Origin of the sequence: Dickeya sp. CFBP 2040 (assembly GCF_012273755.1) — a bacterium.
In the GTDB taxonomy this organism is placed as follows: Bacteria; Pseudomonadota; Gammaproteobacteria; order Enterobacterales; family Enterobacteriaceae; genus Dickeya; species Dickeya poaceiphila.
Map to the genome: position 1 here is coordinate 1 of NZ_JAAVXH010000033.1, position 115343 is coordinate 115343.

Here is a 115343-nt window from a genome sequence, read left to right on the forward strand (position 1 = left end):
ACAGGCCGCTAAAAAAGTAGCTAAGAAGAAACCCGCTCCGGCTCAAAAAGCCCAGGCTGCTAAAAAACACAAAAAAGTGAAAAAAGCTAAAACCGCTCCGGCTGCTTAATTCACCAAAGTAATTGTTGATAGTCATGAGTACCGTTAGTAAAGACTTGATTCTGCATCTATCGTCATGACAATAGCGTTATCAAACACCCGGTTCGCCGGGTGTTTGTTTCATGGGGGACCAGATAATGCTGCGGCGTTACTCATTCGAAATTATGTTGTCCTTCCTGCTTATTTGCGCGTTGGTCATTGTGGTGTTTTTCCTGTAGCCTGTTTCACTCTCACCTACGTGCTCAGACTGAGTCGTCTGAATTCGCCAGACCAACCCAGTTTCCGTTTCCTGCCTATTCCGGCAACACTATTTATAGTGTATTGATAACTGTTAATACGCTGAATTTCATCTTTAAAGGTCATTCATGACATGCGCCTATCAGCCTGGTTGTTATGTTCATTAAGCGTGCTCACGTCTTCCGTGTGGGCCGATGACACCCCGTCTCTATCAGACACGACGGAGCAACAAAAACAGATTCTGTTCTTTAATCATGATGATCGTGACATCGTGCCGGATACCGCCCAATGGCCGTGGCAGGCAATTGGACAGTTGGAAACCGCCAGCGGCAACCTCTGCACCGCAACGCTTATTTCGCCGCATCTGGCGTTGACCGCGGGTCATTGTGTGGTAGCTCCGCCCGGCGTGCCGGATAAACCGGTCGCACTGCGCTTTCTGGCAACAGAAAACGGCTGGCGCTACGAAACCGATAAAATTGAAGCACTGACTAATAAGAAATTAGCCAAAATGCTAAAAGCAGACGGTGACGGTTGGATCGTGCCCCCCGCTGCCGCGCCATGGGACTTCGCACTGATTCGCCTCAAAGAAACCCCGCCGGGCATCCGCCCGTTGTCAGTCTGGCAGGGAACGCAGGAAGAACTGAAAGCCGCGCTGGAGGCGGCACAACAGAAAGTCACTCAGGCTGGCTACCCCGAAGATCATCAGGATACGTTGTACCGCCATCAGGATTGTTTGATTACCGGTTGGGTGCATAAATCAGTGATGGCCCACCGCTGTGATACCTTGCCAGGCGACAGCGGTTCACCGCTGATGTTGAAGACTGCCGGTAACTGGGTGCTGGTGGGCATTCAAAGCTCTGCCCCTGATGCCAGCAACCGCCAACTGGCCGATAACCGCGCCGTGGCAGTCACCGCCATCCGCCAGCAACTGGAAACGCTGGCTAAAGCAACGCGCTGATTTTTCCTGCCGGCATTTTCAGATGAAATGCCGGCACGTCATGCCCGCTCCCCCGCTCAGAAGGTCATCCCCTAATACACGCACGCCCCCGTGCTGCGCTGTCTGAGCCTGATATCCCTTCCTGCTTTTGCGCCCCAAAGATTGTTCATGATTTTAACAATCATGAATCCCTTAATGTCACACCGTTACACCTTTTACCGATAAGTGGCAACTTATCTTTCAATGAAGCGATCCAGCTACCTGACCAGACCGCTTCATCTCTCTATAACCAAACACTATCAAAGGGATATCAATAATTTACATTATTTTTTGAGGGAGCATTATGTACGATTACTTGCAGTTCTCACTCGGCGTTTTACCACTCCTGATAATGATCATTTTGATTTTGAAAATCAAAATGCCAATTCACCACTCCGTTCTGATCACACTGGTTATCACCGCCATCCTGAGCGTCATCGTCTGGCATACACCGCTGCAAACACTGAGTTCGGCAATAGGCTATGGGGTAATCAAGGGATTATGGCCGATTATCATCGTGATACTGGGCGCGATTTACAGCTATAACCTGATGCTGGAGACACGCAGCATGGAGATACTGCGTGATGTGCTGGCCAGTATCAGCGATGACACACGCATTCAGGTGCTGCTGATTTCCTGGTGCTTTGGCGGCTTCCTTGAAGCAGCCGCCGGTTATGGCACTGCCGTTGCTATTCCCATCGGTATTCTGATCGCGCTTGGTTTTAACCCGCTGAAAGCAGCCATCGCGTCTCTGGTGGCGAACACCGTCCCCACCGCGTTTGGCGCTGTCGGTATTCCGGTGTCAATTTTGGCTGAACAGGTACACCTGCCGGTGACGACGCTGAGCGGCACGATTATTCTGCAACTGGCGCTGTTTAACATCCTGCTGCCTTTTGTGATTATCGCCATCATCGGTGGCGGTGTGAAAGCGATTCGGGGAGTCGTGGGTATTACCCTGGTATGTGGGATTACCACACTGATTCCGCAGTATTTCGTCGCCATTCATCTTGGTGCGGAACTTCCTGCCTTTGCAGGCAGCCTTGTCAGTCTCATCGCGGTGGCTGCAATGGGGCGAGCACGTAAGGGAAAAACCGATCCACAGTATACTATTCAGAATAACAAACCATCGAACGTCCTGCCTTCTGGCCGTGATTTACTGCAAGCCTGCTCTATTTATATTCTTATTTTTACGTTCATTCTGCTCTGTTCACCGTTATTCCCAGGCATAAAACAAGTCGTTTCGCATATTACGTCAACGCTGAATTTCCCCTTGCCGGAAGGGAAAGCCCTGACGCTGAAAATCGACTGGATTGCCACACCGGGCGTTCTGATCATTATTGCCACCTTGCTGGGCGGCTTTATTCAGGGCGCATCGTTGGGAAAGATGCTGCGCGTACTGGCTGCCACGATTAAGCAGCTGAAAAACTCCATCATCGCCATTACCACCATCGTGGCAATGGCGACCATCATGGATGTCAGCGGATTAATCGCCACGCTGGCGCAAACCATGGTGAACGTAACGGGCGGCGCTTATGTGTTTATCGCCCCCATCATCGGCGCGCTGGGCACCTTCGTCACCGGAAGTGATACCAACTCGAACGTCCTGTTCGGAAAACTACAAACGGTAGCGGCGGAAAAACTCCATATCGACCCGATCTGGCTGGCGGCAGCCAACACATCCGGAGCAACCGGCGGGAAAATGATTTCCCCGCAGAGTATCGCCATTGCGGTATCCGCAACCAGGATGGATGGGCAAGGCAGCGCCATCATGGCCGGTACGCTGAAATACTGCACCGCCTACATCGTCATTCTCGGCTTAAAGGTAGGACTGTTTTATTACCTGTTTATGGCCTGACTTATGCCTTGAAAAATAATCGCCGCGCATAACGTCTTATCATAAAAACAACCGTATCTACGGTACTGGAGGGGTGTCGTGAATGTTAATTTTTTTGTGACCTGCATAGGCGATGCACTTAAATCGCGTATGGCGCGTGATTCCGTCTTGCTGCTGGAGCACTTAGGCTGTCAGGTGCATTTTCCTGAAAAACAAGGCTGTTGTAGTCAACCCGCACTCAACAGCGGTTATGTTAACGATGCGATTCCTGGGATCAAAAACCTGATTATGGCGCTGGAGGAAAACGATGATCCGATCATCTCTCCGGCGGGTTCCTGCACCTACGCCATCAAAAGCTACCCCACCTGGCTTGCTGACGAACCGGAGTGGGCGCAACGCGCCGGGAAGGTCGCCGCACGTATGTACGACCTGACCTCGTTTGTCGTCAATACGCTGGGCGTCGTCGATGTCGGCGCGCGTTTACCCGGCAAGGCGGTTTATCACCCGTCCTGTAGCCTGTTTCGCAAAATGGGCGTGAAAGAAGAACCGCTGGCACTGCTGAAACAAGTAGATGGCCTGACGCTGCTGCCGTTTCAGGCGCCAGAAACCTGCTGCGGTTTCGGCGGCACGTTCTCGGTAAAAATGGCGGAAATTTCCGGTGAAATGGTGAAAGAGAAAGTCAGCCATATTATGGATGCCCAGCCGGATTATCTCATCGGCGCTGATGTCAGTTGTCTGCTCAATATCGGTGGACGCCTGCAACGCGAGGGGCGCCCCGTCAAAGTCATGCATATTGCCGAAGTGTTGATGAGCCGCTGAGGAGGGCTGCCATGTATTTAAAAACCAGCGATGTGGCTTTCAAAGAACGCATCAAGCAGCAGATCGACGACACCATTATGCGTAACGCGGTTGCTAATGCGCAGCAACGCATTGGCGCTAACCGCCAGAAAATGGTGGACGAGTTGGGGCATTGGGAAGCGTGGCGTGAACGCGCAAGCCAAATCCGCGAACATGTGCTGGCAAATCTGGATGCCTATCTCTACCAGCTCTCAGAACGTGTCAGCGCCAATGGCGGCCACGTTTTTTTCGCCAAAACCAAAGAGGACGCCACCGATTATATCCTGCACGTCGCCCGCTCGAAGCAGGCCAAAAAGGTGGTCAAATCCAAATCGATGGTAACTGAAGAGATCGGCATGAACCATGTGTTGCAGGAAGCCGGCATCCAGGTGATTGAAACCGACCTTGGCGAATACATTCTGCAACTTGACGGCGACCCACCCTCGCATATTGTCGTACCGGCCATTCATAAAGATCGCTATCAGATTCAACGGGTATTGCGCGAAAAACTGGGTTATGACGGGCCGGAAACCCCTGAAGCCATGACACTGTTCATCCGCCAAAAGATCCGTCAGGATTTCCTGAGCGCCGAAGTGGGTGTCACCGGCTGTAACTTCGCCGTAGCGGAAACCGGCTCGGTTTGTCTGGTGACCAATGAAGGCAACGGTCGCATGTGTACCACGCTGCCGAAAACACATATCGCAGTCATGGGAATGGAGCGTATCGCCCCGACGTTTGAAGAGGTAGACGTGCTCATCACCATGCTGGCCCGCAGCGCTGTCGGCGCACGCCTGACCGGTTACAACACCTGGCTTACCGGTCCCCGCGAAACGGGTGATATCGATGGCCCGGAAGAGTTTCATCTGGTGATTGTCGATAATGGTCGGTCCACCGTACTCGGCTCTCCGTTTCAGGACATATTGCGCTGCATTCGTTGCGGTGCCTGTATGAATACCTGCCCGGCCTACCGCCATATCGGCGGTCACGGCTACGGCTCCATCTACCCCGGTCCTATCGGCGCGGTCATCTCTCCCCTGCTGGGCGGTTATGATGATTTTAAAGATCTGCCTTATGCCTGTTCGCTGTGTACCGCCTGCGACAGCGTATGCCCGGTAAAAATCCCGTTATCGAAACTGATCCTGAAACACCGGCGAGTCATGGCAGAAGGTGGTCTCACGCCCAAAAGCGAGCAGAGCGCCATTAAACTGTTCGCGTATGCCAACAGCCATCCGCGATTATGGAAAGTCGGCATGATAGCAGGCGCCCAGGCCGCCAGATGGTTCATCAGAGACGGAAAAATACCGATCAATATCGGGGCGATCAGCGAATGGACAGCAGCACGTGACTTGCCGCAAGCCGACGGCGAAAGTTTCCGCTCCTGGTTTAAAAAACACAAAGCGCGGGGAAATCAATGATGAATCACAGAGAGCAATTCTTAGCTGACATCGCCAAAGCACTTGGTCGGGATGTTCGCCATATTCCCTCTCCACCGCCCGTTCCGGCCAACGATTATGCCCATACCCGGCTGACTGAACTTGACGCCCAGCAACGCTGCGATGCCTTCATTGAATGCGCCACCAATGTCATGCTGGCGCACTGTGAATTGACCACCGAAGCCGATGCGCCTGAAGCGACATGGCGTTTGTGCGAACGCTATGGGCGCGAGCCTGTGCTTATCAGCAGCGATGACCGGCTGGCAGCATTGGGTATCACCGCCCGGTTGCAGGAAGCCTGCGGCGCGGTTGTCTGGAACCCGGCGCGCGGCGAGGAAAATATTCAGGTAGCCGAGCGGGCTAAAGTGGGCGTGATATATGCAGAACATGGCTTAACCGAGTCCGGCGGCGTGGTCCTGTTTTCCTCGCCAGACTGTGGCCGCTCGGTAAGCTTGCTGCCGGAATCATCCATTTTTGTGCTGCGCAAAAGCACTATTTTGCCGCGTGTGGCGCAACTGGCGCGTCAACTGCATCAGATAGCTCGGCAAGGTACACGGATGCCTTCCTGTATCAATCTGATCGGTGGTCCCAGTTCTACCGCCGACATTGAACTCATCAAGGTGGTGGGCGTGCACGGCCCGGTAAACGCGGCTTATCTGATCATAGAAGACTGCTGACAGCCAGATAGCAACCCTATAACAACCACAAGAATCCCCCTTGTCCGACGCCACATCCGCGTCGGACAAGGGGGAGCACAGCAACGGATCACCTCATGAGTACCGCAATGTAGCAACACCCGGCGCCAGCCGTTTATCCGTCAATCTGCGCCATCGCCTGCAAAATGCGTTTATCAGAAACCGGATAAGGTGTGCCCAGTTGCTGGGCGAAATAGCTGACCCTCAGTTCCTCGATCATCCAGCGAATCGCTTTCACGTCATCATCGTCGCGCCGTTCCGGCGGCAGCTTGTTCAGCCACTGCTGCCAGGCCTGTTGCACCTGCTCTACTTTTAGCATCTGGGCGCGATCACGATGGATATCCTGCGCCAGTTTATCCAGCCGGCGTTCAATGGCCTGCAAATAACGCAACACATCGGGCAACCGCTGCCAGCCGTTATCAGTGACAAAACCGCGAAATACCAGTCCGCTCATTTGGCTTTTGATGTCGCTCAGCGCCAGCGCCAGTGCCATGTCCAGCCGGCCCTTGAGCCGTTTGTTGATGTTGAATACCGCCGTTAATATCTGCTCCACCTGGCGGGCAATATCCACCACCGTGTCATTCAGTTCCGCGCGTACCTGCTCGTGCAGCTGGCGGAAAGCCGCTTCCTGCCACACCGGCCCACCAGCTTGCGCCATCAGTTTGTCCACGCCGCAGGCAATACAATCGTCGATCAGCTCCAGCACCTTACCGTACGGGTTGAAATACAACCCCAGTTTGGCCTTGTTAGGCAGCTTTTCGTGCAGATATTTAATGGGAGACGGAATATTCAGCAGCAACAGGCGGCGCTGTCCACGCCACATCATCTGTTGTTGCTGGTGCGGCGAATCGAACAGACGAATCGCCACGCTGTCTTTTTCATCCACCAGCGCCGGGTAGGCTTTTACTGCGTAGCCACCACGTTTCTGCTCGTAACGCTCCGGTAAATCGCCAAAGCTCCAGATATGCAGATCACGCTGCTCAATGCCATCGTCCGCCACTGCCGACAGTGTTTGTTGCACCTTCTCCTGCAACTGATCTTTCAACGCCCGCAGCTGCTTCCCTTCCCGCAGCGTACGGCTTTTCTCATCCACCACCCGGAAGGTTATTTTCAGGTGATCCGGCACCTGCTCCCACTGCCACGCCTCACGGTCCACCGTGACGCCGGTCATCAGCCGTAACTCGCGCTCCAGCGCCTCCAGCAACCCTTTCTCCAGTGGCGTGACTCGCGCCAGAAACGCTTGCGCGTAGTTGGGTGCCGGAACAAAGTTGCGCCGTATCGGTTTTGGCAATGATTTGATCAACGCCACCACCAGATCATGGCGCAGCCCTGGTATCTGCCATTCGAATCCGTCCTCTTTGACCTGATTCAATACCGGCAACGGGATATGCACGGTCACGCCGTCCGCGTCCGCCCCTGGCTCAAACTGGTAGGTAAGCCGCAAACGCAGTTCGCCTTGCTGCCAGTGGTTCGGGTAATCCAGAGCGCTGACGCGCTCCGCCCCGTCTTTAATCAGCATGGCCTTCTCGAAGTTCAACAACTCCGGATTGGCTTTGGATGCCTGTTTCCACCAGTTGTCAAAATGACGGCTTGATACCACATCGTGAGGCAGGCGCTGGTCGTAAAACGCAAACAGCGTTTCGTCATCGACCAGAATGTCACGACGGCGGGACTTGTTCTCCAGCTCTTCCACTTCCAAACGCAATTTCTGATTGGCGCGGAAAAAAGCGTGCGAGGTTTGCCAGTCGCCTTCCACCAGCGCATGGCGGATAAACAGCTCACGCGACACCACCGGGTCGATAGCGCCGTAGTTCACCTTGCGGGCCGCCACCACCGGCAGACCATACAGCGTGACCTTCTCTTGCGCCATTACCGCGCCTTGCGCTTTCTCCCAGTGCGGATCGCTATAACTACGCTTAATCAAATGCTGCGCCAGCGGCTCGACCCATTCCGGTTCGATACGCGCAGCGATGCGCCCCCACAGGCGGCTGGTTTCTACCAGTTCCGCCACCATCGTCCACTTTGGCGGCTTTTTAAACAAACCGGAGCCGGGGAAAATAGCGAAACGGGTGTTACGCGCGCCGCTGAATTCCTGCTTTTCAACATCCTTTTGCCCAATATGAGACAACAAGCCGGTCAGCAACGCACAGTGCAAGCTACGGTAATCGGCTGGTTCACTGTTGACCGGGAAGCCCAGTTCTTTTACCACCTGACGCAGTTGGGTGTAGATATCCTGCCATTCCCGTACCCGTAGGTAGTTAAGGTAATCACTGCGACACAGCTTGCGAAACTGGCTGGATGACAGCGCCTTCTGCTGCTCTTGCAGGTAATCCCACAGTTTGACAAACGCTAGAAAATCAGACTCTTTGTCGGCAAAACGGCGATGCTTCTCTTCCGACGCCTGCTTCTTCTCTGTCGGACGTTCACGCGGGTCCTGAATCGACAACGCGGCGGTAATAATCATCGCTTCACGTACGCAACTGGTCTGGCGTGCCTCCAGCACCATCCGTGCCAGCCGCGGGTCAACAGGTAGCTGTGCTAACTGACGCCCCTGCGGCGTCAGCCGGTAATGACCGTCGTCGCTGGTCTGAATCGCCCCTAACTCCTCCAGCAGCCGCACGCCATCCTGAATATTGCGCTTATCCGGCGCTTCGACAAACGGAAACGCCGCGATGTCGCCCAGCCCTAACGCCGTCATCTGCAAAATGACCGACGCCAGATTGGTACGCAAAATTTCCGGATCGGTAAACGCGGGTCGGGAGAGAAAATCCTGCTCGGAATAGAGACGGATACAAATACCTGCCGCCACACGGCCACAACGCCCTTTACGCTGATTGGCAGACGCCTGCGATACCGGCTCAATCGGCAACCGCTGTACCTTGGTGCGATAGCTATAGCGGCTGATACGTGCAGTACCGGGGTCAATGACGTAGCGAATACCTGGCACCGTCAGCGAGGTTTCCGCCACGTTGGTGGCCAGCACGATGCGCCGCCCATGGTGGGAGTGAAATACCCGGTTCTGTTCCTGACTGGAGAGCCGCGCATACAACGGCAAAATCTCGGTATGCGGTAAATCCTGCTTGCTCAGCGCATCAGCCGTATCGCGGATTTCCCGCTCGCCGCTCATGAACACCAGAATATCGCCCGGCCCTTCGCGGCACAGTTCATCCACTGCATCCAGAATCGCCTGTAACTGGTCGCGGTCACTGTCCTGCGCCTCTTCCACCACTGGCCGGTAGCGGACTTCCACCGGGTAAGTACGCCCGGACACCTCGATGATCGGCGCGTTGCTGAAATGGCGTGAAAAACGCTGCGGGTCGATGGTGGCCGAGGTGATGATGACCTTGAGATCCGGTCGTCTGGGCAATAACTGTTTGAGGTAACCGAGAATAAAATCAATATTAAGACTGCGCTCGTGCGCCTCGTCGATAATCAACGTGTCGTACTGCATCAACAGCCTGTCCTGCTGAATCTCCGCCAGCAGAATACCGTCCGTCATCAGTTTAACCAGGGTGTTGTCGCCAACCTGATCATTAAACCGCACCTTGTAACCCACCGTGCTGCCCAACGGCGTTTCCAATTCTTCAGCAATACGGTCCGCCACACTGCGAGCCGCCAGACGGCGTGGCTGAGTATGGCCGATGAGACCGGTGACCCCGCGCCCCAGTTCCAGACACATCTTCGGCAACTGCGTGGTTTTACCTGAACCGGTTTCCCCGGCAACGATCACCACCTGATGATCACGAATAGCCGTGAGGATCGCCTCACGTTTCTGGCTGACCGGCAACGCCTCCGGATAACGAATAGCCGGCAACGACGCCCGGCGCTGTTCCACCCGTAAACGAGCCGCGTCGATCTCCTGACCAATTTCCTGCGCAATCGCAACCTGCGCCTGCGGATTCCCCACTTTCATCGCCCCTTGCAGGCGGCGGCGCAAACGCTGCCGGTCGCGCAGCATTAACGCATCAAGTTGGGGTTCTAACGCATGGAGAGGTGATGTCACGGTGTCATTCCTTACTGTCTGATGTCAGGTATGAGTGGGCGAACTCTGTCAACCACTCTGCGCCCCTGCTTGTTGCGGACGCAACCCGATACGTCGCTGACTAATGATTATTTACTGGCATAAATAGCGAGGCGGGCATGGTATCACATTGACGACGCAGGCTATATGCCATCAAACGGGATTCCGTCGTAGCGCATCACGCATCGGCAATGTTCATTCAACAAAATCGAACAAAGATCTCGAAATATTACGCTATTCCATTGCCTGTAACCCGTCTATGATGCGTTCATGCAGCGATAATGATCGCTCTGGCACACTTAACAAGGAATAGGCAATGAGCAAAGTACTCGTTCTAAAATCAAGTATTCTGGCTGACTTCTCTCAATCCAACCAGTTGGCTGACCACTTTACCGCCGCCTGGCAGGCAGCCCACCCTGCTGATACCATCACCGTGCGCGACCTGGCCGCTCAGCCGGTACCCGTACTGGATGGTGAGCTGGTTGGCGCGATGCGCCCTTCCGACAAACCGCTGACCCCACGTCAGCAGGACGCGCTGGCGCTGTCCGACGCCCTGATCGCCGAACTGCAGGCGCACGACGTTATCGTACTGGCCGCCCCGATGTACAACTTCAACATTTCAACCCAGTTGAAGAACTATTTCGACTTTATCGCCCGTGCTGGCGTCACCTTCCGCTACACCGAGCAAGGACCGGAAGGTCTGGTGAAAGGCAAACGCGCCCTGGTACTGACCAGCCGTGGCGGTATCCACAAAGATACCGCGAGCGATGTGGTCGCACCGTACCTGCGCCTGATGCTGGGCTTCATCGGCATCACCGATGTCGAATTTGTGTTTGCGGAAGGTATCGCTTACGGCCCGGATATGGCTCAGAAAGCGGTGGCTGATGCTAAAGAACAGCTGTCTCAGCTGGCATCTGCGTAACTATTACGCGTTGATTCCCCTCATACTCACCGCCGTGCACCATGACAACACGTATTCGTGTCATGGTGCACGGCGGTTTTTAGTCCTGCTTTTTGTCTTGCATCCCGACATTTTCTTGCTTGTCTGTTAGCGCCTCTTTATGTATCTGATCACCGGTACGATTATTCGATTTATCCAGCAATTGCGCCGTTTCTTTATCTGCACGGATACGAATATCATGCTCAATATGCACATTCATGTTGATGGTGATCGGCTCTTTCGGCGTCGCCATCTCAATGCGCGGGGTGCAGCCAGTCAACAACGCAGCAACCATCGCAGCACAGGCTGTTTTCATTTTATCCCCCTTCCTGATAGTGAATCACTCAGCAACCTGCTGCTCCAGCGACGCCTTTAGCTTGTCGCCAAAGCGCAGACTGTGCCACAACTGGAAAATATTCTCCTGCTGACGGTAATTGAGCACAATGTTTTGCCGTGACAGGTCATCCATCACGCTATACCCGGTAATGTGCGATACCAGCGACAAGTCGCCGCGCTGGCTGAGATCAATGGTCGCCCAGGAGCGCCCAATCTCTATATAACGCAACCACGCCACCACCGCGGCATCGGCGACACGGCTTCGCGCTAATTGGTCGGCCAGTTGCGGTTCCAGTTGTACGATCAGCGGTGTGTCATTCGTAAATTTACCGTTTTGAACCAGCATCGCAGGATGACTAAAATTCAACGGCAAGACGCCGCTTACCCGGCCAGACATCGACAGCTTTTTCGCTTTTAACCCAACCATCAACGCATTGAGATCGATACCTTGTAGCTGCAATATCGCCGTTTCATGCGCGGGCAGGCGCAGCGGCGACAGCGACAAATGGCCGTCCAGCACATCAAGATCCAACTGCGCCAGCGTCAACGGGTGGCGCTCACTGTAGGGATAAGCGCCATACCATTGTATGTCGATATTCTGCATCGGAAACAGGCTATCGAGCCGGTTGATGTGCAGCGCCACCGGGCGGGAAATCCCCACTTGCCAGCGATGATTTTCAAATCGGTACGGCAGCACAAAATCCACGCCGCTGACTTCGCCATCCTCCAGCCAGGCACCGCCATTTTTTACCACCCAATGCCCCCCGGCGCGGACCCCCTGCCCACGGGCGGCAGAAAACGCCGTCTGCGCGTAAAACTGACCGGTGCGGATCGTCAGCGCCCCGCCTGGCGGCAGCAACGTCTGGAATACCCGCAACGGTTGAAGCGGCCACCAGCCGCTGCCACGCAGACGTTGCCCATCCCAGCGCCCATTGAGCCGGATAGGACCGACGGCACCTGCCTGCACCTGCCCGTGCCACTGGAAATCCTGCGGATTGCGCCCGTGAATATCCAGAGTCAACGCCGTGGCAGGTAATTTACCCGCGCCGTGAAAATTCACCTGCTTCGCCGCCAGTCTCAGTGCACCGTTCAGCGACGTCGCCGTCACAGAGCGTCGCCAGCGCAGCGGCTCGGTCAACGTTAACCGCGGCTGCTTCATCTCGACCACGCCGTAGCGCAGTTGATTAAGACCGCTGGACAAGGATTCGACTTCGATCAGATCGTTCAGCCAGCGGCCATGCCCCGCGATATCCCAGCGGCCCTGTAACGGCGGCAACTGCCCTTCTCCCCAGTAACGCCAGCGCCAGTCGCCGTTATCAGGCCAGAACTGCTGCGCTTTGCCGTCCAAATGCAGACGAAAACGCCCCCAATAGCTATCACGCACGGCAACAATCGCCTGCAACCTGCCGCTGACGCCTTGTCGGGTAACCTGAATACCCGCCAGCGGCCAGCGTGCTTCTTCCAGCGTCACCGTCGGGTGCGGCGCGCCCCAGGCGCGTAATAGTGAACCGGGCAGCAATGCAACGGTGGGATCAAGCACCGCACCTTTTAACGTCCCCGGCAACGAAGCAAAAACCGATAGGTCAGGTAAATTAACCTGCCCGGTAAGCTGAAAACGCATATCGCTATCGGTCAGCCCCAGCACACCGGGACCAAGCGACAGCACCGCGTTAGCTCGGCCATTGTGTCCCTGCGTCAGGATGTTGATTCGGGCTTCCAGCCGCAGCGGGTCGCGCGGCTGGAACACATCGTACAACGTCAGCGAGACACCGCCCGCCAGCGGCTGGCTGGCGTATGGCCAGCGCCAGCGCCCATCCTGAATGCGAAGATTGCCGTCACTAACCTGCCACGGCAGCGTCAACAACGGTTCGGTCATTGAGGCTACGCTCACCGTCAGTGCTCCCTGATTACCCTGCCAGCGCAGCACTGCGCTGGCAGGTTCCGGTAAACGCAACGGCAGATACTCTGCGCGTACCTCGCCCTGCTGCGGCAGGCGGTTGAGCGCAGGTGCCAGTTGCATCGCACCGCTTATCTGCAGCGGCGCTGCCTTCGCCGAGACACGCATCTGGCCTTGTTGCAGCGTCAGTTCGGTACCATGCAGTTCAGCCTGCACCTGTAGCTGATCGCTCTGGATATGGAGTTGCTGGCGTGATGCGTCAGTAGAGAGTTGCAGGCTACCAGCCTGGGTCAGCCAGGGGGTCACCACGACATGATGTAAAATCAGCTCAGTTGCCGGCAGCCGCTGTTGCCACTTTATCAGCAGCGGAGCGCCCATATCAGGAGACGCTGGCCACTGCCGCAGACAAACCGCATCCAGCGTTAATGCCTGTGCCTCCAGTTGCCAGCGCCCTTTCGAATAGCGAATCAGCAGGCCCGACAGTCTGGCTGGCTGGCACTGCGCCAGGCGCAGTTGCACATCAGGCAGCCACACGCCCCCCCGCCGCCAGCCGGGCGATGCATCCATTACAACAGTGGCCCCGACGGGCAAATAAGGACGCAGCAATAGCGGCAACCAGCACGGCATCATCCAGCAGGTGGTCGCCACTATCAGCACCAGCGCAATCAGCCACCCTGCACAGCGCATTAACTTCAGCATGAGTTATGTTTCAGGATTATTCCGGTCATCATCATTTTATCATTCAATGCGAATCACTGAGGCTTTCGCACCAAATGTCACCATTCAGTTCACATTCCCCCGCAAAACCCATACATCCCAATTACCTGATCGTGATAAAATTTTTACATAAGCACAATATCTGACAACACAACCGACCGGTTACAGACGTGGCAACGCTATCTTGCTCGCACTATTCTGCCCGGATTATATATTCATCAGCATTGTTGCTTATTGAAATAATTGACCCTGCTTTACCCTTCAATGTCGCAATAAGGGATGCTCAATGCGTAAAAATTACCCAGTCAGTCAACATCAGTATCCGCTGGATGCCAGAACCAAACTGATGTCGGTAACCACCCCTGACAGCCACATCACCTACGCCAACGCCGATTTCATCAAAGTCAGTGGCTACGAGCCGGAAGAACTGATGAATCAGCCGCATAATATTATCCGCCATCCTGATATGCCACCTTCCGCCTTCGCGGATATGTGGAATACCCTGAAAGCCGGAAAAATCTGGACCGGCGTGGTCAAAAACCGCCGCAAGAACGGTGATCACTATTGGGTGCGATCCAGTACGACGCCGTTAAAGCGGGATGGCAAGCTGGTGGGCTATATGTCGGTACGTACCGCTGCAACGGCAGAAGAAATCAGCCAGGCCGAGGCACTCTACGCACAGGTGAATCAGGGCACCCTGAAAAACCGTGCCTTTCATCACGGCTTACTGGTTTATACCGGCCCGTTGAAATGGCTTAGCCTGTTCAAAACTATGCCGCTGCGCTGGCGCATCCGTAGTTACTTTGGGATGCTGGGGCTGTTGCCGTTGGCTGTCGCATTCGCGCTGCTGCCCAAAACGGCACTGGTTTGGGAGATCTTTGCGACCTTGATCGCGTTAGCTTGCCTGTTCTGCGAACTGTTAGTACACCACATCGCCAGACCCGTAGAATACATTCTTGAACAGGCGATGCGTTCTGCCTCCGGCCAGGCCAACAGCCTGAGCCAACTTAATCGAGCCGACGAAATCGGTATGTTGATGCGCGCCGTCAACCAATCCGGCATGAATTTCCGTACCTTTGTTGATGACGTCAACGTCAACCTGCAGGAACTCAAAACCGCTTGCAGTGAAATCGCACAAGGCAACCACATTCTGGCGGAATGTTGCGAGAAAACCGAAGAGAGCCTGCAGCAAACCGCCGCGTCTGTGGAACGACTGACCACCACCATCAGGAGCAATGCCGATGCCTCACTGCGCGCATCACGGTACGCGCAAGATGTGAATCAGGTGGTCAACGTGGGCGAGCAGGCCGTATCGGAGGTCGCCAACACCATGGGTACGATCACCCAGGCCAGCGAACGCATCACCGATATTATTAGCGTGCTGGATAATCTGGCGTTCCAGACCAATATCTTAGCGGTCAACGCCGCTGTAGAAGCAGCCCATGCCGGAGAGCAGGGCAAAAGCTTCGCGGTGGTGGCCAGCGAGGTGCGTTCGCTGGCCCAACGCAGCGCCGCATCCGCCAAAGACATCGCCGCACTTATCGACAACACGCTATCCAGCATTCATGCTGGTGATCAGCAAGTTGCACACACGAATCGCTCCATGAGCAACATTCTGGTCAAAGTGCAGGAAGTAACACATTTGATGAACGACATTAGCACGGCCACTAAGGAGCAATCTCAGGGACTGCAGCAGATCAACGACGCAGTCAACCGTATTGATGAACTCACCCATCAAAACACAGCGCTCGCCAGCCAGTCCAATTCCGCCACCGGACATCTGCAACAGCAAATCGCCAGTATGGCGCAGGCAATTTCAGTATTCGGCGCATCAAAGTAAGCTACGTCATCCATTCAGGGGGGGACTCCCTCCTGAATGTCTCCCGCTAAAACATTGTCTTTCCGTTACCATAAAAACGGCGTGATGCCCCTCAACACCAACCGTGGTGGATTAATTGATTCACAAGCGGCAATCGACGCGCTGAAACAACAGAAAATCGGCTCGCGGGGCATGGATATCGATGAAAACGAACGTGACTTATTCTTTAATGGTTCAACCGGCGACGCCATGCCGCCGGTTATACGCTCACGACACTCAACCTGCCGGACAACTGCCGTTCATCAACGCAGTTTCGTTGCAACGCTTGCCGTTAGCCAGCAAGCAGGTGCCAATGCTCGCCCCGTTCAGTTGACGTGAAACCCCCATACGTCCACCTGCCAGCGTGCAGGTTACTTCTGCTGGCGAACCTTGCCACGCTGCACGCTGCGGCACCACCGCTCCCGTATCCTGCACTGATTCCGTCTGCCCGCCACTGCAAGCCACCAGCATCACCGCAGCACCCACCACCAGCCATTGCGGCATATTCATGGTCTTGTCTACTCCTGTATCGCGGTTAATAAGAAGCAACGGATGACATTCTATTCACGTCGCCTCTTTACCACACGGTTACCGTCATGCGCTCACCGCCCATCCCCGGTTTTACCTTTCGTGATAACAGCCTTATGACGTTATTATCCGTTAACGATCTTCAATCGAATGCATCTCAACTTTCGCTGTCAGCGATACTTCCACCTTGATGTCATCCGTCAGCGTCAACATCACCTTCTTGTCTCCGCTTACCTCTGCCGTGCGCTGAGGAATAAGGAATTGCCGTACGCTTTCGCCCTCGATCATATCCTTGCCGTTGTCAACGCCATGGCGCGCCGACAGCAGATAATTCACCATGCCGTTATAGGTAATGCGATAGCCACCGTTTGACGGCTCAACCCGATAATTAAGGGTAATCTTGGGTAATGCCGCTTTGTAAGTCCCGCGGATCTCATCCCAGCGCGCCGGATTGCCCGTCAAATAGATGTAATCCACCCAGTTGGTATTGTTCTGCAACACATGGGTAGTGTTATAGGTAAAGTAGTACGGCGAGATAAATGTACTGCTCAGGCTCGTTGTTTTGGTGCGAAACACCGAACATCCTGACAGCATCGCCGTGACCGCAACGGCCAGGAGCAATTTCTTCATGGGTATTTTTCTCTTTTTGCCAACAGTTTCAACCCACACAGGGTCCAGACCGGTTTCCTTCATGACCTGCCGGACAACAGGCAGGCACCGGGTTGCGCCCACAGAATAGCAGCGATTTTTCCGGTTGATGAAGTGAAAAAAGGGTAAGTCGGGGGATAATTATCCGCATCGACAAACATCATCCGGTAACCCGACATCCATTCATTTGTTTGCTGAGCCACCCACCAACACGCCTGAATAGTGTAATCAACCACAAACGATAATATAACGCCATCGTTCTTCTCATGACGCTGAAATATGGCCAACTTCAGTGAGTAATAATGCTGAAGCGGCCCCCATTCATCCAGCTGGCGTTAATTTTTCATGATTGACGTCAAATAATACGCTTATTAAACGCCTATGAAAAAGAATAACACCACCCGGAAACAACTTTTCGTCGTGATAAAAAAAACACGCTCTTTTGCGAAGAAAACAGAAATAACATCCCAGTCACAGCAAAATACATCAACGACCAATAACCCGGCGACTGGTTATTCTAACGCTCCGTTATCCGGGCTGGAAAATATACGCTTATCCGCACCGGAATCCGGCGTGCCGGCGGCGCCAGCAACGGCCAGCAGTCAGCCGACGCCGCCGGCTGCACCACCAGCCCCTGCCGTTACGCCACTACCCAAATTTAACGCGCCGCACGCTGAAACTGCTACGCCTTCGTCTCAAGGTCCAGCACAGCCGTCTGCCTCCAGCGTGCCGCAGACCAGCCAGTCATCTTCCGAGCCCGCACCGGTTACTGCCGCCACCACAACAGAACCGGCAGTAGAACCCGCAGCACCGCAGGAGCCGTCCACCCCGCCGTTTGCACCTGATTATGCCGCTGCGGGAAGCCAATTAAGCAAACTGATGTCTGGCATGGCGGCACCGCTGTCGCGGCTGGCAGGCACAGTACCGGGATTACTCTCGTCCGCATCCGCCTCTCTGACTCAGGCAGCCCAAGGCAAACCGAATGTAACCGAAGCCAAACCGGCTTCTGTTGAACCTCAGGCTGCCCCTCCCGACGTTAAACCGATCGAGGTTGATGTTAAGCTTAATACCATTGCGCCCACCTCTTCGCCCGCCGAATCAGCTTCTGCCGCAGCGCCATTAGCAGAGAGTTCAACAACATCGGCACCTAAGCCTATCGCAACGGTAACCTGGAACCCTGCAACCACTATCAGCGCGCTGCAACGCAATGCCAAAAAGGAATCTATAGGTTATTGTGCAAGAGCTGTTGTTAATGCAATTCAGGCTGGTGGAACAAAAATAGAAAGAGCGCCTGCGGCGAAAGATCTCGGTTCTAAACTCATTGCCGCTGGTTTTTCCCCCCTATTTTCTATGCCAAGACCATCCAGAGAATATGACAGCAGTAAACTTCTTCCTGGTGACGTGGTTATTCTGGAAGGCTTTAAGCAGGATATAAAAGCCGGGATCAAAAAAGACCACCCATTTGGCCATGCCGCCATGTACGACGGCAGCAAATGGATTTCCGACTTTACGCAATCAGGATTCTATCCTGGACCGGATTACCGCAAGGCGTTGCCTGGCTACACCATTTATAGAATGGTCCCCACACAGGCTCAGATTGATGACTTCAACGCTTCTCAAGGCACCAAGCCCGTTTCCCAAACACCGGGAACAGCACCTTCAGTAACAGTAACGCGCCCGGTCCCAACCACTCAGGCGACGCAATCATCTGCCTCAGCACCGGCGTCACGACCTGTGGCTCAAGCGTCACGCTCCGCTGTATCTGCATTGCACCCTGAGGCTACCGAATCTCTATCTCTGCCTACAGCACCGATTAGGATCGCCGCTCAGTCCGAACATACAGAAGGCGTCTCAGCACAAGAAACGGATAGTCAAACGCTTACCGTACTCAAAGGAAAGGTGACATATGATGCTGAAGGAAGCGAAGACAGAGGCAAGTATTTTAGTCGGCACATTCATTTTCCTGAAACAAAAGAATCTGGCGTCACACTCGGTCGAGGGTATGACATGGGGAAACGGACTAAGAAACAAGTCTATAATGATTTGATCGCTGCGGGCATTCCGGCATCTCAGGCATCGAAAATATCCTCTGCGGCAGGAAAAACTGGAGAACAGGCAAGAAAATTCGTTAATGAAAATAACGATATTGGCGAAATCACCATGGAGCAACAGATAAAACTATTCAATAATATCTACCCGATTTATGAGAAAAAAGCGCAAGAGCTTTATAAAAAGAATACCAGCGGCATGAGCAGCGTAACAAAATGGGAAAACCTTAATCCGGCAATTAAAGATATTTTAGTCGATATTGTTTACCAGGGATTTCAAGGCGTCCAGGCGATGCCAGCTGCATCACAGAATAGTATTGATCAGTTTATAATCTTTCTGAAAAACAACGAAGATTATCAAAAATATGAAAATGGGAGACATAGAGTCGATTATCTTCAGAAGGAAAAAAATCGAATCAGCAGGAATCAAAATAACTAATCTCTGATGTCTATGAATCACACAGGACATCCGATACAGGTGGCCACCTAAATGGCCACCTGCCATCATTTAGCAGGTTTATTCCCCACCAGACTCCCCTGCCACGCACTTAATGGTACACTTAGCCCCCAGCAACGCTGGAGCACCGGCCCCATGAACATGAGTTACCGTTAAATGTCAGAAAATCAATCTGTTACACCTAAGCAGCAGTACAACCTCAACAAATTGCAAAAGCGTCTGCGTCGTAACGTGGGCGAGGCGATTGCCGATTTCAATATGATTGAAGACGGCGACCGCATCATGGTCTGTCTGTCCGGTGGCAAAGACAGCTACACCATGCTGGAGATCCTGCGTAATCTGCAACAGAGCGCGCCGGTAAATTTCTCGCTGGTGGCGGTGAATCTCGACCAGAAGCAGCCGGGTTTCCCGGAACATGTGCTGCCGCACTATCTGGACAGCATCGGCGTTGAATATAAAATTGTGGAAGAAAACACCTACGGTATCGTGAAAGAGAAGATTCCGGAAGGGAAGACCACCTGTTCGCTCTGCTCGCGCCTGCGTCGTGGCATTCTGTACCGTACCGCCACCGAACTGGGCGCCACCAAAATTGCACTCGGTCATCACCGTGATGACATCCTGCAAACGCTGTTTCTAAACATGTTCTACGGCGGTAAGCTGAAAGGTATGCCGCCAAAACTGGTCAGCGACGACGGCAAGCACGTGGTGATTCGCCCACTGGCATACTGCCGCGAAAAAGATATTGAACGTTTTGCCGACGCGCGCCAGTTCCCGATTATTCCGTGTAATCTGTGCGGATCGCAGCCTAACCTGCAACGCCAGGTAATCAAGGATATGCTGCGTGACTGGGACAAACGCTACCCAGGCCGTATCGAAACCATGTTTAGCGCCATGCAGAATGTGGTGCCGTCGCATCTGAGCGATACCAACCTGTTCGATTTCAAGTCAATTCGTCAGGGCAGCGAGGTGGTAGACGGTGGCGATCTGGCATTCGACCGAGAGGAGATGCCGCTGCAACCCGTAGGCTGGCAACCGGATGAGGACGACGAAGACAGCGCCCGACCGCTGGAGCGACTGGACGTACTGGAAATCCGTTAACACTGATTGGCGGCCACCTGGCCGCCGATATGTGTACACACCACGGACTACTTTTCGATAAAAATAACGTGCGAATACGGCGCTCATCGCGACGAACGGCACACCGTCCGTATCAGATGCTTTACATTAAATTGCAGGCAAAAAAAAGCCGACGAAACGTCGGCATGGTGTGAATTAATTGTGCTATGCAGTAATTCAAAAAAGGAAGTAAGACAATATGGAGCGCAACGCCCATCGCTTGACGTTGCATTCACCTGCGGAAAGCATAGTGCCGTAGGTGTAGTCCAAAAATGTTGATATTGCTCAATATTAACTATGGTTTTTATCACTGCTATTGGTTGTGTGATATTTCGCGCAATTATTCCGCTTCGCCCCTCATAGCCATTTACTGCGCTTTAACCACCAGGCAACGCCGCTCACTAACAGCACCAACATCAGGCAAAATACGCCAAATCCGATACCACTAGTGGCGCCCGGAATACCACCCAGGTTAACGCCAAATAATCCGGTCAGAAAGGTAGTGGGCAGAAAAACCATTGCCAGCAACGACATCGTATAAGTACGCCGGTTCATCGCATCAGTCATCAGCGTGGTGATTTCATCCGCAATCACGGTTGTACGAGCAATGCTGGCATCCAAATCTTCCAGCCCACGACCAAGACGCTCAGCAATTTCCTGCATACGCCGACGGTCGTCATCCTGCATCCAACTGAATTTCTCACCGGATAAACGCGAGAAAATATCGCGTTGCGGCGTCATATAACGGCGTAACACAATCAATTGTTTGCGAATCAGCGCCAGTTCACCACGCGGTGGAATACGTTGTTCCAGTAACGCATCTTCCAGATCGATGATTTTCTCATGCAGTTCATCAATGAACTCACTGGTGTTATCGGTTAATGCCTCAGCAACGGATACAATCCAGTCACCACTGTTGGCAGGACCGTTGCCCTCTTTCAGGTCACTCATCACCTCATCAATCGCCGCAACCTTGCGGCGACGAGTAGAAACAATCAGCCGGCCAGTAATAAATACCCGGATGGCGACCAATTCATCCGGCCTTTCATTGGGGTTGTAATTGATGCTGCGCAGGGTCACCAGCGTGCCCTCACCAAGCCGTAATACGCGGGGGCGGGCGCTTTCTCCCGCCAGCGCGTTACGTACGCTGTCCGGCAAGAGCGTGGTTTCATGCAGCCAGTGCACGCTGGCCGGTTGTGTCGAGTCAAGATGTAACCAGACAGGCTGCTCTGCCTCCTCGCTCACACTACTCTCCGCCAGCGGCAGAATGCCGCCCTTGCCATCCAGCCGATAGGTAAAGACCGCACCAGTATGCCGGATAGCATTATTTTCAGTCACTTCCACGCCGTTCCTCCTGCCACGCACACCGCTTCCATCTTACTGCCTGTTACAACAACCGCAATCGGAAAGGGTGCATCGTCGCCACGCGTCTTGATAACGCTGTCATTAAGAAACCTGACTTAGTGTTTCAGAATATAAAGCGTATGACTGTAAGCGACATCTTCAGGATTGGTAATGGGATAGCCTTTCACCCAAGGTTTAATCAACCGGCCATTGGTGTACTGGTAGATTGGCGCAATCGGTACCTGCTCAGCCAGAATCTGCTCGGCGTGATTATAATCCTCGTTTAATACCTTCCGGTCAGTTTGCCCGGCGGTATCCGTCATCAGGCGGTCATAATCTGCATTGTTGAAACGCGCGATATTGCCGCTGTGACTGGAAGTCAGTAGCGACAGGAAGGTGGATGGCTCGTTGTAATCACCAACCCAAGACGCGCGTATCACATCAAAATTGCCCGTGTTGCGACTGTCGATATAGGTTTTCCATTCCTGATTCACCAGCTTGACGTCTACACCGAGTTTCGTCTTCCACATCGACGCTACCGCAATGGCGATTTTCTGATGAACTTCCTGCAGGTTGTACAACAGCGTCAGCTTCAATGGTCTGGTCGGGCCATAACCCGCTGCCGCCATCAGCGCCTTGGCCTGCATATCCAGCTCAGCCTGTGAATACTGCTGCAACTGTACCGGTTGCGGCGTGAATCCGGCGGTCACATCAGGCGTAAAACGGTAGGCCGGTTTTTCGCCGGTTCCCAACACTTTTTCAGCAATAATTTTGCGGTCGATGGCATACGAAAGCGCCTTTCGTACCCGCACATCGTTGGTTGGTGCGCGCTGGGTGTTAAACGCATAGTAATAGGTACCCAGTTGGTCTGGCGTAAAGACTTGCCCCGGCAGATCTTTAAGCAGTTTCTGGTACTGGTTCTTGGGAAATGACTCGGTGATATCGATGTCGCCGGCCAGATAACGCTTAGTAGCATTGGACTCCTGATTGATCGGTACGAAAGTGACCTGCGTCAACCGGGTATTAGCATGATCCCAATACTGGTCGTTAGGCGTCAGTACCAACTTTTCGTTAACCACCCGCTCTGTCAGCACGAAGGCGCCGTTACCCACCAGATTGCCCGGTTTAGTCCACTCGTTGCCGTATTTCTCCACGGTGGCCTGATGCACCGGATAAAGGCTGAAATTAGCCATCAGGCTAATGAAATAAGGTACTGGTTTACTCAGTTGTACTTTGAGTGTGTGGTCGTCAACCGCAGTGACGCCCAGTTTATCGGCGGGCAGTTTGCCAGCAAGAATCTCATCAGCATTGACGATCCCCGCCAGGCGCGCAAACCAGCCAAACGGCGAATTGTTCTGCGGCGTCACCAGTCGCCGCCAGCTGTAGACAAAGTCCCTGGCAGTAACCGGGTCGCCATTCGACCAGCGAGCATTAGCGCGCAGGGTAAAAATAAAGGTACGATTATCGTTAGTCTGCCAACGCTGAGCGACGCCGGGAATCGGGTTGCCTTGTGCATCCTGATTCACCAATCCTTCAAACAAATCTCGAATGACCTGAATTTCCGGCAAACCAACCGCTTTAATGGGGTCCAGCGACGCGGGTTCATCTTTGATATGGCGCACGATCTGCTGCTGGTCCGCCAATACGGTACCAGGAGGAACCTGCGCAGCACCTGCCGGATTGAGCAGCATAGTCATCAGTACAGCGCAGAACGCATTTACGCAAACAGCGGAATAACGAAATTGCATGTTGTGTCCTTAAAACTATTATCCTTAAACCATCACCATTACAACTATTACTCTTGCAATCATTGCCTTTGAACCACATTAAACATTGTCTTCGCCCCCTGCAACCTCGTAAGACCCGAAGCAGGATTGAGGAGCGACCAGGAACATGTCAGGTAATCAGCTGAAAAAATCATTATCAGGCTGAAAATTATCATAGTCGCAAACCTGATCTTCCAGCCAGTGGTACGCCACCGCTTTGCGAAACGCCCCGCGATTTCGGGCTTGCCGACATGACCTGTATACATTTTTTGTTATTATCAGGCGAAACAACAGGGTTCATCATTCAGGGAGCTGCCATGACAGACGCCGGATTTCTGCAACGCCCTCGGACCGAGCGCGGGTTCTTTGTTTCACCGGGTCAGGAGTATGGTCGTTCCCGACTGGGCGCACCGCTGCTTTGGTTCCCGGCTGAAAAGACAGGCAAAAACAGCGGATTGATCATCGCTGGGACTCACGGTGATGAAACCGCATCGGTGGTGGCGCTTTCCTGCGCATTACGCACACTCGCGCCGGGTAACCGGGCACACCACGTGATACTGGCGGTCAACCCGGATGGCTGCCAGCTAGGGCTACGCGCCAACGCTCACGGCGTTGATCTCAATCGTAATTTTCCAGCGACCAACTGGCGACCAGATAACACGGTCTACCGTTGGAGCGAAGGTACCCCCGTGCGCGATGTGCAACTCTCCACCGGTGAAAGTCCTGGCTCCGAGCCGGAAACGCAGGCGCTTTGCCGCCTTATCGAGCAGCTGTCGCCTCCGTGGGTGGTGTCCTTTCATGAACCGCTGGCCTGTATCGATGACCCGCAACGTTCCGAGCTGGGTGCCTGGCTGGCGCATGAATTCTCGCTGCCGCTGGTGGATGATGTGGGATACCCAACGCCGGGTTCATTTGGCAGTTGGTGCGCTGAACGCCAGTTGCATTGCATTACCGCTGAGTTGCCGCCTGTCGCCGCCGATAGCGCCAATCACCGCTATCTGTCTGCGCTGATTCGTTTGTTGTCTCATAATTTTTTATACCAATGTTGATAATGTTGCCCTACACTAACCAACATGTTAATCACCTGTGATGAAGGACGTAAGCATGTCAACAAATGTACATTTCCAGGGTAACCCGGTACCGGTAACAGGATCTTTTCCGGCAGTCGGCAGCAAGGCACCTGCATTTTCACTGGTTGCCAAAGATCTCTCTGATGTCGCTCTGAGCCACTACGCCGGCAAACGCAAAGTCCTGAACATCTTCCCAAGCATTGATACCGGTGTCTGCGCCGCGTCTGTGCGCAAATTTAATCAACTGGCATCCAGCCTGGATAATACCATCGTCCTGTGCATCTCTGCCGATTTGCCATTCGCCCAGTCTCGCTTCTGTGGTGCCGAAGGTCTGAACAACGTGGTCGTATTGTCTACGCTGCGCGGCGCAGAATTCAAGGAAAAGTACGGTGTGGCAATTGCCGACGGTGCGCTGAAAGGGCTGACCGCACGCGCCGTTGTGGTGCTGGATGAAAACGACAACGTGCTGCACAGCGAACTGGTGAACGAAATCACCAACGAACCGGATTACGATGCAGCTATCGCCGTACTGAAATAAGTCTCGGTGCGCTATCGCCGTGTTTCGCCATCACCGCGATAGCGTCCACTAAAATGCCAGTCGAGAGACTGGCATTTTTTATTGGCATCACTGGCTCTCGATGACGTTATTCTCCACTGGCGACCGGGCACGTGGGGGTAACGTCTGCCAGTTACGTAGCGCACACCATACCAGCACCAGCATCACGCCCCATTCCGCCATCAGTGTGACGATCAGCGCACGGGCAAAATGTCCGCCACTGGCATGTAGCGCCTGTACCAATATGGTACCCAGCACTATTGGACCCAACCCCAGTGATGCTTGTTGCATGGTAGAAAGTAATGCACTGCCCGAACCGGCCTGCTGCGTCGGTACATCAGACAGCCCGATGCGATAAAAACTGCTGACAATAAACGCCTGACCAAAGCCAATCATCATGGTCGCAGGCAACAATTGCAGCACCGATACCGGCCAGCGCCACGCCAGCGACACCATCAATAACACCAACCCGCTCATCTGAATGGCGCACCCCGTCAGCAATGCCCCGCGATTACCAAAGCGAGTGATAAGGCGGCTACTGAACAACGATGCCACAAAATAGGACAACCCCAGACCGATAAAACTGTTACCTGACTGCAACGGGGTAAAACCTGCGCCGGATTGCAAGGTATAAGCAACCGCGAACATAAACCCGCTCCAGCTGGAAAAAAACAGCAACGCCAGCAGCAACCCGAAACGGACTCCCGGCAAACGAAACAACGCAGGCGGCAGTAACGGCGCTGGCTGACGACGTTCTACTCGCCATAACAGTGCAAACCATACCAGGCTGCTCAGCAACACGGCGATACAGGGCCACGGCCAGTGCCAGATAGGTCCCAACGCCAACGGGAACAGCAGGCTTGCCAGCATCAGTGACAACAGCACCGTGCCAGACATATCCAACGCAACCGGTTTTTCGCCACGGGTGTCAGGCAGGCGTGACGGCGCCAGCAGCAACACCAGCAGGCAGACCGGCAAATTGACCAGAAATACACTGCGCCAGCCATAACCGGCGATATCCAGTTGAATCAAAAAACCACCGAGTACCTGACCGACCACAAAAGCTAATCCACCGATGGCGCTATAAAAACCCAGCGCACGGGTATGCTCACGTCCCCGCAGGCAGACATGAACCGTCGCCAAAATCTGCGGTACCACCAGTGCAGCGCCAATCCCTTGCAAAGCGCGAGCTGCCAGCAGCACCCAGACCTCCTGAGCGATACCGCACAGCAACGACGCCACGCCAAACACGGCAACACCAGCAATAAACACCCGTCGCCGTCCCAGGTTATCCCCTAACCGCCCGCCCATCGCCAGCGATACAGCAAATGCCACGCCATAAACCGATACCACCAATTCCAGCTCAGCCGGGCTGGCAGAAAGTGAATGAGCGATAGCCTCCAGCGCCACGTTGACGATAGAAAAGTCGATCATCGGTAACAGTTGACCGGTCAACAGCACCATCAGGCCGATGCCAGTGAGCCGTTGTGAAAGTGAAACCTGTTTCATCGATGTACCCGTTGTGTTAATTCTGTGAGGCAGCTAGCATTATCGATAATTTAAACGGGTACCAGTTCCTGTTTATCCTGGTATAAGAACTACCTGTTTGTGACTATTCAACGCCCCATCTGGAGGTTCTTATGGTTATGCCGATACCCACGCCACCGGCTGACACCCACGTCACTACGCTACAACCGGATAACCGCAAACGCCTGGGCGCATTTCTGCGCGCACGACGTGAAAGTCTCGATCCGCTGCGACTGGGGCTATCGGTTCCTCGTAAGCGACGCACGCCAGGCCTGCGCCGCGAAGATGTCGCCCTACTGGCAGACGTGGGCATTACCTGGTACACCTGGCTGGAGCAAGGCCGGGAAATACGCGCATCCGCCAAAACACTGACCGCGATCGCCAACGCCCTGCAATTCAACGAAGCAGAAACCCGGCATCTGTTTATGTTGGCAGGATTGCCGTTTTCCCCCGCAGCACAAGCCAGTTGCGAAAAAATCAGCACGGACAGCCAACGTATTCTTGATCAGCTCAATCCATTGCCAGCGGTGATCGTCAATGCCCGCTTCACCATACTGGGATTCAATCTCACCTGGTGTCAGTTACTGGATATCGATCTGAATCAGATAGCGCCGGAAGATCGTAACTGCATCTGGCTGGCGCTCACTCACCCCAACTGGCGGGAACGGCTGGTGGACCAACATGATCTGTTGCCCAATCTGGTGGCAATGTTCCGGGCGCAAATGACGGAACACGCAGGTGAACCACTGTGGGAAGCACAACTACAGCGCTACCTGAACGCCTCAGAGGAATTCCGCCAGTTGTGGTACCAGCGCTATGAAATTCAGGGAGTGGATGACAAAATCAAGCGTTTTCGCCATCCAACGCTGGGCATATTTACCTTACGCCAGATCAACTGGTGGAGTGCGTCTCGCAACGGCAACCGGATGCTGGTTTATATGCCTGCCAGCGATCAGGATACGGCGCAACTGGCGCTCCTCGCACAACTTCCGCCGCCCGATGGATTCCGCCGCCGAATGGGATGAACCCGCCCGCTAGGCTCGCGTCATGGCAGTGTCATCCCAGCGCTTTTAAGGTTGAGGAGCCGCAATCGGCTTCAGATCCAGCTTGCTGGCGCTGGCACCCGGTAACAACGGCGTTTGCTGTTCACTCATCCAACGACGATAGCCGTCCAGCCACCAGGGACTAAGCGGATTACCGCTCTGCCCACCCGGCAGGCTCAGCGTGGCGTGGGCTTCATCACCCGGCGAGATGACCAGTCGCTCCGAAGCACCGAATGTCGGACGATTTACATGCGGCACATTATTATCTCCGCAAAGCGGTTGCGCCGGCACTTGCAACAGGCGTCCCACCAGCGGCAATGATGACGCCAGTGGGTGGGCAATACGGCTCTGATTAACATCACCCCAGTTACGGCTGCCCTCCCCATTATCCAGCCATACCGCTGTCAATTGCTGCAACGAGAACTGGCACCAGTCTTTGGCTGGCGCAGGCACCCACTGGCGAGCCTCACCACGCATCAACTGTTGCACCGTCATATCCCAGCGTGGGTTGGCCGCACGGTAACTGGCATTCGGCCATGCCTGCGACAGTTGTTGGTCCAGCGTGCCGAACAACCGCTGGTAGAGCGCATCACGCCAGCGGTTCAGTAATAAATACGCCGCTGAATCAGCTGACGCCTGGCCATTCCATTGCTGTAATAGTGTTCTGATTGCTGTTTGATCCGCCTGCGTATCTGATGCAGAAGCATTCAGGCAGTCAAGTAACCTGTCGCGCCAGCTGGCAGCCAGCAGTGCGCGGTTATCCAGTTGGATACGATGCATTGCGGCAATATCCAGCTGGCTGACCTCACTCAGCGCCTGATGAATCGCCGACGCGCGCACGCCAGGGTCAGCGCCGCCATCCCCGATAATGTCTCCTTGTTCATTGAACAGCATCCGGTTGTTGGCGGTTACAATGACACCTTGCGGTGGGTCGATCAACTCAGGATGAGATGCTGGCGGCAGCGCCGTAGCGCGCCAGCGTGCCTGCTGCACGTCCATCAGCGGGAACGTGTTCTGTACACCGGGCGTCAACCGATCCGGCAGTGCTCCGGCCAGCGTCCAGCCAATATGTCCGCGGCTGTCAGCCACCAGTAGATTTTGTACCGGCAGGCCGGCTCGCTGCCCAGCCGCCAACGCATCCGGCACTGTATAGGTTTCTGCCAGCGACATGAGCGACAGATCCAACGAATTAGGCAATTGCAATACCCAGTGCATCGCCATGCGTCCCTGCCTGGTTTCAACTACCGGCCCCCAGTCGCTGGTTTGCACAGTCATGGGTTGTGGGTCGCCATGACTTACCGCCAGTATTTCCTGCACGGAATGCTGATTGCCCTCAGCCGTATCCAGTTTCACCCAATCAAAAGTGTCGGCATGGCTGTTGGTAAACCCCCAGGCGATATGCTCGTTGCTACCGCTGACGATGGCTGGCGCACCAGGCAACGATAGCCCCGTCAGGCGCAGCGTGCCGTCGTCAGCGGGATAAATCAGTTGAGCGCGATACCACACCGTCGGCAGATTCAACATGAGATGCATATCGTTCGCCAGTATTGCTCGTTCCGGCGTACGTACCAACCAGCCATTGCTGCCTTTAATTTGTGCTTCGACATGCGCTTGTTCTGCGACATGCGGGTTACCCCTGGCGAGCATACTCATTTGCTGACCCCACCACTTGGGCGGCTCTGCAGGCAACGTCGGCAAAGGGGGGAGTTGCCCTGCCAGCGGCGCATCCCACACACTGACATCCGGCAACAAAAAATCGGTCTGTTCAGGTGTGCTCTGGCTGGCAATCCAGCCGCGGGCATATTCGCGGCCAAACTGATTATCCTGTAGGTCAAAATACATTTCAGCAAGCACCAACAGGGTATCCTCTGGCAACCAGACTTGAGGATCAGCACGCAGCAACCAGTATTCGAATGGCCTGACTTTCAGGCTGTTTAACCCGGCATTGACGCCAGCGGCGTAACTACGCAGGATCTGCTGCTGATTGACCGGCAGTTCCGGCCAGCGGCGCGTCACCTGCTGACGCAACAAAAATAACCGATGCTGGCGGTCCAGCGGCAGCGCCGACTCCCCCACCAACGCCGCCAGTTCCCCTGCCGCGCTGCGCCTGAGCAGGTCCATCTGGAAAAAACGATCCTGCGCATGGACAAACCCCAGCGCAAACGCAGCAGAGAAACGGTCGGCAGCCCGAATGGTCGGGATACCGGCACCGTCTCGCTCTACCGTCACCGGCGTATGCAACCCCGGAACACGTAATTCACCATCCAACTGGGGCAAGCTCTGGCGTAACAGCATCCACACGAGAATAACCAATACCATCGCCAGCACAACACACAGCACCAGCCCATCAACAGTTATCCTTAGCCAGCTGTTTATTAAACGCATGACCTAATCTCCCCTGCCTCTCCCACGTTATTTACCGGTGAATATTTAATGACGATAGCGTGAGGCAAAAAACTGTTGCATTATCATTTGTATCATCCTGTATCTGCCATCGTGGTGTTTGGAGGTGATATGTTCCCCTTGTTGACTGCCCGTCTGAGCCTGCGCCCGTTTATACCATCCGATGCCGCCGCACTGCTTGACGCGATACAGGAGTCGCTGGAAACCGTAGGCCGCTGGCTACCCTGGTGTGTGCCGCATTACGACCTGTCTATGACGCAGAATTGGATAATGGGTTGCGAACAGCAACGCCGCGAAGGTTCAGCTTTTGATCTGGTGATCAACGACCGAAATACCGGGCACCTGCTCGGTTCTATTGCTATCAACAATATCAGCAAAGCCTACCGCCTCGGCAATGTTGGTTACTGGATTCGCCAGTCAGTACAGGGGCAAGGGCTGATCACTGAGGCCATGCGGGAAGTGGTGCCGTTCGGTTTCGGCACGCTGGGGTTGACCCGTCTGGAAATCATCGCCGCCGAGGAAAACCACGCCAGCCGTCAGGTCGCAGAAAAAGTGGGCGCACATTTCGAAGGGCTGCTGCGCAACCGGATTATTATTCATGACCAGCCGGTAACGGCAGCGTTATATTCGTTGATTCCAGGAGATGAGCTTATTTATTGATTTTTTAGCGTGACGTACTGCCAGATTTACTGCACTCGAATTATTTCGGGTATATCGTTCGTCTCATCCAGATACTGCCCGCTATTTTCAGATAGCAATGGAAATACCACTGTCCCAATCGTATAGCGCAATCCCTTCGCTACGTGTTCTTTATGACTAATAACCATCATCACCTCATGGCACGCAAAACAGCACCCAATACAATGCCATAGCACCCCTGGCATCAAAAGGCACGGCTATCTTTATACAAAATTATCTTCATAACCGCGTTTTCAATAAAAAAGCGGATAGTACAGTCATCCGCTTTTTTATTCGTGGTTACTCGTCCTCATCCCCACTCTTGCGACTACTCAACCCATACTCGCGCAATTTATTGGCAATCGCGGTGTGAGACACACCGAGCCGTTTGGCCAATTTACGGGTGCTGGGGTAAGTCTGATAAAGGCGAGTTAATACCGAGCGTTCAAACCGCTTGCTGATGTCGTCAAGGGAGCCGTCCAGTAAATCGTCATTGTGAGCAATGTCTGGTTGAAAAGCAGGCAGATCGATATCTTTCAGTCGCAGTTCATCGCCTTCCAGTTGTGCCAGCGCCCGATAAATGGTGTTTTTTAACTGCCGCACGTTGCCCGGCCAGCCGTATTGGGGCAAAAGATTACGCACCTCCTGCGCAATACGAGGATGCGCTATGCCCTGCTCATCGGCAAAACGGGCTACAAACAGTTCGACCAGCGGCATCACATCCGTCGGGCACTCGCGCAGCGGCGGCAGTTGCAGCGTCAACACATTCAGGCGGTAATAGAGGTCTTCACGAAACAGACCACGCTGCACCAGATCCAGCATGTTCTTTTGGGTCGCGCAGATAACGCGCACATCTACGTGTACCTCGTGTTCCTCTCCTACCCGACGAAAGGTGCCATCGTTCAGGAAACGCAGCAGTTTGGTTTGCATCTGCGGCGACATTTCGCCCACTTCATCCAGCAGTACCGAACCACCGTTCGCCTGCTCAAAGAAGCCTTTCTTGCCTTCCAGCGCGTTGGGATAAGCACCCGGTGCATGGCCGTAAAGCTCGCTTTCCATTACATCATCCGGCAGTGCAGCACAGTTGAGCGCCAGAAATGGTTTTTTACCGCGGCTACTGTGCAAGTGACAAGCGCGGGCCAGCATATCCTTGCCGGTGCCGGTTTCCCCCACCAGCAATAGCGGCGCATCCAGCATCGCCAGTTTGCGCGCCTGTTCCACCACCTGACGCATACGTGGGCTGACCGCGACAATATGGTCAAACTCATGTTCGGCGTTGACCGGCGTCTCCTGCAACTGGCGGCCCATGCGCGCCGCTGATTTCAGCGTCACCAGCGCACCGGCAACAGCAGATTTGCCCTTATCATCTTCCAGATGAACTGGCGTCACTTCCTGCAGAAAATCCTGCCCACGGAGCACTACGCGACTCGTCTCCGGCTGGCCGCCCTGTTCCTGCCAGCGGGTAAAATGGTAGTTATTCAATAACTGGCTGACGTTAAGCCCATGGGCTTTTTCTGGCGTGAGGTCAAACAGGCTGAGCGCAGCAGCGTTAATCAGTTCCACTTTGCCTTTGAGATCAACCGACAGCACCGGCTCAGGCATGGATTCCAGCAATGCATGTAGCGAACGGTGCTCCCGCTCGGATGGCATGAACGCAATGGTTCGCACATCGCTGACGCCCGGAATACGGCGAATCTCCGTCATCAGTTCGCGGAACGTATCAAAACCGAGGGGCGTAAAATTGAGATAAATTCGACCAGCAGTATCAATTTCGATACCGCGCAGGTCGATATGCCGCAATACCAGCAAATCAAGCAGCTCACGAGTCAGACCAATTCGGTCTTCACAAAATACTTCCAGACGCATCAATAAAACCTTCATTCATCAGGTGCGGCAGGGACGAGAGTGGCATCATACTCTTTCACTGCCACCGGATGAAGTGGGGTGTCAGCAAAAGTTGACACCCCGGCGAGCGAATCGCGGATTTACTTCGCCTTTTCTTCCTCCGGGAATGGCGTAGTCAACATGGAAACCATAATGCGGATGCCTTCGATATAGTTACCGATACGCATATTTTCATCACTGCCGTACGCGTTGTTATCCGTATTCACCAGCGATATTACGGCAAACGCATTTTTCAGCGCCGCCAGTGCGCCATTGATCGGTGGTGAAACCCCCAGCATACGGTTTTTCTCCGGTTCCCCTTTGCCCGGCGCTTTCACACCCTCTACCGCCCATTTCGCCAGTGGCGACTCCATCTGTGTACGCACCGCAAATGAACTGCCCGACGAGGTCATCATGCTCATTGATATCAACCGAGCATTATGATTGCGCTCCTGCAGTGAGGGCGAATCGGAGCGAATCACAAAGAAACCTTGAGCCGCCACGTATTTTTTCAGCAGGTCGTACAGATAATCGGGGGATGTTTCAGGAACGGTACGGATATTGATGCTGGCAGTGGCCGTTGAGGGTATGGCATACACCGCCTTGCGCCCGGTATCGCCCGCCCTCAATCCAATAACATCCAGCGATGGATATTGCACCGCTTCTACCGGATTGGGTGCCATTTTCTCCAGTTGGTATACCCCGTAGCGGCTTTCGATGGTACCCCGCGGCGGCGTCAGCAACGCCAGTTGCTTATGCTCGTCATCAGTCAGTTTGACCCGGTCATAGAAACCGGGCAACGTCACCCGTCCATCGGCATCTTTGAGTCCGGCCAGCAAGGTTGCCAGTTGCTGCACCGGATTGATGATGACATTGCCAAACGCGCCGCTGTGTGCCGCTGGATCAGGACCAAACACCGTCATATCGACCTGTATCGACCCACGATAGCCGAACGTGATCACCGGTTTGTTATTCGTGTTCACCGCCCCATTGAAGATCACCACGCCGTCATTCTTGAGTCGGGCGGCGTTTTGATTAACGACCGACGTCAAATGTGGCGACCCGCGCTCCTCTTCAGAATCAAGCAACACCTTGATATTTACCGTAGTCGCAGCTTTGGCGCTTTTAAGCGCATCCACCGCGGTCAGAAACACTGAGATCACGCCTTTTCCGTCCGATGCGGAACGCCCAAACACGCGCCATTCCGGGTCAAGCCCCGGCTGCATTAGCCGCTCGTTAGGTTGCGGCATCCAAATACCGCGCGAATCTTTGATTTTCAGCGTAGGTGTCCAGGGGTCGGAACTCCAGTCAGATTTACTCACCGACTGCCCATCGAAGTGCATCAAAAACAATATGGTCGGGCGGTTGGGTTGCATGGGTCCCAGTTCGGCGTACAGCATCGGATGTGCGCCATTAGCCAATTGCTGGGTGGTAAACCCCCGTTTCTGAAAAGCTTTATCCAGCCAATTGAGGTTGCGCTGAATATCCGCTGCCACATCGGTGTCGTTACTGAGCGTCAGCCCTTCAAGATATTCAGGAAAACTGGCCTTAGCGAAGCTCTGGGCGTCAGCAGGCGTCATAATCCACTGCTGCGCTTGCGCGGAGCCTGCTGCTACCAACGCGCCGAGCACACCGGCCAACAGCAATTTGTTGCCACGAAACATCATAAGTACCCTTCCAGCCAGAGGAAAAAAAGAATATCCATCTTCTGGTTATCGGCAATATCGCTCATCGCCTGAGCGATTCGCCCGCCGTGCTTATCCTGCTTATAGATAAGCACGCTTCGTGGCAACGTAATGCGGGCTATATCAAAACACAGTTGTTTTTAGGCTGTATTTTTATTGACTGATTGCCAAAACGGCGACTTTTCCGGTAATCAGATATTTTCCAGCCTGACTCCGCGGGTGCGCGGGCCGAATACACCAACCGTCACTACGACAGTCAACATGCTGATGATGATGAACGCCAACACGCCGCTGGTGTCATAATGCTGCAAAATCAACCCGATGATGATGCTGCTAAGTGCCGTGGACAGACGACTGAAGGCGTAACAAAAACCGACGCCGCGAGCGCGAATCGCCGTGGGGAAAATCTCGGTCTGGTAGGCATGATAGCTGATGGTCAACCAGGCATTGGAGTAGGTGATCAGAAAACCGCAAACAATCAGCCACATCGGTTGTGTCTGAAAAGCAAACAACGTACCGCATATCACCGTCATTAATGATGACAGCACAATTTGCCATTTGTTTTCGAGTTTCCCCGCATACCAACTGCACGCCAGTGACCCTAGCGGATAAGCCAGCGTAATGAAAAAGGCGTACAGCAGGCTGTGAGTGACGGTTGCGCCCCGCCCTGCCAGCAATGCAGGCAGCCAGTTACCAAAGCCGAAAAAGCCTATCGCCTGAAAGATATTCATGGTAATCAGCATCAGAGTACGGCGTCGGTAACGCGCCGACCAGATATCACTAAACCGACCGCGTGACGGATAAGGGTCCACCGCCTGTGGCGACAGCGCTTCGCCCGGCGGCATACCGCAGCGATGTTCCATGGCGATCATCACCCGCTCGGCTTCCTGATAACGCCCTTTCGACGCCAGCCAACGCGCCGACTCCATCAGATTACGGCGCAACAACCACACCACCAGCGAACACACCGCGCCAATAATCACCACATAGCGCCAGCCAGATAACCCCCACACTGTCTTCGACATCAGCCACCAGGACATGAGTGCGACCACTGGCACCGACAAAAACTGCATGAAGAACGCCAGCGCAAACGCCCGATTGCGCAAATGGGTCGGCGTCCATTCAGACAAGTAAGTATCAATGGTTACCAGCTCCACCCCTAGCCCTATTCCCACCAGAAAGCGGCAGAGGATCACCCATTCCGCCTGGGTTTGGAACGCCATCAACAGCGAAAATGTGCCGTACCACGCCAGTGCAAACATAAACGCCGTGCGGCGCCCTAACCTATCCGCCTGTGGAGCCAGCAAACTGGCGCCGATAAACAGGCCGAAAAAAGTGACGGAGGCAAAAGTAGCCTGATCCGAAACCCCTAACAATCCCTCTTTCCCGGTATGAAAAATCTTCTCACCAATCAGGCCGGTGCTGATGTAGGCGGTCTGAAACAGATCATAAAGTTCAAAGAAACCGCCCAGCGACAGCAGGATAATGAAACGCCACAATCCCCATGACGAGGGTAGCGCATCAATACGTGTCGCCAGCACATGAAGCGGAAGCGGATGGTTGACAGCATAAACCGTCGGCGCACTGTGTGCAGTAAAGCTGGAGTCCATGGATTGCCTCTGATTTGATGATTAGGTTGTCATTTAGTAACGTTCCGGCAAACCATAGCTGCAATAATTATCATTTGTTACCTTTTATATATGAAATTATTTGCAAGATATTAAAACACCGGCAAGCAGTAACATTTCAATCAGCAGGTTTATCAAAATAATCGATAGGTTATCGCCATTATCAGCAAAATATCGATATATCTGGTTACATCAGGCACAACCTGTGGAGGAGCAGCTATGTTCTTTTTACCGATTGCTCTGCAAAGTCGGGTTGCGTTTTCACCCGGATTAGGCTAACCAGCTCACGCCGAAAGTCCCCCAACCGGGGTTTGTCGCCATCCAGCCACGGCAGCGGACGGCACAGTTCCATCGCGCGAACCCCTAACCGTGCCGTCAATAAACCGGCACCCAGCCCTTGCGCCGCCCGTGCCGACAAACGTGCCGCCACATCCTGCGACATCCAGTCCATGCCGACTTCCCGCACCAGTTCGCTGGCACCGGCAAACGCCACATTCAGCAGCACCAGCCGGAACAGGCGAATACGACTAAAATAGCCTAGTTCGATGCCGTACAACCGTGCAATGCGGTTGACCAGCCGCAAGTTACGCCAGGCGATAAACGCCATATCCGCCAACGCCAACGGACTAACAGCAATCATTAGTGCCGACTCGGCGGCGGAACGGCTAATCTCACGGCGCGCCTGGGCATCCAGCACCGGTTGCACCAGATGCGCGTATAGTGCCATGACCTCCCGGTCATTATGGGTATCATGCAGTGATGCCTGCCAGCGTTGCAGTGCCGGATGCCCGGCCTCAAGCCCAGCCTGACGGGCCAGATGTTCACAAAAAGCACGGGCACGCCCCGTACCCTGGCTATTGAGCAATTCCCGCGCCCGATCACGCGCTTCTGCTCGCTGGCGTAACCGATACAACCTGCGCCATTCGACTACCAGCGATCCCACCCCAGCGCCAATAATCAGAATACCCGCTGCAACGCCACCGAGTGCAATCCAGTCCTGACTGACCCAGGCCTGATACAGCGAACGCCCACCTTGCGCCAGCACGCTGACACCCAACAGCGCCACACCCGCTCCCCGCATTCGACGCCACACGCTACGTCGTGGGCGCAGCGCATCGCTGACCAGTTGCTCAGCCCTTTCACCCTCGTCAGCTTCGACATCGGCTGTCGGCACAAAGTGTTGCTCGTCATTGCCGTCAAACGCCATCGATGGACGCAACGGCGCACAAACGGGCTCAAGCGGCGTATTATTAAAGGTAATGCGAGGTTTTAGCGGTTCGTTCATCGCAATTTGTCTCCCAGTAAAAACTCCATCACCGTATCCATACGAATATGCGGCAACGGCACATCCGCCTGCATGTCCAGCGGACGAAATTGTTCAAAACGGAACCCCTGCTCGCGCCAGAAGGCAGGGTCCGGCAACCGCGCCGGAACATCGCCGGGATACAAGGTAATCGGCTCGCCGTCCGTCAGCCGATTACCGCGCAAGGCGGGCAACGATTGCCCCTGATGCGATACCACGCCGCTCTGCGTCGCCTGCACAGAAGCGATACCCGCACAGTCGATCTCAATGCCTTCAAACGCCACATTGCGCCAGGCTTCCTGCACCAGTTGCTGCAACAGCGACACCAGATTGGCGTGCTGATCGGCAGTGATATGGTCAGACTGGCTGGCAGCGAACATCAGCCGGTCAATACAAGGCGAAAACAACCGGCGCAACAGGGTGCGCTTGCCGTAGTGAAAGCTCTGCATCAGTTGGGTCAACGCCAGCCGCATGTCGTTAAACGACTGTGCGCCGTGGTTGAGTGAGCGCAGACAATCCACCAGGACGATTTGCCTGTCAAAACGCACAAAGTGCTGGCGATAGAACTCACGCACCACATGCTGGCAGTAATAATCAAATCGCTGACGCAACATGCCAATCAGGGTGTGATCGCCGGCTTGCGCCAGCGCGGCATCAAGCCGTTCATCAGGGTAAGGCCAGGGAAAGAACTGCAACACCGGCGCACCGGCCAGATCGCCCGGTAAAACAAAGCGCCCCGGTTGAATAAAATGCAGCCCTTCTTGTTTACACCGCAACAGGTAGTCGGTGTATGCCTGGGTAATTGTCGCCAACCGGTTTTCATCCGCCGGCGCTAGCGGGTCCAACCCCTTGCATAGCGCCAGCCAGGGTTGCGCCCAGTGCAACCGGTCACCTTGTAACAGCGAGGTCATCTGTCGTGACCAGTCTAGGTAGCGCTGTTCCAGCAACGGCAAGTCCAGCAGCCATTCGCCGGGATAATCGACAATTTCCAGATACAGCGTGGCGGCATCACGGAAGTGGCGCAGCAGGCTGTCGCGGGAACGGTAACGCAATGCCAGCCTGATTTCGCTCACGCCGCGCGTCGGCGTCGGCCAGGCCGGCGGCACGCCGTACAACGCGGCGATACCTTCGTCATAGGCAAAGCGCGCAATATCCAGATCCCGCTGAGGAATGCGACGCGCGCCCAACAACCGGTTTTCACGCGCCACCGAAAACAACGGCAATCGCGCACCGTGCTGAACATTCAGCAACTGATTGACCAATGAGGTAATAAAAGCCGTTTTACCGCTGCGGCTCAGACCAGTGACCGCCAGCCTCAGATGACGGTCAGCGCTACGATTAACCAGCGCACTCAACTCATTCTGTAACCGGCTAAGAGGGAGGGAATAAGCCATGACGCTCCTGTTCATTGTTCTGCCAATCGCCTTTGCAGACGATAACCGGATTATCGCGCAATCATCAAAAGCATGATGAACGGGATTCGATAGCGAATCCCGCCCTGAGAGTCAGGCCAGCCCGTGGCTGGCGGAGTGATTACAGTTGGCGGAACTTACTGCGCACGCCGTAGGTATCCGACGTGATATAGCGCTCAATGTCGCGCAACCGCTGTTCGTTGCCACGCAATATCGCGTCGGCCTGATCCAACAGCGTGTGTGGCGAAACCTCATCATTAGCAGATTGATATTCCTCCGGCGACGCTGGCTCCAACACAAAACTGAGAATAACGTAGCCAACGACCGTAATCAGGAACAGGCCGAAGAAAATCGACAGGACAGCAATAAGGCGCACCAATTTGACCGGCACATCGAAATAGCGTGCCAGCCCGGCGCACACGCCCTTGATCATGCCCTCTTGCGGCAAGCGGTAAAGTTTTCGCTCAAAACGGGTGTTCATCAGGACTGCCTCCAATTGGGATGTTCTGCATCCAGAATCTGTTCCAGCGCCTCAATCCGATCACGCATACGCTGTGCGTCCTCCGTTAACCGAGCCAGCCGTTGCAATTCGGCCTGATCCCACTGCGGCGCACGGCGACGCTGGCTGTAATGCAACCACAGCCACAGCGGCGCGACAAACAGCAGAAACACCGTCAGCGGGATCATTGTCATTACCAGAGCACCCATTTTTTCTCCTTAATTATTATGGTAATGCAGCAAAGCTGCCGCAGTAACGGCAGCCAATGGCGGTTATTCCACCGGTTTTACTTTCGCTTTCAGCGCCGCCAGTTGCGCATCGATCTCATCACTGGTTTTCAACTCGGCAAACTGTTGCTCCAGCGATTTCTGTTTGCCCAGTCCCACACTTTCCGCTTCCGCCTCAAGCGTATCAATGCGGCGTTCAAACTGCTCAAAGCGAGCCATCGCTTCATCCAGTTTACCGCTGTCGAGCTGGCGACGGATATCGCGGGATGAACTGGCGGCTTGGTGACGCAGCGTCAGCGCCTGCTGGCGAGCACGGGTTTCGGTCAGCTTATTTTCCAGCTCACCGATTTCCCGTTTCAGGCGATCCAGCGTCTCTTCCACCGCCGTGACTTCCTGCTCCAGCACCGTCACCAGTTCCGTCAGCTTCTGTTTTTCCACTAACGCGGCACGAGCCAGTTCCTCACGCTCGCGTCGCAACGCCAGTTCCGCTTTTTCCTGCCACTCGTGCTGCTGTGCGCGGGCTTGCTCAATACGCCGAACCAGCTGTTTCTTTTCCGCCAGCGCACGGGCAGAGGTAGAACGTACTTCAACCAGTGTATCTTCCATTTCCTGAATCATCAGCCGCACCAATTTTTGCGGGTCTTCAGCTTTATCCAGCAACGCATTGATATTGGCATTTACGATGTCGGCAAAACGGGAAAAAATACCCATACTCTACTCCTCAGTGATTTCCGGCGTCTGCGACGCCCGGTTCGTTGTCTCCATCAGCCGTTGCCTGATGACGCCTTAACATAATCAAATACCGTGCCAGCTTTCGGAATAGTATTAATGCATTGATAAATAATAAATTTATCATTTGAATATACAGCTTGCGTCATCTTTGATATGGTCAAATTGACTAATAAGTAGTGAAAAATACATGGTGATATCATGGCACATGAACAAGAATCACTACTGGGGGAAGCCAATAGCTTTCTGGAAGTGTTGGAACAGGTATCGCAACTGGCGCAACTCAGCAAACCGGTACTGGTTATTGGCGAACGGGGCACCGGTAAGGAGCTGATTGCCAGCCGCCTGCATTACCTGTCGCCACGCTGGCAAGGGCCGTTTATTTCGCTCAACTGCGCCGCGCTGAATGAAAACCTGCTGGATTCAGAGCTATTCGGTCATGAAGCCGGCGCGTTTACCGGCGCACAGAAGCGCCACCTGGGGCGTTTTGAGCGCGCCGACGGCGGCACCTTGTTTCTGGACGAACTGGCCACGGCACCGATGCTGGTACAGGAAAAACTGTTACGGGTGATCGAATACGGCGTGCTGGAGCGCGTGGGCGGCGGGCAGCCGCTACAGGTGGATGTCCGACTGGTGTGCGCCACCAACGAAGACCTGCCCGCTCTGGCGGCGCAAGGCAAGTTCCGCGCCGACCTGCTTGACCGGCTGGCGTTCGATGTGGTGCACCTGCCGCCATTGCGCCAACGCCAGCAGGACATCATGCTGCTGGCGCAACATTTCGCAGTGCAGATGTGTCGGGAACTGGGGTTGTCACTGTTCCCCGGCTTTAGCCAGCAGGCAGAAAACACGCTGCTGGATTACGCCTGGCCGGGTAATATCCGCGAGCTAAAGAATGTGGTGGAGCGTTCGTTATACCGCCATGGTCGTACCAATGAACCGCTGGACAACATCATCCTTAATCCATTTAAGCCACTGGCCGCAGCCCCGTCTGTGAACGAACAGCCTGCGCTTTCTTCTGATGCCTTTAATGCCTTGCCACTCCTGCCATTGAAACTACGCGACTGGCAGCACCATCAGGAGCGACAATTGGTCGAGCAGGCGCTCGCTCAGGCACAGTTTAATCAGCGCAAAGCGGCCAGATTGCTGGCGCTCACCTATCACCAGTTTCGCGGCTTGTTAAAGAAACATGCGATTGGCGTCAGCGAATAACCCTATACGCGACTTGTAGTTATATGAATGTACGTAGACTAAAACCACCGGGATATGCAATTTGTAGAAAAAACCGGCAGACAAACGTAAGAAATTGGGTGGAATGGCAGAGTGCGGTACACTCTGTGTATTGCCGATTGTCTGAAAAAAACCGTATGTCCGGAAAACACATTCTCATACTGGCGCTGGCCTGGTTGGCGCAGCCCGTTATGGCACAAACGCCGACCGTAAGCCCGATGCCGGCGCAAACCATCCGCCACAGCGGTTTTGTCTATTGCGTTAATGACGTGCTGAATACCTTCAATCCCCAGATGGCCCGCAGTGGGCTGATGGTGGATACGCTGGCCGCCCAACTCTATGATCGTCTGCTGGGCGTCGATCCGTACACCTACCGGTTGATGCCGGAGCTGGCGCAACACTGGGACGTGACCGACAACGGCGCCACCTACCGCTTTACTCTGCGTCGTGACGTGCCATTCCAACAGACGGCCTGGTTTACCCCCAGCCGCATGATGAATGCCGACGATGTGTTATTCAGTTTCAAACGTATGCTGGATAAAAAGCACCCATTTCATGACGTCAACGGCGGCGAATACCCTTATTTCGACAGCCTGCAACTGGCGGATAACGTACAAAGTATTCGCAAACTGGGTGATTACAGCATTGAAATCCGCCTGCACAACCCCGATGCCTCATTCCTGTGGCATCTGGCCACCCACTATGCGCCGGTTCTGTCGGCGGAGTATGCCCAGCAACTGACCCGGCAGGACCGCCGTGAACTGCTTGACCGTCAACCGGTGGGCACCGGCCCTTACCGGCTGGATGAGTACCGTTATGGGCAATATGTACGGCTGAAACGCAACGATGATTACTGGCGCGGTCAACCGCGTATGGAACAAGTCGTGATAGACCTCGGTTCCGGCGGCACCGGTCGTCTGTCTAAATTGTTGACTGGCGAGTGCGACGTACTGGCTTATCCGGCCGCCAGCCAGCTGACCATTCTGCGCAATGACCCACGCCTGCGCTTATCGCTGCGTCCGGGGATGAACGTCGCTTATCTGGCATTTAACGTGCGCAAACCGCCGCTGGACAACCCCAGTGTGCGCCACGCCATCGCGCTGGCTATCAACAATGATCGTCTGATGCAGTCGATTTACTACGGCACCGCAGAAACCGCCGCCTCGATACTGCCGCGCGCCTCCTGGGCCTACGACAACGAAGCGCAAGTCACCGAATACAACCCGGATAAAGCGCGGCAGTTACTGAAAGAACTGGGAATTCGCGGCTTGCAATTGCAGCTGTGGGTGCCAGGCGCATCTCAATCCTACAACCCCAGCCCGGTCAAAACCGCCGAGTTGATTCAGGCCGACCTGGCGCAGGTGGGCATTCGGGTCACCATCATGCCGGTGGAAGGTCGTTTTCAGGAAGCGCGCCTGATGGCGATGAACCACGACCTGACGCTCGCCGGTTGGGCTACCGACAGTAACGACCCGGACAGCGTATTCCGGCCACTGTTGAGTTGCGCCGCTATCCGCTCCCAGACTAACTATGCCCACTGGTGTGACCCCGATTTCGACCAGGTGCTACAGGAAGCGCTCTCTTCTCAACAACTGTCCCGACGTATGGAATACTACCGGGTGGCACACCACATTCTGTCTGAACAGTTGCCGCTGCTGCCGCTGGCTTCATCGTTACGGATGCAGGCCTATCGCTACGACATAAAAGGGCTGGTGCTTAGCCCGTTCGGTAATTCTTCCTTCGCTGGCGTCTATCGTGATGATGGTCATCAGGAAAAACCGGATAACCTCACGGTTGATCCGTCTTCCAACGCGCCGATCCAGGGAGAACAACCGTGATTATCTTTACCCTTCGCCGCTTGTTATTGTTACTGGTCACGTTGTTTCTGCTCTCGCTGATAGGCTTTAGCCTGATGTATTACACCCCGCACGCGCCGCTCAATGGCGCAGCGTTCCTGGACGCCTATCGCTTTTATTTTGTTAGCCTGTTGCAGGGTGACTTTGGCGTCTCCAGTACCAACGGACAACCAATTAGCGAACAGTTGCGAGATGTGCTGCCCGCCACCATCGAACTTTGCCTGCTGGCGTTTTCGCTGTCGCTGCTGGTGGGCATCCCGCTCGGCATCACCACCGGCGTACTGCAACATAAAGCCGCTGATCGGATTATCAGCGCACTGGCGTTGCTGGGCTTTTCGTTGCCGGTGTTTTGGCTGGCGTTGCTGATGACGTTATTCTTTTCGCTGCACCTGGGCTGGTTGCCGGTTTCAGGCCGTTTCGATCTACTTTACCCGGTGCCGCCGGTGACGGGGTTCGCGCTGATAGACGCCTGGCTGTCCCACTCGCCTTACCGGGAAGAGATGATCGCCAGTGCCATACAGCACCTGATTTTACCGGTATTGGTGCTATCAGTCGGGCCGACGACCGAAGTGATCCGACTGATGCGCATCAGCACCACCGATATCGGCACACAGAATTACATCAAAGCGGCAATTATCCGCGGGCTGTCGCGTTCCACCGTGATTCGTCGCCACCTGCTGCATAACGCACTGCCGCCGATCATTCCACAACTGGGGTTGCAGTTTTCCACCATGCTGACGCTGGAGATGATCACCGAAGTGGTGTTTAACTGGCCGGGCATTGGCCGCTGGCTGGTCAATGCCATCCGTCAGCAGGATTTCGCGGCGATTTCCGCCGGCGTGATGGTGGTCGGCGCGCTGGTGATCACCATTAACGTGTTGTCTGATATCTGGGGCGCCATGGCAAACCCGCTGAAACATAAGGAATGGTATGCACTCCGATAACATCTATGGTGAGAAAGCCCTCCCCAGCCGCTGGAGCGATAGCTGGAATGTGTTCCGTCAGGACCGCATGGCGATGGTCGGTTTCTATGGCTTTCTGCTCCTGTTGGGGTTATGCCTGTTTGGCAACACGCTGGCACCCTACGCGTTGGACCAACAGTTTCTTGGTTATCAGTTGCTGCCGCCGTCCTGGTCACGCTATGGCGAAGTGTCGTTTTTTCTCGGCACCGATGATCTGGGGCGCGACCTGTTGAGCCGCTTGCTGAGCGGCACCGCCCCGACATTCGGCTCGGCGCTGCTGGTTACCCTGGCCGCGACGCTGGTCGGTATTTTGCTGGGGCTGCTGGCCGGGGTCACCCATGGCCTGCGTTCCGCCGTTTTGAACCACATTCTTGACCCGCTGTTGTCAATTCCTTCGCTGCTGTTGGCAATGGTGGTGATCGCCTTTATCGGCCCACAGTTGTCGCACGCCATGCTGGCGGTGTGGATGGCGCTGCTGCCACGCATGGTGCATACCATCTATACCGCGGTGCACGACGAACTGGAAAAAGAGTACGTCACCGCTGCCCGGCTGGACGGCGCCTCCACGCTCTACATTGTCTGGTATGCCGTGGTACCCAATATTTTGCCGGTGCTGGTCAGCGAGATCACCCGCGCGCTCTCCATCGCCATTCTGGACATCGCCGCGCTAGGCTTTCTTAATCTGGGTGCGCAATTGCCTACCACCGAATGGGGCGTGCTGCTGGGAAATTCGCTGGAACTGGTGTACGCCGCCCCCTGGACGGTCATGCTGCCCGGTGCAGCCATCACGGTCAGCGTACTGATCGTCAATCTGCTGGGAGATGGCATCCGCCGCGCCCTGCTCGCTCAAACCGAATAGTGATGAAACAACACCATGGCATTACTGGAAATTCGTAATCTGACCATTGAATTCCTCACGCCGGACGGCCCGGTGAAAGCGGTGGATCGCGTCAGCATCAGCCTTAACGAGGGCGAGATTCGCGGGCTGGTGGGAGAGTCAGGCTCCGGCAAGAGCCTGATCGCCAAGGCTATCTGCGGCACCAATAAAGAAAACTGGCGCATCACCGCCGACCGCTTCCGCTTTGACGATGTGGATATGCTACAGCTCACGCCCCCCCAGCGCCGCAAACTGGTGCGGCACAACATGTCGATGATCTTTCAGGAACCGCAGTCCTGTCTGGACCCTTCGGCACGCGTTGGTCGTCAGTTGATCCAATCCATCCCCGGTTGGACCTACAAAGGCCGCTGGTGGCAACGTTTCAACTGGCGCAAACGCCGCGCCATCGAACTGCTGCACCGCGTCGGCATTAAGGATCATAAAGACATTATGCGCAGCTACCCCTACGAATTAACCGAGGGGGAATGCCAGAAGGTGATGATCGCTATTGCGCTCGCCAACCAACCCCGGCTGCTGATTGCCGACGAACCGACCAACGCGATGGAAGCCACCACGCAGGCACAAATTTTCCGCCTGCTTTCCCGGCTCAATCAGAACAACAACACCACGATTTTGCTGATCAGTCACGATTTGCAAACCATGAGCAAATGGGCGGACCGCATCAACGTGCTGTATTGCGGCCAGACGGTGGAAAGCGCCGTCAGCGATGAATTGATCAGCGCACCGCATCACCCTTACACCCAGGCGCTGATCCGCGCCATGCCGGATTTTGGCCGCTCGCTGCCGCACAAAAGCCGTCTCAACGCGCTGCCGGGGGCGATTCCGTCGCTGGCACACTTACCGGTAGGATGCAGGCTGGGACCACGTTGCCCCTATTCACAAAAACAGTGCATGGCGGCGCCGCCGCTCATCCCAGTGAGAAACCACTGGTACGCCTGCCACTTCCCACTCAACATGGAGGAATCCTGATGGTGGAAACCCTGCTGGAAGCCCGTAATCTCACCAAAACGTTCCGCTACCGTACCGGTTGGTTTCGCCGCCAGCATGTCGAAGCGGTGAAATCGGTGAGCTTTACGCTGCGGGAACGGCAAACGTTGGCGATCATCGGTGAAAACGGTTCGGGCAAATCCACGCTGGCCAAGATGCTGACCGGTGTGATTCCCCCCACGTCCGGCGAACTGGTGATTGACGACCACCCGCTGACTTTCGGTGATTATCACTACCGGAGTCAGCGCGTTCGTATGATCTTTCAGGACTCTGCCAATTCGCTCAACCCGCGCCAGCGCATTGGTCAATTACTGGAATTACCGCTGCGACTCAATACCGATCTGACGCCGCAACAACGGGAAAAAGCGATTAATCTGGCGTTACGCCAGGTTGGCCTGCGTGCCGATCACGCCACCTATTACCCGCACGCACTGGCACCGGGGCAGAAGCAACGTATTGGACTGGCGCGCGCACTGATTCTGCAACCCAAAGTGATCGTGGCAGATGAAGTGCTGGCATCGCTGGACATGTCGGTACGGTCGCAGATCATCAATCTGATGCTGGAATTGCAGGAAAAACACGGCATCTCCTATATTTATGTCACCCAGCATCTGGGCATGATGAAACACATCAGCGACCAGATTTTGGTGATGCAGGCTGGCGAAGTCGTCGAACGCGGTAGTACTGCCGATGTGCTGGCGTCTCCGCTGCACGACCTGACCAAACGCCTGATCGCCAGTCACTTTGGCGAAGCGCTGAGCGCCGATGCCTGGCGACGCGACAACGGCCACACCTGATTTTTCGAAATAGACCACAACAGGTGATGACACGGCACAATAGCACAAAGCGCCGCTTAGTGGTTGGAGTACCCCTGGGGGCACCATACATGCTAGAATCGCCCAGTTTATTCACATCGATCATGGTAAATAATTATTTTTATTGACAATGATCGCAGTAACAATGATCACAAGGATACTGCCATGGGTTTTCTTAACGGTAAGCGCATTCTGGTAACGGGCGTTGCCAGCAACCGCTCCATTGCATACGGTATCGCACAGGCAATGCATCGTGAAGGTGCAGAACTGGCGTTCACCTACCAGAACGACAAGCTGAAGCCGCGTGTGGATGAGTTTGCCAAAGAGTTTGGTTCGAGCATCGTGTTACCCTGTGATGTGGCAGAAGATGCCAGCATTGACGCACTGTTCGCAGAACTGGCAAAAGTCTGGCCTAAATTTGATGGTTTCGTGCATTCCATCGCTTACGCACCGGGCGACCAGTTGGATGGCGACTACGTCAATGCCGTCACCCGCGAAGGTTTCTCCATCGCTCACGACATCAGCGCCTACAGCTTTGTGGCGATGGCAAAAGCCTGCCGCGCCATGCTGAACCCGAATTCCGGCCTGATCACCCTGTCCTATCTGGGTGCTGAGCGCGCCATTCCGAACTATAACGTCATGGGCCTGGCTAAAGCCTCGCTGGAAGCTAACGTGCGTTACATGGCCAACGCCTTGGGTCGTGACGGCATACGCGTCAACGCGGTTTCTGCGGGTCCGATCCGCACGTTGGCTGCTTCCGGCATCAAAAACTTCAAGAAGATGCTGTCTCACTGCGAAGCGGTCACCCCGATCCGCCGCGTGGTCACCATTGAAGACGTGGGCAATGCCGCCGCGTTCATGTGTTCCGACCTGGCTGCCGGTATTTCCGGCGAAATCCTGCACGTTGACGGCGGCTTCAACATCGCCGCGATGAACGAGCTGGAACTGGACGATTAATCTCGTCGCGCTGTGCCGGGCGGTTGTCCGGCACAGGGTTTCAGCCATTCGCATCCCTCATCATCCCTGCCTGCTTCTCTTTCCCTGTTGTTACCTTTTCGGATTTCGTTATTGCTTTTCTGGTTATGCCTTTGCTGGCTAGTGCTTTCCTGATTTGCTGCATTTACACTCTTACTTAGCAAGTAAAGATTTAAAAAAATTTTTACATACCTAAAACATCATCACCTGCGCAATCAATCATGAAATTTAAATCCACGATTAAGCCATATCGCGCCGCTGCAGGCGGTTGGGGTTCTCTCAAAGCCACCACGCGTTTTGTACTGGACAGCAAACAAGCGCTGAAAAATATCCGCAATTTGATGCGAGTCAACAAAAGTAAAGGATTCGACTGCCCCGGTTGTGCCTGGGGAGACGACAACAGCAGCACCTTTAGTTTTTGTGAAAACGGCGCCAAGGCAGTCAGTTGGGAAGCGACCCGCAAAGCCGCCGGGCCGGACTTTTTCGCCGGGCACAGCGTCAGCACATTACGCCGCCAGAGCGACTATTTTCTTGAATATCAGGGTCGGCTGACGCATCCACTGCGTTACGATCATCACAGCGACCACTATGTGCCAGTTAGCTGGAATGAAGCGTTCGCGCTGATCGCCCGTCATATTCATGCACTGGACCATCCGGATCAGATGGCGCTTTATACCTCTGGCCGAACCAGTAACGAAGCGTCTTACCTGTATCAACTGTTCGGGCGTATGGTCGGCACCAACAATTTCCCCGACTGCTCCAACATGTGCCATGAAGCCAGCGGCACCGGGCTAAAACAGAGTATCGGTGTTGGTAAAGGCACCGTGCGATTACAGGATTTCGAACATGCCGACGCGATTTTCGTGTTCGGCCAGAATCCCGGCACCAACCACCCCCGCATGTTGCACAGCCTGCGCCATGCGGCTGATCGCGGCGCGCATATCGTGGCGTTTAACACCTTGCGCGAGCGTGGTCTGGAACGTTTTGCTAACCCGCAAAATCCGCTGGAACTGCTGACGCCGCTGTCCGGAGCCATCAGTGAAACCTACCTGCAACCCCATCTGGGCGGCGACATGGCAGCAGTACGCGGCATGGTGAAAGCCTTGCTGGAAACCCATCGCCAGCGGCTGGCGGTGGGCGAAGCCGGATTGTTCGATCAAACGTTCATCAACCAGCATACCGATGGCGTAGCGGCGTATCTGCAACAGGTGGATGCCACTTCATGGGATAACATCGTGCAGCAATCCGGGCTGAGCGAAGCGCAACTTCGCTACGTCGCCAGTATTTACCAGCGTTCTGAACGGGTTATCTGCACCTGGGCGATGGGGATCACCCAGCATCGGCATTCGGTGGCAACAGTGCGGGAAATCGTCAACCTGCAACTGCTGTTCGGCCAGCTAGGCAAACCGGGAGCGGGTCTGTGCCCGGTGCGGGGCCATAGTAATGTGCAGGGTAACCGCACCATGGGGATTGATGAGAAACCGTCTGACGCACTGCTCGATAGTCTGGCACGTCACTTCGGTTTTACTCCGCCGCGCAGCTACGGCCACAACACCGTACAGGCGCTGGAGGCGATGCTGCGCGACGAAGTACGGGTATTGATTGCCCTGGGCGGCAACCTGGCCGCCGCCGCGCCGGATACCGAACGCACCACACAGGCTCTCAGCCGCTGCGGCCTGGCGGTGCATATCAGCACCAAGCTCAACCGCAGCCACCTGATTACCGCGCAGCGCGATACATTGATTCTGCCGACACTGGGCCGCACCGAGCAGGATATGCAAGCCAGTGGCCCACAGTTTGTCACCGTCGAAGATTCATTCAGCATGGTACACGCCTCAGAAGGCATCAGCCCGCCGTTGTCGGATCAACAACGCTCGGAAACCGCCATCGTAGCGGGAATTGCCCATGCGGTGCTGGGGCGCGATCATCTCGACTGGCTGGCGCTGGCAGCCGACTATAATCTGATCCGCGATCACATCGCCGCCACCCTGCCGGGTTTCGCCGATTTCAACCAACGTTGTGCGGAACCGGGCGGTTTCTGGCTCGGCAACGCAGCGGCAGCGTACCGTTTCAATACCGCTACCGGTAAAGCCGCTTTCAGCGCTGCGCCGTTGCCGGATAGCGTAGTACCGGTTTACGGCGATGCGCCCGCGCCGTTCACGCTGCAAACATTGCGTTCCCACGACCAGTACAACACCACGATTTATGGGCTGGATGACCGCTACCGTGGCGTGTACGGCCAGCGCGACGTGCTGTTTATGCACCCGGAAGACATTGCCGCGCTCGGATTACAGGACGGCGACCGAGTGGATATCGAAACCCTGTGGCATGACCATATCGAGCGAAAAGTCACCGGTTTCCGGCTGGTGAGCTACGATATCCCACGCGGCAATCTGGCAGCCTACTACCCGGAAACCAATCCGCTGGTGCCACTGTCCAGCTATGGCGAAAGCACGTTCACGCCAACATCCAAATCGGTGCCGGTACGCGTCACCCCCAGTGACGCCACAGCGCTGCAACGTATTGCCTGATACGTTAGCCGGGCGGGTTCTTTGCGCGCCCGGCTTAATCCATCATTCTATCCACAACGGGTGCCAGACCTGATGCCCTTAAACTGCGACAACAGATTGCTTAGTCGTTATTTGCAACCGTGCCATACTCAAGTAAGATTAACTCAGAAGAAGGTAATCAGTGTTGGTCCCAGGGAGATAAAACATGTTGAAGGCAACCCGTAGGTATCTTCGTGCCGCCGGCAGCATTTTAGATCTGATGCCAGCGACAGACTATCTGGCAGACATCAACAAGCAAAGTGATGCGCAGAGAATGGCCAGCGATTTTCAAGCCATAGGTGACGACCTAAGAGTAGCGATGAATGCATACGGAAGAAAAAAAGGAATTGAATCAGGTATTGCAAAACGCTGATGCAGAGAATAGGGAAAATGAAGAAGCACAGGCACTTGCCGAAAAGGTCGAGTCTACGCTGATTGAAAACCCGGTATTCCTTGAACGCCTGCTTGCCAGGCCACAGATCAAAGCCATCGTTTCATCCACATTTTTTCGCGGACCGCTTCCCCCTCCAGAAATGCTGAAGGAGTACGATGATATCGTGCCCAACGGCGCTGAACGGATCATGGCGAAAAGCGAGCGAGAGCAAGCACATCGCCATCGTATCACTGAAAAAGGCCTTGACGGCGAGATAAGCAGAGACAAACGTGGGCAATGGATGGCATTTGCCATTACCATGACTATTCTGGCGATCGCGACTTTTTTGCCTGGAAAGGCGAAATGGTGTTTGCCGGTACGTTAATTACGCTTGATTTAATCGGGCTGGCGTCGGTATTTGTTATCGGACGATATCGTCCTGCCAACAACAACGAATAATCTACCAGCCTTCCCCAAGACTCAGTTCGAACATGTCGGCTTTGTGCAGGCTGTTCATTGTAGCAACGCTTGCCGCCAGCAGCCGATTCGCGTAAAACTGTCTGCCGCTAAAGCCACTATTAACCGCAATTCTGGACGCTATGTTTCAAGATAACCCGCTGCTTGCGCAGCTTAAACAGCAACTCCACTCTCAGACGCCACGAGCGGAAGGCATCGTTAAAGCCACCGACAAAGGATTCGGTTTTCTTGAAGCCGACGCGCAGAAGAGCTATTTCATCCCGCCGCCGCACATGAAGAAAGTGATGCACGGCGACCGCATTATCGCTACGTTGCACACCGAGAAAGAGCGTGAAATTGCGGAACCGGAATCACTGGTAGAGCCGTTCCTGACCCGTTTTGTCGGTCGGGTGCAGAAAAAAGATGACCGCTTGTCTATCGTGCCCGATCACCCGCTGCTGAAAGACGCGATTCCCTGCCGCCCGGCGCGTGGGGTCGAACATGACTTTAAAGACGGTGACTGGGCGGTCGCGGAAATGCGTCGTCATCCATTGAAAGGCGACCGCGGTTTTTTTGCTGATCTCACTCAATACATCACCACCGGTGATGATCCGCTGGCGCCATGGTGGGTGACGCTGTCGCGCCATAATCTGGAACGTGAAGCGCCAAACGCTGACGCCGCCGATCTCGATGACGGCACGCTGGAACGCGAAGACCTGACCGGGCTGGATTTTGTCACCATCGATAGCGCCAGCACCGAAGATATGGACGACGCACTGTATGTGCAGGACAACGGCGACGGCACGCTGGAGATGACGGTGGCGATAGCTGACCCGACTGCCTACGTACGCGCCGACAGCGAATTGGACGCCATTGCTCGCCAGCGCGCGTTCACCAACTACCTGCCCGGCTTTAATATCCCGATGCTGCCACGCCAGTTGTCGGACGACATCTGTTCGCTGCGCCCGAACGAACGCCGCCCGGTGCTGGCCTGCCGCATGACCGTCGCCGCCGATGGCGCACTGAGCCAGACTCAGTTCTTTGCCGCCTGGATCGAATCACGCGCCAAGCTGGTCTACGACGAGGTGTCTGACTGGCTGGAGCAACAGGGCGACTGGCAACCGGATAGCGACAACATCGCCAGCCAGATCCGCCTGCTGCACCGCGTGTGTCAGGCTCGCAGCGCCTGGCGCGCCACCCACGCGCTGGTGTTCCGCGACCGTCCGGATTATCGCTTCCTGCTGGGTGAAAACGGCGAAGTGCTGGATATCGTTACTGAACCGCGCCGCATCGCTAACCGCATCGTAGAAGAAGCGATGATCGCCGCTAACGTCTGTGCAGCACAGGTGCTGCGTGACACGCTGGGCTTCGGTATTTACAACGTCCACAATGGCTTCGACCCGGTTAACATCGATCAAGCCGTGGCGGTACTGGAAAGCAACGGTATTCATGCCGATGCCCAACAGTTGCTGACGCTGGACGGCTTTTGCATTCTGCGCCGCGAACTGGACGCTCAGCCGACCCAGTTCCTCGACAGTCGCATTCGCCGCTTCCAGACGTTTGCGGAAATCAGCACCGTGCCTGGTCCGCACTTCGGTCTTGGCCTGGAGGCTTACGCCACCTGGACCTCGCCGATCCGCAAATACGGCGATATGGTCAACCACCGATTGCTGAAAGCGATCATCACCCACCATTCAGCAGAAAAACCGCAGGATGACGTGACGCTGCAACTGGCCGAACGCCGCCGTCTCAATCGCATGGCGGAACGTGACGTCAGCGATTGGCTGTATGCCCGTTTCCTGAAAGACAAGGCCGGCACCGATACCCGCTTTAGCGCCGAAATTCTGGACGTTAATCGCGGTGGGCTGCGTGTACGTTTGCTGGAAAACGGCGCTACCGCGTTTATTCCGGCATCGTTCATTCACGCGGTGCGCGACGAGCTGGTGTGCAGCCAGGACACCGGCATCGTGACGGTGAAAGGCGAACCGGTCTACCGCCAGAGCGATACCCTGACAGTCGTGTTAACTGAAGTACGACTCGAAACTCGCAGCATTATCGCCAAACCGGCGGCCTGATTCACACCCAATATGACGCCACCCAGCCGGGTGGCGTTTTTTTACCCCCGTTCTTCCTTACCCTACATAGCAACATGCATGAAGGAGATGTGAACATGAAAAGAATCACACTAGGCAAAAGCACCCTGTCAGTCCCGAATATTGCTCTGGGTTGTATGCGGCTGGCGGGAAAAACGCAGCAGGAAGCGGTAACATTGTTGCAGACGGCGCTCGACGTCGGGGTCGATTTCTTTGATCATGCCGATATCTATGGTGGTGGACGTTCCGAAGAGATGTTTGCCACAGCAGTGCGTCAGGCAGGCATCGCCCGTGACAAGCTGATTATCCAAAGCAAATGCGGTATCCGCCCCGGCTTTTTCGATTTCTCCACAGCACACATCATCGCCTCGGTCGAAGGCTGCCTGAAACGCCTGAACACCGATTATCTCGACACTCTGCTGCTGCACCGTCCGGATACGCTGTGCGAACCGGATGAAGTCGCCGCCGCGTTTGATCAGTTGGAAGCCAGCGGTAAAGTGCGCCATTTTGGCGTCAGCAATCAGGCACCGTTGCAGGTTGAATTACTGAAAACCGCAGTGCGCCAGCCCTTGCTCGCCAACCAGTTGCAGTTCAGCATCATGCACACACCGATGATCGACGCAGGTCTCAACGTCAATATGGCCCATGCGCCGTCGCTTCATCACGATGGTATGGTGCTGGAATACAGCCGTTTACAGGGGATGACCATTCAGGCATGGTCGCCGTTCCAGTATGGTTTTTTTGACGGCGTGTTTGTGGATAACGACAAATTCCCACAACTGAACGCAACCCTGAAGCACATCGCCAGCCAACATGGCGTGTCCACCACCGCTCTCGCTGTCGCCTGGATTCTGCGTCACCCAGCCAATATGCAGGTGATTGTTGGCAGCATGGACCCACAGCGCCTGCAAGATATCGTCACCGCCTCTGAACTGCGTATCAGCCGCGAAGAGTGGTACGAAATCTACCGTGCAGCTGGCAACAAACTGCCTTGATTCCCCCGCCCGGCGTTCGCCGGGCCACCCTATTTATTCTTATTCCGCGTCGCGGCATACCTTTCCACATCGTGGTACGCTTTTCCACGTAGCAGCACACCTCTGTCCCGATGATAACGATTCCCTTTGTATCCGCATCAGATTTCATGACCATTCATCAGTCTGCCTTACTGCTACAAAAGCCAGATAAAAAGTTTTTCATAACAGAAATATAACTTTGTTCACATTTTTATCTTGTTGGCACCGACGCTGACTCACCGCTGCACTATGTTTTTTACTGGTATTGCGTTTTTTACTGGTATTGCGTTTTTTACTGGCATTACGTTTTTTACTGGCATTGCATTGTTTTCGCCATCGCGTTGCTTATTGCCATCACGCCGTTTATTGATGTCCCGGTGTTTATATATCTCGCGTTTATCCGCTGCGCCGTAAGGCAACGTCTTTACAGCCAGTCAGGATTGCCAGCGACCGGGAATGACAACCAGTCAGGAGTCAGTGAGATGAAAACCATCAAAAGCATGTCGATCTGGATAGCTATAGCCATAGCGGGTGCCGTGGCGTTCGCCATGCTGGCGCTGAGCCAAGGGGAGCATGTGAATGCCGTCTGGCTGGTGATCGCAGCCATCGCCTGTTACAGCATCGCCTACCGCTTCTACAGTTTGTTTATTGCTCGCCGGGTGTTTGAACTGGATGATCGTCGCCTGACCCCAGCCGAACGTCATAATGACGGGCTGGATTACGTCCCCACCAATAAGTGGGTGTTATTCGGTCATCACTTTGCCGCCATCGCCGGTGCTGGCCCGCTGGTAGGGCCTATTCTGGCGGCGCAGATGGGCTTTCTGCCAGGGACGTTATGGATTCTGATTGGCGTGATGCTGGCCGGTGCAGTGCAGGATTTTCTGGTGCTGTTCATCGCCACCCGGCGTGATGGCCGCTCATTGGGCGAAATGGCGCGTCAGGAATTGGGTTCCTTCGCCGGGGTGGTGACCATGTTGGGGGCGCTGGGCGTGATGATCATCATCCTGTCGGCACTGGCGCTGGTCGTGGTCAAAGCCTTGACCAACAGTCCGTGGGGAATGTTCACCATCGCTTCCACCATCCCGATTGCGCTGTTCATGGGCGTCTACATGCGCTTTCTGCGACCGGGCAAAATAGCCGAAGTCTCGCTTATCGGCTTCGTACTGATGATGATGGCGATAGTCTACGGTGGCGACATCGCTGCCGACCCTTATTGGGGACCGTTCTTTACCCTGAAAGGCACCACCTTGACCTGGGTACTGGTGATTTACGGATTCGTTGCCTCAGTACTGCCGGTTTGGCTGTTGCTGGCGCCGCGTGATTACCTGTCCACATTCCTGAAGATCGGCGTCATCGTCGGGCTGGCTATCGGTATCCTGTTTGCAATGCCGGAGCTGAAGATGCCCGCGGTTTCGCGCTTTATCGACGGCAGTGGGCCGGTATTTTCCGGCAGCCTGTTCCCGTTCCTGTTCATCACCATCGCCTGCGGCGCTATCTCTGGCTTCCACGCGCTGGTATCCAGCGGTACTACGCCCAAGCTGGTGGAACGCGAAAGCCATATCCGTTTCATCGGTTACGGCGCGATGCTGATGGAGTCCTTTGTCGCGATCATGGCGCTGATTTGCGCCTCGGTGATCGACCCCGGCGTCTACTTCGCCATGAATGCCCCCGCTGCGCTGATTGGTACCACGGTAGAAAACGCCGCGCAGGTGATCAGCAATTGGGGCTTCGTCATTACGCCGTCTGACCTGACGAATATCGCCAAAGATGTGGGTGAAACCTCGATTTTGTCCCGTGCTGGCGGCGCGCCGACCTTCGCCGTCGGCATGGCGCATATCATCACCGACATCTTTAACAGCCGGGCCATGATGGCGTTCTGGTACCACTTTGCCATTCTGTTCGAAGCGCTGTTTATTCTGACTGCCGTTGACGCCGGCACCCGCGCCTGCCGGTTTATGGTGCAGGATCTGGCGGGGCTGGTGGTGCCGGGCATGGGCAAAAGCCACTCCTGGCTGGGCAATCTGGCCGGAACCACCGTGGCGGTGGCAGGCTGGGGATTTTTCGTTTATCAGGGCGTTATCGATCCGCTGGGCGGGATCAATACGTTGTGGCCGCTGTTTGGCATCGGCAACCAGATGCTGGCCTCCATGGCGCTGATTCTCGGCACAGTCGTGTTGTTCAAAATGAAGAAGCAGCGCTACGCCTGGGTGACCATACTGCCTACTGTCTGGCTGTTTATCACCTCGATGACCGCCGGCTGGCAGAAAATTTTCCATGAAAAACCCAGTATCGGTTTTCTGGCGCAGGCCAAACGTTTCTCGGCGGGTATCGAATCCGGCACGTTGATCGCCCCGGCGAAAAACATGCAGGATATGGCGACCATTGTGTTTAGCAACCAGATCAATGCCATCCTGTGCGGCTTCTTTATGCTGGTCGCCGTCACCATGCTGGTTGCTGCGATCTTCGCTATCCGCCAGGCGTTGTACAACGACAAACCTACCACGCACGAAACAGCGGTGGCGTGGCGTGAAAAAGCGCATAACGGCTGACCACCACGCCGATAAGCCGAATGTTCCATTTATCGGCCATCACGCCTCTTCTTTTGCGCAGAGGCGTGATGTGCATTTAATGATGCGCTGTCTGCTGCTGTTCCAGCGTCTTTTGCGCCACATCGTGCTGCGGCACGGTGCCATCTCCGCCTTTGATGCGTTTTGACCACATCGCCGTGATAATCGGTACCAGAGTGGATGTCACAATCACCGATGCTGCTACCAATGTGGTTGCCGCCGGTGCCACCGGTTTAAACGCCGGGACCATTTCCGCGATCAGCACGGGCGTCGCTACCGCCGCGCCCGCTGAGCTGGATGCGGCAATACCCGCGGTACCGTCGCCGCCTCCCAGCACTTTGTCCGCTACCATTAGCGGAATACCGGTAATAATGATCACTGCCAACCCCAGCATTATCCCCAACAACCCGGTCTGACCGATTACGTGCAGATCGATAGTATTACCGAGTGCAAAGGCTAAAAATGGAATTAGCGTCTGTACCGAACGGCTAAAAAAGTCGCGCAGTTCTGAATCCAGATTCCCCAACACAAACCCCACCAAAAACGGCATCATCGCACCGATAAACATATGCGGCTCGAACGACGTAATGCCAGCGGTGTCAAGAATCACCATGGTCATCAGTGGACCGGACTCCAGCGACATCAGCACAAACGCCCCCGACTCCTCTTTGGTGCCATACTGTTGCATGATCGAGGCATACAACCCGCCGTTGGTCATGTCCATGGCGGCCACCAGCGCCAGCGTGGATAACCCGGCAAAAAATCCTGCTTCAACCCCGTGTTCCGGCAGAATACGCACGGCAACAGTGGCAACCACCCAGGCAACGGCAATTTTCGTCACGACCAGCGTGCCGGACTTACGCAACACCGTTCCGGTGGCACTCAGCCGAATCGATGCTCCCATACAGAAGAACCACACCGCCAAAATCGGCACCGTGCCAGTGATCAAACCATTGGTAAAGGACCCGAAATACTTGCCCGCCCCCGGCGCAAAGGTATGGCAAAGCGCACCGAGAAACAACGGCACCAGCATCATGCCACCCGGAATCTTTTCGATAAAACGTTTGATACGCATAGGATTGATTTGCCTGAAAAAGGTGGGGACAGAACCTATGAGCAATACAGACGCCAGCCAACATGACGCCCCTCATCATGATGGAGTAATAGCCGTCCAGCCCACCCGAAGGTCAGACGGTGCCACACCCATGCATAGACCTCGTCAGCATTGACGATGAAGAAAACGACACCCAAGGGGGACACGCACGCACCGCTTACTTCTCATTGCTGAAGGTAGTCACTTAACAGAGGGATAGACGTGAAGATCTGTAAGCAAATAAAACGAGATTTCTATTTTTACAGAATGATTATTTTATTTATGTATAAATGGGGTGAATGGCAGGCATCCAGCCCCATGAACATGATGATGAAATTAAAATGGATGATGAAGATAGTGTAACGTCCGCCAGCCGATGTTAACGAACTTATCTGACTCACTGTCCGTAGTACGCGTTCTTTCCATGTTTGCGCAGGTAGTGCTTATCCAGCAGTACCGATTGCATTGGTTCCAGCGCCGGAGTCAACTGGCGCGAGAAAATCCCCATGTAGGCAATCTCTTCCAGCACCACCGCATTATGTACCGCGTTATGTGCGTCGGTTCCCCAGGCAAACGGGCCGTGCGCATTAACCAGTACCGCCGGGATATCCTGTGGCGACAAGCCACGCTCACGGAAGGTATCAACAATCACCTGCCCGGTTTCCCACTCGTAGCGACCATTGATTTCCGCTTCAGTCATCAGTCGCGTACAGGGAATAGGTCCGTAGAAATAATCAGCATGGGTGGTGCCCCACGGCGGTAAATCTTTACCCGCCTGTGCCCAGATGGTGGCATGTCGGGAATGGGTATGGACAATACCGCCTAACGATGTAAAAGCCAGATACAACGCACGATGGGTGTCGGTATCAGAAGACGGTTTACGCTGCCCCTCGACGACCCGACCCGTTTCCACCTCCACTACCACCATATCCTGCACGGTCATTACGTCGTACTCTACACCTGAGGGTTTAATCACCATCAGTCCACGCTCACGATCCACTGCGCTCACGTTCCCCCAGGTGAAGGTCACCAGTTGATGCCGGGGTAAAGCCAGATTGGCTTCAAACACCTGAATTTTCAACTCTTCCAACATCGTCCGCCCTCCTGTGTATTTGCCTTATTCTCACGTTGGGCTACCAACACAGGTATGGGCTGAATGGCTGAAAAACAGGCTGAGTTCTGCTGGGACGATGGGAAAGGGAGCACGGCGACACGCCGATGTTGATAACAAGGCGGTGTAATATCACCAGCTTACTGTGAATTAAGAGTTTTTCACCTGTTATCCCCCCCGCCGATAATTATACTGGCAGCCAGATATACACAGCGCGTCATAGCAATGTACTCATCACACTACTGTGACAACAAGATGCTTCATGGTGGAGATAACATACCGCCGTGAAACCTGAACAACAGGAGAAAAACCATGAAAATCAATAAAAAATTTACAACAGCTGTGCTGGCTATGGTGGTAGTGAGCACACTGGCAGGCTGCGCAGGCATGAATAAACGTCAGCGCAATACTGCTATTGGCGCCGGTATTGGCGCGCTTGGTGGTGCGGTATTGACTAACGGCAGCGCGCTCGGCACTGTTGGCGGCGCAGCAGTAGGGGGCATCATTGGCCACCAGACTACTAAATAGCAGGCTCCACTAAATAAACAGGCTCCCTCAGGAGCCTGTGCTGTTTTTACTCTTCCGCCACCGACGCTGGCAAGGTGTCACTTAGCCCCCGGCCAGCTTGACCTTCATGCCCCTGGCTTCCAGCAACTGCTTAAGCTGATCACGTTTGTCGCCCTGGATTTCGATCACGCCATCCTTCAGCGCACCACCGCAACCGCACTTCTTTTTCAGTTCTGCTGCCAGCGCTTCCAGCGCCGAGTCATCCAGATCGACGCCGGTAATCAGACATACGCCTTTTCCCTTACGCCCACTGGTCTGACGCTGAATGCGTACAATGCCGTCGCCCTTCGGGCGCGCCGCTTTCTGCGCTGGTTCGTCAATACGCCCGATCTCAGTGGAATACACCAGGCGGCTGTTATTATCACGCATTATTTTCCCCTCAGCGAAGCCAGAATCGTTTTCAGGGTCTGGGCCGGATCAGCGGACTGGGTAATCGGACGGCCAATCACCATATAATCCACACCAGCCTGTTGCGCCTGCTGCGGCGTCATGATCCGCCGCTGATCGCCTGCATCGCTGCCCGCCGGACGAATACCCGGAGTAACCAACCGAAAATCCGCACCGCAAACCTGCTTTAACCGCACAGCTTCATGAGCGGAGCAAACCACGCCATCCAAACCGCACTGTTGCGTCAGACGAGCCAGTTTTTCCGCCTGTTCTGCTGGCGACAGGCTAATTCCCAACCCTTGCAGGTCCGCTTCATCCATGCTGGTCAGCACCGTCACCGCTATCAGTAACGGCGCGTTGTTGCCAAACGGTATCAGCGCTTCACGCGCCGCCGTCATCATGCGTGTACCGCCGCTCGCGTGCACATTCACCATCCACACACCCAGATCCGCCGCAGCGGCCACAGCTCTGGCGGTGGTATTGGGAATATCATGAAACTTAAGGTCCAGAAACACCTCAAAACCACGTTGTTGCAGATCGTTGACCAGTTGCGGCCCGAACAACGTGAACATCTCTTTACCGACTTTTAACCGACAGTCTTTTGGGTCGATGCGATCAACAAACTCGTAAGCGGCACGCTGCTCAGCGTAATCCAGCGCAACAACAATCGGAGAGCCTGTAGCCGTGGTGTTTGAAGAAATATCTGAGCCGTTCAATGGTGTGCTCCCGTCGTTAAGCCTGAGTGAGTTAATCATTTCCGCCGCGCATTCTACCCGCCCCTGCTGGTAAATGCCAAACTGCGCTATTGCCTGACCTGTGCATGAATTCGGCAAACAATAGTATGTTGTAACTAATTACATCCACGAATCACCCGTGACGAATGGCGCCAATCGGACTACTCCCCGTCCAGCCCACGAATAGGTTTTACGCTGTCCCAGGAACGACACGACGGGCAATGCCAGTAGAGCGATTGGGAAGTGAAACCGCACTTATGACAGCGATAGCGTGGTTTGGCCTGAATTTGCTCACCAACCATGTTACGCAGCACCAGCAGGCTCCCTTTGGCGCGGCCATCTTCCGCTTCACGCAGATGGTAGTCGATCAAGCGGTGGAATACCCGCATGGTGGGATGGCGCTGCAACTGGCGGGTTACGTAATTTTGTGCAGACTCGGTACTTTCATACTGTTCCAGCACATCAGCCATCATAAGATCCGCAGTAGAACCACTTTTTTCTTCAACACAGCGGCGCAAAAATGCCGCCCAACCATCCGGCTGCTGCAAGTGGCGGTAGCACTCCTGCAGCATCGGCAGGGCTTCGCTGACCAGTTCAGTATCCTGCTCCAGAACCTGCTGCAGCACCGCAACAGCCTGGGCATAATTCTGCTGTGCCATATAAATACGCCCCAGCATGATAGATACACGGGCGCATTGGTTATCAGTCGCAGACGCTTTTTTCAGCATCACCATGGCTTTGTCGAGATCATCGCTGCCCATCGCCTGCAGCGCCTGTTCACAATAGAAATGAGCAATCTCGCTGCGTAGCTGCGTTTTGCCCAGTTTGACCAATTTTTCAGCGGCATCGATAGCATTCGGCCAGTCGCTGGTGGACTGGTGAATCTGCATCAGTTGCTGCAAGGCGCTGGCACGAAAGTCTTCTTCATCCACCAGTTGCTTGAAAATGCCTTCGGCGCGGTCATACAGACCGGCAATCATGTAATCTCGCCCTAATTGCTGTACCGCCAGCAGGCGTTGTTCAAAACTAAGGGAAGCGCTTTCGGTCAACGCCTGATGGATACGAATCGCGCGGTCCACCTCGCCGCGCGAGCGAAACAGATTCCCCAGCGTCAGGTGAGCTTCAAAGGTATTGCTGTCATCTTTCAGCATGTCGAGGAACAGCTCGACCGCCTTATCCTGCTGATTAGAAAGCAGGAAATTCACCCCGGTGACATAATCGCGCGACAGACGGTTGGTTTCGTCCTGTTTGTCCTGCTGCGCGCTCCTGCGGCCCATATACCAGCCATAGGCGGCGGCAACCGGCAGCAACAGAAACAGCAGTTCTAGCATGGAGGCGATCCTTAGTGGGTAGACTCAGCAGAGTTTGCGCCGCTGGCGCTCTCCGGGGCAGACAGTTGCTGCTCAAGACGTTTGATTTTACGTTGTTCACGCCCTAGCGCAATGCGCAGACGCAGATAAAACAGGCCGCAGATCACCCAGCCGAGCGCAAAACCAGCGGCAAACAACGTCGCCAGCAATGTCGACAACCGGTATTCCCCCTGTGCCAGCAGATAGTTGAAAGTAATTACCTGATCGTTATGCGCTCCCAGCGTAATCGATACGATAAATACCGCCAGCACCAGAAAAAAAATCAGCATATATTTCACGTTCGCTTCCTGTGATGTCGCCTTAAACGGATGAATTATGCCAAATTTCGGCAGTGAACCCTATTAACTTAACATTTCCTCAATCGGTGGGGAAACGCTAACGGGAGGGCTGGAAGAAAAACGGGTAATAGCGTTAACGTAACGGGATGCCCTGGCAATAAACCCGGCGGGACATCCCTCTGACGCTACCCTATCAGGCATCCGGATGAACAGGCTGACGATAGGTCGTGGCAGTTTGCGGCATAAGCGCGCACAATGGACCACACCAACGCTGTGCCAGCCAGACAGCGACCAGCGACACGATGGCGCTGAGCAGGGTAGCCGCCGCCACATCCTGCGGCCAGTGCATCCCCAGTAACAGGCGGCTGGCAATAACGCTGTTCGCCCATAAGATGATTAACAAGACTGATACATAATGGCGTCGTGCCCATAATAATCCCACTGCCAATAACGCCCAAGTAGCGGCAAACATGGCATGACCAGACGGGAAAGCGTAATCTGCCTGTTCCTGCCAGTGTTGACGTTGCCACGGCGGCAGTTGTGATTCCTGTTGCAGTTGCTGTTCCAGCAGGCTGGCACGTTCGCTGGTAGGGAGTGAATAAAAGTACCGGTCATCTACCTGATGCGCCTGCTCCAGCCAGACCACAAATGGCCGAGCCTCCTGGGTCCAATTTTTCATCACCGATTTGCCACCTTGCCCCAGCACCACGCTGGCAAGCAATAGTGTTATCAGTATCAAAGCCGGGCGGATACCTGGACGCAGCAGCCATAAAAACCAGGCTGACAACACCACGCTGGTCAGGATTCCCCAGGGGGCAGAGACAGTTTCGGTCATCCAGAACAAGGGCTTAAGCCACCATCCCGATACGGTTGGTCGCCACTGCCATTTGGTGATCCAGACCAATACGGGCAACACCATCAATGATATTGTGCCAACCAAAGTGCGTTTGGCGAGGTTATACATTACTTCTCCCTATAATTCAGCAGGATATCAGAACAAAATTTTCACAAATTTATCAAAAAAGAGCGCATCAATTGTAAGTATGACGTAAAATACTTGTCAGTTATGTCAACAAAACCACGATAATTCCGAACCTTTACTCATAAGTCAGAGAGACAACGGCCTATCCCACTGCAGGGGGAAAACCCGGTAGTGGTGATAAGGATTCCCCTCCAGTGCGGAGCAAGGAATTTATCATTTACACGTTGGAGATTAACATGCAGCTAAAACGGGTGGCGGAAGCCAAACTACCCACCCCATGGGGTGATTTCCTGATGGTAGGATTTGAGGAAACGGCTAACGGGCACGATCACCTGGCGTTAGTTTACGGTGATATTTCCGCTCCAGAACCGGTACTCGCCAGAGTACATTCGGAATGTCTGACCGGAGATGCATTGTTTAGCCTGCGTTGTGATTGCGGTTTTCAACTGGAAGCCGCCCTGAACCACATTGCCGAAGAGGGACGAGGCGTGCTGTTGTATCACCGTCAGGAGGGACGCAATATCGGGCTACTGAACAAAATCCGCGCTTATGCCCTGCAGGATCAGGGGGCCGATACGGTCGAAGCCAATCACCAATTGGGCTTCGCCGCCGACGAGCGCGACTTCACACTCTGTGCCGACATGTTTAAGTTGTTGAACGTGGAAGCTGTGCGCCTGCTGACCAACAACCCGAAAAAGGTCACTATCTTGACTGAAGCAGGCATCAATATCGTAGAACGTGTGCCACTGATCGTCGGTCGCAATCCGAAAAACGAACATTATCTGGAAACCAAAGCGGCCAAAATGGGCCACCTACTGGATACGCAATAATCACTATAATGCCAGGCGACTAACCGCCTGGCATATCTTCACCCGCATCTTTATCAATGTTTTATGATGTAGATATCCTTACTGTAATAATCCCCTTTCAAATCGGGCTTGAACCCGCCCACATACGGTTTCACCATCTGGCTACGTACGTAGTAATAGAGAGGGATCAGCGGCATTTGCTGTTGCAGGATAGTCTCCGCCTGATGATAGAACATATTGCGCTCGTCTAACGACGATGCCTTAACCGCTTTGTCCAGCACCTGATCGTAAGCGTTGTCAGTAAACTTGCCCGTGTTGTTGCTGTCGTTGGCGCGCAAGGTATCGAAATAGGTGGACGGTTCGTTATAGTCAGCGCTCCAGGAGCTCCTCACCACCTCAAAATTACCGGTGCGTGAGGTGTCCAACAGGGTTTTCCACTCCTGATTAAGCAGTGTCGCTTCCACACCAAGATTCTGTTTCCACATTGATGCAGCAGCGATAGCGACCTTTTGATGTGATTCGGAGGTGTTATACAACAACTGGAATTTCAGCGGATGGCTTGCATCATAGCCAGCTTCCTTGAGCAATTTTTTCGCTTCGGCATTACGCTGCTGCTGCGTCCAGCCCGCCCATTCCGGCTGATTACTGGTATAACCGGCCATGCCGCGCGGTACGTAGTTATACGCCGGTACCTGGCCTTGTCCCAGCACTTTGTCGGCAATGACGCTTTTATCGAGCGCCAAATCCAGTGCACGCCTGACCCTGGGGTCATTGAACGGCGGTTTCTGCGTATTGAAACGATAGATATACGTTGAAAGGTATGGCGTAACTTTCACTTCATTCGGTAATTCTCGCTTCAGGGCGCTGAACAATTGGCTAGGCATGGTGAAGGTCGTATCGACTTCCCCGGCCTTGTAGCGATTCACTTCGGCTGTATTAGAAACAATCGCCAGATAGGTCACTTTGTTCAGCACCGTGTGAGCGTTATCCCAATAATTTATGTTACGTTTGGCGGTGATGCGTTCATTGACAACCCACTCGGTAGGAACAAACGGGCCACTGCCGACAAAATTAGCGGGTTGTGTCCATTTATCGCCGAATTTCTCAATCGCAGCTTTAGGTAGGGCGACCATCACATAGTGGTCAACCATCGGCAGGAAATAGGACAGCGGTTGATCCAGCGTGACCTGTACCGTCTGCTTATCCAGCGCCTTGATACCCAGTTCCTGCGGGCTCTTTTTGCCGGCGATAATGTCGCCCGCATTCAGCACATGCATACTGCCAAGGTAAGACTGGTACGGCGACAAGGTTTTGGGATCAGCCAGACGCTGCCAACCGAATACGACGTCATCGGCAGTGATCGGGCTACCATCCGACCATTTCAGCCCAGGGCGCAGGTGGAAGGTCCAAACCTGATTATCTTCATTTTCCCAGCGTTCCGCCAAACCGGGCATCACCGTGCCGTCATCGCGCACCGATACCAGTTTTTCGAAAAAATCGTGGATGAGGCTACTTTCTACGTCACTTTCTACTTTATGCGGGTCCAGCGACGCCGGTTCAGAACCGTTAGCGCGCACCAGTTCCTGTTGCTCCGCCAGTTGCACACCGGCAGGCACTACCGCCGCCTGCACCGAAACCGTAACAAAACTCAATGCACCCAATACAGATGCCAGCCAACGCGTGTCTATCGTCATTCCATTCTCCACTATTATCCCCGCCCTATTTGAGGTTGTGCACTATGTCCCCCCTTCAGGAACGCAACAAGCGATACTACCAAGCTACTCATGGCCTTATTCTGAAGGGCTAACAAACTATTTTATTCAAAAAAACAAACCGCATTTATTCAAAAAAACAAACCGCATTATTCAAAACACGACCTATGTTGTTCAAAACACGAGCACTTTTGCTGCCAATCGAATTATTTGGTGTGATATAATTTTATCTTATTAATCATGACATTAAGTAATAAACTACTAATACTGCATCCGTACAATCAGTACAAGTGCACACTTCCCGTAGATCCCCACACAATGGCAAAAATCAGCTCCTGCCCTGAGGGAGGCTGATAGCAAACAAAGGTAGGGTTAATGCAAGATAAACCTCACGCAGAAGTGAACATTCTCGCGTTGTAACCGATAACAACAAGATTAAGGAGATGAGTTGTCCCGGATATGGACATCGGAAAAAGGCGATGGCCCAGCAGTACATTGATTTCACAGTACTCTTATCTTGCGATGCCGCGCACAGCCAGACCCTGTGATTTATAGCAATATCAATTTACACGATCATGTGAAAATGTTTACCGTTGCGAACACTTTTACGACACTACGACTCACTGCAAAGACGTTTACTGAAGGAATGGCGAATGAAACTCTACTACAAGCCGGGAAGTTGCTCACTGTTTCCTCACATCATTCTGCATGAGACCCGGGCCAAGTTCACATTGGTGAATGTTGACCTGCGTACCAAGAAAACCGAACAGGGAAGTGACTACCTGCAGATCAACCCTAAAGGCATGGTGCCAGCACTGACGCTGGATGACGGCACCATCCTGACAGAAAACATTGCCATTGCCTTGTATCTGGCAGACAAAGCGCCGCAATATAATCTGATAGCCCCACCCAGCACCATTCATCATTATCGCGCCATTGAGTGGCTGGCTTACATTTCTACCGAACTGCACAAATCCTTTACCCCGTTGTTTCGCCCTGGTACGCCTGAACTGTACAAAGATTTGCTGAAGAGTTATCTGGAACAACGTTTCCGTTATCTGAATCAGGTACTGAGCGAGCACGATTATCTGGTAGGCAACCGGTTTGGCGTCGCCGATGCTTACCTGTTCACCATCTCTCGTTGGGCGCACGATCTGAAGTTTGACCTGATCCAGTTCCCGGCGCTGACAGCGTATCTGGAGCGTGTTGCAGGGCGACCTGCGGTGGAAAAAGCGTTGACGGCAGAAGGGATTGACGTCAAATTCTGACGTTATGACATACTGAAATGCGCGATGGTGTGGCAAGCAACGGGGCATATGCCCCGTTGTTGCAAGCCGGTGTTACAGGCGAACTGCCTGGAAATGATGACGTGGCTGCACAATACCATCCTGTGCTGCAACCAGTTGTAATTCGTACTGCTCCATTTCTTTCGTCACCAGCATCACTTCATAGACCGCTGCAGTGGTATGTTCCAGCGCGCTTTGCGGCGCAACGCCTTTGAGCAGGTTAACCAGCAGCAGACCACTAGTCAGGTCGCCAACACCTACCGGCTGACGCGGCCCAAAGTCCACCAACGGACGCTGGATATGCCAGGCCTCTTGCGGCGTTACCAGCAACATTTCAAAACTGTTTTTACTGGTCGCCGCACGACTCAGATGCTTAACCAGCACCAGCTTCGGTCCACGCAGACAAAGCTCACGGCTGGCCTGCACGGCTTCATCTACAGAATGCACCGTACGACCACTGAGCAGTTCCAGCTCCGGCAGATTGGGGGCGATCATGTCGCTCGCCTGCAGAGACTGATTACAGTGAAAATCGGTTACACCCGCAGGTACAATGCAGCCTTTTTCCGGCGTACCCATGACTGGGTCACAGAAGTAAATGGCACGCGGATTAGCCGCTTTCACTCGACGTACCACTTCCAGAATGTGACCGCCCTGTTCCGGTGAGCCGATATACCCGCTCAACACCGCATCGCAGTCCTTGAGATGATCAATATTGCTGATCCCCTGCGCAATCTCAGTCAGATGATCAGCTGGCATAACGCAGCCGGTCCACTGACCATATTGGGTATGATTGGAAAATTGCACCGTATTCAGCGGCCAGACATTCACGCCCATCCGGCGCATGGGAAACTCCGCCGCGCTATTACCGGCATGACCAAAAACCACGTGAGACTGAATCGACAGTATATTTTTCATGAAAGTGACTACCCTTGCCTGCTTAAATGCACTGCGTTTGTTGTTATAAACCCGTCATACTTCAAGTTGCAGGTGTGCTGGCTGCGTTCGCTCACCCGAATCACTTACTAAAGTAAGCTCATCGGGATGAAATGAGAGACATCCTGTCTCTCACCGGAGGCCAGCCGTTGGCTGGTCAAATTCGTTCCCAACGAATTTGTCACTCTCTTGCCGCCTTCCTGCAACTCGAATTATTTTGGGTATAAACCGGTTTATTCTAAGCCTGCCTGCTATAAAACCATGTATTGTCTTTATCCCGCCGACCGACACTCGCCGATGCGCATTGTCTGGTGTTGCTACGGTCTTCCGTCATAGCGTGGAAATCATGGCATGGAAAACACAGGGAGCGTGCCGAAAAACAAAGGGAGCATCTGCTCCCTTCGGTGGTTCAATTACGCTTTCCAGCAGACCAGACAATAGTTTTTCTTGCCCCGGCGCAGCAGGGTGTAACGGCCAAACAGACGGTCAGCATCCGTGAAAGTGTATTCCGGATCAGACTGTTTTTCCCCGTTGATGGTAATCGCATTGGACGCGATGGTCTTGCGCGCCTGGCCGCGAGAGGGCTGCAATTCGGAATCAACCAGCGCCTGTTGTAAATCCGCGCCTGTCGCCAGTTCCACCATCGGTACGCCGTCTTGTGCCAGTTGCGCGAAATCGGCTTCGGTCAGGTCGCTCAGATTGCCGTTAAACAGGCTCTGGGTGATACGCCTGGCGGCTGTCAGCCCCTCTTCGCCATGCACCAGACGGGTCACTTCTTCCGCCAGAACATACTGAGCACGCGGCGCCACGCCACTATTCTTATCTTCTTCTTCCAGCGCATTGATAACGTCAATGTCAAGGAACGTGAAGAACTTCAGGAAGCGGTACACATCCGCGTCAGCGGTGTTGATCCAGAACTGGTAGAACTTGTACGGGCTGGTCTTTTTCGGGTCCAACCATACCGCGCCACTTTCAGTTTTACCGAACTTAGTACCGTCAGACTTGGTAATCAACGGAACCGTCAAACCGAACACCTGCTTCTGATGCAGGCGACGCGTCAGGTCGATCCCAGAAGTAATGTTACCCCACTGATCAGAACCACCAATCTCCAACTCCACGCCATGCAGCGCATTCAGCGAAGCAAAGTCGTAGCCCTGCAACAGGTTGTAGGAAAACTCGGTGAAGGAAATGCCCACGTCATCGCGGTTCAGGCGCTGTTTGACCGCTTCTTTGTTGATCATCTGATTGACGGAGAAGTGCTTGCCGATATCACGCAAAAACGTCAGCACGTTCATGGAACCAAACCAATCGTAGTTGTTGGCGGCCACAGCACTGTTGGTACCACAGTCAAAATCCAGGAAAGGGGCGACCTGACGACGGATTTTCTCCACCCACTCCTGCACCGTGTCTTCAGTATTCAGTTTACGCTCGGCGGCTTTGAAACTTGGGTCGCCGATCAACCCCGTCGCGCCGCCTACCAGCGCCACCGGTTTATGACCGGCCATCTGAAAGCGTTTCAGGCACAGCAGTGGCACCAGATGTCCCAAATGCAAGCTGTCGGCAGTCGGATCAAAGCCGCAATACAGTGCAATTGGCCCCTGCGCCAGTCGCTCTGCTAACGCGCCCTCATCCGTTACCTGAGCCACCAGGCCCCGCTCTTGCAATTGTTGAATCAGATTGCTTGCCATCAAAGTCTCCATGTATAAACGACTGCACCTTTGCCGGTACACGACTTTTCGCCGTTTTGGCGAAAGAAAAATTCAGGGTGACATAGAATAAAGCGCCGACACCCTGAGTGCCAGCGCTTAGCGCAACAAATTCCAGTGATTTACGGTGCCAGCCGGTCAATTGTCCAGCTGTCGCCTTCGCGTTGGTACAGGAAACGATCATGGAGACGGTGTTCGCCTCCCTGCCAGAATTCCATCGACTCGATAGTGACACGGAATCCGCCCCAGAAACTCGGTAACGGAATCTCGCCTTGCTGAAACTTCTGCTTCATTTCAAAGAACTTGCTTTCCAGCATACTGCGAGCGGAGATACGGCTTGACTGTTTTGAAACCCAGGCACCGATCTGGCTATCGCGCGGACGACTATGGAAATACTTCATTACGTCCAGCATCGGCAATTTCTCCGCCTTGCCCAGGATGATGACCTGACGCTCCAGCATATGCCAGGGGAACAACAGGCTAATCCGCGCATTTAGCGCCAGTTGCTGTGCCTTGCGACTGCCCATATTGGTATAAAACACCATGCCTTTTTCGTCATAGTGTTTCAGCAGCACAATACGTTGATAAGGCTGGCCTTGTTCATCAACCGTCGCTACGCACATCGCGGTAGGGTCCGCCAGTTGTGCTTCGCAGGCTTGCTTGAGCCAGTGCTCAAACAGATCGAGCGGGTTAGCGGTGAGGTCGTGGCGGCGCAGCCCGCCCTTGGTATATTCGCGCCGCAAATCGGCGATATCGACGCTCGCAGCCTGTTCGGGCGCAAGCGCCACCTTGTTGCGGACATCATCGTTTTCAGTGGTCATGAGATCCTGCCGTTGCCTAACCGGGCGAGAAAAGAGGGAAAAGTCATTCTGCGCCCGCCTCGTTAAAATCTCAACGCCTGCAACGACATGGAGCCGGATTACTTCAGCACACAATCATTAACGATGATTCTATCGCCGCGCGCGATAAACGCCTGATTGCCGTTGCGCCAGAACGCATAACGGTCATCACTGTAACGGGTGCCGTATCCGGCAGGTACCCTAGGGAGGGTATGAGATTCGCCATCCAGCAGGAAAGTCGCGCTGCCTCCCTGTGGATCTGGATTGAGCATGACGGTCAGTGGCAGGGTGCCACATTGGTAATGTAACGTCTGCGGCTTTGCCGCTGGCATCAGGTGCGAGCAACCGCTTAGCAGCAATACACCGGCGATGAGCAGTGGTTTCATACTATTCTTCTCCTGTTATTAGCGGATCCTGGCATCCCACCCAGGTAAATCCAGCAACGCAGAAGTCTATCAACAGACCGCTGGCGGACCTCTCAGCAAAATCCGATTACACCACCATCGCGGGATAAATCGCGCCCAGCAAGGTTTCACGGCTTGCGCCGGTCACGGATGGCAAATTGCCTGGCAATCCTGACAAGGTGCGAAACGCCAGCCAGGCGAACGCCAGCGCTTCCATATCGTCGCCACGAATACCGAAGTTATCGGTCGTGCAGACCTCAATGCCCGGCAGACGTGCCGACAACTGACTCATCAGCAATGGGTTACGCGCCCCGCCGCCGCATACCAGCACTCGCTCACAACCACCGCTCAGCAGCACTTGCCCGGCAATGGTTTCCGCAGTCAGCGCGACCAGTGTCGCCTGAACATCCTCCGGTCGCAGGTAGGGAAAAACCGTCAACTGCCTTTCCAGCCATGACAGATTGAAATACTCACGCCCGGTACTCTTCGGCGCCGGCAACCCGAAATAAGGGTCAGACAGCATATGGCTTAGCAACGTGTTATCCACCTGCCCGGTTAGCGCCCAGGCAGCATCTTTATCATAGGGTTGCGCCCGGTTGCGCCACACCCAGGCATCCAGCAGCATATTGCCCGGCCCGGTGTCATAGCCTTTTACCGGACGTCCTGGCACCAGTACTGAAATATTGGCGATTCCACCGATATTCAGTACGATTCGCCGTTCCACCGGATGTTGCAGCAGTGCGTGATGAAACACCGGCACCAGCGGCGCGCCCTGTCCGCCCAACGCCATATCGCGCCGACGAAAATCGCCAACGGTCGTGATGCCGGTAACAGCGGCGATACGGTTGCAATCGCCAATTTGCATCGTACAAGGGGCATCACCGTCCGGCTCATGCCAGACCGTCTGCCCATGACAACCAATCGCCGTAATCTCGTTTGCACTCAACCCGGTCTGACGTAACAACGCCTGTACCGCGTCGGCAAACAGTGCACCGAGCCGGGTATCCAATCGCCCCAGTTCAGAAAGCGTCACTGCCTGTCCCTGATTCATGCTCAATATCGTCTGTCGAATCACTGGCGGAATCGGGTGACAGTAACTGGCTTGCTGAGCAACGGTGTGCTCATCAATAGCAGCCAGCACCACATCGATACCATCCAGACTCGTGCCGGACATCACACCAATATATCTTCCAGACCTCATGGAATTACCTTTGTTATGAAAAATGATCGCTGGTCACGCCATAACCTCACGGGTCCAACAGTTATGATTCGTCGATGGCCTATTCTGGTTAGCTTTTGTCTTTTTTGTCATACAGACTATTCGGGCAATAAATGACCATTCGGGACATTTTTTCAGAAAAAGAGGACTTCACAAACAACCTGATAACGCGTTTATTATCAATTTAGTCGCGCTATTCTATCCTGAGTATCCACCGAAACAGTAGAATGGTGGTTTCGACCACGCCATAATGCGACATAACTTCGTCGGCCCAGGCTGCGCCCCCGACACAGACACAGCTATAACAGGAGTCTTTCTATGATGAAACGTTTTCTTGTGATCACTTTAGCAGGTATCACACTGGCTGGCTGCGCCAATACCAGCACCCTGTCAGGAGACGTTTACAGTGCATCCGAAGCTAAGCAAGTTCAGACGGTAACCTATGGCACCATTGTCTCCACCCGTCCGGTGCAGATTCAGGCTGGGGAAGACAGCAATGTCATCGGTACTATCGGTGGCGCCGTACTAGGGGGATTGGTTGGTAATACTATTGGTCGCGGTACTGGCCGTAATCTGGCAACCGCCGCAGGCGCAGTTGCTGGTGGTGTTGCAGGCAACAGTATTGAAGGCGCGGTCAACCGCGTTCAGGGCGTAGAGCTGGAAATTCGCAAAGATGATGGCAACACTATCATGGTGGTGCAAAAACAAGGCGATACCAAGTTTCATGCAGGTCAACGTGTAGCGATGGCCAGCAATGGCCGCTCGATCACCGTGTCTCCACGTTAAGACTCCATTGTCAATCACCACCCAATGGGTGGTGATTGTTTCATGTCATCAATTCGGCCAGTATATTCAGACATACCATAATTCACACGATATTCCCGCCATATTTCGAGTTTGCAGGCACGTTGGCTTTACTCAGCCCGTCCATGAGCCTCGTTGCTTGATGCTACAACAGCCGCATTCATCGTTGCCCCCGGCAGCGTTACCGCTTCCCCAACCACTCACTGATGTAAGCGTCTGGTATGCCGCCCGGTTGCTGCATTACAAATGCACGCCATCAACCTTATAATGAAAGGTAAACACGTGTATTGTTCAAAACATCAGCGTTTTGTTCTGCAACTCGAATTATTTTGAGTATGTGTTTCCTGGAATTCGAATTCGTCCGCCAAGACATTTACTTTTTCTATTAATTAAGACTGGCTCTCATGTAATGCCAAAATATTTTTTTCCAATCGGGAGATAATTGTGGCTAATTCATCCACTTCTTCCGGAGTAATACCATCTAATATTTCGCTGCGAGTCTGATCAATAACATCATTAACAGCCTGAATGATAGGATCTGCCGAATCAGTTAACAAAATACGCTTGGCACGCCGGTCTTGGGCACAAATGTGCCGGGTAATTAATCCTTTATCTTCCAATTGATCCAATGTACGCACTAATGAAGGCTGTTCTATTCCTATCGCTTTGGCAAGCTGAATTTGGGACTGCCCAGGTGGCAGTTGATGAATATTATGCAATGTGACCCAATGCGTCTGTGTCAACTCCAGGGGCTTCAATCGATGATCAATCAAAGCTCGCCATACACGAACCAACCGGGCTAAATCAGAACCTAACGGCAATTCCATCACTTCTCCTTATAGTTAGTAAGCTAATCAACTTCCCTGGATTGCAATCAACTCTGATTTAAAGCAAAAGCTCAATAAAGAACGTCTTATTGTTATCAATCTATTCTAGCAAATAATAATTAATTAAAAATGATCTTGAACTTAATTTATATCATTAAATATCGTCATATCGGCTAAAACAAGGTTGGCTGTTCCGGCTCAGAGGGAATTGAATTCTTTTCACTCCGCTGCGAGCGTTTCATTCTTTGCCGACACAGCCGCAGCACATCCTGTTTTTGCGCATCACTCATTGTTCCCCAACTAAAACGCTCGCTGCGGTTTCGGAAACAACCGCGGCAGAACCCACGGTCATCCGCCTGACAGATACCTCGACACGGGTTGGGAACGGGAAAAAGCTCAAGCTGCTCAGCCACAGGACCTCCTCATCTGCCCCTTATTGAAGCTTTGATTGCCGTCACTGGCAAGCCTTACGTAGCATTAACGCATAATTCACTACCATAGTGCCGACTATCACGTCTGTCATGTCTGTTTCTTTAGCGAACGTGATAAAAACAGCACTCAGCTACAGGTTTGAACTCGCCCCGACAACGACGCTATACTCTGGCCCTATTGTTTCAGGCGCTAACGGAAAACCACCAGTGTCGCCCAGGCGGTTAACTTACTGATCAAATAGGGGTCATTATGCGTTTACTTCATACCATGCTACGCGTTGGCAATCTGCAACGCGCCATCAATTTTTACACCACGGTATTAGGAATGCGTTTGTTGCGCACCAGCGACAATCCGGAATACAAATACTCTCTGGCATTTGTCGGCTATACCGAGGAAAGCGACGGCGCAGTGATCGAACTGACCTACAACTGGGGCGTGGATAGCTATGAAATGGGCACGGCCTTCGGTCATATCGCATTAGGTGTGGATGACGTGGCAGGTGCCTGCGAGCGTATCCGTCAGGCAGGTGGTAAAGTAACCCGTGAAGCGGGTCCCGTCAAAGGCGGCACGACTGTTATTGCCTTTGTGGAAGACCCAGATGGTTACAAGATAGAACTGATTGAACGTTCACAAGCCGGTCAAGGTCTGGGTAACTGATCTCCCGTCTTTGCTATTCAGGCACCAACGCGTGTCTGCCTTTCCGGGGGAGCAATGATTCGCCGTCATGCACATTTACTGCATCCCCCACCCGAATTTGCCATAATGCGCACTGCATATTATTGAAGAAACAAGAAACGAATGGCTGAGAAAAATAACCTGAACGCTCTTAACGCGCGTTTTCGTGGCTTTTACCCTGTTGTTATTGATGTGGAGACCGCCGGGTTTAACGCGAAAACTGATGCGCTGCTGGAAATTGCAGCCGTAACGCTGAAAATGGATGAAAGCGGTTGGTTACAGCCGGACGACACGTTGCATTTTCATATCGAACCGTTTGAAGGCGCTATTCTGCGACCGGAAGCATTGGCGTTCAACGGCATTGACCCTGCCAATCCGCTGCGAGGAGCCGTGAGCGAATATGAAGCACTACACAGCATCTTCAAGGCGGTACGTAAGGGAATCAAGGATCAGGACTGCAGTCGTGCCATCATCGTGGCGCATAATGCCACCTTCGATCACAGCTTTCTAATGGCGGCAGCAGAACGCTGCGGTCTGAAACGTAACCCATTCCACCCGTTTGCCACGTTTGACACCGCCGCGCTCAGCGGGCTGGTGCTAGGACAGACCGTTCTGGCCAAAGCCTGCATCGCGGCGGATATTCCTTTCGACGCCAGCCAGGCTCATTCAGCGCTCTATGACACCGAACGAACAGCGCAGCTGTTTTGTGAACTGGTTAATCGCTGGAAGCGTATGGGTGGCTGGCCGTTGGCTTCAGCCGCGAACGACATACCGGTAAGCATCGATAACGAGTCCATCGATAGCGAAAAGTAAAGCCATCAGGCAGCACAACGCTGCCTGATAATTAATAAAGAGGATTACTGCTGGTTTTCCTGCCTGGAACGGTATTTATCGGCAGTTTCTTTAATCAGTTGTTGCAGTTCACCGCGCTGATACATCTCAATCACGATGTCGCAACCGCCAACTAATTCACCATCCACCCACAACTGCGGAAATGTCGGCCAGTTGGCGTATTTTGGCAGTTCGGCGCGGATATCCGGATTCTGCAGGATATCTACATAAGCAAAACGTTCGCCACACGCTGACAACGCCTGTACCGCCTGAGCAGAAAAGCCGCAGCTTGGCAGTTTTGGAGAACCTTTCATGTACAGCAGAATCGGGTTTTCAGCGATCTGACGCTGAATTTTTTCAAGTGTCGTTGTCGTCATTCTATTGCTTCCTCAAGCGCGTGATGATCAGCCTGTCAACGGCTGGTCATGTGACTCGCGGCAGACTATCGCATACCGCTTCTTTATATTTTGTATTCTAACGATAGCGACGACCACAAAAAAACGCTATCTTTTGTAAGGTCTTATTCATCGCCCCATCCATCCGCACAGGACAACGCTAATTTGTTTAATAATTAAGCAGCAAATACCGTTATTAACGTTTTCTCACTATTTTGTAGTAACATTGCATTATCACCTGCTTTTTTATCAGGTCATTTTCGGGAATACTGTAAACAGTGAACGATTGAGGACAACTTTCGGTCAAAATTATTATGCGTTTATTTATTACGCTTTTTTTATTATTTTTCAGTAACCTGTTTTTTAATCTGGCGAACGCTAATCCACATGGGTCTGCGGTATTACCGCGCAAAAACGGTGTGGAAGCGGCGAATAACGCTATTGATGAATCTAAGAAAAGCAAAGCAGCCAAAAACACCAACAAAAAAGGCGCAGCGCCGACACATAACAAAAAACCGGAAAAAACGACTAAGGCTGCACCGGTCAAAACAGCATCGGTTCACGATAAAAACAGCAAACCGCACAATGACAAAAAGCCGTTGATGGCCGCCAGCTCGTCCCATTCGACCAACAAGAAACAGCAAGAAAAAAATCTTCAGGCCAAAGCGCCAGCAGGCAAAACCACGAAAAAAAGCGCCTCTGCTCAGACCCATAGCAGCCACAAAGCACATGAAGCTGTGATTGCCAAAACCACAAGCAAAAAAGGTAGGCAGGACAAAACTGCGCCGTCCCTTAACGCCACTCACCAAAAACGGTATCAACACGCTAAACTGACCGCCATGAACAAGCTGATGAGTCAAATCGGCAAACGTTATCATTGGGGTGGCGCTACGCCACGTTCTGGCTTCGACTGCAGCGGATTGGTCTACTACGCCTATAAAGATGTAGTGAAAATTCAAATCCCGCGTACAGCCAATGAGATGTTCCACCTGCGTGATGCCGCGCCGATCAAGAAAAGCGAGTTGGAAAGCGGTGACCTGGTGTTCTTCCACATCACCAACCGCGGTGCTGCCGACCATGTGGGTGTCTATCTCGGTAATGGTCGCTTCATTCAGTCACCGCGCTCCGGTGCAGACATTAAAATCAGCAAACTGAGCGAAGATTACTGGCAAGATCATTATGTTGGCGCTCGCCGCGTGGTCACACCCAAAACCATCCGTTAAGCAACAACCGGCTGGAATACTGTTGAATGAATATTTCCGTTGAATAAGACACGTTGAGATAACACAACTTGAGATAACACAAAAGGGGCGTTATGCCCCTTTTGGTGTATTTGATGCTGATAAAGATACCGGTTTTTGATACCGATAGATTTCACCGCCGATGATGAGAACACCAGTTGCAATCAGTTCAGTATCGCACTCAGACTAAAGACAATGATCATCGCCAGCGTAGCCACCGTGGTGAACAGTGACATTTTCAGATTAGTATCCATATATTCTCCTGTTATTGACTGATATCACGTCATGTCTGAGTAAGCCCCGGCAGGCGGGGAATCACACAAAATATAGGTGTATTATGACTCAACCGAGGTCAAAAAACCGAATTCTGCGTCACAGAGATAACACGAATTGCCTCTTCCACTTTTGCTCTAAATCGGCCAAAATCCGCAGTTTACGATATACACTGCGTTGGTCGATGCGTCAGTCCTCCCTTCAGCTACAACCTCGGCATGTCTCCTCCTGAATGTTGCCTTGCTTGTCTGGCAGGAGAAAATTTCACGCAGGCAAACGATTAACAACATATTTACTGCTGTAACAGATGAGTTCAGGAGTCACTTTAGATGGCAACGATCAAAGATGTGGCAAAACGCGCGGGCGTTTCAACCACAACCGTATCACACGTGATCAATAAAACACGTTTCGTCGCCGAAGAGACCAAGGCTGCGGTGCGCGCAGCGATTGATGAATTGCATTATTCACCCAGTGCAGTGGCCCGTAGCCTGAAAGTCAACCACACCAAATCTATCGGCCTGCTGGCAACCTCCAGCGAAGCGCCCTATTTCGCCGAAATTATCGAGGCGGTGGAAAACAGCTGCTACGCCAGAGGTTACACGCTAATCCTGTGCAACTCCCACAACAATCAGGATAAGCAGCGTGCTTACCTATCCATGCTGGCACAAAAGCGGGTCGATGGGCTGTTGGTGATGTGTGCTGAGTATCCGCCTGAATTGTTGTCCATGCTGGCGGACTATCGTCACATCCCGATGGTGGTGATGGACTGGGGCGAAGCCCATAACGATTTTACCGATACTATTATTGATAATGCATTTGCGGGCGGCTACATGGCCGGGCGCTATCTGATTGAGCGTGGTCACCGTGACATCGGCGCTATTCCCGGCTCTCAGGGGCGCAATACGGGCAGCGGGCGTTACCTGGGGTTCCTGAAAGCGTTGAAAGAGGCTGATATTCCCTTACGGGAAGACTGGGTGGTTCAGGGCGACTTTGAGCCAGAGTCCGGCTACAAAGCGATGCACCAGATTCTGGCCCAGAAACAACGGCCAACGGCAGTATTCTGCGGCGGCGATATCATGGCGATGGGTGCCATTTGCGCTGCTGACGAGCTGGGTCTGCGTGTGCCACAGGATATTTCGGTGATCGGTTACGACAATGTACGTCACTCCCGATATTTTACTCCCGCACTGACCACCATTCATCAACCCAAGGAACGACTGGGGCAAGCGGCGTTCTCCATGCTGCTTGACCGTATTACCAGTAAACGCGAGGAAGCCCAAACCATCGAAGTACATCCGACCTTAATTGAACGTCGTTCAGTCGCTGATGGCCCGTACCGCGATTACCGCCGTTAAAATCCAGACAATTCTCTATCTCGCTGCCTGACGACTCGAAATCATGCGGCGTACCGCGCTACGCATGGCCGCGACGAGTGCCGCAACTGCCGAAAAGGCATGACTCAACGTGCTGCTTTAATCCGACGAATCTTGCCGACGGATTAAAGCCGTCATACAATTGACTGTATAGTTGATGACAACAATTATGATCATGCGATGTATTAAACGCATCGCCTCATTTTTTCTATTCCACCTGCTGACCGTCGCATCTCTTATTTGGTTTCAGCCTTGGTAGATATCTTTGTACCAGCTTTTCTCTTACTTTCCTCTGAGACGCTCAGGGATAGACGATGGTTCGGGTCTATCAAAGCCCGTCATGGTTATGTTGTCTAAATTACTCCTTGCAAAAGCATTTATTTGGCAAGGTAGGGAGAAGTTATGAGTTCATCCTATGTTGAGGAACTGGGGACACCCAATCTACCTTGGTTCCAAATCGTTAATGAAATGCTATCCACCGCCGACATCGCGATTAACGGTTCTCGTCCATTTGATATTCAGGTCCGCAACCCTGAGATGTATAAGCGCGTATTGCGTGATGGCTCGCTCGGATTAGGCGAAAGTTATATGGATGGCTGGTGGGAGTGTGAACGACTGGACATGTTTTTCCACCGTGTGATACGTACCCGACTGGAAAACCAACTACCGCATCGCTGGCAAGATACATTACGGATCCTGATAGCACGGTTGACCAATCTGCAATCTCGCCGCCGTTCCTGGATCGTGGGTAAAGAGCATTACGACCTTGGTAACGATCTTTTCACCCTGATGCTCGATCCTTACTTACAGTATTCTTGTGGTTACTGGACGAAAGCCGAAACGCTTGAACAGGCACAACAAGACAAGCTGCGCCTCATTTGTGAAAAGTTGCAGTTACGTCGTGGCATGACGCTGCTGGATATTGGTTGCGGCTGGGGTGGACTGGCGGAATTCGCCGCACGTCATTACGGCGTCAGTGTCACGGGCGTTACCATATCCCGCGAACAGCAGGTGCTGGCACAGCAACGCTGTCAGGATTTGGAAGTTACCATCATGCTGCAAGACTACCGTGACCTAGACCGGCAGTTTGATCGTATCGTTTCTGTCGGCATGTTCGAACATGTCGGACCGAAAAATTATCCCACCTACTTTCAGGTTGTGAGAAAAAACCTCAAACCTAATGGGTTGTTCCTGCTGCACACTATCGGCACCAATGAAACCAATCTGAAAGTTGACTCCTGGATGAACAAATACATTTTCCCCAACTACTGCCTGCCTTCAGTGCAGCATATCGCACAAGCCAGCGAACCCTATCTGGTAATGGAAGACTGGCACAATTTCGGCGCAGATTATGACCGCACGCTGATGGCCTGGCATGAACGATTCCAGCAACACTGGCCAACCTTGTCGGAGCGTTATTCCGAACGTTTCCAGCGAATGTTCAGTTACTATCTTAACGTCTGTGCTGGCTCGTTCCGAGCACGCGATATTCATCTCTGGCAGGTACTATTTAGCGCGGATGGCGTGGAAGGTGGTTTGCGAGTACCCAGATAACAATTAGCTTCTGGCGAATATCGCCGCTTCAATAACAAAACCGGCAGACAATTGCCGGTTTTGCTTATGCTCAAAGCAAAGTTGCGAGGAAGCAGCTTATTCGCCCTGCTCTACCTGTGCCGCCGCCTGTGCTTGCTGCTGTGCCTGACGAGCCAGAACACGTTCAACCGTATCGATAATGGCCTGGGTTTGCGGGTCGATTTCGATGTTAATACGATCACCCAATCGTTTCTGGCCTAGCGTCGTGCGCAGGAGTGTTTCCGGAATCAGGTGCACGCAAAAACGGCTGCGAGTCACTTCGCCCACCGTCAGGCTGATGCCGTCAATACCGATGAATCCTTTGTGCAGCACATATTTCATCTGTGATTCATCAGACAACCGGAACCAGATCTGATGATTATGTTCCGACGTCAGAATTTTCACGATCTCCGCCGTACACATAATATGGCCGGACATCACATGCCCACCGATCTCATCACCATATTTGGCCGCACGCTCTACATTAACCCGATCACCCACGTTTACGTCACCCAGATTGGTCAGCCGCAACGTCTCTTTGATCAGGTCAAAACTGACCCGATCACCATCGATTCCGGTAACAGTCAGACAACAGCCATTGTGCGCTACGGAAGCGCCCGTTTCCAACCCCGGCAGCAGTTCGGGGGGCAGTTGTACCACATGAGTGCGAAAATTGGGTTTTTCATCGACAGACACGACAGTCGCCGTGCCCTGAACAATACCGGTAAACATGGTGTTGACCTTGCCTCCTGATCAGTAATAGGCGTGAACGCGCGACGACAGTGGTATGACACGACTGAGCCATGTTTGGAAGTGGCTACGTTCACTCATGTCAGGCAGTTTGCACCATATCATCAGGAAAACCAACGGGATCATGCCCGGCGAGTCAATCATTGGTTTACTGTTGGCAAATCGTTACAATAGTTCATCTTTTTTCGTACAAATAAAGGATGATTGTCTTTCTCTCCTCATTAGAGATCTCTCTCCATCCTGCTTTAGGAAGGTGTTTTCGTGCAGAAGTACTTATCAGAAGCCCGTCATTTGCTGGCGCTGGCTATTCCGGTCATCATCGCGCAAGTATCGCAAACCTCAATGGGTGTGGTGGATACCATTATGGCTGGTTCCTACAGCGCCACCGATATGGCGGCGGTAGCGGTGGGTACCTCCATCTGGTTGCCTGTTATCCTGTTCGGCCACGGTTTACTGATGGCGCTTACGCCAGTGGTGGCGAACCTCAACGGCTCAGGGCGCCGGGACCGTATTGCTCATCAAACCCAGCAAGCATTCTTACTGGCGACGGCCATTTCTGTTCTGACCATGGTGACGCTCTATCAGGGAAAATACGCGATTAACCTGATGCACGATGGCGCGCCGGAACTGGCCGACAAAGCCGTAAAATACCTGCACGCATTGCTTTGGGGCGCACCCGGTTATCTGTTTTATCAGGTGTTGCGCAGCCAGTGCGAAGGGTTATCCAAAACACAGCCGGGGATGGTGATCGGGTTTATTGGCCTGCTGATCAATATTCCCATCAACTACGTTTTTATCCACGGTAAGCTGGGGATGCCGGAGTTAGGCGGCGTTGGCTGCGGGGTAGCGACAGCCTCGGTATACTGGATAATGATGCTGATGATGGCCATTTATTCCCGTCACGCGTACTGGCTAAAAGATATTCGTCAGTTCAACGCCCCGCTGAAACCGGATTGGGCAATACTCCGGCGTTTAGCCGGGCTGGGGCTGCCGGTTGCGCTGGCGATGCTGTTTGAAGTGACATTATTCGCTATTGTCGCTCTGCTGGTATTGCCGCTTGGGGTAGTGAATGTCGCAAGCCACCAAATCGCGCTCAACTTCAGTTCGCTGATGTTCGTGTTGCCGCTGTCTGTTGGCGTTGCCGCCACTATTCGCGTCGGCCATCGGCTGGGCGAAGGTTCGGCACAGGCAGCGCGGGTGGCAGCACGCACCGGCATCGCTACCGGCATATTGCTGGCAATGTGCACAGCTATTTTTACCATCACGCTGCGTGAACCTATCGCCATGCTGTACAACCAAAATCCGGATGTGGTGACAATGGCGTCGCATCTCATGCTGTTAGCGGCGCTCTACCAAATCTCCGATGCCGTGCAGACCATTGGTAGCGGCGTATTGCGTGGCTATAAAGATACTCGCGCTATCTTCTTCATCACCTTCATTGCCTATTGGCTGCTGGGGCTACCGATTGGCTATGTGCTGGCGCTGACTGACATGCTGGTGCCGCGTATGGGACCAGCTGGTTTTTGGTGTGGATTCATCATCGGCCTGACTGCTTCCGCCACCATGATGGTGCTGCGTATCCGCTGGGTGCAACGTCAATCGCCAGCCCGTATTCTGGCACGCGCAGCGCGTTGACGACATAATAGAGACAGAGCGCAAAAAACGGTGCTCTGTCTACAAGCTCGCCAATCAGTGTGGCACAGCGGGAATTTTGCGTTTTTCTCCTTGCCAGCAGCCATCCGGCCCGTTAATATTCGTCCCCGCTGTCGCCCTGACGGCAGCTGATAAAAATAATGCGTTCATAGCTCAGTTGGTTAGAGCACCACCTTGACATGGTGGGGGTCGTTGGTTCGAGTCCAATTGAACGCACCATTTTCAGCGTATCAGCACCAACACACATATTGCGACCGTAGCTCAGTTGGTTAGAGCACCACCTTGACATGGTGGGGGTCGGTGGTTCGAGTCCACTCGGTCGCACCAATTCATCCGCTGTTTCTCAATGAATTATCCTTGCCAGTTACTGTTTCTGCTTTCAGTCTATTTCTCGCTCTGTAGTGCACTTTACACACCACCCTGGCCGATGCCTGACTCTGCGCATGACAAAACGGGCAGGATACCCTGCCCGTTTTGTTACCTGACTTGCATTTCGGTTATTTAAAAATCTTCTGCACAAATTCGATATACGCCGGGCGCCAGACGTCCATTTCATGCCCTAAGCCGGGATACTGCCGGTAATCGAATTTCACGCCTTTCTGCTCCAGTTGCGCTTTTAACCCGGCGATATCCTTACCAGTCACCGTATCTTTTTCACCCACCACCACAGTGAAATTATGCAGTTGTCGATTGATAGCAGCGGCATTCCCCAGATGTACGCTAACCTGTGCATTCGGCACCGTTTCGGTGGTTACGCCACTAAACGTCGCCAGCCAGCCGAAGTGATCCAGATGGCTCATGCCGGACACCAGCGCCTGATAACCGCCTTGCGACAGCCCGGCCAGCGCACGGCCATCGGCATCGCGCCGCACATTAAACCGCGCGCTGACCAGTGGAATGATGTCATGAATTAACTCACGATCAGCCGCCGCCGCATTGCGTGGATAGAACGTTTTGCGACGATCTTTCGGCGGAAAATCTTCCGCAATGGCATCGGCGACATCGGTTTCGGTATCCGGGATCACGACCAGCATCGGCGAAATCTTTTTCTCCGCCAGCAGGTTATCCATGATTTGAGGAATACGTCCTTGTCTGACGGCAGAATCGCCAGCATCACCGAATCCGTGATAGAAATACAGCACCGGCAACGGCTTGCCCGCGCCAGTGTAGCCCGGCGGCGTCCAGACATAGATTTGCCGTTCCGATTTCAGCGACGCCGAATGATAGGTAACGGTGCGCAGCTCGCCATGCGGCACCGCCCGTGTGTCCAGCACGCTGCCCGGCACCAGAATCATACTGGTGTTGACCTGTCGCTGCGGTTTAGGCAACGCCGAACCAGTGTCAACGCTGCGAAAGCCATCCACATTAAAGAAGTATTCGTACAGATTGGGCTGCTGCGGCTCGCTGCGCCACGACCAGACGCCTAGATCATCTTTCGTCATCGGGTGTGCGACCCAGGTTTCCGGCGTCGCGCCAGTCACCACGCTTACCGATTTGGCATCTGGCGCAAACAGCCGGAAAGTAATACTGTTATCCGCGTTAACCTGCGACAAATAGTGCCGGGTTGCCACGTCGGTACGCGGTAACGTCGGGATAGCGCCCGACACGGCTTGCGCCGCCAGCGGTGTGGAGATGCTTAGCGCAGAGAATAACAGGTACAGACAGGTTTTCCTGGTTTTCATTATTAACCTCTCTTGTTATGGGTACAGGGTAAACAGGCAGACTGAGCCGTATGCGCTCACCGCCAGTTCTCAACTCAAACACCGGCGGTAAACGAATTCTTCTTGATTTATGCTGTTCATATTTCAAGTTGCAGGTAGGTTGTCTTTCCTGCAACTTGAATCATGTATGTCTATTAACGTGTCAGCGTTTTTCCGTGACTGGCAATAACCGATTGATACCAGTAAAAGCTCTTTTTACGCTGCCGTTCCAGCGACCCCTTGCCGGTATCATCACGGTCAACATAAATAAAACCGTAGCGTTTGGACATTTCCGCTTTCGAGGCGCTGACTAAATCAATCGGTCCCCAGCAGGTATATCCTAATACCTCCACACCATCGGCAATGGCTTCGCTGACCTGTACCAGATGATCGTTTAAATAACGGATACGATAATCATCGTGAATTTCACCATTTGCTTCGATGTTATCTTTCGCACCCAGCCCATTCTCAACAATAAACAATGGCTTTTGATAACGGTCATACAGGAAATTCAGCAAATAACGCAGCCCCAACGGATCAATCTGCCAGCCCCATTCAGAACTTTCCAGATACGGATTCGGCACCATATTTAATATATTGCCACGCGTTTTTTCGAGTTGTGTCTCATCGGTACTGACACACCCGGTCATATAATAACTGAAAGAAATAAAATCAACGGTGGATGTCAGATCCTGCGTATCCTGTTCTGTGATATTCAGCGTAATACCCTGCTCGCGGAAATAGCGATGCATATACCCCGGATAAGCGCCACGTACCTGCACATCACCAAAGAATAACCATTCCCGATTTTGATGCAGACTTTCCATCACATCTTCCGGCTTACTGGTCAGCGGATAGAGCATCGCCCCCAGCAGCATATTGCCGATCGTCGCATCTGGAATAATATCGTGGCAGGCTTTCACCGCCCTGGCGCTCGCCACTAATTGGTGGTGAATAGCCTGATAAATCGCTGCTTTGTCGCTATCCGGCGGCAACCCGACACCAGTAAAAGGCGCATGTAGCGACATATTAATCTCGTTGAACGTCAGCCAGCGTTTGACCTTGTGGCGGTAACGCGTAAACACCGTACGGGCATAACGTTCAAAGCACTCAATGGTCAACCGGTTACCCCAGCCACCTTGTTTTTTCACCAGTCCATACGGCATTTCATAATGTGACAACGTCACTAACGGCTGAATGCCGTGTGTTGCCAGTTCATCAAACAGCCGATCATAAAATGCCAGCCCCGCTTCATTAGGCTCAGCCTCATCACCCTGAGGAAAAATGCGCGTCCAGGCTATCGATACACGCAGGCAGGTAAATCCCATTTCAGCAAACAGTGCAATATCCTGCGGGTAACGGTGATAGAAATCGATCGCCACATCTTTGATGCCGCTGTCACCCGGCTGGCGCGCCACAATGCTGCCAAAGATGCCCTGGGGCTGTAAATCCGACGTGGAAAGTCCTTTTCCATCGGTCAGATAGGCGCCTTCCACCTGATTAGCGGCAATGGCGCCACCCCATAAAAAGTGCTCCGGGAAAGGATTACTCATCACTGATCTCCTGTGTTTCTATTCAACAATTATTCAGCATATCAACTGTGTCAGCGGCGTATTGGCATCCACCTTGCCGCTGGTGACAGACTCAACCCCGCGATAATCTTCGCTGTTGGTAATCACCATCGGGGTAGTGAGGTCGTATCCTGCCGCTACTATCGCCGGGCCATCAAACTCCAGCAGCAGGTCGCCCTGACGCACCACATCACCGACACGCACATGTGGGGTAAAATAACGCCCCTCCAGCCGGACGGTATCGATGCCGACATGCATCAGCACCTCCGCGCCGCCCCGCGATGCCAGGCCAACAGCATGATACGTCTTGAACAGCGAGACTATGGTGCCGTCCACCGGCGCATACAGCCGCCCTTGCGAAGGTCGGATAGCGACCCCCTTGCCCATTACGCCGCTGGCAAAGGTGCGATCAGCCAACTGATCCAGCGGCACCAACTCACCCGTCAACGGGCTAAACAGCGTCTCATCACGCACAACGCTAACAACGGCAGCGCTGGTTTGCGTGGCTTCCAACTCAGTCTGCCGCACCACCGCCGGTTGTGCTTCGTCTTTAGGAACACCGAACGACCAACTGCCCAACGCCGCGAACATGAACGACGCCAGCGTGCCGATGATGGCCGCCCATACGCTGCTATCCACGCCGGTCGGCGGAATGATCTGGGTAAAGGTGAAAATGCTGGGAAAACCGAAAGAATAAGTAGTGGTATGGAAATACCCCATGACCGCCGCGCCTACAGCGCCCCCAATACAACCAAAGATGAAAGGGCGACGCAGTGGTAACGTCACGCCGTATACCGCCGGTTCGGTGATACCGAAAATCGCGGCGGAAAATGCCGAACCCGCAATCCCTTTGCGCTTCATGTCGTGGGTGCGCAACAGTACGCCCAGCGTAGCACCGGCCTGCCCCAGCACCGCCGGGGTCAGCAGCGGCAACAGGGTGTCATGCCCCATCACACTCAGGTTATTGAGCATTAATGGCACAAAACCCCAGTGCAGACCGAATATCACACAGACCTGCCACATTGCCCCCATCACGGCTCCAGCCAGCAACGAATTCAGTCCATACAGCCACTGGTATCCGCCAGACAGCATCTCACTTAACCAGGTCGCGCTGGGACCTATCAGCAAAAACGTCAGCGGAACGCTAATGACAATACATAACAGCGGCGTGAAAAAATTGCGGATATTGGCGTGCAGCCAGCGATTCAGCGGTTTCTCCAGTTTGCAGGATACCCAACTGGCGAACAGAATCGGGATGACCGACGAACTGTAATTGATAAAAGTAATCGGGATACCTAGAAAATGAAGTATTGGGTGATCTGGCTGCTGCATAGCATTGAAGGTGGCTATCATGCTTGGGTGAACCAATGTGGCACCGACCACCAGCGTAGTGAACGGGTTACCGCCAAACTTCTTGCCAGCGGTGTACCCCAGCACAATCGGGAAAAAATAAAACAGCGCATCACTTGCGGCAAACAACAACTTATAGGTGCCGCTGCTCTCGGTTATAAAATGGGTGGCCACCCCCAGCGCCAGAAAACCTTTCAGTATCCCCGTTGCTGCCATCACACCGACAAACGGGGTAAAAATACTGGAAATGATGTCGATAAATCCGGCAAATAAGCTGTCTTTCTTCTCTTCTGATGCCACCGGCTCGTTGAAACGCGACATGTCTTCAAGCGAAAGCAGTGCCTGATAAACATCAGCCACCTGATTGCCTACCACCACTTGAAACTGGCCGCCGCTTTCCACCACCATGATGATGCCTGGGTTATTTTTCAGAATATCCGCATTGGCGGCGGTATTATCTTTCAATTTGAAGCGCAGACGCGTGGCGCAATGCACCACACTAATAATATTTCCCTGACCGCCTACGCCATCTCTTATTTCACTGGCTAATGCTTCGTAATTCATTGCGACATCCTCAATGATCGATCCATGCCTGAAAAAAACCGCTGAGTGACTGATATATACGGTTTCAAGGCACCCTATGTTCAAGGCAAAAAAAAACCTGAACCGTCTCATCGCAGCATAAGGTGCGGAAAGACAGTTCAGGTTTTGCCTGCCTTCTCCAATGAAGAAGATGCAGTCGCAATCCATATTTATTGTTTACAGATTACCAGTGCGATCTATTCTGACAAGCGTTTTACCCAGGCAATCTATTATTTTGTGATACCACTCAAGTTTCGGTTTTCTACACCTGATTTTTATTTTCTGCCTGATCCTGTAATTCCGAACGCACCCGTTCGATATGAATAGCCAGAAACATCAACTCTTCTTTCGTCAGGGTATAGTCGTAATGTCGTATAATATGATCCCGTATTTTTTCGGCGCAGTGATACGCCTGCGTATATTGCGCTTTCACTACATCGTGCAGCGATTCATCTTCACTGAATACCGGCGTACGGCCCACTAATCGCTGCGCAAAAAACTTCAGATGAGTCACAAATCGGTGATAACTAAAAGCTTGCTCGTTATAGTCAAGATTCAGCTGATATTTCACAATATTCAAAATTTCCTGTATCACGCGGGTTATATGCATCACTTCTGGCATATGGCCATCCAGTTGGGCATTCACCAGATGCAGCGCAATAAAGCCCGCCTCGTCTTCCGGTAACTGAACCCCAAGCCGTCGGTGAATAATCCCCAACGCTTCCAGCCCGATGGCGAACTCTTTCTGATACAGTCGTTTAATTTCCCACAATAATCCATTACGAATATCCACCCCTTGCCGGTGCCGCTCAATGGCAAAGTGGCAATGGTCAGTTAATGAAATATAGAGGCTATCTTGCAGGTTTCCGGGCAGCTTTTCTTTCGCCAGCGCGATAATCCTATCAGCGGTAGTCACCACCTCCAGCGGAATGCGCTCCAGCACATCGCTCAGCCTTGCCGTCAGTTCGCTGCTGCGCAGAGCGAAAACTTTTTCTATTAGCGCAACATCCACACTATCTCCCGGTCGTTTTTTGAATCCCATTCCACGCCCCATCACGACCTGTTCGTTATTATGCGCATCCATGACCGTGACGACGTTATTATTCAATATCTTGGCAATCTTCATTGTCCGACCCCTGAAAACAAAAAACCAGACGTCCGCAATGAACGCGAACATCTGGCTTTGCCTGCCGATAGCAGTAACAACCCTGAATAGCAGTAACAACCCTGGGTTGCACGCCGCCACGACACAGGCATGTCGCTGACCAGATACAACCAACTAACGTTAAATTACCACTGGTTCACGGCGGCTCAACCTTCAGGGGATGGAAACGTGACCCGGATCGACCCAGAACCAATATTCCCGCCGCCAGAGGTTGCCAGACCAGCCACTACCATCCCAGGTTTCCGTCTTTTTACTACACCGACAGCCAGAGATTCTTAGGGCATTTGCGCAACAAATTTGTGTAAAAATAATAAATCGTACATTTTTTTGCGCAAGAGCACGAAAATACGCGTTATCCATCCCTTCAACAGCTTGTATCTCTTTGTCTGATAACTATAATACGGAACGTTGTTTCATTGAATGGTTTCAGCGAATCCACGTGCCACTGACAAAAACACCACAGACAACACAATCCTCAGGGATATTGCCGCCTCGTCCACTTTGTTTTATGGGCAATATCCAGTCACGTGTTTCTTCATTTCTCCTCGCCTGTCACCATCTATACTTACCATTCTCTCGCTGTCGCAAACGTATTGTTCCCGAAGGTTCAGCTTTGGCTAACCGTCGGTCATCCTGTTTTTTTATCCATCACAACTTGTAGAAACTACCGTTATGAAAAAGACCAAAATCGTTTGTACCATCGGTCCGAAAACCGAATCAGAGGAAGTACTGGGCAAGCTGCTGAGCGCAGGCATGAATGTAATGCGCCTGAATTTCTCTCACGGTGACTACGCAGAACATGGTCAACGCATTAAAAATCTGCGTGCCGTGACAGAAAAAACCGGCCTGAAAGCAGCCATTCTGCTGGATACCAAAGGCCCGGAAATCCGTACCATCAAACTGGAGAATGGCGCAGACGTCTCCCTGACCGCAGGCCAGACCTTCACCTTCACCACCGATCAGAGCGTTATCGGCAACAAAGACCGTGTAGCGGTCACCTATGCCGGCTTTGCCAATGACCTGAGCGTCGGAAACACGGTGCTGGTTGACGATGGCCTGATCGGTATGGAAGTCATCGAGATCAAAGGCAATGAGGTTATCTGTAAGGTGCTGAACAACGGCGATCTCGGCGAAAACAAAGGGGTCAACCTGCCGGGCGTGTCCATCCAGTTACCTGCACTGGCCGAAAAAGACAAACGTGACCTGATTTTCGGTTGCGAACAGGGTGTCGATTTTGTGGCAGCCTCCTTTATTCGTAAACGTTCCGACGTAGAAGAGATTCGCGCCCATCTGAAACAACATGGCGGCGAACACATCCAGATCATCTCCAAAATTGAAAACCAGGAAGGTCTGAATAACTTCGACGACATTCTGGACGCCTCTGACGGCATCATGGTCGCCCGTGGCGACCTGGGCGTGGAGATTCCCGTTGAAGAAGTGATCTTCGCGCAAAAAATGATGATCGAAAAATGTAACCTGGCTCGCAAAGTGGTGATCACCGCCACTCAGATGCTGGATTCAATGATCAAGAACCCGCGCCCGACCCGCGCCGAAGCAGGCGACGTCGCCAACGCCATCATCGACGGCACCGACGCTGTGATGCTGTCTGGCGAGAGTGCTAAAGGCAAATACCCGCTGGAAGCCGTCACGATTATGGCCACCATCTGCGAACGCACCGATAGAGTGATGAAATCGCGTCTGGATAAACTGCAAAACACCAGCAAATTGCGCATCACCGAAGCGGTGTGCCGCGGCGCGGTGGAAACGGCAGAGAAACTGGAAGCGCCACTGATTGTGGTTGCCACCCATGGCGGTAAATCGGCTAAATCTATCCGCAAATATTTCCCACATGCCCGCATTCTGGCGCTGACCACCAACGAAATCACCGCACGTCAGTTGCTATTGAGTAAAGGTGTGGAAACCATGCTGGTGAAAGAAATCGCCTCTACCGATGATTTCTACCGCATTGGCAAAGAAGCGGCACTGAAGAGCGGCCTGGCCCAGGAAGGCGATATTGTCGTGATGGTTTCTGGCGCGCTGGTGCCGAGCGGCACGACTAACACCGCATCGGTACATCGTCTGTAATTCGATAATGAGAATCTATTAAGCGCCCTGCGGGGCGCTTTTTTGTTCGTGACGACATTTTTAGCTGATGCAAAAGCGTGATCAGTTATACAGAAAAAATATATATACAGCCGCAAAGGTCAGAGTATTCTGATAAGATCAGCCTGTTTTGCTTACTTTTTTTAACCTACCTGTAAAACTCGATGATTCTTTGAGCGAACGATCAAAATTAAGCGCGTTCCCATAAAAAATTTATTCTCATCAGAAAACGGTTTGTGTAATACTTGTAACGCTACATGGAGATTAACTCAATTTAGAGGGTATTAATAATGAATCGTACTAAACTGGTACTGGGCGCGGTAATCCTGGGTTCTACTCTGCTGGCTGGTTGCTCCAGCAACGCTAAACTGGATCAGCTGTCTTCTGACGTTTCTTCTCTGAACGAAAAAGTATCTGCTCTGACCAGCAAAGTTGACGCTCTGGCTACCGACGTGCAGGCTGCTAAAGATGACGCAGCTCGTGCTAACCAGCGCCTGGACAACCAGGTTCGTACTTACAAAAAGTAAGAACTGGTTGAATGAAAAATGGCGCACACTGTGCGCCATTTTTTTTGTCTTTCCGTTGCTCCATCACACCACGAGCTTAACCCACCATTTGCCTTACCAAACTCGTTAAGCCATTCTGGCAAGATGCCTGACGTGCCAGAACGCCCTCTCATGACGTCCTGGCTTCGGTTGTCGCTAGTGCGACGGAGATGTTCCGACTGCCGATATCGGTGCTGCGCTTTGCGATAACGCTTGATGCGACGATGACGTTTGACGCGATATAGTTTGCCCGATGTTAACCAGCACGGGCATACCGGAACGGCGGACAATCGCATTCTGGACTACCTCAGCATCAGTATCATCATTGTGAATAAACGCTTTCACCTTCTGGTTCAGCGCAATCGGCATGGTTTGCGGGTCATCCTTATCGGTACGCGATAGCGGCTGATGCACTTCCACATAACGTTTCCCATCCGGCTCCACCGCAACCTTAACGGGTTCATTGATGATCTGCACACGGGTGCCTACCGGCACGTCATTAAACAGCGCTTCGATATCTTCCGGGCGCAGGCGGATACATCCAGAACTCACCCTCATGCCGATGCCAAAATCAGCGTTGGTACCATGGATGGAGTACACGCCGCCGCTTTTCTCCAACCGTAACGCAAATAATCCCATCGGGTTATCCGGACCACCAGGAACCATCGCCGGTAGGGTGACCCCTTGTTCTTTATAATGGCGGCGCGTATTGGCGGTAGGTATCCAGGTCGGGTTTGGACGCCGCTCAATAACGTGAGTGACCATCACTGGCGTGTTGCGGCCAAGCTGGCCGATGCCAATCGGATAAACGACCACGGTATTTTTTCCCTTCGGGAAATAGTAGAGCCGTAATTCCGCCAGATTAACCACTATTCCCTCCCGTGGCGTATCAGGCAGCAGCATCTGTAGTGGGATCGTCAGTCTGGAACCTGGCTTCGGCAGATAAGGGTCGGCTCCAGGATTAGCTTCCAACATGCCAAGCAGGCCAATTTTGAATTTGGCGGCAATGGATTCCAGAGGATGACCGTCGTTAGGCACGGTGTAGCTACTATTTTCCCCGATCAATCGACTATCCGGAGGAGGCAGAGGGTACTCAGTTGCATTAGCTGGCGGCATCCCCGCCAGGCAGGACGCAAACAATAATCCCATCAGGGTAAGTACACGTTTCATTATCAGATTCCTGTTGTAATACTGAAGATAGGGTGAGCGCCAGAGCGCGACGTGAAATCACCCTCATCACAGACGCGGGTGAATCGCCATTGGCGAGCACTTTCTTTCTTATTGCTTATCAATAGGTTGAATCTCTTTCATCATTGGAAGCTCCCAAGGATAAAAGCAGGGTAGCAGGAAATCCACCGGATGGATTCTGAAATGTGACGCAGCAGGGCGCAAGCACTGCGCCCTGTGATTTGCTTATAGTCGCTTATAGCAGAGTAACTTATATCAGCGCACCAGCCCGCACCTGTACCGTGCGCAGTATGGACGCCAGCCCTTGCGAGCGCGACGGCGTCAGGTGTCGACTCAACTCCAGGGAGGCGAAAAACGGGCGTACATCCTGTTCGATAATCTCCTGGGCAGATAGCCCCTGATACAGACTAAAAACAATGGCAATCAACCCCTTGACAATGGCAGCATCGCTATCGCCATACAACACTACCTTGCCTTGTTTATCACACGTTAAATCAATCCAGGCCTGACTCTGGCAACCCGATACCCGATTATCATCCTGACGCTGTGCGTCGCTAAATGGTTCCAGACTAGCGCCCAGCTCAATAATATAGAGGTACTTTTCTTCCCAGTTGCTGCAACGAGAAAAATTTCGCAGCAGTTTCTGTGGTTCCGGCAGTTTCATCATAACAATGCTCCAGACATGATAATGTTATGCCGTCGGTTCACTCACCCAACAGCCGATGTATCCGATACAATCCCTCCACCAATCGATCAATCTCCACCTGACAGGAATACAGCGCCAGCGAGGCGCGACACATGCTGGGCACGCCATAACGGCTCATCAGCGGCATAGCACAATGGTGGCCAGTACGAATGGCTATGCCGTATTGGTCAAGAAAGCTGCCAACGTCAAACGCATGGTGATGTCCCAGATTGAAGGCGATTACCCCCTGGCGATTCACCGGACCGTACAGGCGAAACGTGGGGACTTCAGCCAACGATGCCAGCGCATAACGCATCAACCGATCTTCATGCACCTGAATCGCCTCAATCCCCAACGAAGAAACATAATCCAGCGCGGCCCCCAGACCTATCACACCAGCGACATGGGGCGTACCGGCTTCAAAACGCCATGGCGTACCGGCATACGTGATCCCTTTTTTCAGACTGACCTCACGGATCATGGCTCCACCGCCTTGCCATGGCGGCATAGCCTGCAACAGTGCGCGTTTGCCGTACAGTACGCCGATGCCTGATGGACCGTAGAGCTTATGGCCGGAAAATACGTAAAAATCACAATCCAGCGCCTGCACATTTACGGGCCGGTGCATTACCGCCTGCGCACCATCCACCAGCACTTTCGCCCCACAAGCATGAGCCTGACGGATGATTTCCTCCAACGGATTGGCAGTACCCAGCACGTTGGAAACCTGTGTTACTGCCACCAGCCGGGTGTTTTCATCCAGCAATGCCGGCAACTGAGCCATATCCAGTTCACCGTCATCAGTAATAGGCAGAACACGCAACGTCAACCCGCGCGTCTCTGCCAGCATCTGCCAGGGCACAATGTTAGCGTGGTGGTCCATTTCGCTGATGACCAGATTGTCGCTGGGCTGAAACGCGATACGACCATAACTGTTAGCCACCAGATTAATGGCCTCGGTAGCACCGCGTACAAACACGATTTCCTCTGCCAACGCCGCGTGGATAAAGGCAGCCACCTTTCCTCGAACCTCTTCCATCGCTTTGGTCGCGCGAGCACTCAGGGTATGGATACCACGGTGCACCGCAGCATACTCGTGTAGATAAAAATCCCGCTCGCGCTCAATAACCGCCCACGGCTTCTGTGCGCTGGCGGCACTGTCCAGATAGGCCAGCGGATACCCGTTAACTGATTGCTGCAAAATCGGGAAATCTGCTCGTACACGTTCAATAGGATAATTCATGCGCTTTCTCCTTCCCGTGCCTGCAGCGCTGAGCCACGCATGTCAATACCGCATCACGTAATACATGATTGTCGAACGCCTCCGTCAGCTCGGCGTCAGGCAGGCGCTGCCATTGTTGCAACATCCGTTGTGCATTATTGTTGGTTGATAAGCCAGTCATAGCCCTGCTCCTCCACCTGTTTCACCAGCGTAAAATCTCCGGATCGGACAATCTGCCCCTGACAGAGCACATGTACGTAGTCTGGCCGTATCTGATGCAACAGGTGCGGATAATCGGTGAGGATGATGAAAGCGCGCTTACCGTCACGCAACGCGCTGATGCCATCGGCGACGATTTTTAACGCATCGCTATCCAGCCCGGAATCAGGCTTATCCAGAATACACAAATCGGGTTCCAGCACCGCCATTTGCAAAATGTCATTGTGCTTTTTCTCACTACAGGAAAAATCGACGTTGACCGAACGTGCCAACAGGTCATCCGGCACGTTCAGCAATTGAATTTTGTCCTTAATCCAGTATTCAAAATCAAACCTGTCTAGTGCCGATTGCTGGCGATAAGCACGCACGGCATTCAGCGACGTTTGCAGGAAAATGCGATTACTAACACCGGCGATTTCCACCGGGTACTGAAACGCAATGAACATCCCTTCGCCAGCACGCGCTTCCGGCAACAACGCCAACAGGTCTTTGCCCTTAAAACGCAGCGAGCCGCCGGTCACCGTATATCCTTCACACCCAGCCAAGGTGGCGGACAAGGTACCCTTACCCGCCCCGCTCGGCCCTATCACGGCATGAACCTCACCTGGGCTGACACGAAGATTCAACCCATTGATGCCAGGCTTGTCTTTGACGCTAACGTTCAGGTTTTCAATCGTTAGCACGCGGTTATCCTTGCGGCGTTTTGCCTGCCGTTCATGATTTTCCGCACCGCGACACGGTGCATGGCGTCCCATCACGGTGGCGTTTTCATCAACCCACACCGTATTTGGGCCGAGGGACAATAATTTCTGTGCTTCCACCGCCAGCTCCAGCGGCAAGGCTGATAACACGTCTTTGCAGAAACCGTTCACAATCATCGAAATAGCGTCGTTTGCACTGATACCTCGCTGCAGACAATAGAACAGTTGATCCTCGCCAATGCGCAAGGTCGTGGCTTCATGGTTGAGCTGCGTGCAATTCTCCACATCCATGCAAAGCATGGTATGCACGCGGCAGTCGCCACCAACCAGCATCGAATGACACTGGGTGAAATGGCGCGCATCTGTCGCACTGGGCATAATTTTCACCAATCCACGGTAGGTGTTTTCGCTATGTCCAGCGGCAATTCTTCTGGTGATGATGGTTGAACGAGAGTGCTTGCCGATGTGAATCATTTGGGTACCGGTATCTGCCTGCTGGTGGCCGCGAGTCAACACCACCGAGCAAAATTCGCCTGTCGAGTAGTCGCCGCGCAGAATCACGCTTGGATATTTCCAGGTCACCGCCGATCCGATTTCTGATTGCGTCCAGTTCATACGGGACGAGTTGCCAGCACACAATGCGCTCTTGGTGACGAAGTTGAGAACACGGCCTTCACTGCCCTGGCTAAAGAACCAGTTCTGTAACGTGTAATATTTCACTTCGGCATTCTGGTTAACGATCACCTCTACGACTGCCGTACGTAGCTGACAATTGTCGTGTACCGGCGCCGAACACCCCTCGATATAGCTGACATAGCTATTGTCATCGGCAATCAAGAGGGTACGTTCAAACTGACCGCTCCAGGCCGTGGCGGAGCGAAAGTAAGTTGACAGTTCCACTGGGCAGCGCACGCCTTTCGGGATGTAGACGAAGGTCCCCTGGGAAGCCAGTGCAGCATTCAGCGCAGCGAAAAAATTGCTGCTGGCGGGCACCACGGTACCCAGATACTGGCGCACCCGCTCCGGATACGCCTGAATCGCTTCGCTGAACGAACAAAAAATGATGCCTTGCTTCGCCAGCCTGTCCTGATAGAGGGCGGCTACGGGCGCTGAATCAAAAAGAGCGCCTGTCGCCACCTCTTGTTTATTGTGGTGGACAGTATCGTTATAAAGAACTGCGCCGGCGCGTTGTTGCGTCGTGCCGGGCTCGCAACCGCCCCGCTCGCAAAACGAAGCGGAGTTATCGCGGTGATCCTGACCGTTCAAAGGGTCGTAATGCGCGTTCAGACCGTGTGGTTCCTCCATCTGCAACCAGGCCCGATAAGCGCTGAGCCGAAACTCCAGCATCCATTCCGGCTCATTACGTCTGGTGGAAAGTGCTCGCACCACATCTTCATTGATGCCATTTGTCAAATTACTGCGTGCCATCATTGTGCTCACCTTGTTTGCGGTTATACCCCACCGTACGCCAGCGAATAATATCGACCACCTGGCAGCTTTTTCTGTTCAGTTCGAATATCTATACCCGTCATACTTCACGTTGCAGGTGCGTTGGCTCTACTCGCTCACACCCACATTAGTTACGGGTATAAATTGCTGAGTGGCAAAAATGAAGGAATAAATAAAAATAATAGATATCACTTAAAATCATTATTTCCAGATGATTATATTTAGGGAAAAATATTCATCCTAAACTCATTATTTCAGTACTATCACCATGCAAAAATACAACAAAAAAACCAATAAATCATTGTATAATAAACATTTAACATATTTTAATGTGAGTAATTACTATTAGCAGACTATCAGTATAGCACTCATTGAACAACCTGTTTTACGAACACATTAGCCATGAAAAAATTTAATGCAAAATAATCATACGCAATAATAAATGCAGCCCGTTTCAGGCAAAAAATGCGATCATGATTGCCTCCCGCTGATAAATCCCGTTCAGATGCATTGCATGATAAATAGCCTGAAAATATGATAATGATTATTATTTTATGAACAGGTACCAGACATGTTCCCATTCAACGCCTGGTTACAAGCACAGCTTGATAATTACCGGCAGCAGTTGCGTAACACCACGATGGAATTTTATCTGGCGGAGTCATCGCTGGAGCGGGATGACAGTGAGATTAGCGAATTACGGCGCTATTACCTGACTGGAATGCATATGGCGGAACTGAGCCAGCAGCAGGGTGATGAAAACCGTTATCTGTTCAGCCTGATCAAACTTCACCAACGTCTGATTCATGAAATCAATAATATCGGGCGCGACCACCTGTTCCGGGTGCAAAGTTACTACTTTGCACGCCAGACGCTACGGTGCATTTGCGTCCAGTTCAATCTGATGGGTCACTGGGATAAAGCCACCGCTTTCCAGGCTGATTTTATGCAACAGGTGGCCTTTATCCCGTTATGCCGTGCGTGGTCGAGAACTGACCTGCCGGGCCATAAGCCCAACAGATCGTAGTGAATGGCGGGGAGTCAGGCGTCGGGTGAAATCACTGCGGTGGTAAGCCGCGAGGTGCAGCACAGCCGATCCTGATTATCAAAAATATCGATTTGCCAGACTTGCATCCGTTTGCCGGTATGCAATGCGCGACAAACGCCACGCACTTCGCCTTCGGTCACCGCACGCAGGTGGTTGGCGTTGATCTCCACCCCCACCACACGCTGCTCTCCTTGCGAGCACAGATAACCGGCAATCGACCCCAGCGATTCCGCCAGCGCTACCGAGGCACCACCATGCAACAGCCCGAACGGCTGACGCGTACGGTGATCCACCGGCATCACCGCTTCCAGCGTATCATCAGACAGGTGCGTCATACGGATACCAATATGACCGGCCATGCCGCCGACCGCCATCTGATTCAACTGTTCAATATCTACACTACGTTTCCACAGCATCACACCAGCTCCAGCAACGCCTGCAACGGATGTTTCAATCCACGCCCTTCCATACGCTTGACCTGACTACGGCAGGAATAACCGGTGGTCAGACAACGCGCCTGCGGCAACCGTTGCAGAGACGGCTGCCAGGAGAGCGCGTAGATCCCCTGAGAATGCGACAGATTGCGGGTTTCATGACCGTAAGTACCGGCCATGCCGCAACAACCGACGCTGACATTTTCCAGCCGGGCGCCAAAATGCGCGAAAATCGCCGCCCACTGCTGGCCACTGGCTGGCAACGCCGTGGTTTCGGTACAGTGACCGAACAAATACCACGGCTCATCACGCAGCGCTGGCGCACTATCATCACGACCGCTCAGCAACGTCATCAACCACTCGTGCACCAGTTGCACCTGAAAGTCGCCGCGCCGATGACCCAGCACTTCCCGGTACTCATCCCGATAACACAGCACCAGCGCCGGATCGACTCCCACCATTGGCAGCCCAAGACGGGCTACACGGCTGAGGAATTCCGCGGTCTTGCCAGCGGTTTTCGCAAAGCGTTGCAGGAATCCTTTTACATGCTCCGGCTTGCCGTTCGGCGAAAACGGCAGCAGTACTGGCCGTAATCCCAATTTTTCCACCAGCCGGACAAAATCCGCTACCACCTGCGCGTCGTAGTAGCTGGTAAAAGGGTCCTGCACAATAAGCACATGGTCAGCGCGCGCCTGCGGCGACATCTGTTCCAACTGCTCAAGCGTAGTCGTCATCGCCTGATGACCGACAAACTGCTGGCGCAGCGACGGCATCGACAGCAACGGCAGATCCACCATGCCGATCAACGTACGGCTGAGCGCATTCACCCACGGCTGACGCAAGAAAAAGTTAAACGTTTTCGGGCTGTGCGCCATCAGCGGGGCATAGCTTTCCACACCAGCCACCAGGTAGTCTCGCGCCGGTCGCAAATAACGGGTGTGGTACAGTTGCAGGAAACGGGCACGAAAACCGGGAACGTCAATCTTGATTGGGCACTGGGTGGAACAGGCCTTGCAAGCCAGACAGCCCGACATCGCCTCTTTGACCTCATGCGAGAAATCATACTCACCACGACGCGCCGCCAGCGTATTACGGGTTTTGGTGATCAAATCTCGGAAGCTGACGCGCCGGCGCGGTAAGTCATTTTCCAGCACCAGCGGGTCTACACCCTGCTCCGCCAACAGTCGCAGCCACTCACGTACCAATGTGGCACGACCTTTAGGGGAATGGATACGGTTGCCGGTGATTTTCATCGACGGACACATCGGGCTGCGGGTATCAAAGTTAAAGCACAGACCGTTGCCGTTGCACTCCATCGCGCCACGATAGGCAGTGCGCACCGCCAGCGGAATCCGTCGGTCATAGGTGCCACGTTTCACCGCATCCACTTTCATCATGGGTGCGTCTATGTTCAATGGCGCACAGATTTTACCGGGATTAAGACGGTTATTCGGGTCGAACGCCGCTTTAATCCGGCGCAATTCGTCATACAGTTCCGGCCCGAAGAACGACGGGCTATATTCAGCGCGAAAACCTTTACCGTGTTCCCCCCACAGCAACCCGCCGTATTTAGCAGTCAGCGCGACTATCTGATCGGACAACTGCTTCATCAGCATTTCCTGCTGCGGGTCACACATGTCCAGCGCCGGGCGTACATGCAACACCCCGGCGTCCACATGGCCAAACATGCCGTAACTCAGATGGTGGCTATCCAGCAGTGTGCGGAATTCGGCGATATAATCAGCCAGATGCTGAGGCGGCACGCAGGTATCTTCGGCAAAGGGAATCGGTTTTGCCTGCCCTTTACTATTGCCCAGCAAACCGACCGCCTTCTTGCGCATACCGTAAATACGCTCGATACCCACCAGATCACAACAAACCTGATAGCCAATTACCCCAGCCTCACGGGCAGCCAGCAATCCGTCCAGACGCTCACACAACGACGTTACCTGACTATCGATAAGCGCTTCATCGTCGCCGGCAAATTCGACAATGTTCAGCCCCAGCATCTCTTCGCCGGGCACATCGGTAATCAGTTCGCTGACCGAATGCCACACGATGTCTTCACGCGCCAGATTCAGCACCTTTGAATCCACCGTTTCCACCGACAGCGCCCGCGCCTCCACCATAAATGGCGCACTGCGCAACGCAGAATCGAACGAATCGTATTTGACATTAACCAACCGCCGCACCTTGGGCAACGGCGTGATATCCAGCTTCGCTTCGGTGATGAATGCCAGCGTTCCTTCGGCACCGGTCAGGATGCGGGTCAGGTCAAACGTTTGCATGTCATCGCTGAACACATGGCGCAGGTCATACCCGGTGAGGAACCGGTTCAGTTTGGGGAACTTTTCTATAATCAGCTCACGACGCTCACGGCAGCGGTGCAGCACGGTGTGATAAATACGACCGATCAGCGAATCGTCCTGCGCCAACTGTTCCGCCAGCGCCACCGGCATCGCTTGCGTATCCAGCAACTCGCCGCCAGGCAGCACAGCACGCAGTCCCAGCACATGGTCCGAGGTTTTGCCATACACAAGCGACCCTTGCCCTGAGGCGTCGGTATTGATCATGCCGCCCAACGTAGCACGGTTACTGGTGGACAGCTCCGGCGAGAAAAAATAGCCGAACGGCTTCAGATACTGGTTCAGTTGATCCTTGATGACGCCGGCTTCCACCCGAACCCAACCCTGTTCTGGGTTGATTTCCAGAATGCGATTCATGTGGCGGGACATATCCACCACAATCCCTTGATTGAGCGCCTGCCCGTTGGTGCCGGTGCCGCCGCCGCGCGGCGTGAACGTCAGTTCACGAAAACGCGCGTCGTCAGATAACCGGGCCAGCAGCGCCACATCGGCGGTAGAGCGAGGAAACACCACCGCATCCGGCAATAATTGATAAATACTGTTATCCGTCGCCATCGTCAAACGGTCGGCGTAGTGGGTAGCGATATCACCGGTAAAACCGTGTTGCTTCAAGGCTTCCAAAAAGCTCAGCACCGGTTGATCAATTCCCGGCGCTTGTGTGATCTGTGGGATCATTATGTGTTGACCCTGTCCATGCGAGTGGTGTTTGCCAATAGAACAAATGCCGTCAGGCGGCAATCGACCATCTGCGGCTCTTTCGTTTTATCATATTTCCCCTGGCTGTGCGTTAACGGATCAATAAAAACTTAGGGTTGCAGCAATCCCCCCACATGTACCGCCAGACGCTGCCGATTCTCCCTTATCGGCAGGAATCACTGTGCAAATCGGCGGAAATCACGCATGATAAATTCCAGTTCGCATCCTTTTGCATTCAACCTGGCAGATGACAGCCCTCCCGTTTTCATCATCTTGCATTAGGCCTGTCGCCTGAATTAACGAGGTAACCTTCCTTGATGAAACAATCTCAGTCACAGCGATTCGATCTTGCGCGAATCCTGTTCAGTTTGTTGTTTATCGGTATTCTGATCATTGCCTGTTTTTGGGTAGTTCAACCCTTCATCCTTGGATTTGCCTGGGCCAGTATGGTGGTCATCGCCACCTGGCCGCTGTTAATCCGCCTGCAGCACATACTCTGGGGCTCCCGCCTATTAGCGGTGATGGTCATGACCCTGCTGCTGGTGCTGCTGTTCGTGTTCCCCACGTCAATGCTGGTCAGTAGCGTCATTGACAACGCCTCAACGCTGATAAATTGGATAGGTGCGCAGGGCCGAATTACGCCGCCGGCACTTGACTGGCTGCAATCCATCCCGTTAGTGGGCGCAAAGTTGCACAGCAGTTGGCATTCGCTGGCACATAGCGGCGGCCCGGCGTTGATGGCTAAAATTCAGCCCTATATCGGCCAGACCGCGTCCTGGATCGTCGCTCAAGCGGCTCATGTCGGGCGTTTCCTGATGCATTGTGCGCTGATGGTGCTGTTTAGCGTATTGCTGTACAGCAAAGGCGATCAGGTGGCGCTGGGTGTGCGCCGTTTTGCGATTCGGCTGGGACGTCAGGGTGGCGATTCAGCGGTAATTCTGGCAGCGCAGGCCATTCGGGCTGTCGCTCTCGGCGTGGTGGTGACGGCGATTGTACAGTCGGTACTAGGTGGCATTGGTCTGGCGCTGGCGGGAATTCCCTACACCACACTGCTCACCGTGCTGATGTTTCTGTCCTGCGTAGCGCAAATCGGCCCACTAACGGTGCTGGTTCCGGCCATCATCTGGCTTTACTGGAGCGGTGACACTACCTGGGGCACCATTCTGCTGATCTGGAGCTGCGTGGTCGGCACGCTTGATAATGTCATCCGCCCATTGTTGATTCGTATGGGTGCCGATTTGCCAATGCTGCTGATCTTGTCCGGCGTTATTGGTGGGCTGCTGGCATTCGGTATGATCGGGATATTTATCGGTCCGGTAGTGCTGGCAGTATCCTACCGATTGTTATCTGCGTGGATGACAGACTCTCCTGAACCGCCGCCGATTCACACCATTTCTCACCCCAACAAGAAATCCTGATTACCGCATTCATTTCCCGGTGCATCACGCACTGGGAATATTCCCAATATGTAAGTGAATTTTATGTTTTTAGGAAAATTCACCGCAAAAATTCATTATTTTAGACAATAAAAGTTTTATAAAAATCAGTTTAATTGACATAAACTCTTTCACCACCAATCAATTATTCAAAAAAAGTTAACCATTAGGATGATTCTTAATGACGCCAGTCAGTCTAAAACTTAGTATTCATACCCGGAGCTATTGTTAATGTAATGTTTGTCAATGAGGTTTCTCCTCGTCAGAGCTAGTAACGAATTGCTGTGTGTAGTCTTTGCCCATTCTTGAGATGGGCATTTTTTTATCTGCCGCCCGGTTATTCCCCACCACCAACAACCTCGCCTCACGGCCTTTGCTGTATGTCACTCTGTTATCCCACACACGTAGGCATAAAAAAAACCGCCCAGCGAATGCCTGGGCGGCAGGATAGACAGTTCGTCAAACGAGAGGTTAGCGTTTCTCAGCCAGACTCAGCCAGGTCTGCACCACCGTATCCGGGTTCAGCGACAGACTGTCAATGCCTTCATCCATCAGCCAGGCGGCGAAATCTTCATGGTCAGACGGCCCCTGACCACAGATGCCAACGTACTTCCCGTGTTTTTTAGCCGCACGAATCGCCATTGCCAGTAACGCTTTCACCGCGTCATTACGCTCGTCAAACAACTCGGATACCACGCCGGAATCGCGGTCCAGCCCCAACGTTAACTGGGTCATGTCATTCGAACCGATGGAGAATCCATCAAAATGTTGCAGGAACGCTTCCGCCAACAGCGCGTTAGACGGAATTTCGCACATCATAATGATTTTCAAACCGTTCTCGCCACGTTTCAGCCCCTGACTGGCCAGTTCATCCACCACAGCTTGCGCCTGCGCCACCGTGCGTACAAACGGGATCATCACTTCGACGTTAGTCAGCCCCATACCGTTACGCACCCGTTTCACTGCCTCACACTCCAGCGCAAAGCAGGCGCGGAAATCCGGCGATACATAACGACCCGCGCCACGGAAGCCCAGCATCGGGTTTTCCTCTTCCGGCTCGTAGCGGGTGCCGCCCAGCAGGTTAGCGTACTCGTTGGATTTAAAGTCAGACAAACGCACGATCACGCGCTTCGGCCAGAACGCCGACGCCAGCGTCGCAATGCCTTCCTTTAGCCGTTCGATATAGAACTCGACCGGGTCGTCGTATCCTTGCATCAGGATGCGGATTTCACGCTGAATGTCCGGCGTTTGTTGCGAAAACTCCAACAACGCGCGCGGGTGTACCCCAATCATACGGTTGATGATGAACTCCAGCCGCGCCAGCCCTACGCCTTCGTTGGGCAGACAGGCGAAATCGAACGCCCGATCCGGGTTACCGACGTTCATCATAATTTTCAGCGGCAGCGTGGGCATCGCGTCCACCTGCGAGCTTTTCACCGTAAAGTCCAGCAGGTCATGATAAACGTAGCCGGTATCGCCCTCGGCGCAGGATACCGTCACTTTCTGACCGTTCTGCAACCGCTCGGTAGCGTCGCCACAGCCCACGACCGCCGGAATCCCCAATTCACGTGCGATAATCGCCGCATGACAGGTGCGCCCACCACGGTTGGTGACAATCGCCGCCGCTTTTTTCATGATCGGTTCCCAGTCCGGGTCGGTCATGTCGGTCACCAGCACATCACCCGCATTGACCCGGTGCATTTCGCTGATGTCATGGACGATTTTCACTTCGCCTGCACCGATACGGTGGCCGATAGCACGCCCTTCCACCAGCACCTTGCCGCCTGCTGGCAAATGATACCGCTCCATCACCTGACCATTGGAGCGTACGGTTTCCGGACGCGCCTGCACAATGTACAGTTTGCCGGTATGACCATCTTTGGCCCATTCGATATCCATCGGGCGGCCATAATGTTTTTCGATCAACAACGCCTGATGCGCCAGCGCCTGCACTTCGTCATCGCTCAGGCAGAAGCGGGTGCGCTGCGCGTCTTCCACATCCTCTACCCGCACCTGTTTACCGTGCTCCTGGGTCGCTGCGTACACCATGCGGATTTTTTTCGATCCCATATTGCGGCGAACGATCGACGGCTTGCCGCTCAAGAGCGTCGGTTTGTGCACATAAAACTCATCCGGGTTAACTGCGCCTTGCACTACCATCTCGCCCAGCCCCCAGGCGGCGGTAATGAACACCACCTGATCAAAGCCCGATTCGGTATCCAACGTGAACATCACGCCAGAGGCGGCCAGATCGGAGCGCACCATGCGCTGTACACCGGCGGATAACGCCACGCCACGGTGGTCATAGCCCTGATGAACGCGATACGAAATAGCACGATCATTGAACAGTGAAGCAAACACGTGCTTCACCGCCACCATCACGGCATCAATACCTTGTACGTTAAGAAAGGTTTCCTGCTGTCCCGCGAAGGATGCATCCGGCATATCTTCCGCTGTGGCGGATGAACGCACGGCAAACGACGCCTCCGGTTCACCGTCAGCCAGTTGCTGATATGCACTGCAGATAGCCTGTTCCAGCTCCGGCTGGAATGGCGTATCGATGATCCACTGACGAATCTTTGCGCCAGCGTTGGTCAGTTGGCTGACATCATCGACATTAGTGCTATCCAACAGTTCATAGATTCGCTGGTTGATGCCGCTCTGGTTAAGAAAGTCATTAAACGCCTGGGCGGTTGTCGCAAAACCGTTCGGAACCGACACCCCAAGCTCCGACAGATTCGTGATCATTTCCCCCAGAGAGGCATTTTTACCTCCCACCCGCTCAACGTCGTGCATACCAAGCTGGTTATACCACAGGACATTACGCCTATCAGGGCCGTTGTTAGACATCGAAAATAATCCTTTTTGCATACAATTAGGGTATGAAATATTTCGCCAGAAATGAGTTTCGGCTTTATGAGCGTAGCACAGGGTTGCAAAAAGCACGGAAAGGTGAATCGATCAACCTGACGAAAAAAGAGGAATTCACGCGATGAGATTGCCAAAAGTCAGAAAAATCTCAATATTGTCAAATAACATCATCACAATCATGAAGATAATGAAATGACGTTTCATTAAAAAATTCCAGAAGCACCTGATTTTCGGCACAAAAGTCTTATGATAACCCGCAAGGGTATTTAAGGAGTCTGATATGGAAAGAAGCGTATTTTATGTATCCGATGGCACGGCGATTACTGCAGAAGTGTTGGGGCACGCCGTCATGTCCCAGTTTCCGGTTAACACCGTCAGCTGTACTCTGCCGTTTGTCGATAACGAACACCGGGCTACCGCCGTTCGTGATCAAATCGACACCTTATACCGCCAGAGCGGTGTGCGCCCGCTGGTGTTCTATTCGATTGTCACTCCGGCTATCCGCGATATCATCATCGGCAGCGAAGGCTTCTGTCAGGACATTGTTCAGGCGTTGGTCGCACCGCTACAGCGGGAATTAAACGTCTCGCCGACGCCAGTGGCCAATCGCACCCATGGGCTAACCGCCAACAACCTGACCAAATACGATGCCCGCATAGCCGCCATCGACTATACCTTGGCTCATGACGATGGCATTTCGCTGCGCAACCTCGATCAGGCACAGGTGATTCTGCTCGGCGTGTCCCGTTGCGGCAAAACCCCCACCAGTCTTTATCTGGCGATGCAGTTCGGTATTCGCGCCGCAAATTACCCTTTTACTGCCGATGATATGGATAACCTGCTGCTGCCGGATGCGCTTAAACCCTATCAGCAAAAGCTGTTCGGGTTAACCATTGATGCCGAACGGCTAACCGCCATCCGTGAAGAACGGCGCGGCAACAGCCGATACGCGTCGCTGCGACAATGCCGTATGGAGCTGAGCGAGGTGGAATCGTTATTCCGCCGTCACCAGATCCGCTACATCAACACCACCAATTATTCGGTAGAAGAGATATCAGCCAGAATTATTGACCTAATGGGTATAAATAGGCGTATGTATTAACTATTTTCATCCCTCGGAGTAGCAAGTCGCCTGTGATAGACTATGACCATCGCGGCCAGGCGGTCCCACAAGCATATTGGTGGCTCTACGGCCACCTCCCCGAAGGTAAACCAGGCCGACAGGGATCGATACGATAAATTTCACGGACATTCAGAGATTACACATGCAACTAACTGATCAGCCGCGCAGCGAACGACTTGCCAGTCTGATGACGCCCCATGAACTGTTGACCAAGCTTCCGCTCACAGCGGAGATCGCCGACACCGTCATCGCCTCACGCGCACGCATAGAACACATTCTTTCCGGACAAGATCGCCGTTTGTTGGTGATCATTGGCCCATGTTCCATTCACCATATTGATAGTGCCAGAGACTACGCACAGCGGCTGGCCGCATTACGAACGCAATACCAGCACCGGCTGGAAATCGTGATGCGGACTTACTTCGAAAAACCGCGCACCGTGGTGGGCTGGAAAGGGTTGATCGCCGACCCGCAACTCAACGGCAGCTTCCTGATCAATGAGGGGTTGGCACAAGCACGCCAACTGCTGCTGGATATCAACGCGCTTGGCCTGCCGACCGCCACCGAGTTTCTGGACACCGTCACCGGGCAGTATATTGCCGATACCATCAGTTGGGGGGCTATCGGCGCACGTACCACTGAAAGCCAGATCCATCGGGAAATGGCTTCTGCGCTCTCCTGTCCAGTGGGGTTCAAAAACGGTACCGACGGCAACGTCCGTATCGCGGTTGACGCTATCCGTGCCGCCCGCGCGCGTCATATGTTTTTATCGCCGGATGAACACGGTCGTATGACGGTGTATCAAACCCACGGTAACCCGTCCGGGCATATTATTCTGCGCGGTGGCAAAACCCCCAATTACCAGGCAGAACACATCACCGCCGCCTGTGCTGCGTTACGGGAATTCTCACTACCAGAACGGCTGGTGGTAGATTTCAGCCACGGCAACAGCCAGAAACAGTTTCAACGCCAGTTGACCGTCGCACAGTCGGTATGCGACCAGATTCGTAGCGGCACCAGCGCCATCGCCGGTGTCATGGCAGAGAGTTTTCTGGTGGAAGGCACCCAACCGTTACATCATCGCGATCAACTCACCTATGGTCAGTCGATTACCGATGCCTGCCTCGGCTGGCAGGACAGCGAACGCCTATTGGCCATGTTGGCGGATGCGGTAGACAGCCGTTTTGCCGACTGACATACAACAATCGCCCGTATCGCACCGATTAAAGAAGAAAACCGCCTAAAAAGAAAACCTCCGCCGTGGCGGAGGTTAGTCCCTTTTCAAGTGACAAGGTGCGATTAGGCAATCACCGCCTTGTCCTCCATGGCCTGTCGCCAGCCTCCCAACCAGTTAGAACGGGCATCGATAGATTGATAAGGACAGAGCTCCTTGGACCGGCCAACGATACCAGCCTGGTAGCCCCGTGAATGCGCCCGTGCCAGACGATCTCTTTTTTGTCTCTTCATGCCTTGTTTCCCTCATTTCGACTCTGGTGGAAAGAAAACAGTGGTCACTTTTCACGCAACCACATTCTATGAATAGCCATTCGGGAAGCGAAGATCAAGGCACAATATTCATGCCATTGTCATATTTGTGAACCAGAATGAGGAATTTTCTGCGAGACAAAACCATATTTTATGGCTAACAGTTTGAGACAAAAACAAAACCCCCGGAATTCGATCACCATCACAAAATCGGCATCCAGAGGTATTTGCTATAACTGAGTGCATATCGATATATAAAGCGGCACGACTGCCAGGTCAGGCAGGTATCAGGCTCCTGTCAGCAAACGCTGGCTCACCTGCTCTGCTACCTGCTGCCAACCTTTGCCGAGCGCGCTCACCAGCGCGTCATAGCCATCTTCGGTCTGCGGCACGTCGATGCTGAACGGCTGGGTCACGATACGTTTACTGCCCTGCAACACCCACTCACCGCGAATCACGGCGTTACCGTCGAACCGCCCCTGAAACGCCGTCACATTGACCTGTAAACGCAACGCAGCAGCGCTGGCAACGCCGGTAGTCGCAACATGCCACCCCGGCAAGCCGTTGCGCAGCGACGCTACCAGCGCCTGCTGCAATTGTTGATCCAACGGGCTGGCCCACAGATTATTGGTCGCAATGGTGTAACGCACCGCTGAGGTCTGGAACAGGATACCATTTCCCGCCAGCGAATCCGCAAGGGTGACGGGTGCCACCCACAACTGGCGTCCTTCCGCCGAAGCCACTGACAGGCCGCTACTCTGCGCAACGACGGGCAGTTGATAATACACTTTCTGTGGGCTGCTACAGGCACTCAGCAGCCATACCAGCCATAACGGCAATACCCGCCACAACGGCCATCGTTTCATTATGGTTTCGCCTTTTTCGGTTGAGGGTCACGGGCACCCGGTGCCTCGAAAATCAGTGCATTGCTCTTGTCATTCAGGGTACGCAGCAACGGTTGCAATTCGCGCAACATCTGGTCCAGACGCTGCATATCGCCCACCATACGGTTATAAGCCGGCGCACCGGGTTGCACGCCTTGCAAGCTGCTGTTTAGTTCACGCAGCGTACGCTGCATATCTTCCGGCAACTGCCGCATCGCATCGCTATTGATCAATGTGTTGAGCGACGCCAACGTTTTCTGCAATTCCCGCAGGGTGGACTGGCTTTCCGTCAACGTTTTCGTCGCCTGCTCCACCATAGGATTAAGCGGCAGACTGTTGATTTTATCCAACATCGACATCAGTTTCTGCTGAATCTGCGTCAGGCCGCCGTTGACGGTCGGCAACACCGGGTAGCCCTCTACTGACGTCAGCGAAGCCACCCGGCCTTTTAATTGCGGATAAAAATCCAGATCCACGTATAGCGCGCCAGTCAGTAGATTGGCGGTTTTCATCGATGCCCGCATACCCGATTCAGCGCCCTTGCTTAACTCCTGCTCCAGATTGATCTTATCCCGCAGCCCTGGTTTCAGCCGACCCGGTTCAATACGCACCAGTACCGGAATGCGATAATCGCTGTCAAAACGTTGCGGCATATTCCTGGGGAAAAAGGGGACTTCGGTAACGGTTCCCAGCCGAATACCACGAAACTCAACCGGCGCTCCCGCCTGCAAGCCGCGAACCGACTCATCGAAAAACAGCAGGTATTCTTTATATTCGGTATAAAGCGAGTCCTGAATACTGCCCTGACTGTCAAACAACTGGTATAGGTCGCGCTCATGTGCCGGCTTGCCCACGTCCCAGCCGGCAGGCACATCAAAGCTGACGCCGCCGCTTAACAATGTGCTAAGCGATCCCATCTCCACCCGCATCCCCTGAGCGGACAGGTCCAGCGCCACACCGCTGTCTTTCCAGAAACGAACATTCGTCGTCACCAGTTGGTCATAGGGTGCGGCGATAAACAGCTGATACTGCATTTTTCTGGCGGCAGGATCAAAATGGCTGGTTTCTACCGACCCGACCCGATAACCGCGAAACAGCACCGGGTCGCCGGCGGTCAACTGTCCGGACTGCTCACTATTGAGCATAATACGAATGCCCCTGGCATCGGGCGACGCCAGCGGTGGCGAATCCAGCAGTATGAACGTGCGACTGTCTTCCTTACTGGAGCCTGGCTGCAGTTGGATAAAGGAGCCGGACAGCAACGTCCCCAGCCCGGAGACACCTTCACGGCCTATCTGCGGTTTGACCACCCAGAATGCCGAATCCTTGCTCAGCAATTTATCCATGCCGTCATTGAGACGCGCCTTGATCTCCACCTGATGCAGGTCTTCGCTCAGCATCACGCTTTCCACGATGCCGACGTTCACGCTACGGCTTTTAATCGTCGTTTTTCCGGCCTCGATCCCCTCGGCGCTACTGGTAGTCAGCGTAATTTCCGGTCCGCGATGACTCACGTGATAAAACAGAATCCAGACACCAATCAACACGGTCACAATCGGCACAATCCATACCGGCGACCAGCGTTTAATGCTTTCTACCTGTGCCATGCCTTGATTAGTTTTCGTCAACGGAACGCTCCTCTGCTTGCACCTGATGCTTGTCCCACAGCAGGCGGGGATCAAAGGTCATCGCAGCAATCATGGTCAGAATAACCACACTGGCAAACAATACCGCGCCAATAGCCGGATAAATGCTCATCAGTCGGCCCATACGCACCATCGCCGATAGCACAGCGATGACAAAGACATCGATCATCGACCAACGCCCCACAAATTCCACGATCTCATACAGTCGGTGCAGACGCTCGGTATCATGACGGCGTGAACCGTACGCGCACCAACACAACCAGCCCATCGCCAGCATTTTAAGTGTCGGCACCATAATGCTGGCGACGAAAATCACCAACGCCACCGGCCACGAACCGGAGTCCCATAACAGGATAACGCCGGACATGATAGTCGAAGTGACGTTATGGCCCAGCGCTTCGGTGACCATAATCGGCATCAGATTAGCGGGTACGTACAGCAGCACCGACGTCAACAACAGCGCCAGCGTCCATTGCACACTGTGACGCCGACGCACATGTCCATAGGTATGACAACGCGGACAACGCACCTCCCCGGCAGGCAGAATGGCGCTGCAACAGGTACAGGAACGCACCCCCTGCGCTTGTCCGCTGTGGCCGATTTTCAGCCCTGTCGGCATCGGCGGCGGCGGGGCGACGTCATCCCACAACCAGCGTCGGTCGAGACTCTGAAATGCCAGCAACTGCAACAGACAGAAAACGATATAAGGGATGAAACTGGCGCCGATACCGATATCGCCGTACGACATCAGCTTAACAAAACTGACCAGCACGCCAGCCAAAAAGATTTCCGCCATACCCCAGCTTTTCAACTGGAACAACAGCCGGGTGAGCCAGCGCCGCAACACATCAGGCAACGGCGCACGCAGGCACAGCAACAGGATCGCCACCATCGAACAGGCGGGTACCAGCTGAGCAAACAGCAGAAAAAGCGTCGCCATGCTAACGTAGTTTTCCGCCACCATCACCTGCGGGATCGCCAGCAGGGTGATTTCGCTACGAATACCGGCAACACTCATCGAGACAAAGGGAAACAGCATGGACAGCAGCAACATGACAAGCGCGCTAAACGCAAAGCTGGCAGGACGCCAGCGCGGCTCGCGCTGGCGGCTGGATAACGTCGTTTTGCAGCGCGGACACACTGCCCGCTGACCATCCTGCAGTGTCGGCAACTCGACCAACAGGTCACAATGCGGGCACAGCATATGCCGGTCATAGTGGTGGTGATGAACGCACATTCGCCGCCTCCGGTAGCCAGGCCGATACGAAAATCATGATGCTGCCGAACAACCGAACCGATGCAGCACCCGCTCTATTACCTGCAAGATATGTCAGTTCATTTCTTTACAACTCATCCCGTTACAACTCATCCCTTTGCAACTACGATGGCTTACGCCAGCGCCCGTTACTATCGCCGTGGACTATAACGTTAGCCATTCTTTTGCGCTTCGAGCGCTTCCCAACGTTCAAAGCAGGTTTCCAGTTGCTGTTCCGCTTCAGCCAGTGCCGCCAGCACCGGCTGGGTTTTATCATGTGGCTGGGAAAAGAACGCCGGATCGTTCATCTGCTGCTGCAAGTTTTCAATCTCGTTCTCAAGCGCTTCAATACGTTGCGGTAACTGTTCCAGCTCACGCTGCTGGTTATAACTGAGCTTGCCGCCGCCGCGTTTAGCTGGCGGTGCGGATGGCGCACTCTGCACGCTCTCGCGGTTTTCTTTCACTGCGGCACTTTTTATCGGTGCAGGCGTGCGCAACGGCGCGGCGGACGCACGCTGGTGTTGGGCATCATAATAACCGCCGACATAGCGGCCAATCAGACCATTCCCTTCAAAAATCCAGCATTCGGTGACCGAGTTATCGACGAACTGACGGTCATGACTCACCAGCAGTACGGTGCCCTGATAACTTTCCAGCAACTCTTCCAGCAGTTCCAGCGTTTCCACGTCCAGATCGTTAGTGGGTTCGTCGAGAATCAGCAGATTACTGGGCTTGAGGAACAACCGGGCCAACAACAGTCGGTTACGCTCCCCACCGGATAGCGCTTTTACCGGCGTCATGGCCCGTTTCGGGTGGAACAGGAAATCCTGCAGGTAACCCAGCACATGCCGTGAACGGCCATTGACCATCACTTCCTGCTTACCTTCGGCGAGGTTATCCATCACCGTTTTTTCTGGGTCTAATTCAGCACGATGTTGATCGAAATACGCCACTTCCAGCTTGGTGCCGCAGTGAATGCGGCCTGATGTCGGTGCCAGTTGCGCCAGCATCAGTTTCAGCAACGTGGTCTTACCGCAACCGTTTGGACCAACCAGCGCGATTTTATCGCCACGCTGTACCTGAGCGGAAAAACCGGACACCAGCGTCTTGCCATCCACCTGATAATCAACATCTTCCAGTTCAAAGACTATCTTGCCGGAACGGGCCGCCTCTTCCACCTGCATTTTGGCGCTGCCCATCACTTCACGGCGTTCAGCACGTTCCCGACGCATCGCCTTCAGCGCCCGCACCCGGCCTTCGTTACGGGTACGGCGCGCCTTGATGCCCTGGCGAATCCACACCTCTTCCTGCGCCAGCTTGCGGTCGAATTCTGCATTCTGCAATTCCTCTACCCGCAGCGCCTCTTCCTTACCCAGCAGATAGTTGTCGTAATCACCGGGCCAGGACACCATCTTGCCGCGATCCAGATCGACGATACGGGTCGCCATATTGCGAATAAACGAACGGTCATGGGAAATAAACACAATGCTGCCGGAAAACGCTTTGAGGAAACCTTCCAGCCAGTCGATGGTGTCGATATCGAGGTGGTTGGTGGGTTCATCCAGCAACAGCACCCGCGGTGCGCTGACCAGCGCACGCCCCAGCGCCGCTTTACGCAGCCAGCCGCCGGACAGCGCCGACAACAGCGTATCTGCCGATAACCCCAGTTTGTCCAGTACTTCATTGATGCGGTCTTCGAGCTTCCACAGCCCCTGATGATCCAGCACCTCCTGAATCTTCGCCAGTTGGTTCAGGTTTTTCTCGCTGGGGTCTTCTCCCACCAACCGCAACGCAGCATGGTAGGCTTTCAGGTGCCCGGCCTGCGCCGCCACGCCTTCGGCCACAAAATCAAACACCGTGCCGGCCACGTCGCGCGGCGGGTCCTGCTGCAAACGCGCTACAATCAGGTCCTGCTCGTACACCAGTCGGCCATCATCCAGCGGTATTTCCTTCGCCAGAATTTTTAACAGGGTGGATTTGCCGGCACCGTTACGCCCGACCAGACACACACGCTCGTTGTCTTCAATATGCAGTTCGGTGTTATCCAACAGCGGCGCATCGCTGAATGACAGCCAGGCGCCGGATAAACTGATCAATGACATGGTAGTTATTTTTCCTCGCCGGCGTGTTTCAACAGCCAGCAGTTGTGAATCTGACGATT

94 protein-coding genes, 2 tRNA genes and 3 pseudogenes (1 of these 99 running past the window's edge) are annotated in these 115343 nt (G+C 53.6%); 45 read left to right on the forward strand and 54 right to left on the reverse strand.

What is annotated here, in order from left to right; all coding sequences use genetic code 11:
* Positions 1-469 precede the first annotated feature (469 nt).
* The 5 genes from Dpoa2040_RS04750 (at position 470) to Dpoa2040_RS04770 (ending at position 6093) form a co-directional block, all read left to right on the forward strand.
* Entirely contained in the window at positions 470-1294 is an 825-nt protein-coding gene (locus tag Dpoa2040_RS04750) for a serine protease (RefSeq protein ID WP_042870949.1), read from the forward strand.
* A 322-nt stretch (positions 1295-1616) separates the two neighbouring features.
* Positions 1617-3167 carry an L-lactate permease gene (locus tag Dpoa2040_RS04755; RefSeq protein WP_168640480.1) on the forward strand — a complete coding sequence of 517 codons (1551 nt, stop codon included), beginning with the start codon at positions 1617-1619 and terminating at the stop codon, positions 3165-3167.
* A gap of 78 nt (positions 3168-3245) precedes the next feature.
* On the forward strand, positions 3246-3965 hold the full coding sequence (locus tag Dpoa2040_RS04760; protein WP_042870954.1) for a (Fe-S)-binding protein: 720 nt from the start codon (positions 3246-3248) through the stop codon (positions 3963-3965).
* Positions 3966-3976: 11 nt separating this feature from the next.
* On the forward strand, positions 3977-5398 hold the full coding sequence (locus tag Dpoa2040_RS04765) for a LutB/LldF family L-lactate oxidation iron-sulfur protein (RefSeq protein WP_042870956.1): 1422 nt from the start codon (positions 3977-3979) through the stop codon (positions 5396-5398).
* Positions 5398-6093, forward strand: coding sequence for a lactate utilization protein C (locus Dpoa2040_RS04770; protein ID WP_168640539.1), 696 nt, complete (start codon positions 5398-5400; stop codon positions 6091-6093). The genes Dpoa2040_RS04765 and Dpoa2040_RS04770 overlap by 1 nt, the downstream gene beginning before the upstream one ends.
* Positions 6094-6226: 133 nt before the next feature.
* Here the strand turns inward: Dpoa2040_RS04770 and hrpA are convergent, their stop codons facing one another.
* Positions 6227-10114: an ATP-dependent RNA helicase HrpA gene (hrpA, locus tag Dpoa2040_RS04775; RefSeq protein ID WP_168640481.1), complete on the reverse strand. Its 3888-nt coding sequence runs from the start codon at positions 10112-10114 to the stop codon at positions 6227-6229.
* Positions 10115-10448: 334 nt separating this feature from the next.
* Here hrpA and Dpoa2040_RS04780 point away from each other — a divergent pair, with 334 nt between their 5' ends.
* Complete coding sequence (locus Dpoa2040_RS04780; protein WP_042870960.1) at positions 10449-11054, forward strand: FMN-dependent NADH-azoreductase; 606 nt, start codon at positions 10449-10451, stop codon at positions 11052-11054.
* 79 nt (positions 11055-11133) lie between these two features.
* On the opposite strand, the gene Dpoa2040_RS04785 is transcribed toward Dpoa2040_RS04780, so the two are convergent.
* Together Dpoa2040_RS04785 and Dpoa2040_RS04790 are read right to left on the reverse strand one after the other, a co-directional pair.
* Positions 11134-11388, reverse strand: a complete 255-nt coding sequence (locus Dpoa2040_RS04785; RefSeq protein WP_050569456.1) for a YnbE family lipoprotein — start codon at positions 11386-11388, stop codon at positions 11134-11136.
* A gap of 24 nt (positions 11389-11412) precedes the next feature.
* The gene (locus Dpoa2040_RS04790) at positions 11413-14004 is read right to left on the reverse strand and encodes a YdbH family protein (protein WP_168640482.1); all 2592 of its coding nucleotides are present in this window, start codon (positions 14002-14004) and stop codon (positions 11413-11415) included.
* 304 nt (positions 14005-14308) lie between these two features.
* On the opposite strand from Dpoa2040_RS04790, the gene Dpoa2040_RS04795 reads away from it, so the two are divergent.
* Together Dpoa2040_RS04795 and Dpoa2040_RS18345 are read left to right on the forward strand one after the other, a co-directional pair.
* Entirely contained in the window at positions 14309-15862 is a 1554-nt protein-coding gene (locus Dpoa2040_RS04795; RefSeq protein ID WP_168640483.1) for a PAS domain-containing methyl-accepting chemotaxis protein, read from the forward strand.
* 69 nt (positions 15863-15931) lie between these two features.
* Positions 15932-16073: pseudogene (locus Dpoa2040_RS18345) on the forward strand (NAD(P)-dependent oxidoreductase); the annotation flags it as partial.
* A gap of 44 nt (positions 16074-16117) precedes the next feature.
* Here the strand turns inward: Dpoa2040_RS18345 and Dpoa2040_RS04805 are convergent.
* The gene (locus Dpoa2040_RS04805; protein ID WP_168640484.1) at positions 16118-16390 is read right to left on the reverse strand and encodes a DUF333 domain-containing protein; all 273 of its coding nucleotides are present in this window, start codon (positions 16388-16390) and stop codon (positions 16118-16120) included.
* A 150-nt stretch (positions 16391-16540) separates the two neighbouring features.
* The gene (locus Dpoa2040_RS04810) at positions 16541-17038 is read right to left on the reverse strand and encodes a hypothetical protein (RefSeq protein WP_042873945.1); all 498 of its coding nucleotides are present in this window, start codon (positions 17036-17038) and stop codon (positions 16541-16543) included.
* A 399-nt stretch (positions 17039-17437) separates the two neighbouring features.
* Between Dpoa2040_RS04810 and Dpoa2040_RS04815 the strand changes: the two genes are divergently transcribed.
* Complete coding sequence (locus tag Dpoa2040_RS04815; RefSeq protein ID WP_168640485.1) at positions 17438-19543, forward strand: pesticin C-terminus-like muramidase; 2106 nt, start codon at positions 17438-17440, stop codon at positions 19541-19543.
* Positions 19544-19717: 174 nt separating this feature from the next.
* Complete coding sequence (gene ttcA, locus Dpoa2040_RS04820) at positions 19718-20659, forward strand: tRNA 2-thiocytidine(32) synthetase TtcA (protein ID WP_042870968.1); 942 nt, start codon at positions 19718-19720, stop codon at positions 20657-20659.
* A gap of 375 nt (positions 20660-21034) precedes the next feature.
* Here ttcA and zntB read toward each other — a convergent pair whose 3' ends face one another.
* The gene (gene zntB, locus Dpoa2040_RS04825) at positions 21035-22021 is read right to left on the reverse strand and encodes a zinc transporter ZntB (RefSeq protein WP_042870969.1); all 987 of its coding nucleotides are present in this window, start codon (positions 22019-22021) and stop codon (positions 21035-21037) included.
* Positions 22022-22137: 116 nt separating this feature from the next.
* Complete coding sequence (locus Dpoa2040_RS04830) at positions 22138-23718, reverse strand: ABC transporter substrate-binding protein (protein ID WP_168640540.1); 1581 nt, start codon at positions 23716-23718, stop codon at positions 22138-22140.
* Between the two features lie 386 nt (positions 23719-24104).
* Here Dpoa2040_RS04830 and mpaA point away from each other — a divergent pair, with 386 nt between their 5' ends.
* The gene (mpaA, locus tag Dpoa2040_RS04835; protein ID WP_168640486.1) at positions 24105-24836 is read left to right on the forward strand and encodes a murein tripeptide amidase MpaA; all 732 of its coding nucleotides are present in this window, start codon (positions 24105-24107) and stop codon (positions 24834-24836) included.
* A 55-nt stretch (positions 24837-24891) separates the two neighbouring features.
* Positions 24892-25395 (forward strand): thiol peroxidase, encoded by a 504-nt coding sequence (tpx, locus tag Dpoa2040_RS04840; RefSeq protein ID WP_168640487.1) that lies wholly within the window; start codon positions 24892-24894, stop codon positions 25393-25395.
* A gap of 87 nt (positions 25396-25482) precedes the next feature.
* Here the strand turns inward: tpx and Dpoa2040_RS04845 are convergent, their stop codons facing one another.
* On the reverse strand, positions 25483-26922 hold the full coding sequence (locus Dpoa2040_RS04845; protein ID WP_246867249.1) for an MFS transporter: 1440 nt from the start codon (positions 26920-26922) through the stop codon (positions 25483-25485).
* A 131-nt stretch (positions 26923-27053) separates the two neighbouring features.
* Here Dpoa2040_RS04845 and Dpoa2040_RS04850 point away from each other — a divergent pair, with 131 nt between their 5' ends.
* Positions 27054-27965, forward strand: coding sequence for a helix-turn-helix transcriptional regulator (locus tag Dpoa2040_RS04850; RefSeq protein ID WP_168640488.1), 912 nt, complete (start codon positions 27054-27056; stop codon positions 27963-27965).
* Positions 27966-28010: 45 nt separating this feature from the next.
* Here Dpoa2040_RS04850 and Dpoa2040_RS04855 read toward each other — a convergent pair whose 3' ends face one another.
* Complete coding sequence (locus Dpoa2040_RS04855) at positions 28011-30368, reverse strand: penicillin acylase family protein (RefSeq protein WP_168640489.1); 2358 nt, start codon at positions 30366-30368, stop codon at positions 28011-28013.
* 129 nt (positions 30369-30497) lie between these two features.
* On the opposite strand from Dpoa2040_RS04855, the gene Dpoa2040_RS04860 reads away from it, so the two are divergent.
* Positions 30498-31046, forward strand: coding sequence for a GNAT family N-acetyltransferase (locus Dpoa2040_RS04860; RefSeq protein WP_168640490.1), 549 nt, complete (start codon positions 30498-30500; stop codon positions 31044-31046).
* A gap of 318 nt (positions 31047-31364) precedes the next feature.
* Here Dpoa2040_RS04860 and tyrR read toward each other — a convergent pair whose 3' ends face one another.
* From tyrR to pspA, 8 genes are all read right to left on the reverse strand, one after another.
* Positions 31365-32930 (reverse strand): transcriptional regulator TyrR, encoded by a 1566-nt coding sequence (tyrR, locus tag Dpoa2040_RS04865; RefSeq protein ID WP_168640491.1) that lies wholly within the window; start codon positions 32928-32930, stop codon positions 31365-31367.
* A gap of 119 nt (positions 32931-33049) precedes the next feature.
* Positions 33050-34612, reverse strand: coding sequence for a M20/M25/M40 family metallo-hydrolase (locus Dpoa2040_RS04870; RefSeq protein WP_168640541.1), 1563 nt, complete (start codon positions 34610-34612; stop codon positions 33050-33052).
* A 212-nt stretch (positions 34613-34824) separates the two neighbouring features.
* Positions 34825-36243, reverse strand: a complete 1419-nt coding sequence (locus Dpoa2040_RS04875) for an MFS transporter (RefSeq protein WP_246867250.1) — start codon at positions 36241-36243, stop codon at positions 34825-34827.
* Between the two features lie 235 nt (positions 36244-36478).
* Positions 36479-37546, reverse strand: coding sequence for a YcjF family protein (locus Dpoa2040_RS04880; protein WP_168640492.1), 1068 nt, complete (start codon positions 37544-37546; stop codon positions 36479-36481).
* Entirely contained in the window at positions 37543-38958 is a 1416-nt protein-coding gene (locus Dpoa2040_RS04885) for a YcjX family protein (RefSeq protein WP_168640493.1), read from the reverse strand. Before Dpoa2040_RS04885 ends, Dpoa2040_RS04880 begins: the two co-directional genes overlap by 4 nt.
* A gap of 139 nt (positions 38959-39097) precedes the next feature.
* Positions 39098-39457: an envelope stress response membrane protein PspC gene (gene pspC, locus Dpoa2040_RS04890; RefSeq protein ID WP_168640494.1), complete on the reverse strand. Its 360-nt coding sequence runs from the start codon at positions 39455-39457 to the stop codon at positions 39098-39100.
* Positions 39457-39684, reverse strand: coding sequence for an envelope stress response membrane protein PspB (gene pspB / locus Dpoa2040_RS04895; protein WP_042870994.1), 228 nt, complete (start codon positions 39682-39684; stop codon positions 39457-39459). Before pspB ends, pspC begins: the two co-directional genes overlap by 1 nt.
* A gap of 63 nt (positions 39685-39747) precedes the next feature.
* Positions 39748-40413, reverse strand: a complete 666-nt coding sequence (gene pspA, locus Dpoa2040_RS04900) for a phage shock protein PspA (protein ID WP_042870997.1) — start codon at positions 40411-40413, stop codon at positions 39748-39750.
* A gap of 219 nt (positions 40414-40632) precedes the next feature.
* Here pspA and pspF point away from each other — a divergent pair, with 219 nt between their 5' ends.
* The 13 genes and pseudogenes from pspF (at position 40633) to Dpoa2040_RS04965 (ending at position 57184) form a co-directional block, all read left to right on the forward strand.
* Positions 40633-41640 (forward strand): phage shock protein operon transcriptional activator, encoded by a 1008-nt coding sequence (gene pspF, locus Dpoa2040_RS04905; RefSeq protein WP_168640495.1) that lies wholly within the window; start codon positions 40633-40635, stop codon positions 41638-41640.
* A gap of 155 nt (positions 41641-41795) precedes the next feature.
* On the forward strand, positions 41796-43496 hold the full coding sequence (gene sapA, locus Dpoa2040_RS04910; protein WP_168640496.1) for an ABC transporter substrate-binding protein SapA: 1701 nt from the start codon (positions 41796-41798) through the stop codon (positions 43494-43496).
* Complete coding sequence (gene sapB, locus Dpoa2040_RS04915; RefSeq protein ID WP_042871004.1) at positions 43493-44458, forward strand: putrescine export ABC transporter permease SapB; 966 nt, start codon at positions 43493-43495, stop codon at positions 44456-44458. The genes sapA and sapB overlap by 4 nt, the downstream gene beginning before the upstream one ends.
* Positions 44445-45335, forward strand: coding sequence for a putrescine export ABC transporter permease SapC (gene sapC, locus Dpoa2040_RS04920; protein WP_168640497.1), 891 nt, complete (start codon positions 44445-44447; stop codon positions 45333-45335). Before sapB ends, sapC begins: the two co-directional genes overlap by 14 nt.
* 15 nt (positions 45336-45350) lie before the next feature.
* Positions 45351-46343 (forward strand): putrescine export ABC transporter ATP-binding protein SapD, encoded by a 993-nt coding sequence (gene sapD, locus Dpoa2040_RS04925; protein WP_042871007.1) that lies wholly within the window; start codon positions 45351-45353, stop codon positions 46341-46343.
* On the forward strand, positions 46343-47158 hold the full coding sequence (gene sapF, locus Dpoa2040_RS04930) for a putrescine export ABC transporter ATP-binding protein SapF (protein ID WP_042871009.1): 816 nt from the start codon (positions 46343-46345) through the stop codon (positions 47156-47158). Before sapD ends, sapF begins: the two co-directional genes overlap by 1 nt.
* Before the next feature lie 183 nt (positions 47159-47341).
* The gene (fabI, locus tag Dpoa2040_RS04935; protein WP_042871011.1) at positions 47342-48133 is read left to right on the forward strand and encodes an enoyl-ACP reductase FabI; all 792 of its coding nucleotides are present in this window, start codon (positions 47342-47344) and stop codon (positions 48131-48133) included.
* A gap of 239 nt (positions 48134-48372) precedes the next feature.
* The gene (locus Dpoa2040_RS04940) at positions 48373-50682 is read left to right on the forward strand and encodes an FdhF/YdeP family oxidoreductase (RefSeq protein WP_042871013.1); all 2310 of its coding nucleotides are present in this window, start codon (positions 48373-48375) and stop codon (positions 50680-50682) included.
* Between the two features lie 184 nt (positions 50683-50866).
* Entirely contained in the window at positions 50867-51073 is a 207-nt protein-coding gene (locus Dpoa2040_RS04945) for a hypothetical protein (protein WP_042871015.1), read from the forward strand.
* Positions 51060-51532, forward strand: a pseudogene (locus Dpoa2040_RS04950) (DUF2335 domain-containing protein). The gene Dpoa2040_RS04945 and the pseudogene Dpoa2040_RS04950 overlap by 14 nt, the downstream one beginning before the upstream one ends.
* 140 nt (positions 51533-51672) lie before the next feature.
* Positions 51673-53604, forward strand: a complete 1932-nt coding sequence (locus Dpoa2040_RS04955) for an exoribonuclease II (protein WP_168640498.1) — start codon at positions 51673-51675, stop codon at positions 53602-53604.
* A gap of 95 nt (positions 53605-53699) precedes the next feature.
* Positions 53700-54617 (forward strand): aldo/keto reductase family oxidoreductase, encoded by a 918-nt coding sequence (locus tag Dpoa2040_RS04960; protein ID WP_042871021.1) that lies wholly within the window; start codon positions 53700-53702, stop codon positions 54615-54617.
* A 500-nt stretch (positions 54618-55117) separates the two neighbouring features.
* On the forward strand, positions 55118-57184 hold the full coding sequence (locus Dpoa2040_RS04965) for a carbon starvation CstA family protein (RefSeq protein ID WP_042871023.1): 2067 nt from the start codon (positions 55118-55120) through the stop codon (positions 57182-57184).
* Positions 57185-57260: 76 nt separating this feature from the next.
* On the opposite strand, the gene kdgT is transcribed toward Dpoa2040_RS04965, so the two are convergent.
* Together kdgT and araD are read right to left on the reverse strand one after the other, a co-directional pair.
* On the reverse strand, positions 57261-58277 hold the full coding sequence (gene kdgT / locus Dpoa2040_RS04970) for a 2-keto-3-deoxygluconate transporter (protein WP_168640499.1): 1017 nt from the start codon (positions 58275-58277) through the stop codon (positions 57261-57263).
* 415 nt (positions 58278-58692) lie between these two features.
* Positions 58693-59388, reverse strand: a complete 696-nt coding sequence (araD, locus tag Dpoa2040_RS04975) for an L-ribulose-5-phosphate 4-epimerase (protein ID WP_168640500.1) — start codon at positions 59386-59388, stop codon at positions 58693-58695.
* 330 nt (positions 59389-59718) lie between these two features.
* Between araD and osmB the strand changes: the two genes are divergently transcribed.
* On the forward strand, positions 59719-59934 hold the full coding sequence (gene osmB, locus Dpoa2040_RS04980; protein WP_042871029.1) for an osmotically-inducible lipoprotein OsmB: 216 nt from the start codon (positions 59719-59721) through the stop codon (positions 59932-59934).
* Positions 59935-60015: 81 nt separating this feature from the next.
* Here the strand turns inward: osmB and yciH are convergent, their stop codons facing one another.
* From yciH to pgpB, 5 genes are all read right to left on the reverse strand, one after another.
* The gene (yciH, locus tag Dpoa2040_RS04985) at positions 60016-60342 is read right to left on the reverse strand and encodes a stress response translation initiation inhibitor YciH (protein WP_168640501.1); all 327 of its coding nucleotides are present in this window, start codon (positions 60340-60342) and stop codon (positions 60016-60018) included.
* Complete coding sequence (gene pyrF, locus Dpoa2040_RS04990; protein ID WP_168640502.1) at positions 60342-61076, reverse strand: orotidine-5'-phosphate decarboxylase; 735 nt, start codon at positions 61074-61076, stop codon at positions 60342-60344. The genes yciH and pyrF overlap by 1 nt, the downstream gene beginning before the upstream one ends.
* Before the next feature lie 179 nt (positions 61077-61255).
* Positions 61256-62425 (reverse strand): lipopolysaccharide assembly protein LapB, encoded by a 1170-nt coding sequence (lapB, locus tag Dpoa2040_RS04995; RefSeq protein ID WP_168640503.1) that lies wholly within the window; start codon positions 62423-62425, stop codon positions 61256-61258.
* Between the two features lie 11 nt (positions 62426-62436).
* On the reverse strand, positions 62437-62742 hold the full coding sequence (locus tag Dpoa2040_RS05000; RefSeq protein WP_168640504.1) for a LapA family protein: 306 nt from the start codon (positions 62740-62742) through the stop codon (positions 62437-62439).
* Positions 62743-62935: 193 nt separating this feature from the next.
* On the reverse strand, positions 62936-63706 hold the full coding sequence (gene pgpB, locus Dpoa2040_RS05005) for a phosphatidylglycerophosphatase B (RefSeq protein ID WP_168640505.1): 771 nt from the start codon (positions 63704-63706) through the stop codon (positions 62936-62938).
* Between the two features lie 254 nt (positions 63707-63960).
* Here pgpB and ribA point away from each other — a divergent pair, with 254 nt between their 5' ends.
* A complete protein-coding gene (gene ribA, locus Dpoa2040_RS05010; RefSeq protein ID WP_168640506.1) occupies positions 63961-64554 on the forward strand; it encodes a GTP cyclohydrolase II in 594 nt (197 codons plus the stop codon).
* A 53-nt stretch (positions 64555-64607) separates the two neighbouring features.
* On the opposite strand, the gene Dpoa2040_RS05015 is transcribed toward ribA, so the two are convergent.
* On the reverse strand, positions 64608-66227 hold the full coding sequence (locus Dpoa2040_RS05015) for an ABC transporter substrate-binding protein (protein ID WP_168640507.1): 1620 nt from the start codon (positions 66225-66227) through the stop codon (positions 64608-64610).
* A 671-nt stretch (positions 66228-66898) separates the two neighbouring features.
* Between Dpoa2040_RS05015 and gstA the strand changes: the two genes are divergently transcribed.
* Complete coding sequence (gstA, locus tag Dpoa2040_RS05020) at positions 66899-67513, forward strand: glutathione transferase GstA (RefSeq protein WP_168640508.1); 615 nt, start codon at positions 66899-66901, stop codon at positions 67511-67513.
* A 72-nt stretch (positions 67514-67585) separates the two neighbouring features.
* On the opposite strand, the gene pdxY is transcribed toward gstA, so the two are convergent.
* The 5 genes from pdxY to anmK all read right to left on the reverse strand — a co-directional run bounded on the left by pdxY (position 67586) and on the right by anmK (position 72614).
* Positions 67586-68446: a pyridoxal kinase PdxY gene (gene pdxY, locus Dpoa2040_RS05025; protein ID WP_042871041.1), complete on the reverse strand. Its 861-nt coding sequence runs from the start codon at positions 68444-68446 to the stop codon at positions 67586-67588.
* Positions 68447-68877: 431 nt separating this feature from the next.
* Positions 68878-70155: a tyrosine--tRNA ligase gene (gene tyrS / locus Dpoa2040_RS05030; protein WP_168640543.1), complete on the reverse strand. Its 1278-nt coding sequence runs from the start codon at positions 70153-70155 to the stop codon at positions 68878-68880.
* A gap of 137 nt (positions 70156-70292) precedes the next feature.
* A complete protein-coding gene (gene pdxH / locus Dpoa2040_RS05035; protein ID WP_227983155.1) occupies positions 70293-70991 on the reverse strand; it encodes a pyridoxamine 5'-phosphate oxidase in 699 nt (232 codons plus the stop codon).
* A gap of 98 nt (positions 70992-71089) precedes the next feature.
* Positions 71090-71395, reverse strand: a complete 306-nt coding sequence (locus Dpoa2040_RS05040) for an MliC family protein (protein WP_146411217.1) — start codon at positions 71393-71395, stop codon at positions 71090-71092.
* A 106-nt stretch (positions 71396-71501) separates the two neighbouring features.
* A complete protein-coding gene (anmK, locus tag Dpoa2040_RS05045) occupies positions 71502-72614 on the reverse strand; it encodes an anhydro-N-acetylmuramic acid kinase (protein WP_168640509.1) in 1113 nt (370 codons plus the stop codon).
* A 336-nt stretch (positions 72615-72950) separates the two neighbouring features.
* Between anmK and Dpoa2040_RS05050 the strand changes: the two genes are divergently transcribed.
* Positions 72951-73418 (forward strand): glycine zipper 2TM domain-containing protein, encoded by a 468-nt coding sequence (locus tag Dpoa2040_RS05050; RefSeq protein WP_168640510.1) that lies wholly within the window; start codon positions 72951-72953, stop codon positions 73416-73418.
* Positions 73419-73825: 407 nt separating this feature from the next.
* Here the strand turns inward: Dpoa2040_RS05050 and slyA are convergent, their stop codons facing one another.
* Both slyA and Dpoa2040_RS05060 read right to left on the reverse strand, forming a co-directional pair.
* The gene (gene slyA, locus Dpoa2040_RS05055) at positions 73826-74263 is read right to left on the reverse strand and encodes a transcriptional regulator SlyA (protein ID WP_042871049.1); all 438 of its coding nucleotides are present in this window, start codon (positions 74261-74263) and stop codon (positions 73826-73828) included.
* Positions 74264-74436: 173 nt separating this feature from the next.
* On the reverse strand, positions 74437-74676 hold the full coding sequence (locus Dpoa2040_RS05060) for a DUF1289 domain-containing protein (RefSeq protein WP_168640511.1): 240 nt from the start codon (positions 74674-74676) through the stop codon (positions 74437-74439).
* Between the two features lie 268 nt (positions 74677-74944).
* On the opposite strand from Dpoa2040_RS05060, the gene gloA reads away from it, so the two are divergent.
* Together gloA and rnt are read left to right on the forward strand one after the other, a co-directional pair.
* Positions 74945-75352, forward strand: coding sequence for a lactoylglutathione lyase (gene gloA / locus Dpoa2040_RS05065; RefSeq protein ID WP_168640512.1), 408 nt, complete (start codon positions 74945-74947; stop codon positions 75350-75352).
* Between the two features lie 141 nt (positions 75353-75493).
* The gene (gene rnt / locus Dpoa2040_RS05070; RefSeq protein ID WP_168640513.1) at positions 75494-76183 is read left to right on the forward strand and encodes a ribonuclease T; all 690 of its coding nucleotides are present in this window, start codon (positions 75494-75496) and stop codon (positions 76181-76183) included.
* Positions 76184-76227: 44 nt separating this feature from the next.
* Here the strand turns inward: rnt and Dpoa2040_RS05075 are convergent, their stop codons facing one another.
* Positions 76228-76578: a Grx4 family monothiol glutaredoxin gene (locus tag Dpoa2040_RS05075; RefSeq protein WP_168640514.1), complete on the reverse strand. Its 351-nt coding sequence runs from the start codon at positions 76576-76578 to the stop codon at positions 76228-76230.
* 332 nt (positions 76579-76910) lie between these two features.
* Here Dpoa2040_RS05075 and Dpoa2040_RS05080 point away from each other — a divergent pair, with 332 nt between their 5' ends.
* On the forward strand, positions 76911-77819 hold the full coding sequence (locus Dpoa2040_RS05080) for a C40 family peptidase (RefSeq protein ID WP_168640515.1): 909 nt from the start codon (positions 76911-76913) through the stop codon (positions 77817-77819).
* A gap of 182 nt (positions 77820-78001) precedes the next feature.
* On the opposite strand, the gene Dpoa2040_RS05085 is transcribed toward Dpoa2040_RS05080, so the two are convergent.
* Entirely contained in the window at positions 78002-78091 is a 90-nt protein-coding gene (locus Dpoa2040_RS05085) for a YnhF family membrane protein (protein WP_128569730.1), read from the reverse strand.
* Between the two features lie 348 nt (positions 78092-78439).
* Between Dpoa2040_RS05085 and purR the strand changes: the two genes are divergently transcribed.
* Positions 78440-79465, forward strand: coding sequence for an HTH-type transcriptional repressor PurR (purR, locus tag Dpoa2040_RS05090; RefSeq protein ID WP_042871058.1), 1026 nt, complete (start codon positions 78440-78442; stop codon positions 79463-79465).
* A gap of 420 nt (positions 79466-79885) precedes the next feature.
* The gene (gene cfa / locus Dpoa2040_RS05095; RefSeq protein ID WP_042871061.1) at positions 79886-81037 is read left to right on the forward strand and encodes a cyclopropane fatty acyl phospholipid synthase; all 1152 of its coding nucleotides are present in this window, start codon (positions 79886-79888) and stop codon (positions 81035-81037) included.
* A gap of 96 nt (positions 81038-81133) precedes the next feature.
* On the opposite strand, the gene Dpoa2040_RS05100 is transcribed toward cfa, so the two are convergent.
* A complete protein-coding gene (locus Dpoa2040_RS05100; protein WP_168640516.1) occupies positions 81134-81787 on the reverse strand; it encodes a riboflavin synthase subunit alpha in 654 nt (217 codons plus the stop codon).
* A gap of 279 nt (positions 81788-82066) precedes the next feature.
* Between Dpoa2040_RS05100 and Dpoa2040_RS05105 the strand changes: the two genes are divergently transcribed.
* The 3 genes from Dpoa2040_RS05105 (at position 82067) to Dpoa2040_RS05115 (ending at position 83785) form a co-directional block, all read left to right on the forward strand.
* Positions 82067-83440, forward strand: coding sequence for an MATE family efflux transporter (locus Dpoa2040_RS05105; protein WP_168640517.1), 1374 nt, complete (start codon positions 82067-82069; stop codon positions 83438-83440).
* A gap of 160 nt (positions 83441-83600) precedes the next feature.
* A tRNA-Val gene (locus Dpoa2040_RS05110) sits at positions 83601-83677 on the forward strand.
* Positions 83678-83708: 31 nt separating this feature from the next.
* A tRNA-Val gene (locus tag Dpoa2040_RS05115) sits at positions 83709-83785 on the forward strand.
* A gap of 170 nt (positions 83786-83955) precedes the next feature.
* Here the strand turns inward: Dpoa2040_RS05115 and Dpoa2040_RS05120 are convergent.
* From Dpoa2040_RS05120 to licT, 4 genes are all read right to left on the reverse strand, one after another.
* Positions 83956-85140: an esterase family protein gene (locus Dpoa2040_RS05120; RefSeq protein ID WP_168640518.1), complete on the reverse strand. Its 1185-nt coding sequence runs from the start codon at positions 85138-85140 to the stop codon at positions 83956-83958.
* 173 nt (positions 85141-85313) lie between these two features.
* On the reverse strand, positions 85314-86711 hold the full coding sequence (locus tag Dpoa2040_RS05125; RefSeq protein WP_168640519.1) for a glycoside hydrolase family 1 protein: 1398 nt from the start codon (positions 86709-86711) through the stop codon (positions 85314-85316).
* Between the two features lie 33 nt (positions 86712-86744).
* Positions 86745-88643: a PTS beta-glucoside transporter subunit IIABC gene (gene bglF / locus Dpoa2040_RS05130; protein ID WP_168640520.1), complete on the reverse strand. Its 1899-nt coding sequence runs from the start codon at positions 88641-88643 to the stop codon at positions 86745-86747.
* A gap of 280 nt (positions 88644-88923) precedes the next feature.
* Complete coding sequence (licT, locus tag Dpoa2040_RS05135; protein ID WP_168640521.1) at positions 88924-89787, reverse strand: BglG family transcription antiterminator LicT; 864 nt, start codon at positions 89785-89787, stop codon at positions 88924-88926.
* A 711-nt stretch (positions 89788-90498) separates the two neighbouring features.
* Here licT and pykF point away from each other — a divergent pair.
* Positions 90499-91911, forward strand: a complete 1413-nt coding sequence (gene pykF, locus Dpoa2040_RS05140) for a pyruvate kinase PykF (RefSeq protein ID WP_168640522.1) — start codon at positions 90499-90501, stop codon at positions 91909-91911.
* A gap of 308 nt (positions 91912-92219) precedes the next feature.
* A complete protein-coding gene (locus tag Dpoa2040_RS05145; protein WP_012769424.1) occupies positions 92220-92456 on the forward strand; it encodes a major outer membrane lipoprotein in 237 nt (78 codons plus the stop codon).
* A 174-nt stretch (positions 92457-92630) separates the two neighbouring features.
* On the opposite strand, the gene Dpoa2040_RS05150 is transcribed toward Dpoa2040_RS05145, so the two are convergent.
* The 6 genes and pseudogenes from Dpoa2040_RS05150 to sufB all read right to left on the reverse strand — a co-directional run.
* On the reverse strand, positions 92631-93644 hold the full coding sequence (locus Dpoa2040_RS05150) for a L,D-transpeptidase family protein (protein ID WP_168640523.1): 1014 nt from the start codon (positions 93642-93644) through the stop codon (positions 92631-92633).
* Positions 93645-93912: 268 nt separating this feature from the next.
* On the reverse strand, positions 93913-94329 hold the full coding sequence (sufE, locus tag Dpoa2040_RS05155) for a cysteine desulfuration protein SufE (protein WP_042871083.1): 417 nt from the start codon (positions 94327-94329) through the stop codon (positions 93913-93915).
* A gap of 37 nt (positions 94330-94366) precedes the next feature.
* Entirely contained in the window at positions 94367-95590 is a 1224-nt protein-coding gene (gene sufS, locus Dpoa2040_RS05160) for a cysteine desulfurase SufS (RefSeq protein ID WP_168640524.1), read from the reverse strand.
* Positions 95574-95750, reverse strand: a complete 177-nt coding sequence (locus Dpoa2040_RS05165; protein ID WP_155683838.1) for a hypothetical protein — start codon at positions 95748-95750, stop codon at positions 95574-95576. Before Dpoa2040_RS05165 ends, sufS begins: the two co-directional genes overlap by 17 nt.
* The gene (gene sufC / locus Dpoa2040_RS18350) at positions 95725-96543 is read right to left on the reverse strand and encodes a Fe-S cluster assembly ATPase SufC (protein WP_246867253.1); all 819 of its coding nucleotides are present in this window, start codon (positions 96541-96543) and stop codon (positions 95725-95727) included. The genes Dpoa2040_RS05165 and sufC overlap by 26 nt, the downstream gene beginning before the upstream one ends.
* A gap of 39 nt (positions 96544-96582) precedes the next feature.
* A pseudogene (sufB, locus tag Dpoa2040_RS18355) lies at positions 96583-97999 on the reverse strand (Fe-S cluster assembly protein SufB); the annotation flags it as partial.
* 510 nt (positions 98000-98509) lie between these two features.
* Between sufB and Dpoa2040_RS05180 the strand changes: the two are divergent.
* Positions 98510-98965, forward strand: a complete 456-nt coding sequence (locus Dpoa2040_RS05180) for a hypothetical protein (RefSeq protein ID WP_168640525.1) — start codon at positions 98510-98512, stop codon at positions 98963-98965.
* A gap of 14 nt (positions 98966-98979) precedes the next feature.
* On the opposite strand, the gene Dpoa2040_RS05185 is transcribed toward Dpoa2040_RS05180, so the two are convergent.
* A complete protein-coding gene (locus Dpoa2040_RS05185) occupies positions 98980-99402 on the reverse strand; it encodes a hotdog fold thioesterase (RefSeq protein ID WP_042871085.1) in 423 nt (140 codons plus the stop codon).
* Positions 99402-102461 (reverse strand): FAD-binding and (Fe-S)-binding domain-containing protein, encoded by a 3060-nt coding sequence (locus Dpoa2040_RS05190; RefSeq protein ID WP_042871086.1) that lies wholly within the window; start codon positions 102459-102461, stop codon positions 99402-99404. Before Dpoa2040_RS05190 ends, Dpoa2040_RS05185 begins: the two co-directional genes overlap by 1 nt.
* A 335-nt stretch (positions 102462-102796) precedes the next feature.
* Here Dpoa2040_RS05190 and ydiK point away from each other — a divergent pair, with 335 nt between their 5' ends.
* The gene (ydiK, locus tag Dpoa2040_RS05195; RefSeq protein ID WP_042871087.1) at positions 102797-103900 is read left to right on the forward strand and encodes an AI-2E family transporter YdiK; all 1104 of its coding nucleotides are present in this window, start codon (positions 102797-102799) and stop codon (positions 103898-103900) included.
* Between the two features lie 489 nt (positions 103901-104389).
* On the opposite strand, the gene ppsA is transcribed toward ydiK, so the two are convergent.
* Positions 104390-106768, reverse strand: a complete 2379-nt coding sequence (ppsA, locus tag Dpoa2040_RS05200; protein WP_168640526.1) for a phosphoenolpyruvate synthase — start codon at positions 106766-106768, stop codon at positions 104390-104392.
* Positions 106769-107069: 301 nt separating this feature from the next.
* On the opposite strand from ppsA, the gene Dpoa2040_RS05205 reads away from it, so the two are divergent.
* Both Dpoa2040_RS05205 and Dpoa2040_RS05210 read left to right on the forward strand, forming a co-directional pair.
* Entirely contained in the window at positions 107070-107891 is an 822-nt protein-coding gene (locus tag Dpoa2040_RS05205) for a pyruvate, water dikinase regulatory protein (protein ID WP_168640527.1), read from the forward strand.
* Positions 107892-108054: 163 nt separating this feature from the next.
* Positions 108055-109107 carry a 3-deoxy-7-phosphoheptulonate synthase gene (locus Dpoa2040_RS05210; RefSeq protein ID WP_042871092.1) on the forward strand — a complete coding sequence of 351 codons (1053 nt, stop codon included), beginning with the start codon at positions 108055-108057 and terminating at the stop codon, positions 109105-109107.
* Positions 109108-109211: 104 nt separating this feature from the next.
* Here the strand turns inward: Dpoa2040_RS05210 and rmf are convergent, their stop codons facing one another.
* From rmf to rlmKL, 6 genes are all read right to left on the reverse strand, one after another.
* On the reverse strand, positions 109212-109379 hold the full coding sequence (gene rmf, locus Dpoa2040_RS05215; protein ID WP_042871093.1) for a ribosome modulation factor: 168 nt from the start codon (positions 109377-109379) through the stop codon (positions 109212-109214).
* A 305-nt stretch (positions 109380-109684) separates the two neighbouring features.
* Complete coding sequence (pqiC, locus tag Dpoa2040_RS05220) at positions 109685-110263, reverse strand: membrane integrity-associated transporter subunit PqiC (protein WP_128569732.1); 579 nt, start codon at positions 110261-110263, stop codon at positions 109685-109687.
* Positions 110263-111909, reverse strand: a complete 1647-nt coding sequence (pqiB, locus tag Dpoa2040_RS05225; RefSeq protein WP_168640528.1) for an intermembrane transport protein PqiB — start codon at positions 111907-111909, stop codon at positions 110263-110265. The genes pqiC and pqiB overlap by 1 nt, the downstream gene beginning before the upstream one ends.
* Positions 111896-113164: a membrane integrity-associated transporter subunit PqiA gene (gene pqiA / locus Dpoa2040_RS05230; RefSeq protein WP_071604308.1), complete on the reverse strand. Its 1269-nt coding sequence runs from the start codon at positions 113162-113164 to the stop codon at positions 111896-111898. Before pqiA ends, pqiB begins: the two co-directional genes overlap by 14 nt.
* A gap of 191 nt (positions 113165-113355) precedes the next feature.
* Positions 113356-115284, reverse strand: coding sequence for an ABC transporter ATP-binding protein (locus tag Dpoa2040_RS05235; RefSeq protein ID WP_042871097.1), 1929 nt, complete (start codon positions 115282-115284; stop codon positions 113356-113358).
* 5 nt (positions 115285-115289) lie between these two features.
* On the reverse strand, positions 115290-115343 hold the 3' portion of the coding sequence (gene rlmKL, locus Dpoa2040_RS05240; RefSeq protein ID WP_168640529.1) for a bifunctional 23S rRNA (guanine(2069)-N(7))-methyltransferase RlmK/23S rRNA (guanine(2445)-N(2))-methyltransferase RlmL. It continues 2070 nt past the right edge of the window; only the last 54 of its 2124 coding nucleotides appear in the window; the start codon falls outside the window, past its right edge — the gene reads right to left on this strand; its stop codon occupies positions 115290-115292.

Excerpts from the sequence above, each read along its gene's own strand:
- Dpoa2040_RS04750 (WP_042870949.1), top strand. The coding sequence starts at position 470 with ATGCGCCTATCAGCCTGGTTGTTATGTTCATTAAGCGTGCTCACGTCT.
- Dpoa2040_RS04755 (WP_168640480.1), top strand. The coding sequence starts at position 1,617 with ATGTACGATTACTTGCAGTTCTCACTCGGCGTTTTACCACTCCTGATA.
- Dpoa2040_RS04765 (WP_042870956.1), top strand. The coding sequence starts at position 3,977 with ATGTATTTAAAAACCAGCGATGTGGCTTTCAAAGAACGCATCAAGCAG.
- Dpoa2040_RS04770 (WP_168640539.1), top strand. The coding sequence starts at position 5,398 with ATGAATCACAGAGAGCAATTCTTAGCTGACATCGCCAAAGCACTTGGT.
- Dpoa2040_RS04780 (WP_042870960.1), top strand. The coding sequence starts at position 10,449 with ATGAGCAAAGTACTCGTTCTAAAATCAAGTATTCTGGCTGACTTCTCT.
- Dpoa2040_RS04785 (WP_050569456.1), bottom strand. The coding sequence starts at position 11,388 with ATGAAAACAGCCTGTGCTGCGATGGTTGCTGCGTTGTTGACTGGCTGC.
- Dpoa2040_RS04790 (WP_168640482.1), bottom strand. The coding sequence starts at position 14,004 with ATGCTGAAGTTAATGCGCTGTGCAGGGTGGCTGATTGCGCTGGTGCTG.
- Dpoa2040_RS04795 (WP_168640483.1), top strand. The coding sequence starts at position 14,309 with ATGCGTAAAAATTACCCAGTCAGTCAACATCAGTATCCGCTGGATGCC.
- Dpoa2040_RS04805 (WP_168640484.1), bottom strand. The coding sequence starts at position 16,390 with ATGAATATGCCGCAATGGCTGGTGGTGGGTGCTGCGGTGATGCTGGTG.
- Dpoa2040_RS04810 (WP_042873945.1), bottom strand. The coding sequence starts at position 17,038 with ATGAAGAAATTGCTCCTGGCCGTTGCGGTCACGGCGATGCTGTCAGGA.
- Dpoa2040_RS04815 (WP_168640485.1), top strand. The coding sequence starts at position 17,438 with ATGAAAAAGAATAACACCACCCGGAAACAACTTTTCGTCGTGATAAAA.
- ttcA (WP_042870968.1), top strand. The coding sequence starts at position 19,718 with ATGTCAGAAAATCAATCTGTTACACCTAAGCAGCAGTACAACCTCAAC.
- Dpoa2040_RS04830 (WP_168640540.1), bottom strand. The coding sequence starts at position 23,718 with ATGACTATGCTGCTCAATCCGGCAGGTGCTGCGCAGGTTCCTCCTGGT.
- mpaA (WP_168640486.1), top strand. The coding sequence starts at position 24,105 with ATGACAGACGCCGGATTTCTGCAACGCCCTCGGACCGAGCGCGGGTTC.
- tpx (WP_168640487.1), top strand. The coding sequence starts at position 24,892 with ATGTCAACAAATGTACATTTCCAGGGTAACCCGGTACCGGTAACAGGA.
- Dpoa2040_RS04845 (WP_246867249.1), bottom strand. The coding sequence starts at position 26,922 with ATGAAACAGGTTTCACTTTCACAACGGCTCACTGGCATCGGCCTGATG.
- Dpoa2040_RS04850 (WP_168640488.1), top strand. The coding sequence starts at position 27,054 with ATGGTTATGCCGATACCCACGCCACCGGCTGACACCCACGTCACTACG.
- Dpoa2040_RS04855 (WP_168640489.1), bottom strand. The coding sequence starts at position 30,368 with ATGCGTTTAATAAACAGCTGGCTAAGGATAACTGTTGATGGGCTGGTG.
- Dpoa2040_RS04860 (WP_168640490.1), top strand. The coding sequence starts at position 30,498 with ATGTTCCCCTTGTTGACTGCCCGTCTGAGCCTGCGCCCGTTTATACCA.
- tyrR (WP_168640491.1), bottom strand. The coding sequence starts at position 32,930 with ATGCGTCTGGAAGTATTTTGTGAAGACCGAATTGGTCTGACTCGTGAG.
- Dpoa2040_RS04870 (WP_168640541.1), bottom strand. The coding sequence starts at position 34,612 with ATGTTTCGTGGCAACAAATTGCTGTTGGCCGGTGTGCTCGGCGCGTTG.
- Dpoa2040_RS04875 (WP_246867250.1), bottom strand. The coding sequence starts at position 36,243 with ATGGACTCCAGCTTTACTGCACACAGTGCGCCGACGGTTTATGCTGTC.
- Dpoa2040_RS04880 (WP_168640492.1), bottom strand. The coding sequence starts at position 37,546 with ATGAACGAACCGCTAAAACCTCGCATTACCTTTAATAATACGCCGCTT.
- Dpoa2040_RS04885 (WP_168640493.1), bottom strand. The coding sequence starts at position 38,958 with ATGGCTTATTCCCTCCCTCTTAGCCGGTTACAGAATGAGTTGAGTGCG.
- pspC (WP_168640494.1), bottom strand. The coding sequence starts at position 39,457 with ATGAACACCCGTTTTGAGCGAAAACTTTACCGCTTGCCGCAAGAGGGC.
- pspB (WP_042870994.1), bottom strand. The coding sequence starts at position 39,684 with ATGGGTGCTCTGGTAATGACAATGATCCCGCTGACGGTGTTTCTGCTG.
- pspA (WP_042870997.1), bottom strand. The coding sequence starts at position 40,413 with ATGGGTATTTTTTCCCGTTTTGCCGACATCGTAAATGCCAATATCAAT.
- pspF (WP_168640495.1), top strand. The coding sequence starts at position 40,633 with ATGGCACATGAACAAGAATCACTACTGGGGGAAGCCAATAGCTTTCTG.
- sapA (WP_168640496.1), top strand. The coding sequence starts at position 41,796 with ATGTCCGGAAAACACATTCTCATACTGGCGCTGGCCTGGTTGGCGCAG.
- sapC (WP_168640497.1), top strand. The coding sequence starts at position 44,445 with ATGCACTCCGATAACATCTATGGTGAGAAAGCCCTCCCCAGCCGCTGG.
- sapD (WP_042871007.1), top strand. The coding sequence starts at position 45,351 with ATGGCATTACTGGAAATTCGTAATCTGACCATTGAATTCCTCACGCCG.
- sapF (WP_042871009.1), top strand. The coding sequence starts at position 46,343 with ATGGTGGAAACCCTGCTGGAAGCCCGTAATCTCACCAAAACGTTCCGC.
- fabI (WP_042871011.1), top strand. The coding sequence starts at position 47,342 with ATGGGTTTTCTTAACGGTAAGCGCATTCTGGTAACGGGCGTTGCCAGC.
- Dpoa2040_RS04940 (WP_042871013.1), top strand. The coding sequence starts at position 48,373 with ATGAAATTTAAATCCACGATTAAGCCATATCGCGCCGCTGCAGGCGGT.
- Dpoa2040_RS04945 (WP_042871015.1), top strand. The coding sequence starts at position 50,867 with ATGTTGAAGGCAACCCGTAGGTATCTTCGTGCCGCCGGCAGCATTTTA.
- Dpoa2040_RS04955 (WP_168640498.1), top strand. The coding sequence starts at position 51,673 with ATGTTTCAAGATAACCCGCTGCTTGCGCAGCTTAAACAGCAACTCCAC.
- Dpoa2040_RS04960 (WP_042871021.1), top strand. The coding sequence starts at position 53,700 with ATGAAAAGAATCACACTAGGCAAAAGCACCCTGTCAGTCCCGAATATT.
- Dpoa2040_RS04965 (WP_042871023.1), top strand. The coding sequence starts at position 55,118 with ATGAAAACCATCAAAAGCATGTCGATCTGGATAGCTATAGCCATAGCG.
- kdgT (WP_168640499.1), bottom strand. The coding sequence starts at position 58,277 with ATGCGTATCAAACGTTTTATCGAAAAGATTCCGGGTGGCATGATGCTG.
- araD (WP_168640500.1), bottom strand. The coding sequence starts at position 59,388 with ATGTTGGAAGAGTTGAAAATTCAGGTGTTTGAAGCCAATCTGGCTTTA.
- osmB (WP_042871029.1), top strand. The coding sequence starts at position 59,719 with ATGAAAATCAATAAAAAATTTACAACAGCTGTGCTGGCTATGGTGGTA.
- yciH (WP_168640501.1), bottom strand. The coding sequence starts at position 60,342 with ATGCGTGATAATAACAGCCGCCTGGTGTATTCCACTGAGATCGGGCGT.
- lapB (WP_168640503.1), bottom strand. The coding sequence starts at position 62,425 with ATGCTAGAACTGCTGTTTCTGTTGCTGCCGGTTGCCGCCGCCTATGGC.
- pgpB (WP_168640505.1), bottom strand. The coding sequence starts at position 63,706 with ATGTATAACCTCGCCAAACGCACTTTGGTTGGCACAATATCATTGATG.
- ribA (WP_168640506.1), top strand. The coding sequence starts at position 63,961 with ATGCAGCTAAAACGGGTGGCGGAAGCCAAACTACCCACCCCATGGGGT.
- Dpoa2040_RS05015 (WP_168640507.1), bottom strand. The coding sequence starts at position 66,227 with ATGACGATAGACACGCGTTGGCTGGCATCTGTATTGGGTGCATTGAGT.
- gstA (WP_168640508.1), top strand. The coding sequence starts at position 66,899 with ATGAAACTCTACTACAAGCCGGGAAGTTGCTCACTGTTTCCTCACATC.
- pdxY (WP_042871041.1), bottom strand. The coding sequence starts at position 68,446 with ATGAAAAATATACTGTCGATTCAGTCTCACGTGGTTTTTGGTCATGCC.
- pdxH (WP_227983155.1), bottom strand. The coding sequence starts at position 70,991 with ATGACCACTGAAAACGATGATGTCCGCAACAAGGTGGCGCTTGCGCCC.
- Dpoa2040_RS05040 (WP_146411217.1), bottom strand. The coding sequence starts at position 71,395 with ATGAAACCACTGCTCATCGCCGGTGTATTGCTGCTAAGCGGTTGCTCG.
- anmK (WP_168640509.1), bottom strand. The coding sequence starts at position 72,614 with ATGAGGTCTGGAAGATATATTGGTGTGATGTCCGGCACGAGTCTGGAT.
- Dpoa2040_RS05050 (WP_168640510.1), top strand. The coding sequence starts at position 72,951 with ATGATGAAACGTTTTCTTGTGATCACTTTAGCAGGTATCACACTGGCT.
- slyA (WP_042871049.1), bottom strand. The coding sequence starts at position 74,263 with ATGGAATTGCCGTTAGGTTCTGATTTAGCCCGGTTGGTTCGTGTATGG.
- gloA (WP_168640512.1), top strand. The coding sequence starts at position 74,945 with ATGCGTTTACTTCATACCATGCTACGCGTTGGCAATCTGCAACGCGCC.
- rnt (WP_168640513.1), top strand. The coding sequence starts at position 75,494 with ATGGCTGAGAAAAATAACCTGAACGCTCTTAACGCGCGTTTTCGTGGC.
- Dpoa2040_RS05075 (WP_168640514.1), bottom strand. The coding sequence starts at position 76,578 with ATGACGACAACGACACTTGAAAAAATTCAGCGTCAGATCGCTGAAAAC.
- Dpoa2040_RS05080 (WP_168640515.1), top strand. The coding sequence starts at position 76,911 with ATGCGTTTATTTATTACGCTTTTTTTATTATTTTTCAGTAACCTGTTT.
- Dpoa2040_RS05085 (WP_128569730.1), bottom strand. The coding sequence starts at position 78,091 with ATGGATACTAATCTGAAAATGTCACTGTTCACCACGGTGGCTACGCTG.
- purR (WP_042871058.1), top strand. The coding sequence starts at position 78,440 with ATGGCAACGATCAAAGATGTGGCAAAACGCGCGGGCGTTTCAACCACA.
- cfa (WP_042871061.1), top strand. The coding sequence starts at position 79,886 with ATGAGTTCATCCTATGTTGAGGAACTGGGGACACCCAATCTACCTTGG.
- Dpoa2040_RS05100 (WP_168640516.1), bottom strand. The coding sequence starts at position 81,787 with ATGTTTACCGGTATTGTTCAGGGCACGGCGACTGTCGTGTCTGTCGAT.
- Dpoa2040_RS05120 (WP_168640518.1), bottom strand. The coding sequence starts at position 85,140 with ATGAAAACCAGGAAAACCTGTCTGTACCTGTTATTCTCTGCGCTAAGC.
- Dpoa2040_RS05125 (WP_168640519.1), bottom strand. The coding sequence starts at position 86,711 with ATGAGTAATCCTTTCCCGGAGCACTTTTTATGGGGTGGCGCCATTGCC.
- bglF (WP_168640520.1), bottom strand. The coding sequence starts at position 88,643 with ATGAATTACGAAGCATTAGCCAGTGAAATAAGAGATGGCGTAGGCGGT.
- licT (WP_168640521.1), bottom strand. The coding sequence starts at position 89,787 with ATGAAGATTGCCAAGATATTGAATAATAACGTCGTCACGGTCATGGAT.
- pykF (WP_168640522.1), top strand. The coding sequence starts at position 90,499 with ATGAAAAAGACCAAAATCGTTTGTACCATCGGTCCGAAAACCGAATCA.
- Dpoa2040_RS05145 (WP_012769424.1), top strand. The coding sequence starts at position 92,220 with ATGAATCGTACTAAACTGGTACTGGGCGCGGTAATCCTGGGTTCTACT.
- Dpoa2040_RS05150 (WP_168640523.1), bottom strand. The coding sequence starts at position 93,644 with ATGAAACGTGTACTTACCCTGATGGGATTATTGTTTGCGTCCTGCCTG.
- sufE (WP_042871083.1), bottom strand. The coding sequence starts at position 94,329 with ATGATGAAACTGCCGGAACCACAGAAACTGCTGCGAAATTTTTCTCGT.
- sufS (WP_168640524.1), bottom strand. The coding sequence starts at position 95,590 with ATGAATTATCCTATTGAACGTGTACGAGCAGATTTCCCGATTTTGCAG.
- Dpoa2040_RS05165 (WP_155683838.1), bottom strand. The coding sequence starts at position 95,750 with ATGACTGGCTTATCAACCAACAATAATGCACAACGGATGTTGCAACAA.
- sufC (WP_246867253.1), bottom strand. The coding sequence starts at position 96,543 with ATGGGACGCCATGCACCGTGTCGCGGTGCGGAAAATCATGAACGGCAG.
- Dpoa2040_RS05180 (WP_168640525.1), top strand. The coding sequence starts at position 98,510 with ATGTTCCCATTCAACGCCTGGTTACAAGCACAGCTTGATAATTACCGG.
- Dpoa2040_RS05185 (WP_042871085.1), bottom strand. The coding sequence starts at position 99,402 with ATGCTGTGGAAACGTAGTGTAGATATTGAACAGTTGAATCAGATGGCG.
- Dpoa2040_RS05190 (WP_042871086.1), bottom strand. The coding sequence starts at position 102,461 with ATGATCCCACAGATCACACAAGCGCCGGGAATTGATCAACCGGTGCTG.
- ppsA (WP_168640526.1), bottom strand. The coding sequence starts at position 106,768 with ATGTCTAACAACGGCCCTGATAGGCGTAATGTCCTGTGGTATAACCAG.
- Dpoa2040_RS05205 (WP_168640527.1), top strand. The coding sequence starts at position 107,070 with ATGGAAAGAAGCGTATTTTATGTATCCGATGGCACGGCGATTACTGCA.
- Dpoa2040_RS05210 (WP_042871092.1), top strand. The coding sequence starts at position 108,055 with ATGCAACTAACTGATCAGCCGCGCAGCGAACGACTTGCCAGTCTGATG.
- rmf (WP_042871093.1), bottom strand. The coding sequence starts at position 109,379 with ATGAAGAGACAAAAAAGAGATCGTCTGGCACGGGCGCATTCACGGGGC.
- pqiC (WP_128569732.1), bottom strand. The coding sequence starts at position 110,263 with ATGAAACGATGGCCGTTGTGGCGGGTATTGCCGTTATGGCTGGTATGG.
- pqiA (WP_071604308.1), bottom strand. The coding sequence starts at position 113,164 with ATGTGCGTTCATCACCACCACTATGACCGGCATATGCTGTGCCCGCAT.
- Dpoa2040_RS05235 (WP_042871097.1), bottom strand. The coding sequence starts at position 115,284 with ATGTCATTGATCAGTTTATCCGGCGCCTGGCTGTCATTCAGCGATGCG.